At 65.9% G+C, this 115,343-nt stretch carries 105 protein-coding genes and 1 tRNA gene (1 of these 106 running past the window's edge); 67 read left to right on the top strand and 39 right to left on the bottom strand.

Annotated elements, in window-relative coordinates; translation table 11 throughout:
- Positions 1 to 714: the 5' end (the start) of an ABC-F family ATP-binding cassette domain-containing protein gene (locus tag EV641_RS13595; protein ID WP_132472294.1), read on the bottom strand. The gene continues 924 nt to the left of window position 1, outside the view; only the first 714 of its 1,638 coding nucleotides appear in the window; the start codon lies at positions 712 to 714; the stop codon falls past the left edge of the window.
- Positions 715 to 769: 55 nt separating this feature from the next.
- On the opposite strand from EV641_RS13595, the gene EV641_RS13590 reads away from it, so the two are divergent.
- Positions 770 to 1,279, top strand: a complete 510-nt coding sequence (locus tag EV641_RS13590) for a pyridoxamine 5'-phosphate oxidase family protein (RefSeq protein ID WP_054713108.1) — start codon at positions 770 to 772, stop codon at positions 1,277 to 1,279.
- Positions 1,280 to 1,283: 4 nt separating this feature from the next.
- Here the strand turns inward: EV641_RS13590 and EV641_RS13585 are convergent, their stop codons facing one another.
- Complete coding sequence (locus EV641_RS13585; protein WP_132472292.1) at positions 1,284 to 1,928, bottom strand: NAD(P)H-dependent oxidoreductase; 645 nt, start codon at positions 1,926 to 1,928, stop codon at positions 1,284 to 1,286.
- Positions 1,929 to 2,153: 225 nt separating this feature from the next.
- Between EV641_RS13585 and EV641_RS13580 the strand changes: the two genes are divergently transcribed.
- The 3 genes from EV641_RS13580 (at position 2,154) to EV641_RS13570 (ending at position 4,340) form a co-directional block, all read left to right on the top strand.
- The gene (locus EV641_RS13580; protein ID WP_054713107.1) at positions 2,154 to 3,323 is read left to right on the top strand and encodes an LLM class flavin-dependent oxidoreductase; all 1,170 of its coding nucleotides are present in this window, start codon (positions 2,154 to 2,156) and stop codon (positions 3,321 to 3,323) included.
- 2 nt (positions 3,324 to 3,325) lie between these two features.
- Complete coding sequence (locus tag EV641_RS13575; RefSeq protein ID WP_054713106.1) at positions 3,326 to 3,739, top strand: SRPBCC family protein; 414 nt, start codon at positions 3,326 to 3,328, stop codon at positions 3,737 to 3,739.
- A gap of 64 nt (positions 3,740 to 3,803) precedes the next feature.
- Positions 3,804 to 4,340, top strand: a complete 537-nt coding sequence (locus EV641_RS13570; RefSeq protein WP_199233243.1) for a flavin reductase family protein — start codon at positions 3,804 to 3,806, stop codon at positions 4,338 to 4,340.
- Between the two features lie 132 nt (positions 4,341 to 4,472).
- On the opposite strand, the gene EV641_RS13565 is transcribed toward EV641_RS13570, so the two are convergent.
- Complete coding sequence (locus EV641_RS13565; RefSeq protein WP_054713105.1) at positions 4,473 to 5,276, bottom strand: LuxR C-terminal-related transcriptional regulator; 804 nt, start codon at positions 5,274 to 5,276, stop codon at positions 4,473 to 4,475.
- A gap of 271 nt (positions 5,277 to 5,547) precedes the next feature.
- On the opposite strand from EV641_RS13565, the gene EV641_RS13560 reads away from it, so the two are divergent.
- On the top strand, positions 5,548 to 7,212 hold the full coding sequence (locus tag EV641_RS13560) for an AMP-binding protein (protein WP_132472290.1): 1,665 nt from the start codon (positions 5,548 to 5,550) through the stop codon (positions 7,210 to 7,212).
- A gap of 15 nt (positions 7,213 to 7,227) precedes the next feature.
- On the opposite strand, the gene EV641_RS13555 is transcribed toward EV641_RS13560, so the two are convergent.
- The 3 genes from EV641_RS13555 to EV641_RS13545 all read right to left on the bottom strand — a co-directional run bounded on the left by EV641_RS13555 (position 7,228) and on the right by EV641_RS13545 (position 10,885).
- Positions 7,228 to 8,556, bottom strand: a complete 1,329-nt coding sequence (locus tag EV641_RS13555) for an MFS transporter (RefSeq protein ID WP_132472288.1) — start codon at positions 8,554 to 8,556, stop codon at positions 7,228 to 7,230.
- A gap of 128 nt (positions 8,557 to 8,684) precedes the next feature.
- Positions 8,685 to 9,779, bottom strand: a complete 1,095-nt coding sequence (locus EV641_RS13550) for a trypsin-like peptidase domain-containing protein (RefSeq protein ID WP_132472286.1) — start codon at positions 9,777 to 9,779, stop codon at positions 8,685 to 8,687.
- Positions 9,776 to 10,885, bottom strand: coding sequence for an NAD(P)-binding domain-containing protein (locus EV641_RS13545; protein ID WP_132472284.1), 1,110 nt, complete (start codon positions 10,883 to 10,885; stop codon positions 9,776 to 9,778). The genes EV641_RS13550 and EV641_RS13545 overlap by 4 nt, the downstream gene beginning before the upstream one ends.
- Positions 10,886 to 11,058: 173 nt before the next feature.
- Here EV641_RS13545 and EV641_RS13540 point away from each other — a divergent pair, with 173 nt between their 5' ends.
- From EV641_RS13540 to EV641_RS13500, 9 genes are all read left to right on the top strand, one after another.
- A complete protein-coding gene (locus EV641_RS13540; RefSeq protein WP_054715185.1) occupies positions 11,059 to 11,946 on the top strand; it encodes an SPFH domain-containing protein in 888 nt (295 codons plus the stop codon).
- A 9-nt stretch (positions 11,947 to 11,955) separates the two neighbouring features.
- Entirely contained in the window at positions 11,956 to 12,159 is a 204-nt protein-coding gene (locus EV641_RS13535; protein WP_132472282.1) for a hypothetical protein, read from the top strand.
- A 124-nt stretch (positions 12,160 to 12,283) separates the two neighbouring features.
- Positions 12,284 to 12,925 (top strand): ABC transporter permease, encoded by a 642-nt coding sequence (locus EV641_RS13530; protein WP_132472280.1) that lies wholly within the window; start codon positions 12,284 to 12,286, stop codon positions 12,923 to 12,925.
- Positions 12,925 to 14,127: an ABC transporter ATP-binding protein gene (locus EV641_RS13525; protein ID WP_054715184.1), complete on the top strand. Its 1,203-nt coding sequence runs from the start codon at positions 12,925 to 12,927 to the stop codon at positions 14,125 to 14,127. Before EV641_RS13530 ends, EV641_RS13525 begins: the two co-directional genes overlap by 1 nt.
- Positions 14,124 to 14,861 carry an ABC transporter permease gene (locus tag EV641_RS13520; RefSeq protein WP_054715174.1) on the top strand — a complete coding sequence of 246 codons (738 nt, stop codon included), beginning with the start codon at positions 14,124 to 14,126 and terminating at the stop codon, positions 14,859 to 14,861. The genes EV641_RS13525 and EV641_RS13520 overlap by 4 nt, the downstream gene beginning before the upstream one ends.
- A complete protein-coding gene (locus EV641_RS13515; protein ID WP_132472278.1) occupies positions 14,858 to 15,838 on the top strand; it encodes a glycine betaine ABC transporter substrate-binding protein in 981 nt (326 codons plus the stop codon). Before EV641_RS13520 ends, EV641_RS13515 begins: the two co-directional genes overlap by 4 nt.
- A gap of 87 nt (positions 15,839 to 15,925) precedes the next feature.
- On the top strand, positions 15,926 to 17,659 hold the full coding sequence (locus EV641_RS13510) for an ABC transporter ATP-binding protein (protein ID WP_132472276.1): 1,734 nt from the start codon (positions 15,926 to 15,928) through the stop codon (positions 17,657 to 17,659).
- Between the two features lie 65 nt (positions 17,660 to 17,724).
- Positions 17,725 to 19,611, top strand: a complete 1,887-nt coding sequence (locus tag EV641_RS13505; protein ID WP_132472490.1) for an ABC transporter ATP-binding protein — start codon at positions 17,725 to 17,727, stop codon at positions 19,609 to 19,611.
- A 58-nt stretch (positions 19,612 to 19,669) separates the two neighbouring features.
- Positions 19,670 to 20,389 carry an alpha/beta hydrolase gene (locus EV641_RS13500; protein ID WP_132472274.1) on the top strand — a complete coding sequence of 240 codons (720 nt, stop codon included), beginning with the start codon at positions 19,670 to 19,672 and terminating at the stop codon, positions 20,387 to 20,389.
- A gap of 4 nt (positions 20,390 to 20,393) precedes the next feature.
- Here EV641_RS13500 and EV641_RS13495 read toward each other — a convergent pair whose 3' ends face one another.
- Positions 20,394 to 21,380 carry a hypothetical protein gene (locus EV641_RS13495; protein WP_132472272.1) on the bottom strand — a complete coding sequence of 329 codons (987 nt, stop codon included), beginning with the start codon at positions 21,378 to 21,380 and terminating at the stop codon, positions 20,394 to 20,396.
- 150 nt (positions 21,381 to 21,530) lie between these two features.
- Between EV641_RS13495 and EV641_RS13490 the strand changes: the two genes are divergently transcribed.
- From EV641_RS13490 to mddA, 17 genes are all read left to right on the top strand, one after another.
- Positions 21,531 to 22,262 carry an enoyl-CoA hydratase gene (locus tag EV641_RS13490; RefSeq protein ID WP_132472488.1) on the top strand — a complete coding sequence of 244 codons (732 nt, stop codon included), beginning with the start codon at positions 21,531 to 21,533 and terminating at the stop codon, positions 22,260 to 22,262.
- Positions 22,259 to 23,377 (top strand): MBL fold metallo-hydrolase, encoded by a 1,119-nt coding sequence (locus EV641_RS13485; protein ID WP_132472270.1) that lies wholly within the window; start codon positions 22,259 to 22,261, stop codon positions 23,375 to 23,377. Before EV641_RS13490 ends, EV641_RS13485 begins: the two co-directional genes overlap by 4 nt.
- A 63-nt stretch (positions 23,378 to 23,440) precedes the next feature.
- The gene (locus EV641_RS13480; RefSeq protein ID WP_054718455.1) at positions 23,441 to 25,918 is read left to right on the top strand and encodes an HAD-IC family P-type ATPase; all 2,478 of its coding nucleotides are present in this window, start codon (positions 23,441 to 23,443) and stop codon (positions 25,916 to 25,918) included.
- Between the two features lie 92 nt (positions 25,919 to 26,010).
- Entirely contained in the window at positions 26,011 to 26,256 is a 246-nt protein-coding gene (locus EV641_RS13475; protein ID WP_132472268.1) for an antitoxin, read from the top strand.
- 82 nt (positions 26,257 to 26,338) lie between these two features.
- Positions 26,339 to 26,527, top strand: a complete 189-nt coding sequence (locus EV641_RS13470) for an antitoxin (protein ID WP_054718458.1) — start codon at positions 26,339 to 26,341, stop codon at positions 26,525 to 26,527.
- Positions 26,528 to 26,617: 90 nt separating this feature from the next.
- Complete coding sequence (locus EV641_RS13465; RefSeq protein ID WP_132472266.1) at positions 26,618 to 28,252, top strand: Na+/H+ antiporter; 1,635 nt, start codon at positions 26,618 to 26,620, stop codon at positions 28,250 to 28,252.
- An 80-nt stretch (positions 28,253 to 28,332) separates the two neighbouring features.
- Complete coding sequence (locus EV641_RS13460; protein WP_132472264.1) at positions 28,333 to 29,556, top strand: histidine kinase; 1,224 nt, start codon at positions 28,333 to 28,335, stop codon at positions 29,554 to 29,556.
- A 31-nt stretch (positions 29,557 to 29,587) separates the two neighbouring features.
- Positions 29,588 to 30,370 (top strand): LytTR family DNA-binding domain-containing protein, encoded by a 783-nt coding sequence (locus tag EV641_RS13455; RefSeq protein ID WP_054717279.1) that lies wholly within the window; start codon positions 29,588 to 29,590, stop codon positions 30,368 to 30,370.
- A gap of 74 nt (positions 30,371 to 30,444) precedes the next feature.
- Positions 30,445 to 30,750, top strand: coding sequence for a hypothetical protein (locus EV641_RS13450; RefSeq protein WP_241997214.1), 306 nt, complete (start codon positions 30,445 to 30,447; stop codon positions 30,748 to 30,750).
- Between the two features lie 12 nt (positions 30,751 to 30,762).
- Positions 30,763 to 32,535 (top strand): cation acetate symporter, encoded by a 1,773-nt coding sequence (locus tag EV641_RS13445; protein WP_132472260.1) that lies wholly within the window; start codon positions 30,763 to 30,765, stop codon positions 32,533 to 32,535.
- 125 nt (positions 32,536 to 32,660) lie between these two features.
- Positions 32,661 to 33,023, top strand: coding sequence for a DUF485 domain-containing protein (locus tag EV641_RS13440; protein WP_054806936.1), 363 nt, complete (start codon positions 32,661 to 32,663; stop codon positions 33,021 to 33,023).
- Positions 33,020 to 34,654: a cation acetate symporter gene (locus EV641_RS13435; RefSeq protein WP_054717269.1), complete on the top strand. Its 1,635-nt coding sequence runs from the start codon at positions 33,020 to 33,022 to the stop codon at positions 34,652 to 34,654. The genes EV641_RS13440 and EV641_RS13435 overlap by 4 nt, the downstream gene beginning before the upstream one ends.
- Before the next feature lie 109 nt (positions 34,655 to 34,763).
- Positions 34,764 to 35,195 (top strand): SRPBCC family protein, encoded by a 432-nt coding sequence (locus EV641_RS13430; protein WP_132472258.1) that lies wholly within the window; start codon positions 34,764 to 34,766, stop codon positions 35,193 to 35,195.
- A 101-nt stretch (positions 35,196 to 35,296) separates the two neighbouring features.
- Entirely contained in the window at positions 35,297 to 37,582 is a 2,286-nt protein-coding gene (locus EV641_RS13425; RefSeq protein ID WP_132472256.1) for an ATP-dependent DNA ligase, read from the top strand.
- A gap of 202 nt (positions 37,583 to 37,784) precedes the next feature.
- Complete coding sequence (locus EV641_RS13420; protein WP_054720073.1) at positions 37,785 to 38,045, top strand: LuxR C-terminal-related transcriptional regulator; 261 nt, start codon at positions 37,785 to 37,787, stop codon at positions 38,043 to 38,045.
- A 76-nt stretch (positions 38,046 to 38,121) separates the two neighbouring features.
- On the top strand, positions 38,122 to 38,451 hold the full coding sequence (locus EV641_RS13415; protein ID WP_054720076.1) for a YnfA family protein: 330 nt from the start codon (positions 38,122 to 38,124) through the stop codon (positions 38,449 to 38,451).
- A gap of 76 nt (positions 38,452 to 38,527) precedes the next feature.
- Positions 38,528 to 39,307: a methanethiol S-methyltransferase gene (mddA, locus tag EV641_RS13410; RefSeq protein WP_132472254.1), complete on the top strand. Its 780-nt coding sequence runs from the start codon at positions 38,528 to 38,530 to the stop codon at positions 39,305 to 39,307.
- Here the strand turns inward: mddA and EV641_RS13405 are convergent.
- Entirely contained in the window at positions 39,294 to 39,752 is a 459-nt protein-coding gene (locus tag EV641_RS13405; RefSeq protein WP_054720083.1) for a hypothetical protein, read from the bottom strand. The two genes, mddA and EV641_RS13405, sit on opposite strands and share 14 nt — an antisense overlap.
- A gap of 193 nt (positions 39,753 to 39,945) precedes the next feature.
- On the opposite strand from EV641_RS13405, the gene EV641_RS13400 reads away from it, so the two are divergent.
- Positions 39,946 to 40,839 (top strand): siderophore-interacting protein, encoded by an 894-nt coding sequence (locus EV641_RS13400; protein WP_132472252.1) that lies wholly within the window; start codon positions 39,946 to 39,948, stop codon positions 40,837 to 40,839.
- A gap of 103 nt (positions 40,840 to 40,942) precedes the next feature.
- Here the strand turns inward: EV641_RS13400 and EV641_RS13395 are convergent.
- A tRNA-Arg gene (locus tag EV641_RS13395) sits at positions 40,943 to 41,015 on the bottom strand.
- 242 nt (positions 41,016 to 41,257) lie between these two features.
- Here EV641_RS13395 and EV641_RS13390 point away from each other — a divergent pair.
- Both EV641_RS13390 and EV641_RS13385 read left to right on the top strand, forming a co-directional pair.
- Positions 41,258 to 42,076: a M23 family metallopeptidase gene (locus EV641_RS13390; protein WP_054712675.1), complete on the top strand. Its 819-nt coding sequence runs from the start codon at positions 41,258 to 41,260 to the stop codon at positions 42,074 to 42,076.
- A gap of 149 nt (positions 42,077 to 42,225) precedes the next feature.
- On the top strand, positions 42,226 to 43,737 hold the full coding sequence (locus tag EV641_RS13385) for a glutamate-cysteine ligase family protein (protein ID WP_132472250.1): 1,512 nt from the start codon (positions 42,226 to 42,228) through the stop codon (positions 43,735 to 43,737).
- Between the two features lie 152 nt (positions 43,738 to 43,889).
- Here EV641_RS13385 and EV641_RS13380 read toward each other — a convergent pair whose 3' ends face one another.
- From EV641_RS13380 to EV641_RS13370, 3 genes are read right to left on the bottom strand one after another with little or no spacing between them, the layout of a single operon-like run.
- Positions 43,890 to 44,690, bottom strand: coding sequence for an ABC transporter ATP-binding protein (locus tag EV641_RS13380; RefSeq protein WP_241997189.1), 801 nt, complete (start codon positions 44,688 to 44,690; stop codon positions 43,890 to 43,892).
- A 48-nt stretch (positions 44,691 to 44,738) separates the two neighbouring features.
- Positions 44,739 to 45,647: an ABC transporter permease gene (locus EV641_RS13375; RefSeq protein ID WP_132472486.1), complete on the bottom strand. Its 909-nt coding sequence runs from the start codon at positions 45,645 to 45,647 to the stop codon at positions 44,739 to 44,741.
- Positions 45,648 to 45,695: 48 nt separating this feature from the next.
- Positions 45,696 to 47,093 (bottom strand): ABC transporter substrate-binding protein, encoded by a 1,398-nt coding sequence (locus EV641_RS13370; RefSeq protein ID WP_241997187.1) that lies wholly within the window; start codon positions 47,091 to 47,093, stop codon positions 45,696 to 45,698.
- A gap of 339 nt (positions 47,094 to 47,432) precedes the next feature.
- On the opposite strand from EV641_RS13370, the gene EV641_RS13365 reads away from it, so the two are divergent.
- Both EV641_RS13365 and EV641_RS13360 read left to right on the top strand, forming a co-directional pair.
- Positions 47,433 to 47,804 (top strand): DUF202 domain-containing protein, encoded by a 372-nt coding sequence (locus EV641_RS13365; RefSeq protein ID WP_054712685.1) that lies wholly within the window; start codon positions 47,433 to 47,435, stop codon positions 47,802 to 47,804.
- Positions 47,801 to 48,142, top strand: a complete 342-nt coding sequence (locus EV641_RS13360; protein ID WP_054712688.1) for a DUF202 domain-containing protein — start codon at positions 47,801 to 47,803, stop codon at positions 48,140 to 48,142. Before EV641_RS13365 ends, EV641_RS13360 begins: the two co-directional genes overlap by 4 nt.
- Positions 48,143 to 48,734: 592 nt before the next feature.
- Here EV641_RS13360 and EV641_RS13355 read toward each other — a convergent pair.
- The 4 genes from EV641_RS13355 to EV641_RS13340 all read right to left on the bottom strand — a co-directional run bounded on the left by EV641_RS13355 (position 48,735) and on the right by EV641_RS13340 (position 53,802).
- Positions 48,735 to 50,291, bottom strand: a complete 1,557-nt coding sequence (locus EV641_RS13355) for a SulP family inorganic anion transporter (RefSeq protein ID WP_132472246.1) — start codon at positions 50,289 to 50,291, stop codon at positions 48,735 to 48,737.
- Between the two features lie 96 nt (positions 50,292 to 50,387).
- On the bottom strand, positions 50,388 to 51,764 hold the full coding sequence (locus EV641_RS13350; RefSeq protein ID WP_054712691.1) for an arylsulfatase: 1,377 nt from the start codon (positions 51,762 to 51,764) through the stop codon (positions 50,388 to 50,390).
- A 104-nt stretch (positions 51,765 to 51,868) separates the two neighbouring features.
- Positions 51,869 to 52,636, bottom strand: coding sequence for a GntR family transcriptional regulator (locus EV641_RS13345; RefSeq protein WP_054712718.1), 768 nt, complete (start codon positions 52,634 to 52,636; stop codon positions 51,869 to 51,871).
- A 203-nt stretch (positions 52,637 to 52,839) separates the two neighbouring features.
- On the bottom strand, positions 52,840 to 53,802 hold the full coding sequence (locus EV641_RS13340; protein WP_241997186.1) for a formylglycine-generating enzyme family protein: 963 nt from the start codon (positions 53,800 to 53,802) through the stop codon (positions 52,840 to 52,842).
- Between the two features lie 380 nt (positions 53,803 to 54,182).
- On the opposite strand from EV641_RS13340, the gene gyrB reads away from it, so the two are divergent.
- The gene (gyrB, locus tag EV641_RS13335) at positions 54,183 to 56,123 is read left to right on the top strand and encodes a DNA topoisomerase (ATP-hydrolyzing) subunit B (protein ID WP_132472244.1); all 1,941 of its coding nucleotides are present in this window, start codon (positions 54,183 to 54,185) and stop codon (positions 56,121 to 56,123) included.
- Between the two features lie 214 nt (positions 56,124 to 56,337).
- Here the strand turns inward: gyrB and EV641_RS13330 are convergent, their stop codons facing one another.
- From EV641_RS13330 to EV641_RS13320, 3 genes are all read right to left on the bottom strand, one after another.
- Positions 56,338 to 58,644 (bottom strand): M28 family peptidase, encoded by a 2,307-nt coding sequence (locus EV641_RS13330; RefSeq protein WP_132472242.1) that lies wholly within the window; start codon positions 58,642 to 58,644, stop codon positions 56,338 to 56,340.
- 78 nt (positions 58,645 to 58,722) lie between these two features.
- On the bottom strand, positions 58,723 to 59,949 hold the full coding sequence (locus EV641_RS13325; protein ID WP_054712721.1) for a globin domain-containing protein: 1,227 nt from the start codon (positions 59,947 to 59,949) through the stop codon (positions 58,723 to 58,725).
- Positions 59,950 to 59,967: 18 nt separating this feature from the next.
- Positions 59,968 to 60,408, bottom strand: coding sequence for an Rrf2 family transcriptional regulator (locus EV641_RS13320; protein ID WP_054712699.1), 441 nt, complete (start codon positions 60,406 to 60,408; stop codon positions 59,968 to 59,970).
- Between the two features lie 145 nt (positions 60,409 to 60,553).
- On the opposite strand from EV641_RS13320, the gene EV641_RS13315 reads away from it, so the two are divergent.
- From EV641_RS13315 to EV641_RS13305, 3 genes are all read left to right on the top strand, one after another.
- Positions 60,554 to 61,462, top strand: a complete 909-nt coding sequence (locus EV641_RS13315; protein WP_132472240.1) for a universal stress protein — start codon at positions 60,554 to 60,556, stop codon at positions 61,460 to 61,462.
- A 65-nt stretch (positions 61,463 to 61,527) separates the two neighbouring features.
- Entirely contained in the window at positions 61,528 to 62,568 is a 1,041-nt protein-coding gene (locus tag EV641_RS13310; protein ID WP_132472238.1) for an LLM class F420-dependent oxidoreductase, read from the top strand.
- A gap of 46 nt (positions 62,569 to 62,614) precedes the next feature.
- A complete protein-coding gene (locus tag EV641_RS13305) occupies positions 62,615 to 63,523 on the top strand; it encodes a universal stress protein (RefSeq protein WP_132472236.1) in 909 nt (302 codons plus the stop codon).
- Between the two features lie 740 nt (positions 63,524 to 64,263).
- Here EV641_RS13305 and EV641_RS13300 read toward each other — a convergent pair.
- The gene (locus EV641_RS13300; RefSeq protein ID WP_054712705.1) at positions 64,264 to 64,851 is read right to left on the bottom strand and encodes a TetR/AcrR family transcriptional regulator; all 588 of its coding nucleotides are present in this window, start codon (positions 64,849 to 64,851) and stop codon (positions 64,264 to 64,266) included.
- A 115-nt stretch (positions 64,852 to 64,966) separates the two neighbouring features.
- On the opposite strand from EV641_RS13300, the gene EV641_RS13295 reads away from it, so the two are divergent.
- Both EV641_RS13295 and EV641_RS13290 read left to right on the top strand, forming a co-directional pair.
- Entirely contained in the window at positions 64,967 to 65,923 is a 957-nt protein-coding gene (locus EV641_RS13295) for an alpha/beta fold hydrolase (protein WP_132472234.1), read from the top strand.
- Positions 65,924 to 65,934: 11 nt separating this feature from the next.
- Complete coding sequence (locus EV641_RS13290) at positions 65,935 to 66,624, top strand: hypothetical protein (protein ID WP_054712711.1); 690 nt, start codon at positions 65,935 to 65,937, stop codon at positions 66,622 to 66,624.
- A 23-nt stretch (positions 66,625 to 66,647) separates the two neighbouring features.
- Here the strand turns inward: EV641_RS13290 and EV641_RS13285 are convergent, their stop codons facing one another.
- Both EV641_RS13285 and EV641_RS13280 read right to left on the bottom strand, forming a co-directional pair.
- On the bottom strand, positions 66,648 to 66,917 hold the full coding sequence (locus EV641_RS13285) for a hypothetical protein (RefSeq protein ID WP_054712714.1): 270 nt from the start codon (positions 66,915 to 66,917) through the stop codon (positions 66,648 to 66,650).
- Between the two features lie 26 nt (positions 66,918 to 66,943).
- A complete protein-coding gene (locus EV641_RS13280) occupies positions 66,944 to 67,867 on the bottom strand; it encodes a nitroreductase family protein (protein ID WP_132472232.1) in 924 nt (307 codons plus the stop codon).
- A gap of 188 nt (positions 67,868 to 68,055) precedes the next feature.
- Between EV641_RS13280 and EV641_RS13275 the strand changes: the two genes are divergently transcribed.
- Positions 68,056 to 68,703: a response regulator transcription factor gene (locus tag EV641_RS13275; RefSeq protein WP_054712724.1), complete on the top strand. Its 648-nt coding sequence runs from the start codon at positions 68,056 to 68,058 to the stop codon at positions 68,701 to 68,703.
- Positions 68,704 to 68,725: 22 nt separating this feature from the next.
- Here the strand turns inward: EV641_RS13275 and EV641_RS13270 are convergent, their stop codons facing one another.
- Genes EV641_RS13270 through EV641_RS13255 form a run of 4 tightly spaced genes read right to left on the bottom strand, consistent with a single transcriptional unit; the run spans position 68,726 to position 73,011 of the window.
- Entirely contained in the window at positions 68,726 to 70,387 is a 1,662-nt protein-coding gene (locus EV641_RS13270; protein WP_132472482.1) for a GAF domain-containing protein, read from the bottom strand.
- Between the two features lie 5 nt (positions 70,388 to 70,392).
- Positions 70,393 to 71,037 (bottom strand): alpha/beta family hydrolase, encoded by a 645-nt coding sequence (locus EV641_RS13265; protein ID WP_241997184.1) that lies wholly within the window; start codon positions 71,035 to 71,037, stop codon positions 70,393 to 70,395.
- Positions 71,038 to 71,056: 19 nt separating this feature from the next.
- Positions 71,057 to 72,133 (bottom strand): tellurite resistance/C4-dicarboxylate transporter family protein, encoded by a 1,077-nt coding sequence (locus EV641_RS13260; protein ID WP_277874499.1) that lies wholly within the window; start codon positions 72,131 to 72,133, stop codon positions 71,057 to 71,059.
- Positions 72,134 to 72,144: 11 nt separating this feature from the next.
- A complete protein-coding gene (locus tag EV641_RS13255) occupies positions 72,145 to 73,011 on the bottom strand; it encodes a DNA-formamidopyrimidine glycosylase family protein (RefSeq protein ID WP_132472228.1) in 867 nt (288 codons plus the stop codon).
- 88 nt (positions 73,012 to 73,099) lie between these two features.
- Here EV641_RS13255 and EV641_RS13250 point away from each other — a divergent pair, with 88 nt between their 5' ends.
- From EV641_RS13250 to EV641_RS13240, 3 genes are read left to right on the top strand one after another with little or no spacing between them, the layout of a single operon-like run.
- On the top strand, positions 73,100 to 73,900 hold the full coding sequence (locus EV641_RS13250) for a thymidylate synthase (RefSeq protein WP_054720065.1): 801 nt from the start codon (positions 73,100 to 73,102) through the stop codon (positions 73,898 to 73,900).
- On the top strand, positions 73,897 to 74,388 hold the full coding sequence (locus tag EV641_RS13245; RefSeq protein ID WP_054720061.1) for a dihydrofolate reductase: 492 nt from the start codon (positions 73,897 to 73,899) through the stop codon (positions 74,386 to 74,388). The genes EV641_RS13250 and EV641_RS13245 overlap by 4 nt, the downstream gene beginning before the upstream one ends.
- A 34-nt stretch (positions 74,389 to 74,422) precedes the next feature.
- On the top strand, positions 74,423 to 74,782 hold the full coding sequence (locus tag EV641_RS13240) for a cupin domain-containing protein (RefSeq protein WP_132472226.1): 360 nt from the start codon (positions 74,423 to 74,425) through the stop codon (positions 74,780 to 74,782).
- On the opposite strand, the gene EV641_RS13235 is transcribed toward EV641_RS13240, so the two are convergent.
- On the bottom strand, positions 74,759 to 76,309 hold the full coding sequence (locus tag EV641_RS13235) for a carboxylesterase/lipase family protein (RefSeq protein WP_132472224.1): 1,551 nt from the start codon (positions 76,307 to 76,309) through the stop codon (positions 74,759 to 74,761). The two genes, EV641_RS13240 and EV641_RS13235, sit on opposite strands and share 24 nt — an antisense overlap.
- A 120-nt stretch (positions 76,310 to 76,429) precedes the next feature.
- Here EV641_RS13235 and EV641_RS13230 point away from each other — a divergent pair, with 120 nt between their 5' ends.
- The 6 genes from EV641_RS13230 (at position 76,430) to EV641_RS13205 (ending at position 82,275) form a co-directional block, all read left to right on the top strand.
- Positions 76,430 to 78,304 (top strand): dynamin family protein, encoded by a 1,875-nt coding sequence (locus tag EV641_RS13230; protein WP_241997183.1) that lies wholly within the window; start codon positions 76,430 to 76,432, stop codon positions 78,302 to 78,304.
- Between the two features lie 38 nt (positions 78,305 to 78,342).
- Complete coding sequence (locus EV641_RS13225) at positions 78,343 to 79,740, top strand: GTPase (RefSeq protein WP_241997182.1); 1,398 nt, start codon at positions 78,343 to 78,345, stop codon at positions 79,738 to 79,740.
- A gap of 59 nt (positions 79,741 to 79,799) precedes the next feature.
- Positions 79,800 to 80,879, top strand: a complete 1,080-nt coding sequence (locus EV641_RS13220; protein ID WP_132472220.1) for an Hsp70 family protein — start codon at positions 79,800 to 79,802, stop codon at positions 80,877 to 80,879.
- Between the two features lie 95 nt (positions 80,880 to 80,974).
- A complete protein-coding gene (locus EV641_RS13215; protein ID WP_132472218.1) occupies positions 80,975 to 81,358 on the top strand; it encodes a hypothetical protein in 384 nt (127 codons plus the stop codon).
- A 22-nt stretch (positions 81,359 to 81,380) separates the two neighbouring features.
- Complete coding sequence (locus tag EV641_RS13210; protein ID WP_132472216.1) at positions 81,381 to 81,704, top strand: hypothetical protein; 324 nt, start codon at positions 81,381 to 81,383, stop codon at positions 81,702 to 81,704.
- Between the two features lie 52 nt (positions 81,705 to 81,756).
- Positions 81,757 to 82,275 (top strand): sigma-70 family RNA polymerase sigma factor, encoded by a 519-nt coding sequence (locus tag EV641_RS13205; RefSeq protein ID WP_054719735.1) that lies wholly within the window; start codon positions 81,757 to 81,759, stop codon positions 82,273 to 82,275.
- 3 nt (positions 82,276 to 82,278) lie between these two features.
- Here the strand turns inward: EV641_RS13205 and EV641_RS13200 are convergent, their stop codons facing one another.
- On the bottom strand, positions 82,279 to 83,565 hold the full coding sequence (locus tag EV641_RS13200; RefSeq protein ID WP_054719731.1) for a hypothetical protein: 1,287 nt from the start codon (positions 83,563 to 83,565) through the stop codon (positions 82,279 to 82,281).
- Between the two features lie 80 nt (positions 83,566 to 83,645).
- Between EV641_RS13200 and EV641_RS13195 the strand changes: the two genes are divergently transcribed.
- The 3 genes from EV641_RS13195 (at position 83,646) to EV641_RS13185 (ending at position 86,775) form a co-directional block, all read left to right on the top strand.
- Positions 83,646 to 84,272, top strand: coding sequence for a TetR/AcrR family transcriptional regulator (locus tag EV641_RS13195; RefSeq protein ID WP_132472214.1), 627 nt, complete (start codon positions 83,646 to 83,648; stop codon positions 84,270 to 84,272).
- The gene (locus tag EV641_RS13190; protein WP_054720471.1) at positions 84,269 to 85,891 is read left to right on the top strand and encodes an acyl-CoA dehydrogenase family protein; all 1,623 of its coding nucleotides are present in this window, start codon (positions 84,269 to 84,271) and stop codon (positions 85,889 to 85,891) included. The genes EV641_RS13195 and EV641_RS13190 overlap by 4 nt, the downstream gene beginning before the upstream one ends.
- 95 nt (positions 85,892 to 85,986) lie before the next feature.
- Entirely contained in the window at positions 85,987 to 86,775 is a 789-nt protein-coding gene (locus EV641_RS13185; protein WP_132472212.1) for an FAD:protein FMN transferase, read from the top strand.
- Positions 86,776 to 86,781: 6 nt separating this feature from the next.
- On the opposite strand, the gene pgi is transcribed toward EV641_RS13185, so the two are convergent.
- Positions 86,782 to 88,416, bottom strand: a complete 1,635-nt coding sequence (gene pgi, locus EV641_RS13180) for a glucose-6-phosphate isomerase (protein ID WP_132472210.1) — start codon at positions 88,414 to 88,416, stop codon at positions 86,782 to 86,784.
- Positions 88,417 to 88,491: 75 nt separating this feature from the next.
- Here pgi and EV641_RS13175 point away from each other — a divergent pair, with 75 nt between their 5' ends.
- Complete coding sequence (locus tag EV641_RS13175) at positions 88,492 to 89,943, top strand: NAD-dependent succinate-semialdehyde dehydrogenase (protein WP_132472208.1); 1,452 nt, start codon at positions 88,492 to 88,494, stop codon at positions 89,941 to 89,943.
- A 39-nt stretch (positions 89,944 to 89,982) separates the two neighbouring features.
- On the opposite strand, the gene EV641_RS13170 is transcribed toward EV641_RS13175, so the two are convergent.
- A complete protein-coding gene (locus tag EV641_RS13170; RefSeq protein ID WP_132472206.1) occupies positions 89,983 to 90,324 on the bottom strand; it encodes a chorismate mutase in 342 nt (113 codons plus the stop codon).
- 209 nt (positions 90,325 to 90,533) lie between these two features.
- On the opposite strand from EV641_RS13170, the gene pcrA reads away from it, so the two are divergent.
- Positions 90,534 to 92,900, top strand: a complete 2,367-nt coding sequence (gene pcrA / locus EV641_RS13165) for a DNA helicase PcrA (RefSeq protein ID WP_132472204.1) — start codon at positions 90,534 to 90,536, stop codon at positions 92,898 to 92,900.
- Positions 92,901 to 92,984: 84 nt separating this feature from the next.
- Here the strand turns inward: pcrA and EV641_RS13160 are convergent, their stop codons facing one another.
- Complete coding sequence (locus tag EV641_RS13160) at positions 92,985 to 93,944, bottom strand: M23 family metallopeptidase (protein WP_132472203.1); 960 nt, start codon at positions 93,942 to 93,944, stop codon at positions 92,985 to 92,987.
- A 487-nt stretch (positions 93,945 to 94,431) separates the two neighbouring features.
- On the opposite strand from EV641_RS13160, the gene sucC reads away from it, so the two are divergent.
- Entirely contained in the window at positions 94,432 to 95,601 is a 1,170-nt protein-coding gene (sucC, locus tag EV641_RS13155; RefSeq protein ID WP_132472202.1) for an ADP-forming succinate--CoA ligase subunit beta, read from the top strand.
- A gap of 15 nt (positions 95,602 to 95,616) precedes the next feature.
- Positions 95,617 to 96,519: a succinate--CoA ligase subunit alpha gene (gene sucD, locus EV641_RS13150; protein WP_054718134.1), complete on the top strand. Its 903-nt coding sequence runs from the start codon at positions 95,617 to 95,619 to the stop codon at positions 96,517 to 96,519.
- A gap of 80 nt (positions 96,520 to 96,599) precedes the next feature.
- Here the strand turns inward: sucD and EV641_RS13145 are convergent, their stop codons facing one another.
- Entirely contained in the window at positions 96,600 to 97,220 is a 621-nt protein-coding gene (locus EV641_RS13145) for a YigZ family protein (protein ID WP_132472201.1), read from the bottom strand.
- A gap of 64 nt (positions 97,221 to 97,284) precedes the next feature.
- On the opposite strand from EV641_RS13145, the gene EV641_RS13140 reads away from it, so the two are divergent.
- Genes EV641_RS13140 through purH form a run of 4 tightly spaced genes read left to right on the top strand, consistent with a single transcriptional unit; the run spans position 97,285 to position 102,176 of the window.
- Complete coding sequence (locus EV641_RS13140; RefSeq protein ID WP_132472200.1) at positions 97,285 to 98,250, top strand: DUF5336 domain-containing protein; 966 nt, start codon at positions 97,285 to 97,287, stop codon at positions 98,248 to 98,250.
- Between the two features lie 49 nt (positions 98,251 to 98,299).
- Positions 98,300 to 99,925, top strand: coding sequence for a DUF6350 family protein (locus tag EV641_RS13135; RefSeq protein WP_199233241.1), 1,626 nt, complete (start codon positions 98,300 to 98,302; stop codon positions 99,923 to 99,925).
- A 54-nt stretch (positions 99,926 to 99,979) separates the two neighbouring features.
- On the top strand, positions 99,980 to 100,627 hold the full coding sequence (purN, locus tag EV641_RS13130) for a phosphoribosylglycinamide formyltransferase (RefSeq protein WP_199233249.1): 648 nt from the start codon (positions 99,980 to 99,982) through the stop codon (positions 100,625 to 100,627).
- On the top strand, positions 100,614 to 102,176 hold the full coding sequence (gene purH / locus EV641_RS13125) for a bifunctional phosphoribosylaminoimidazolecarboxamide formyltransferase/IMP cyclohydrolase (RefSeq protein WP_132472198.1): 1,563 nt from the start codon (positions 100,614 to 100,616) through the stop codon (positions 102,174 to 102,176). Before purN ends, purH begins: the two co-directional genes overlap by 14 nt.
- A gap of 56 nt (positions 102,177 to 102,232) precedes the next feature.
- Here the strand turns inward: purH and EV641_RS13120 are convergent, their stop codons facing one another.
- From EV641_RS13120 to EV641_RS13110, 3 genes are all read right to left on the bottom strand, one after another.
- Positions 102,233 to 102,463: a hypothetical protein gene (locus tag EV641_RS13120; protein WP_132472197.1), complete on the bottom strand. Its 231-nt coding sequence runs from the start codon at positions 102,461 to 102,463 to the stop codon at positions 102,233 to 102,235.
- A 274-nt stretch (positions 102,464 to 102,737) separates the two neighbouring features.
- Positions 102,738 to 103,709 (bottom strand): alpha/beta hydrolase, encoded by a 972-nt coding sequence (locus tag EV641_RS13115; protein WP_132472196.1) that lies wholly within the window; start codon positions 103,707 to 103,709, stop codon positions 102,738 to 102,740.
- Between the two features lie 38 nt (positions 103,710 to 103,747).
- Positions 103,748 to 104,329, bottom strand: a complete 582-nt coding sequence (locus EV641_RS13110; RefSeq protein ID WP_132472195.1) for a DUF4126 domain-containing protein — start codon at positions 104,327 to 104,329, stop codon at positions 103,748 to 103,750.
- 99 nt (positions 104,330 to 104,428) lie between these two features.
- Here EV641_RS13110 and EV641_RS13105 point away from each other — a divergent pair, with 99 nt between their 5' ends.
- Both EV641_RS13105 and EV641_RS13100 read left to right on the top strand, forming a co-directional pair.
- The gene (locus EV641_RS13105; RefSeq protein ID WP_132472194.1) at positions 104,429 to 105,814 is read left to right on the top strand and encodes a sigma 54-interacting transcriptional regulator; all 1,386 of its coding nucleotides are present in this window, start codon (positions 104,429 to 104,431) and stop codon (positions 105,812 to 105,814) included.
- Positions 105,814 to 107,751, top strand: a complete 1,938-nt coding sequence (locus EV641_RS13100; RefSeq protein ID WP_132472193.1) for a VWA domain-containing protein — start codon at positions 105,814 to 105,816, stop codon at positions 107,749 to 107,751. The genes EV641_RS13105 and EV641_RS13100 overlap by 1 nt, the downstream gene beginning before the upstream one ends.
- 49 nt (positions 107,752 to 107,800) lie before the next feature.
- Here EV641_RS13100 and EV641_RS13095 read toward each other — a convergent pair whose 3' ends face one another.
- The 3 genes from EV641_RS13095 to EV641_RS13085 form a co-directional block, all read right to left on the bottom strand.
- Complete coding sequence (locus tag EV641_RS13095; RefSeq protein WP_132472192.1) at positions 107,801 to 108,973, bottom strand: MFS transporter; 1,173 nt, start codon at positions 108,971 to 108,973, stop codon at positions 107,801 to 107,803.
- Between the two features lie 3 nt (positions 108,974 to 108,976).
- Positions 108,977 to 109,369 (bottom strand): hypothetical protein, encoded by a 393-nt coding sequence (locus EV641_RS13090; protein ID WP_054718563.1) that lies wholly within the window; start codon positions 109,367 to 109,369, stop codon positions 108,977 to 108,979.
- 100 nt (positions 109,370 to 109,469) lie between these two features.
- On the bottom strand, positions 109,470 to 110,633 hold the full coding sequence (locus tag EV641_RS13085; protein WP_132472191.1) for an RNA-guided endonuclease TnpB family protein: 1,164 nt from the start codon (positions 110,631 to 110,633) through the stop codon (positions 109,470 to 109,472).
- A 134-nt stretch (positions 110,634 to 110,767) separates the two neighbouring features.
- Here EV641_RS13085 and EV641_RS29790 point away from each other — a divergent pair, with 134 nt between their 5' ends.
- Positions 110,768 to 112,480 carry an ABC transporter ATP-binding protein gene (locus tag EV641_RS29790; protein WP_132472190.1) on the top strand — a complete coding sequence of 571 codons (1,713 nt, stop codon included), beginning with the start codon at positions 110,768 to 110,770 and terminating at the stop codon, positions 112,478 to 112,480.
- Positions 112,477 to 114,267, top strand: coding sequence for an ABC transporter ATP-binding protein (locus EV641_RS13075; protein WP_132472189.1), 1,791 nt, complete (start codon positions 112,477 to 112,479; stop codon positions 114,265 to 114,267). Before EV641_RS29790 ends, EV641_RS13075 begins: the two co-directional genes overlap by 4 nt.
- Here EV641_RS13075 and EV641_RS13070 read toward each other — a convergent pair.
- Positions 114,256 to 115,182, bottom strand: coding sequence for an AEC family transporter (locus tag EV641_RS13070; protein ID WP_132472188.1), 927 nt, complete (start codon positions 115,180 to 115,182; stop codon positions 114,256 to 114,258). The genes EV641_RS13075 and EV641_RS13070 overlap by 12 nt on opposite strands.
- Between the last annotated feature and the right edge of the window lie 161 nt (positions 115,183 to 115,343).

The raw sequence follows: 115,343 nt of genomic DNA, 5'->3' as shown, positions 1-115,343 counted from the left end.
CCCGTCGTACACCGAGATCTGCTGCTGTACAGGATCGAGTTCGACGATTCCTGTCACCGTCCGAGCCAGGAACTCTCGATCGTGACTGATGACCATCAGCGCGATGCGGGTGTCGGCGACGAACCGTTCGAGCTGTTCGAGCCCGGCCAGATCCAGATCGTTCGTCGGCTCGTCGAGGAGCAGCACGTCGTACCGCGACAGCAAGAGCGCTGCCAGGCCGGCACGGGCAGCCTGCCCACCCGACAGCCCTTCCATCGGAGCATCGAGACCCACGTCGAGGCCGAGATCAGCGACGACCTTCTCGGCTCGTTCCGCCAGATCGGCACCGCCGAGCGCAAGCCACCGTTCGAGCGCAGGAGTGTAGTCGTCGACGTCGGAGACCCCCAGCGCTTCGGCCGCCGTGTTCATGACGTGTTCGGCGTCGGCGACGCCGGTGCGGCGCCCCAGGAAACCGAGGATCGTTTCGCCGGGAACGCGCTCGGGTTCCTGCGCGAGGTACCCGATCGTCGCATCGGGAGGGCTCGAGGTGACGGTGCCGGTGACGTCGGCGCTGCCCGTACCTGCGAGGGTCGTGAGCAGGGTCGACTTGCCGGCGCCGTTGGCACCCACCAGGCCGATCACATCGCCGGGCGCGACCGTCAGGTCCAGCCCGTCGAACAGAGTGCGTTCGCCGCGGGAGGCCGACAGGTCGCTGATATGTAGGGTTGCGCTCACCCCACGATTATCGCCGTCGCGATGAGTTCGCCGTCCGCCGCGGGTCGATATCGGTATGACCACAGCTGCAGTGACCACCACGATCGACGCCCGTTACGGCGAACCTGGCGCCGAACCCATGTCGTGGCCCGAGACCGAGGCCCTGTTCGCGTCGGCGCCGTTGTACTGGGTGAGCACCATACATACGACCGGTCGGCCACACGTCGCGCCCCTTGTGGGCGTCTGGCACGACGATGCCTTCCACCTGACGGTCGGCCCGGGTGAACAGAAGGCCCTCAACCTGGTGCGGGATCCCCGCATCGCAGTCACCACCGGACGCAACGATTGGGATTCGGGCACCGACGTGGTGCTCGAAGGGGCAGCCCACCGCGTAACCGACCACGACGCACTCACCGCGATCGCTGCCGCGTACTTCGGCAAATACGGCGACGCATGGCGCTTCGAGGTCGGCGAGGGAGGCTTCGGTATCGCCGACGAGTTCGCCTGGGTGTTTCGGATCCCGCCTCGCAAGGTGCTGGTCTTCGCCAAGCAGCCGCACGGTCAGACGACGCACCGATTCGGGTAGCCGGTCAGGAACCCAGCTTCGTCGCGAGGGCACGCACCATGTCCTGCGCGGCGGCGAGACTCTCCGCGGCCTGCCCGGCGAGCGGTGCCAACGGTGGAATTCTCTCGGCAAGGGTGAGTTCCGCTGTCACGACCGACACCGACATGCCGAGCGAGGTGCCCAGTGTCTGCTGGAGCGGCGGGATCACCGAGTCGGTTCCTTCGCCCGGCGTGCCGGGCGCATAGGTGTTGCCGCGACTCGACACGATCACCACCGGTTTGCCGGCGAACGGTCTATCCGGAGTGTCGAACGGCACGGTGGTGCCGAGCACGTGGATGTAGTCGATCCAGGCCTTGAGAGTCGACGGCAGCGACCAGTTGTACATCGGTGCACCGACGACGAGGACGTCCGCGTTCGTGACCTCGGCGATCAACTCCGCCTGCAATGCCTCGGCATCGGGATCCGGCCGCTCTGTGCTGGTGCGCAGTCGCGCTGCGTAATGCAGGCCGGCGTCGGGTAGGTGGGGCAGCGGTGAGCGGTGCAGATCCCGGACGAGCACTGTGTGCTCGTCGCCGAGTGAGCGCCAGGTGTCGGCGAACAGACCGGTCAGGCTTCGGGATACGGAGTTCTGCAGGTCGGCGGACGAATCGAGCTGCAACAGATGGGGCACGGCGTCTCCCGGTTCCGGCGGTGATGTCGATCGGAAGCCTACTGCGTGGCGCCGAGATCATCCGATGTCCATCGTGGCTGCCCTTCGTTCGCGGTGGAGTGGGGATGCCGTCCGAGCCGGAAATCTGCTGCCTCCAGGTGTCTACTTTCGCGGACTACTCAGCCTGTGTTCCAGGTCATAGCGTTCCTTCTGAACTACTCGCGTCACAGTCATAGGGAGCGTCACATGAGCAGGTTGAAATTCGGTACCTTCCTCGCCCCGATCCACCAGCCGGGGCAGAATCCCACGCTGCTGCTTCAGCGCGATCTGGAATTGGTGGAATATCTCGAGCAATTGGGATACGACGAGGCGTGGTTCGGCGAACACCACTCTGCAGGCGCCGAAATCTATGCCTCACCCGAGATCATGATCGCGGCTGCCGGCGAGCGCACCAACCGGATCAAGCTCGGCACCGGAGTCACCTCGGTGTCGTATCACAACCCGTTGTGGGCGGCCGAACGAATGGTCATGCTCGACCACTTGACGCGGGGTCGCGTGCTGTTCGGGCTGGGGCCGGGCTCGTTGCCCACAGATGCTGCCATGCTCGGTCTGTCGCAGATCGACACCCGGGAGTTGTTGGCGGAGAACACCGACATCATCATGCGGCTGCTCCGAGGCGAGACCGTCACGGCCAAGACCCGGACCCACGAACTCTTCGATGCGAAGATCCAGATGGCGCCCTACTCGGAGCCGCTGTTCGACGTCGTGGTGGCGGCGATCGCATCTCCGACCGGTGCACGGCTCGCGGGCAAGTACGGAATCGGCCTGCTCTCGATTGCCGCAACACTGACGGCCGACGGATTCAGTGCCTTGCAGCATCATTGGGGAATGCTCGAGGAGTTCGCCGCGCTGTCCGGGCGAAGCGACGAAGTCGATCGATCGACGTGGCGCCTGGTGGGACCATTCCACCTCGCAGAAACCAAGGAACAGGCATACCGGGACGTCGAGCACGGCATCGAATACTGGTTCAACTACCTCCAGCATGTGGCCGCCTTCCCTCAGATGGACGTGCGCGGCACGAACAAGCACGAGATGATCGACTTCATCAACACCTCGGGCATCGGTGTCATCGGTACCGCGGAGGAAGCACGCGAGCAGGTGCAGCGTCTGATCGATCAATCCGGCGGATTCGGCACGCTGCTGCTCCAAGGGCACGACTGGGCGAACCCGCAGGCCACACGTCGCTCGTACGAGTTGTTTGCCCAAGATGTCATGCCGCACTTCCAGGGGCAGGCGCAGCCGATGATCGATGCGGCCGAACGCGCGCAGGCAGTTCGTGAGGGGCAGGCCGCCGAACATGTGAAGGCTGTCGAGCACATGACCAAGAAGTACGAAGCGGAGCTCGGGCGGGCGTGACGATGGCGAGTATCGAAGTACAGCGTGATTTCCCTGTATCTGCTGAGGCGGTGTGGAATTGGATCGGCAGCACCGGTGAGGTGGCCTCGTGGATCCCGGCCATCAGATCGTCTCGAATGGAAGGAAACGTACGGCACGTGGTGTTCACGGATGGAGAACCCGCACGCGAACGGATCGTCGAGTTCGACGACAGTGAGCGGAGTTACACCTACGAGTACATCGACGGCCCACTTCCCTTGCGCCACTACCGCTCGACGGTCGCGGTGGTCGAGACCGGCAGCCTCGGCTGCACGGTGCGCTGGGCGGCCGAATTCGGTGCCGAGTCCACCGATGTGGAGGCCGGCCTCGCTACGGCGATCGCGGGAATCTACTCCGACGCCCTCGGCGAGTTGAAGGCCAAGGTTGTCCCCGTCTGACGCCGCGGAGGTCGGTGCGGCCGTGTGTGCCGCACCGACCTCCGCGGGTATCGGAAGGAGCCGCATGAACATCCACCGCACAGCAGAGGATATCCACATCATCAACGCCGTCGACCCATCGGCTGTCCGCACTCGTTTTCGAGAGGTGTTGGCGCATTTCGGTTCCGGGGTCGTGGTCATCACCTCGATCGATTCTTCAGGGGCTCCGGTGGGAATGACCGTGGGATCCTTCACCTCGATCTCGATCGAGCCGCCGCTGGTCGGATTCTTTGCCGGACACAACTCGACCACTCTGCCGCACGTCCTGGGCAACAGTGAGTTCTGTGTCAACGTGCTGTCGGAGGATCAACACTCCCTGGCGCGTGTGTTCGCGCGCAGTGGTTCCGACAAGTTCGAGGGTGTCGACTGGACCCCCTCGATCAATGGATCACCACGGTTGGCCGGTGCACACGCCTGGATCGATTGCACCGTCGACGAGCATCGCGCGATCGGCGATCACCGATTTGTCGTCGGAGGAGTGGGCGCGCTGGTCGTTCCAGCCACGAGCGACCCGCTGGTTTTCCATCGGTCGCTGTTCCACGGGCTGCGGGCACACCGATGACCGCGGAGCCGACCGCTGCTCTCGGCCTGTCGCAGACGGTCGACGATCCCACGGATGCGCTGGGTACTGTGTGCAGGTGCGGGTGGACGCGGCACCGGGTCGGACGACTCGACTCGACCGGGGCATCTCATGTCACTTCGGGTGCGAGCCGTGAGGTCCCTGCCGCGTTGTGGCTTGCGACCGGTGGCCGCGACGTAGCACCGCGATGGCCAGTTCCGACCGATTGCGATGGCCCGTCGAGTCGAAGATCCGACTGATGTACTTCTTGACCGACAACTCGGACAGGACCAACCTCTCCGCGATCTCGGAATTGCTCAGTCCGTCGCTGACCAGTTCTGCGACCTCGAGTTGGCGCGGCGTGAGCCCCTTCAGTGGATCCACGGGTTGTTCGGCTGCCGCGACTGTCACTGTCCGCGTACGCAATTGCCGTGCGAGAACGCGCATCGCGACCAGATCGGACTCATCCCACGGACGGACCGTGCCGAACATGCCGATCAGGGCCTCACCATCGGCGAGTGGGAGGTGGAGCGCGGATGCGGTGTACATATCGTGGGGACGGAGATAGTCGACGACGTACGACCGCTGCGGCGACGGCAAGTGTGACAACTCATCGAGAGACGCGAATCCGGATGTGGTCAAGACTCGGCGGGACAACGGCAACGCGAAGATGTCCTTGTCGCGCCATCGGTCGTGGTAGGTGGGCAGCAGCGGTGAAGCAGCTCCGGTCAGCAGAGGCGCCGGATCATCGAAGATGTCCGGGAACGTCCTCCCGTGGAAGAACGTCACGTCGCGAACCCCGAAATACGTGGATATCGCATCGACCAGCCCTTCCTTGAAGGCGTGGCCGCCCCCGGATTCTTCGCACTGGTCGAGCACCGTCAGGATCCCGAGCATCTGTTTCCTGGACAGCTGGTCCTGCCACGCTCGGCGTTTCATCAACGATCCATTCTCCTGGCTCGAATGTGACCTACCTCATGTCGATCGTTGCGTGCCTAACGATCGATTGTCAACACATACGCGAGAGGAGGCTGTATCCATGCAGATCACAGGAAGAACTCGGGCAGAATGGTAGTAGTGGAGAACGAGCGTTCGGTTGTGACGATCTGTGATCGGCCAAGAGAGACGCTGCGCCGGCGTTCCGGGACTCCCAGAAAGAACTGCGCAGGTGACGAGCTTCGCGCAGCCGAGACGAAGAATGGTGGATCGAATGGACGCTGCTGTGCCCCCATGGACGAAGCACTACCCCGAATCCGTGTCACCCGGCCTGACCGGGGCCCATTCGTCGATGCTCGCCGCGTGGAACGAACACGTACACACCCGCCCGCATGACCCCGCGGTGCACTACTTCGACACCACACTGACATTCGCAGACATCGACCGAGCAGCAGACTCATTGGCCGTCGCACTGCACGACAACGGACTCGACGCGACCGATCGAGTTGCTCTCTACCTGCAGAACGACCCGCAGTGGCTGGTCTCGCTCCTGGCCGCATGGAAGCTGCGTGCCGTTCCCGTTGCCGTCAACCCGATGCTGCGAGCCGAGGAACTGCGCCATATCCTCACCGACTCCGGAGCCTCGACATTGATCTGCCTCGACAGCCTCTACGAGACGGTCGTCGCCGGCATCCGCGACGAGACGGCACTGCAGACCGTGATCACCACCCACCCCCTCGACATGACCCCGAACGCGACCATGCCGCCCGCCGTCGCACACCAGGTGCCGGCACGAACATCGTTCGCGGACACGCTGGACTGGCGCACCCTCACCCACGAGTACCGCGACCGCCGCCCGGAACCCGAGACCCCACGATCCAGTGATATCGCCGCGCTCACGTACACCTCCGGCACGACGGGACGTTCCAAGGGTGCGATGAACAGCCACAGCGCGATGGTGCACAGCTCCACCGTGTACTCGCGGTGGTGGGATCTGCAGCCCGAGCGTGATGTGATCATCGGTCTCGCACCGGTCTTCCACATCACCGGGCTCGTCGCCGGCTTCGGTGTGCACATCATCAGCGGCGCCCCGCTGGTGCTTCTGCACCGATTCGATGCCGAGGCGACCCTGCAGGCGATCGAGCGATGGCGAGGCACCTTCATGATCGGCGCCGGCACCGCTTTCATCGCCTTGACCGCCCACCCTGCCCTCGACGCCGTCGACGTCTCGTCCTTGACGAAGACCCCGTCGGGCGGCGCGCCGGTCGGCCAGGCCTTGGTGGAGCGGATCCGTGCCCGCGCGGGGTGGACATTGCGTGGTGCCTACGGCATGACCGAGACGACGTCTCCGACACACCTCGGACCCCCCGACATCGATCCGCCGACCGACCCGGACAGTGGTGCGCTGTCGGTCGGAGTTCCTGTTCCCGGCGCGCGGGTCCGGATCGTCGATCCGGTCAGCGGCCGAGATCTCGGCCCGGGCGAATCCGGTGAGATCGTCGTTGCCGGTCCGATGGTGGTACCCGGGTACTGGCGGCTGCCCGAGGAGTCCGCGCACGCGATCCGTGATGGCTGGTTGCACACGGGTGATCTCGGCAAGGTGACCGGCGAGGGGTGGCTGTTCGTGGTGGACCGGATCAAGGATCTGATCAATGCCGGCGGATACAAGGTGGTGCCGCGTGATGTCGAGGACGTGCTCTACCAGCACCCGGCCGTGCGGGAGGCCTCTGTCGTCGGAGTGCCGGACGAGTACCGCGGGGAGACGGTCAAGGCGTTCGTCTCGTTGGTGCCGAATGCGGCCGTGAGCTCCGAGGAGCTGATCGCCTATTGCCGGGATCGGATGGCGGCCTACAAGTATCCGCGATCGGTGGTGATTCTCGATGAGTTGCCCAAGAATGCCAGCGGCAAACTCCTCCGACGGGAATTGCGTCGTGGGTGAACAGAGCGGATGCAGCTAGCGGCGGGGGAGTGTCGGGTCCACCGGAACATCCAGCGGATTCTCGATCTCGTCGCGACGCATCCGCGCCACCACGATCGTGATCACCGCGGCGACGATGGGCAGCGTTCCTGCGAGCACGAATGTCGGCACCAGGCCCACTGCGAGCGCGATCGGACCGGCCACCGCCATCGAGAGCGGCATGAACACGAGCGAGACGAAGAAGTCCAGGCTCGAGACCCGTCCCAGCAGGTGCGCCGGCACGCGCCGCTGCAGGAGAGTGCCCCAGATCACCGTCGGCGCCGAGAACAGCACCCCCACGATGAACACCGCCACCACCATGACCGCGATCGACCCGGTCATGCCCACGGCCACCAACGGCACGGCGCCGAGACCCCACATCACCATCATCGTCGTCAGATACCGGCGAGGGAGGGACCAGGAGGCCATGGCCAGCGAACCCAACGCGCCGCCCACCCCGAATGCGGCCAGAACCAGCGCATGATCTCCGGCTCCGCCGCCGGGAATCGCCTTGATGGCGAACGGGATCAGAACTTCGATCGGACCCATCAGGACGAACGTGATCGCGGATCCGAACAGGAGAGTGGCGAGCAGCCACGGCGTGCGCACCATGTAACGGAAGCCGTCGGCGAGATCGATGGTGGCAGCACGCAAGGGGTGGAGCTCCTGATCCGTAGACAGGTCGCGCCGAAGCGGGGTCGGTCGCAACCTGAACAGGAACGCTGCGGTGACCGCTTCGAGGATCGCCACCAACGCGAGCGCCGCGGTGGGGGAGTACGACGCGATGGCCGCACCGGCAAACACCGGGCCCAGCCCTTGCATGAAGGCCGGACGGATCATCCCTTCGATTCCGTTGGCTGCCAGCAGGTCACCCGGCGGAACGATGGACGGAAGAAGTGCCGAATAGGCCGGATATTCGAATCCGTCCGCCATGCCCACCGCGAGTCCGATGAGCGCAAGATGCCAGAACTCGATGCGGTCGGTCCAGGCCAGCGTGGTGGCGACGACCACCATGACTGCCTTCACGGTGAACACCGAGATCAGAATCTTGCGCTGTGGCACACGGTCGGCCAGCACGCCGCCCGCGAGGCTCGTGAGCACGATCCCCAGTGCTGGGCCGACGGCCACCAGCGACAGTTGTGCGGGCCCACCGCCGATCTCGATGACCAGCCACACCAGAGCAATCAACCACATACCGGCGGCTATCAGGCCCAGCGACAGCGCAAGTGCCAGCACCCTGTACTGCGGGAACCGGAGCGGACGCACGGGGCCGCGAGCCCACCGTGGCTGCGGTAGGTCCGAGCGGTTCAGGGCGTCGTTGCGCATGATGATCTCTCCGCTGTCTCGTGTGTGCCGACGTGTCGAAGGGAATCATCCGACCTCGAGTCGACTGGAGGTCAAGTGTCCTCGGACCTCTCGACGTCGGGCAAACGATTTTCGACGGGAACGCCGCGTCAGCGGACAGGTCCCGACTCGAGCGTCAGGTCGGTGGAGCCCGTAACTCCCGCCTCGTCGATCCATTCGACACGCACCCGATCGCCCGGCCGATGTCGGCGCAGAGCTTCCTCGAGATCGTTGGTGGAGGAGACCGGAGCGCCGTCGAAAACGACTATCACAAAGCCTGTTTCGAGACCGGCACGGTAGGCGGGAGAGCCGTACGAGACCCACAACACCTCGGCGCCCCGATCGCCGCCGTCGGAGCGGGCGGTGGTGACGCTGACGCCGAGGTGCGGGGTGGGGCCCACATGGACGGTGTCGGAACCGACCCCGCTGCGCACCTGTTCGAGCACGTCGAGGGCTTCGCCGATCGGCACCGCGTACGCCTCGGGTGGCTCGTCGCTGGTGTCGATCCCGATGGTTTCCGTCTGGTCGCGGTAGACCGAACCTGCGGTGTTGACTCCGACCACCACACCGAACGCGTCGACGAGTGGTCCACCGGAATCGCCGGGCCGGATTGCCGCGTCGGTCTGGAGCATGCCGGTGAGCCGGTGGCGCGATCCGTCGGTCGAATCACGCACCACCACGTTGCGGTCGTGGGCGACGACGGTGCCCGGTGCTGCGACGACCACGCCGCCGCCGTCGGCATTACCGAAGGCGGTGACGAGGGATCCGACTTCCGGTGGTGTGTCGGCGAGGGTGGCGACCGGCAGGTCGTGTGCCGCGCCGAGTTGCAGGACCGCGATGTCTCGGGTGGGGTCGTAGCCGGTGACGGCGACGTCGTAGATCAGTCCGGTCGCGGGACTGACGGCGGTGATCTCGGTGGCGCCACTCACCACGTGATGATTGGTCAGCGTCACGCCGTCGGGTGTGAGGACGATGCCCGTGCCCGCGACCCCGCTCCACCCGCGGCGCGCGTCGATGTTGACCACCACCGACTCGGTCCGGTTGGCGAGCTCTTCGAACGACAGAGGAGACGGGGACGGTGGTGCGGGTGCTGCGACGGGCGCGGGAGGAGGTGTTCCGACCTCGACGACGGCGGGTGCGCTCACGAGGAGACTCGCGGTGGCGGCGAGCGCCACCAGCAGCGTCGAGCCACTGCGCCCCGTCACGTCGCGTGAGCCTCCGCCTCCAGGTGGTCGACGAGTTCACGTGCCGCCGCGCGCCCTGCACGGTTGGCGCCGATGGTGGACGCCGACGGGCCGTAGCCGACCAGGTGGATTCGGGGATCATTCTCGACCTGGGTCGCGAGTCGCCCGGTCAACGTGATCCCGCCGCCCGGGTTACGCAGGTCCAGCGGCGCGAGGTGGTCGAGGGAGCTGCGAAATCCTGTGCACCACAGAATGACATCGACGTCGAGCTGTGACCCGTCGGGCCACTGCACGCCGGTCTCGGTGATCTCCGAGAATATGGGCCGACGCTCGAGGACGCCGCGCTCGCGGGCGGCCCGGATCGCCGGGGTCACGGGCAGTCCGGTGACGGAGACGACGGAGCCGGGCGGCATGCCTCGTCGCACGCGGTCCTCGACCAGCGCCACCGCGGCCCGTCCGATCTCGGAGCTGAATTCCTCGGTGCACCAAGCTGGTTCGCGACGGGTGGTCCAAGTGGTTCTCGTGACGCGGGAGATCTCGTCGAGTAGCTGCACCGCCGAGATGCCCCCGCCGACGACCAGGACGTGTTTGCCGACGAATTCGTCGGCGGAACGATAATCCTTGGTGTGGAGCTGACGCCCGCGGAAGCGGGTGGCTCCGGGATACCACGGGACGAAGGGATGTTCCCAGGTTCCGGTGGCGTTGATGATGCCCCGGGCGGTGTAGATCCCGGAGTCGGTTTCGATGCGCAGGTGATCGCCGCGATCGCAGACCACCGTAACCCGGACCGGACGGTGGACCGGCAGCTCGAACCGCTCCTCGTAGTCCGCGTAGTACTCCGGCACCGCCGTGGACGCGGGGACGAGGCCGGTGTCGGAACCGACGATGTCCTCGAACGACGACCCGGGTAGATCGTGGACGCCGTTGACGGTACTCAACGTCAGCGACGGCCATCGGTGCTGCCACGCTCCGCCGGGTCCGTATGAGCGATCCAGGACGACGAAGCCCGTTTCGGGTCGGACACCGAATCGACGCAGGTAGTACGCGGACGACAGCCCGGCCTGCCCGGCGCCGATCACGACGACGTCGACGGCCTTCGTGTCGGCCGCGGTGGCCTCCAGCGTCATCGAACCCCTCCCGGTCGGTTCTCGTGCATCCAATGATGCCCCGCGACGCGGGGGCGTGTGCGGCAACTGTGCAGGGGAGACGGGCCGGTGTCCGGAACGTCGCGTTCGTGCTCGTGCGCCTGCCATTAATGTGATATCACTTTAATATCTTCAAGGTATCGGAAGGGAACGTCATGGACACACCGGACACATTCACAGTCGAGCGACCGGGCCGCTCGTCCAACGGCTGGGCCGTGCTCGTCGCGGGCCTCGTCGTCGACCTCGTCGCGATCGGACTGATCGCGTGGGGCGCGATCGAGATCAACGTTCCCCTGATCGTCATCGGCGCGGTGATCTTCGTGGTCGCAACCGTGCTCCTCGCGGGCCTGGTGCTGGTGGAACCCAACGAGGCTCGCGTGCTGCAGTTGCTGGGAGGGTCGTATTCGGGAACATTGCGCGAACCCGGTCTGCGATGGATGAACCCGCTCAACTCGCGCCGCAAGATCACCACCCGCATCCGCAACCACGAAACGGGCAGGGCGAAAGTCAACGACGCCGACGGCAACCCGATCGAGATCTCCGCGATCATCGTGTGGCAGGTGGAGGACACCGCTCGCGCAGTGTTCGATGTCGACGACTTCGAGGAATTCGTCGCGGTCCAGACCGAGGCCGCCGTTCGTCACATCGCAGGCAGCTACCCGTACGACGGGCCGCAGGCAGTGATGTCGTTGCGCCAGAATGCCGACGAGATCACCACCAAGTTGTCGGACGAGGTCCACGATCGTGTGCAGTCGGCGGGGGTCCGAATCATCGAGACCCGCATCAACCAGCTCGCGTACGCACCCGAGATCGCGCAGGCCATGCTGCGTCGCCAGCAGGCCGGCGCGGTGATCGCCGCACGCGAACAGATCGTCCAGGGCGCCGTGTCGATGGTCGGAACCGCCCTCGCGCGGCTCGAAGCCGAGCACACTGTCGAACTCGACGAGGAACGCAAGGCCGCGATGGTCTCCAACCTGCTCGTCGTGCTCTGCGGCGACCAGAGCGCTCAACCGGTTCTCAACACTGGCTCGCTCTACCAATAGGACGACGGCATGGCCGAACGTAAGAAGGTGCTGCTTCGGCTCGACCCCGCGGTTCACGACGCGCTCGCGCGGTGGGCCTCGGACGAGCTGCGCAGCACCAACGCACAGATCGAGTTCGTTCTCCGTCGGGCCCTGACCGAAGCTGGGCGAATGCCTCGCGATGCGGGGCGGATCCGCAAGCCCGGTCGTCCACGTGCCGCTCAGGACGAGTGACTCGGGGCGACTGGGAGAACATCTCGAACTGCTCACGTGTGCGCATCGTTGCGATTAGCTTTGTGCAGATGACCGCTCATCGACACGACGAGACGGCGTCGACACGACGACGAAGAGGGTTGCCGTGAGTCTGTGGGGCTATATACAGGGACGTGAGGAGACCTTGTTGTTCCTGACCTACCAACATGCCTCCCTCGCGTTCCAGACGGTCCTCGTCGGCAGCGTCGTTGCATTGGCGATCGGCGTTGCTGTCTATCGCCTCCCCGTGTTGTCCTCACTCACGCTCACCGGCAGCCGTGTGGCGCTGACCATCCCGTCGCTCGCCCTGCTCGCGCTGTTGATCATTCCGTTCGGGCTCGGCGTCACCCCCTCGTTCGTGATGCTCGCCTTCTTCGCGGCGATGCCGGTGATCGGCAGTTCCGTCGTCGGGTTGCGGTCGGTGTCGCCGGCGGTGGTCGAATCGGCACGGGGGATCGGCCTTGCACGATGGCGGATACTCGCCTTCGTCGAACTGCCGATCGCATGGCCGGTCATCCTCAGCGGAATCCGCGTCTCGACCCAGATGGTCGTCGGTGTCGCGGCGATCGTCGCCTATGTGCTCGGGCCGGGACTGGGTTCGCTGATCTTCAACGGACTGGCTCGTCTCGGCGGAACCAACGCCGTGGAAATGGCACTGACCGGGACCATCCTCGTCGTCCTCGTGGCCCTGGTTTTCGACGCACTGCTCGTACTGCTCGGGCGCCTGACCATTCCGAAGGGACTCTGATGGCGGATCAGCGCATCACCGGCACTTCGATACGCCTCGACGGCGTGGTCAAACGCTATCGCGGACAGGAGAAGCCTGCCGTCGAACGGCTCGACCTCGACATCGTGGCCGGCGACATCGTCGCCTTCGTCGGGCCGTCGGGATGTGGGAAGACCACCACCCTGAAAATGATCAACCGGCTGATCGAACCCACCGAGGGCCGCATTCTCATCGGCGACCGCGACGTCACCGACGAGAATCCCGACCGGCTCCGGCAGTCGATCGGCTACGTGATCCAATCGGGCGGCCTCTTTCCACACTGGTCCGTCGCGAAGAACATCGGCGCGATCCCTCGGGTCCTCGGCTGGAGTCGCGCAAAGATTGCTGAACGCACCGAGTATCTCCTCGAACTCGTCGGCCTCGATCCGGGCACCTATGCCGACCGGCTCCCCAGAGACATGTCCGGCGGGCAGCAACAGCGTGTCGGTGTGGCCCGGGCGCTCGCCGCAGACCCGCCTGTGCTGTTGATGGATGAGCCGTTCGGGGCGGTCGACCCGCTCACCCGGGTCCGCCTGCAGGACAGCCTCCTGTCCATCCAACAGGAGCTGGGGAAGACGATCGTCCTGGTCACGCACGATTTCCAGGAAGCGACGAAACTCGGCGACAAGGTGCTCATCCTGTCCGAGGGCGGCCGCATCGAGCAGTACGCGACACCCGCGGAGATCCTCGCGAACCCTGCCACCCCCTTCGTCGAGGAGTTCGTCGGGTCCGGCGCCACTCTCGCGCAGCTCACACTCACGAGGGTGCGCGATGTCGACTACGAACAGGTGGTCACCGCGTCCGTCGGGGAGAACGCAGGGGAAGTGGCGGCTCGTGCCCGCGCTGCAGGTCACGATTGGATCGTGGTCGTCGACGGACGAGGCAGACCGCGTGCGTGGCCCACTCTCGCCGAGATCGCCACGAAACCGCAGATTTCCGACTACATCGACGCGAGACTTCCGGTGGTCAGCGAATCGTCGACGCTCAACGATGCGCTCGACTCGATGCTCGCTGCCAGTCAGGGCGGAGTCCTCGTCACCGACGGTCGCGGAGTGATGCGGGGAGCGCTGCGAATAGACACGGTGATGGCGGTGATTCGCGCGCACACGGCGGAGGTGAGATCGGACGACGAGGAGCCCTCGTACGTCTCGCACGAAGAGGACCAGCAGCGGGAGGATTCGTGATCTCCGCGCGACGCGTGCCGGTGGACGTCTGGTTCGAGCCACTGATCATCGTCGTGGTCGGTGCCGGTTACCTGTTCTGGTACCTGACGTCGTCGTTCACCGAAACCGAACAGGCGGCGCTGGGGTGGGACAACCTGAGCGCGACCATCGTCGACCACATCGTGCTGACGGTGGTGGCGGCGATCATCGTGATCGTGATCGCCGTGCCCCTCGGGATCCTGTTGAGCCGCGACTCGATGCGGTGGCTCAACCCGTTCGTCGTCAATGCGGCGAACGTCGGACAGGCCGCCCCGGCAGTGGGATTGCTCGTCCTGTTCACGATGTGGCTCGGCACCGGATTCCGGACCGCGGTGATCGGTCTCGTCGTGTACGCGATTCTTCCGATCCTCCAGAACACGATCGTCGGTCTGCGTCAGGTGGATCGGCGGGTGATCGAGGCGGCACGAGGCATCGGTTTCTCCAGCGCGCGCACCCTGGTGCGCGTCGAGATGCCGCTCGCAGTCCCGATCATTCTCAACGGTATTCGGACGGCGCTGGTCATCCTGGTCGGAACGGCGACGCTGAGCACCTTCATCGGGGCAGCGAGCCTGGGAACACTGATCACCACGGGGGTCACGCTCTTCCTTCCCGCTCTGCTCGTCTCGGGCGCGATCCTCGTGGCACTGCTGGCGCTCATCATCGATTGGCTGGGCCGGCTCGTCGAGTTCGCCGCGACACCGCGAGGCCTCTCGTGACCCGGACCCGGCTCGTTGCGCACGTGCTCGTCGCCGTGGTCTGCGCGGTGACTCTGGCCGCCTGCGGCCTGGTCAGCTCTTCGGGCACGTTCCGGAAAGCTGCCCTTCCGGACGGGAGTGAGCCCTTGGCCGGAGTGTCGCTGGTCGTCTCGTCGAAGAGTTTCACGGAGGGCGTCATCCTCGGAAAGATCACGGCCACCTACCTTGCCGCGGCCGGCGCGGACGTTTCCGACCTCACGGGTGCACCAGGATCGGCATCGTCGCGTCAGGCGCTGCTGAACGGCGACGTCGACATCGTCTGGGAGTACACGGGTACCGGATGGGTGAACTATCACGGAGAGACCGAGACGATCGCCGATCCGGACGAACTCTGGGAGCGGGTCCGCGAGATCGAGAAACAGGAATACGACCTCGAATGGCTGCCGCCCGCGAACTTCGACAATACGTACGCGTTCGCTGCTTCCTCCCCGACCGCGGAGCGACTCGGTGTGCAGCGCCTCGAAGACATCGCGAGCCTTCCGGTCGGGGAGCGCACGTTCTGCGTGGACGACGAGTTCTTCAGCCGCCCGGATGGTTTCGTTCCGATGCTCGAGACATACGGGATTCCGTTCAACGATCCGAACGGTGTTCCCGCCGGAAACGTGACCAGGATGGACACGGGCGTGATCTACACGTCCACCGCGTCGGGCGAGCCCTGTAATTTCGGGATGGTCTACACCACCGACGGCCGCGTGCGGAACCTCGGCCTCGTCGTCCTCGAGGACAACCGAAGTTTCTTCCTTCCCTACAGCGGGACCGCGGTGGTCCGTGGAGAGGTATTGGCAGCGCATCCGGAGATCGCCGAACTCCTGGGCACGCTCTCGGCGCGATTGACCGAGGACGTGATGCAGGACCTCAACGCCCGTGTCGACATCGAGGGGCAGGAGCCGTCGGAGGTCGCGTACGAGTGGTTGATCTCCGAGGGGCTCGTTTCCTAGAACGAACGGCGCGAACGTAATCGGACCGGTGAAATTCTCTGGTCGAACCATGATCGTTCCCGCTAGTGTCGTGGGGGTGATGACGTCATGTTGATCCGCCTGATCGTCACCTACCTGCCGCGATATCGCGTGAACGTCGTGGCGGTGGTGACCCTGCAGTTCGTGGCAACAGTCGCGATGCTCTATCTACCGACGCTCAATGCCGACATCATCGACAACGGTGTCGCCAAAGGCGACACCGGATACATCCTCCGGATCGGCGGCTGGATGTTCGCGGTGGCGTTGGTGCAGCTGGTCTGCATGATGTACGGGCAGTACTTCGGTGCCCGCGGGGCGCTTGCCGTGGGACGCGACCTCCGTCACGATCTGCTGCACCGGGTGAACACCTTCTCGGCGCGCGAAGTCGGCACGCTCGGTGCGCCGTCGTTGATCACCCGTACCACCAACGATGTCCAGCAGGTCCAACTCCTGTTGGTGATGAGTTCGTTCATCCTCGTCACAGCACCCATCATGTGTATCGGCGGGATCGCCATGGGGATTCACGTCGCGGCACCCATGGCGTGGGTACTCGTGGTGGCGGTGCCCATTCTCGGCATCACCATGGCCCTGATCATCCGGGTGATGGTCCCCGGTTTCCGGGTGATGCAGGCCCGGTTGGACAGCGTCAACCGGATCCTGCGAGAGCAGATCACGGGGATCCGCGTGGTCCGCGCATTCGTCCGGGAACGGTACGAAGCCGACAGGTTCGAGGTCGCCAACGAGGAACTCGCAGACGCGAGCCTGCGGGTCGGACGGATGATGGCGCTGATGTTCCCCGTGGTCATGGGGATCACGAACGTGACCATCGTCGCGATCATCTGGGTCGGCGGACACGAGATCTCCGACGGCACTGTGGAGATCGGTGCACTGAGCGCGATGATCAGCTACGTCATGCAGATCATGATGTCGGTCATGATGGCGTCGTTCCTTGCGATGATGGCTCCGCGAGCAACCGTGTGCGCGGAACGGATCGGGGAGGTTCTCGCGACCGAGACGTCGGTGGTGCGGCCGGCCGAACCGATCGGCTTCGACGCGGATCCGGCCACCGTGGAGTTCCGCAACGCGCAGTTCCGCTACCCCGGCGCCGACAGTCCGGTTCTGGACGGAATGACCTTCCGCGTCGACCCCGGCACCACCACCGCGGTCATCGGGTCGACAGGTTCGGGCAAGACGACCCTGATCGGATTGGTCCCGCGCTTGATCGATGTCACGGACGGCGCGGTCCTGGTCGGCGGTACCGATGTCCGACACCTGGACCCCGACCTGCTGCGGGCCGAGATCGGGCTGGTGCCGCAACGTGCCTATCTGTTCTCCGGCACCGTCGCATCCAATGTGCGCTACGGGAAGCCCGACGCCACCGACGACGAGGTCTGGGAGGCACTGCGCATCGCGCAGGCCGACGAGTTCGTCCGTGCGATGCCGCAGGGACTGGACACACCGATCGCACAGGGCGGCACGACGGTCTCGGGTGGTCAGCGACAGCGCCTGGCGATCGCGCGCGCACTCGTCCGCCGGCCGTCGATCTACCTGTTCGACGACGCGTTCTCGGCTCTCGACCTGTCGACCGACGCGCGCCTGAGATCTGCGCTGCGGCCCGCGACCACCAACTCGGCGATGATCATCGTCGCGCAGCGCGTATCGACGATCATGGACGCCGATCGGATCGTGGTGCTCGATCGCGGACGGATCGTGGGGTCGGGGCAGCACGACGAGCTGCTCGACTCGTGCGAGACCTACTCCGAGATCGTCCGATCGCAGCTCGCCGTCGAGGAGCGGTCGTGACCGGCCCGGGCGGCAGGCAGCCGCTGGGTGCCCCGGTGCAGAAGCCCCGATCGTTCGTGCCGTCCATGAAGCGGCTGCTGCACCTGCTCGTGTCGTATCGCGGCTTCATGATCGTGATCCTGACAGCGACCGTCGGTTCGGTGATCCTCACGGCGATCGCCCCACGGATCCTGGGCCACGCCACCGACCTGATCTTCAACGGTGTCATCGGCCGGATGCTCCCCGCCGGCACCACCAAGGAACAGGCGGTCGCCGACCTCCGGGCGCAGGGGCAGGACACGTTCGCCGACATGGTCGGCTCGATGGATCTCACCCCCGGTGTCGGCATCGACTTCACCGCCGTCGGGCGGGTACTGCTGACGGTTCTCGCCCTGTATGTGGGATCGGCGCTGCTCGCGTGGGTCGGTGCCTATCTCCTCAACATAGTCGTCGTCGGCACCATCAAGCGATTGCGTTCCGACGTGGAGGACAAGGTTCATCGTCTGCCTCTGCACTACTACGACACGACCCCACGCGGGGATCTGCTCAGCCGCGTCACCAACGACCTGGACAATCTGTCGCAGAGTCTCCAGCAGACCGTCTCACAGGCACTGAACTCGGTGCTGACCGTCATCGCGATCCTGATCATGATGCTCTCGATCTCACCTCTGCTCACGATCATCGCGCTGGTGGCGATCCCGCTGTCGATCGTCGCGACCGTCCTGATCGCCCGCCGATCCAAACCGCACTTCTCCGCGCAGTGGTCGTCGACCGGCAAACTCAACGCGCAGGTCGAAGAAGCGTTCACCGGACACGAACTGATGTTGGCGTTCGGTCGGCAGCAGGAGGTCGAGGACGAGTTCGACACTCGCAACGACAAGCTCTACAACTCGAGTTGGCGCGCCCAGTTCATCTCCGGTCTGGTCCAGCCGACCATCATGTTCCTGGGCAATCTGAACTTCGTCGCGGTGGCGGTCGTGGGTGGACTCCAGGTCGCGTCGGGCTCGATCAGCCTCGGGTCGGTGCAGGCCTTCATCCAGTACTCGCGACAGTTCACCCAGCCGCTCGCCCAGATCGGCTCGATGGTCAACCTCCTGCAGAGCGGAGTGGCCTCGGCAGAGCGGATCTTCGACATCCTGGACGCCGAGGAGCAGAGCGCAGATCCGGCCGACCCGCAGACCCCGTCGACGAACAGCGGGCGAATCGACTTCGACGACGTGTCGTTCCGTTACGTGCCCGACAAACCGCTCATCGAGAACCTGTCGCTGGTGGCCGAACCCGGGCACATGGTTGCGATCGTGGGACCGACAGGCGCAGGTAAGACCACCCTCGTCAACCTCATCATGAGGTTCTACGACGTCGACTCGGGAACGATCCGCGTCGACGGTGTGGATTCACGGCGCATGACCCGCGACGATCTGCGCGAACGCACCGGGATGGTCCTGCAGGATTCGTGGCTGTTCGGCGGCACCATCTACGAGAACATCGCCTACGGTGACCCGGCCGCCAGTCGCGAAGAAGTGATCGAAGCAGCCGAGCTGAGCCACGTCGACCATTTCGTGCGGGCCTTGCCGGACGGGTACGACACGATGCTCGACGAGGAAGGCGGCGGCGTCAGTGCCGGGGAACGGCAGCTGATCACGATCGCGCGAGCATTCCTGGCCAAGCCGGTCGTACTCATCCTCGACGAGGCGACCAGCTCCGTCGACACCCGCACCGAACTGCTGATCCAGCAGGCCATGGCGACACTGCGCACGGATCGGACGAGTTTCGTCATTGCGCACCGGCTTTCGACGATCCGAGATGCCGACGTCATCGTCGTCATGGAGGACGGGCACATCGTCGAGCAGGGCAACCACGAGCAGCTGCTCGCAGCACGCGGTGCCTATTACGAGCTGTACATCAGTCAGTTCACCGGCCCGGTCGAGACGGTGGACGACGCAGAACGGCCGACGATCGTCGAGCAGGCATGACGAGCGTGGCCGAGCACGGATCGAGCAGTCGCAGAATGATGTTTCGGTGAGGAGCGCGATGGCCACGTTCGTTCTGGTTCACGGTGGTGGGCACGGAGGTTGGTGCTATCGCAAGGTGGCGAAGATCCTGAGAGAGGAGGGGCACGAGGTCTACGCTCCGACGTTGTCGGGCCTGGCCGAACGATCCCATCTGAGCCGCACCGGCATCGGCCTCGCGACCCACCTCGAGGACATCGCCTCGTTGCTGCATTACGAAGACCTCGACGACGTGGTCCTGGTCGGGCACAGCTACGGAGGCATGGTGATCACGGGGGCTGCGGACAAAGCGACCGATCGGGTCGGGCGGCTGGTGTACCTCGACGCCGCGAACCCGCTGAACGGGCAATCGCTGGTCGACGTCGCCGGACCGATCATGGAGGCGACGCGTCCGTTCGGTCAGGTCGTCGACGGGGTCGAACTGGTGCTACTGCCGACACCGGAATCCCCGATGTTCTACGGGGTGGAGGACGCCGACGACGTGGCCTGGATGCAGTCGCGGCTGACCGCCCATCCGTGGCGCTGCTTCGAGGAGAAGCTCGACCTACGCAACGAGAGCGCGCTTCGGGCCATACCGCAGTACCACATCGTGTGCACCTCGACCCTGGCCACTCGGGACCCAGAACTGGTGAATGCAGCCCGCGCCGAGGGCCGGCTCTGGGATATCGACACCGGTCACGATCTGATGATCACCGAACCGGAAGCCGTCGCGAAGGCGCTGATCGAGATCGCTGCCGAGTGATCGGTCAGCGCCGGCTCGGCGCGACCGACAACACCGACTCGGTGGGCAGCCGCGGCGTCGGTGCCGGCCGGCCTTCGGGAGCGGCCGTCCCGATACGGACCAGCGCCTGCGGACAGCCGCCGCCGGGGATGAGCCCGGCGATGATCTCCCGGCTACCCGGAAGTTCGGTCACGTGGGTCAGGGGGCATGTCGCCAAGCCGTGCGCCGTCGCCTCGAGGAGCAGTTCCGAGAGCATCCGACCGGCGGCCAGCCACGCGTGCCGCTCGTCCGACGAGGTGCTGACCAGCAGGATGGTCGACGCATCGACCTCGGTTGCTGCTTCCTCCGGAGCGGTTCTGCCGCCCGCGGGGAAGCGGCGTCCGACGTCGACCCGGTGATGTTGCTCCGTGGTCACCAATGCTTCGGGCGGAATGCCGGTGGTCCTGGTGGTGTGTCCGGCCCACCAATGGAGTTCTTCCTGGTATGCGGTGTCGTAGCGGCGAAGGGCGGCGCTACGTGCCGTCGCGTCGGCCAGAACCTCCCGTGCTGCGGGAGACAGGACGGTCACTTGCGCGTCACCCGGCCCGACGCACGACACGATGCTCCGCGTCGTGGCTGTATCGGGTGCTGCGAGCGGGCGGCGGTCGGAATAGCGTCGTCTGATCGCGGCGACGAGATCGAAATCGTGTGAGGCCGGCCGGGCGTCGTGCCCGAAACGCACGGTGGCGAGATGATCGGAGTGTGCACCGTCGGGGAGACGCCGGACCTCGGTCGACCATTTCAATGCGGTGAACGCGATCTGCAGGTGGTGCAGTGCCGCGCCGCAGCTCAGGACGAGTTGCCTGCCCGAAGGGTCGACGGCTCCGAGCATGCGTGACGAGTCGCCGTGCAGATCGAGTGATCCGGTCTCGTACCGCCAGTGCCACGGCTGGCTGTTGTGTACCGAGGGTGCGCGGCACGCGAGATCCACGGCCATCCGCACGACGTCGGAATCGGGAATCCGGGTGCTCATGATCGCTCCGTACTCGTGTGACAGGTCGGACCTTGCCCCCATTGTTCGCTGTCGGTGTCGACGGGTCCAGGGACAATGGTCTCGACTTCATCACCGCGGGCGTGGTGGTGGGATGATGCGGATGCTCGAGTCGAACAGGATGGGGTAGTGATGATCGGAATCAGCCGCGACGGTGCCGTGGTGACGGTGGAGCTCCAGCGTGAGGAACGCCGCAACGCGCTCACCACCCAGTTGTGTGTGGAAATCCGCGAGGCCGTGGAGAAGGCTGTGGAGGACGATGCGCGGGTGGTCGTGATCACCGGACGCGGTACGTCGTTCTGTGCGGGTGCTGATCTGTCCGGCGATGTGTACGCTGAGGGGTTCACCGACAGTCTCGCGGAGTTGCTCCGCACGATCGTGGAAGCACCGCTCCCGGTGGTGGCCGCAGTCAACGGTCCCGCGATCGGCGCGGGCACCCAGCTGGCGCTCGCCTGCGATCTGCGTGTGGTCGCGCCCGGCGCGAGGTTCGCGGTACCCGCGGCGAAGCTGGGTATCTCGGTGGACCGGTGGACAGTGCGGAGACTCGCATCGATCGTCGGTGGGGGACGCGCCCGTACGGTGATGCTCGCGTGCGAAGCGATCGAGACCGACGATGCGCTCGCCTACGGTCTGGCCAATAAGATCGGCGACCTGGCGGCCGCTCAGGAGTGGGCGCAGGAGATTGCGAAGCTCGCGCCGCTGTCGATGCACGCACACAAGCTGTTCCTCAACGACGACGGCACCCGCCGCGATCCCACCGCGGAACAGCAGGCGGCCGCCGCCGCAGCGTGGCTCAGTGAGGACGCGCAGGAAGCACGCCGAGCGCGGGCCGAACGCCGCGACCCGATCTTCCAGGGCCGATGAACCTCGGGCGGGTGGCGTCCTCCGCCGCCGCGGGCGTCGGGCTCGCGTGGCTTGCCCGCGCCGCGCGCGGGCTGCCCACATCGATCGGTGCTTCGGTGTCCGACATCCGCCCGTATGCGGCCGGATCGCCGCAGTACCGGGAGGGACGGTTCCACAACACCGAGCCCTCGTCGGCCCTCGATCCCGAGGCCGGTGGTGGGCTCGTCAAGGACCTGCTCGCCCGTGGTTCCCGTGGAAGACCGACGGGGGACGTCCCGATCGCCCCGTACGTCGCGCCCGTGGACTCGGGGCCGCTCGCGGTGACGTGGTTCGGGCATTCGAGCGTCCTGGTCGAGATCGACGGATATCGGGTGCTCGCCGACCCGGTGTGGAGCGATCGGGTCTCGCCCTCGTCGGCGATCGGCCCGATGCGCCTGCATCGCCCCCCGGTCGAACTCGCCGTGCTCCCACAGATCGACGCGGTGATCATCTCGCACGACCACTACGACCATCTCGATCGCTTCACCGTCGAATCGCTGGCGGCAACACAGCCCCGGACCAAGTTCCTCGTGCCCGTCGGGGTGGGAGCGCATCTGCGGAAGTGGCGGGTACCCGACGATCGCATCGTCGAACTCGACTGGGACGAACACGCCGAGATCGACGGACTGAAGGTGACGTGCACCGAAGCCCGCCACTTCTCGGGTCGAGGTCTGCAGCGCAACATCACGTTGTGGTCGTCGTGGGTGCTCACCGGTCCCGCCCACTCGGTGTTCTTCGGCGGCGACAGCGGATACACCCGCCGATTCGCCGATCTCGGTGAGAAGTACGGACCGTTCGACCTGACACTTCTCCCTGTCGGGGCGTACGACCTACGGTGGCCCGACATCCACATGAACCCGGAAGAGGCGGTGCGCACCCACCTCGATCTCGGCGGAACCGAGCGCCGTGACAGCCTCCTCGTGCCGGTGCACTGGGGCACGTTCAACCTCGCGTTCCATGCCTGGTCGGAGCCGATCGCGCGTCTCCTGCCCGCCGCGGAGGCCGGCGGCGTCGCCACTGCCGTGCCGATGCCGGGACAGCGGGTGGATGTGTCGCGGCCGCGTGCGGACGAGCCGTGGTGGGTGGCGCTGGGGTGACGCGGGCGAGGTGATCGGCGGCGGAGACCACCGGTCGGGGTGGCCTGGAATAACCTGTTCTCCATGGCAGCAGACGAGCCCACCGTGACGGTCGGGCCGAGCGAGACGATCACGACCGATTCTGAGCATGTCGTGAACGGTCTGACGACAGAACAGGTCGCCGAACGGGTCGCGCGGGGCGAGACCAACGACGTTCCCGACAGGGCATCACGGTCCGTCAAAGACATCGTGCGCGGCAACGTGTTCACGCGCATCAACGCCATCCTCGGTGTGCTCTTCCTGATCGTGCTGTTCACAGGGTCGATCATCGACGGCATGTTCGGGTTGCTGATCATCGCGAACAGCGGGATCGGCATCATCCAGGAGGTGCGCGCCAAACGCACACTCGACAAGCTCGCGATCGTCGGTCAGGCCAAACCGGTGGTGCGGCGGGACGGCATATCAGCAGAGTTGGCTCCGCGCGAGGTGGTGCTCGACGACATCATCGAACTCGGCCCCGGTGACCAACTCGTGGTCGACGGCGTAGTGGTCGACGCAGCCGCCCTTGAACTCGATGAATCGTTGCTCACCGGCGAAGCCGATGCGATCGGCAAGACTCCCGGGTCGACGGTGATGTCGGGCAGTTTCGTGGCGTCGGGCAGCGGTGCATACCGGGCGACGAAGGTGGGCCGCGACGCATACGCCGCGCGGCTCGCGGACGAGGCCAGCAAGTTCACTCTCGTGCATTCCGAACTCAATTCCGGCATCAACAAGATCCTGAAGTTCATCACCTACCTGATGATTCCGGCGGGCCTGCTCATCATCTACAACCAATTGTTCTCGAGCGGTGAGGCGCTCGGGCCGGCGCTCAGCGGTATGGTCGCTGCGCTCGTGCCGATGGTGCCCGAAGGTCTCGTGCTGATGACGTCGATCGCGTTCGCGGTGGGCGTGATCCGGCTCGGCCGCCGCCAATGCCTCGTGCAGGAACTTCCCGCGATCGAAGGGCTTGCCCGCGTCGACGTCGTCTGCGCCGACAAGACGGGCACGCTCACCGAGAACGGGATGCGGTTGGCGGACGTCGTAGCCGCGGACGGCGCCGAGCTCGATGTCGCGCGAGCGGCGTTGGCCGCGATTGCCGCCGACGATCCGCGACCGAATGCCAGTGTGCTTGCGATCGCCGAGGCATTCCCGGACGATCCGGGATGGGGGGAATCGACTGCGGTCGCGCCGTTTTCGTCGGCGAAGAAGTGGAGCGGACAGTCGTACGGAGGGCGCGGCAATTGGCTGCTCGGTGCTCCCGACGTATTGCTGGACCCCGCATCGGATTTCGCGCGGCGAGCGGAGGAGATCGGATCGAAGGGATTGCGGGTACTGTTGCTTGCCTCGGGCGACCGCCCGGTCGACGATCCCGCCGCGCCCGGCACGGTGACTCCACAGGCGCTGGTGGTGCTCGAGCAACGGATCCGTCCCGACGCGCAGGAAACCCTCGAGTACTTCGCCGGTCAGAAGGTCGAGGTCAAGGTGATCTCCGGCGACAACGCCGTGTCGGTGGGTGCGGTGGCGTCGTCGCTGGGGCTTCCGGGCGGTGACACCCCCATCGACGCCCGCACGCTGCCCGAAGACCCGGATGCGCTTGCCGAGACTGTCGGATCCGCAACGACATTCGGACGCGTTCGACCCGATCAGAAACGCGCGATGGTCGGGGCTCTGCAGTCGCGGGGGCACACCGTCGCGATGACCGGCGACGGTGTCAACGACGTGCTGGCGCTCAAGGACGCCGACATCGGTGTCGCGATGGGATCGGGCAGCCCGGCGACCCGGTCGGTCGCGCAGATCGTCCTGCTCGACAACAAGTTCGCGACCCTGCCGTATGTGGTGGGGGAGGGTCGCCGCGTCATCGGCAACATCGAACGGGTCTCGAACCTGTTCCTCACCAAGACCGTGTACTCGGTGTTGCTCGCCTTCCTGATCGGTGTGTCGGGAGCGCTGTCACAGGTTTTCGACTTCGAACCGCTGCCGTATCCGTTCCTGCCGCGACACGTGACGATCGCTGCCTGGTTCACCATCGGTATCCCGGCCTTCCTGTTGTCGCTCGCGCCGAACAACGAGCGTGCGCGGTCGGGGTTCGTGTCGCGGGTGATGCGACTCGCAATTCCGTCGGGCGTCGTGACCGGTGTGGCCACATTCGTCTGTTATGTCCTCGTCTACGGCGGACCGGATCAGACCGAGGAACAGAAGATCCAAGCCGGGACGTCGGCCCTGATCACCCTGATCATGATCGCGCTGTGGGTACTCGCCGTTGTCGCACGTCCGTATCAATGGTGGAAGATCGTGCTGCTCGGCGGTTCGCTGCTCGGATACGTCGTCCTATTCTCGGTGCCGTTCACGCGCGAATTTTTCGCGCTGGACCCGTCGAACGCCGCCTATTCGACGATCGCCGTGACGTGTGGCGCGATCGGAGTGGTACTGGTCGAGGCGATCTGGTGGGTGTCCGGACGCCTGCACGGCGAGCATCGGCGTCTGTTTGCGGCCCCGGACGACCTGCTCCCGGGAGTACACTGACCGGCGACCGCTGCCCGGACTCGTCGATGCAGTTCCGCAGGAGCACTCGCGGGAACTCGTGTCGACGACTTCATCCACAGAAGGAGTACGGCATGGGAATCATGGACTCGCTCAAGGGACTGCTCGGTAAGGGTAAGGACTACGCGGCACAGAATCCCGACAAGGCCCACGGCTACATCGACAAGGCCGGCGACGCCGTCGACGGGAAGACCGGCGGTAAGTACTCGCAGCACGTCGACAAGGCGCAGGACGCTGCGAAGAAGCACCTCGGCGGGTCGGGTGAAGAAGGCGCACCGGATCAGGGCGACGGAAACCCGCCGCCGCAACCCCCGCAGTAGCGCTTGTTCGCAGGGCGTCCCTGCAGTCCTGTTCGGGTATGGAAAGCTTGACTGCCGCTGTACCCGAACGAAAGGACCAGCAGTGGGCTTCATGGATCAGGTCAAGGGCATCGTCGACAAAGGCAAAGACCTCGCCGCAGAGCACCCGGACAAGGTGAACCAGGCGATCGACAAGGTCGGCGACCTTGCCGACGACAAGACCGGCGGCAAGTTCGCCGACAAGGTCGATTCCGCCCAGGACGCGGCGAAGAAGGGCCTCGGCACCGCCTGAGTCCGCCGCTCGCGCACGCCACACCGCGTGGCGTGCGCGAGAACACCGCATCACGTCCCGGGGGCGGCGGTCTCGGGTGAGAATCGACCCGTGAACGGAACCTGGATCCTGCTCGTCGTCATCGCGGCGATCGCGGTGACCGGATTGGCGAACCGCGGGAATCTGCAGGCCCCGCTGGTACTGGTCGTGATCGGTGCGATCGCGTCGTTCCTCCCCGGCCTGCCACGGCTGGAACTCGAGCCGCACGTACTTCTCGGGGTCGTCCTGCCGCCGCTGCTGTACTCGGCGGCGCTGCGATTCTCCGTTCCCACCTTCAAGCGCAATCTGTCGCACATTCTCCGGCTGGGTGTCGGGACGGTCCTGGTCACTGCCTTCGCCGTCGCGTTCTTCGCGGAATGGCTGGTACCGGAACTCACCTTCGGAGCGGCGCTGGTCCTCGGTGCCGTCGTCGCACCCACCGACGCGGTCAGCGCGGTCGCGGTCGGGCGGAAACTCGGACTGCCGAAGCGGGTCATCGCCATCCTCACCGGAGAAGGCCTGGTCAACGACGCCACTGCCCTCACCTTGTTCACGGTCGCGGTATCCGCCGTCGTCGGTACCCAGGTGTTCGTCGAATCGCCCGTCGTGTTCTTCGGTTACGAAGTCGCGGGCGGTGTCGCAGTCGGGCTCGTCCTGGCGATCGCCGTGCACTGGGTGCGTTCCCACATGGATCACCCTTCACTGGAAACCTCACTCGGCCTGGTCATCCCGTTCACCGCGTATCTCGTTGCCGAGGAGATCCACGCATCCGGAGTGCTCGCGGTCGTCGCGGCCGGTCTGTACATGGGACACCGTGCGACCGACCTGTCGGTGACGACGAGGCTGCAGGAACGGTTCGTCTGGGAAAGCCTCGACATCCTGCTCGAAATGTTCGTGTTCGCGTACATGGGGCTTCAGCTGAAGTTCGTGCTGGATGAAGTGACCGACAACGGCTACGACGTCGTCACGATCCTGCTGTACGCGTTCGCGGTGCTGGTCGTGGTCATGCTCGTCCGCCCGGTGTGGGGCCTGCTGAACTGGGGCCGGCGACGAGCCGTCCGGAAGGCCGGACTGAACAGGCTCGGCCGCGACCCGCTGACCTTCAGAGAACACGTCGTGGTGTCCTGGGCCGGGATGCGCGGCGTCGTGACCCTCGCCGCCGCAGGTGGTGTCCCCGTTGTCCTGGCCTCGGGTGAGCCGTTCCCCGGCCGCGAGATCATCCACCTCACCGCGATCATCGTCGCTGTCGGCACATTGCTCATCCAAGGCTCCACCATGCCCGCGCTGATCCGTCGCCTCGACGTCACCGACCCGTACGAGCGACTGCGTACCGAGGAGCAGCGGGACCTGGCCCGATCCATCAGTTCCGACGCGGCGAGAGACCGACTGCGCGCCCTCTCCGAAGAACTTCCGAGCGGGACCGACGCCGAGAGGATGCGGCGAATCCTCGAGCGCGTCGAACGATCGATCCGCGCACGAGGCGACGTCGAGCGCGCCGAATCGGAGGTCGAGGTCGAGCACGGTCCGGACGTGGGCGCGATGTTCGACAAGTTTCGACGTACCGTCCTGCGAGCCCAACGCACCGCGTTGATCGCCGCACGCGACGACGGCACACTCGACGACGAAACCCTCCGTACCGAACTCGAGAGCCTCGACATCGAAGAGGCTGCGGCAGAGGAGCGGATCGACCGGCGCGGCCGCGACTGATCCGGCCCGTGTGCGGCCGCACCGCTGTTCCCCGTGTGCGTCACACCGCTGTTCACTGCTGCGCGTCGTAGCGTAGGTCCGTGACCGGAACAGTCCTCGTCGTCGTCGCTGTCGTGACACTCTGCGTAGTCGCGGGGATCGCCGCAGTGTGGGCGCGTACCCGCCGGGTCGTCACGACCCCCGCCGAGCGTGCCGTCCACACGACACTGCACACCGCGTCGCTCGCGGCGAGGCCCCTGCGCGGTGGGCTGGACGCGACCTCAGCGCAGGAAGCGGCCCCGCACCTGCGGATGCTCCTCGCAGAGGTGCAGGCAGTGGCCCTGCTCGATGCGGACGGCGGTCTGCTCGCATGGGACGGGCCGTTCGAATCGCTGTCCGGGCAGGTACGCGACGCCGCGGCCCGCGCGATCGACGGTGAGCGGCGGGTCCTCGTCGGACACGACTCCCTCGAACGCGGACCCGACGATTTCGCGGCGCGCGCTCTGATCGCGCAGCCGCTGGTCATCGACGAGGTCGGTGTCGCCGGTGTGCTCGGCGTCGTCACCACCACCGACCCCGGGCCTGCGCTGCTCGGGGCTCTCACCGAGGTGGCCCGCTACGCGTGCAGCCAGCTCGAACTCGCCGAACTCGATGCGTCCCGTGCTCGCCTCGACCGTGCCGAGGTGCGTGCGCTGCGGGCACAGATCAGCCCGCATTTCATCTACAACGCGCTCAATACTGTCGCCTCGTTCGTGCGCACCGACCCCGACCGAGCTCGCGAGCTGCTGCTCGATTTCGCGGACTTCACCCGTTATTCGTTCCGCGCGACCGGCGAATACACGTCGCTCGCCGATGAACTGCGCAACATCGACCGGTACTTGACGCTGGAACGCGCCCGCTTCGGCAACGCACTCGAGGTTCGGTTGCAGGTCGCGCCCGAGGTACTCAACGTCGCCTTGCCGTTCCTGGCGTTGCAGCCTCTCGTGGAGAACGCGGTGCGGCACGGTATCGCCGGTAAGTCGACTCGGGCAGGCACCATCACGATCGTGGCTGCCGATGAGGGCACCGACTGCATCATCAGCGTGGAGGACGACGGAGTCGGAATGGATCCGGAACTGTTGCGGTCGGGGGTGCTCGATTCGACCGCCGACGGCACCGAGGGGAGCGGGATCAAGGAGTCCGCGCATGTCGGCTTGTCCAACGTCGACGACCGGCTGCGCGCGGCGTTCGGCAACGACTACGGTCTGGTCGTCGACACCGCGCCGGGCGCCGGCACGAAGGTGAGTATGCGGGTGCCTAAGTTCCGGGCGGGTATCCGGCCGTGATCGGATTCGTTCGTGGCACGATGAGTCTGCTGTGAACGAGACTCCCGACACCTTGAACGTGCTCGCCGTCGACGACGAACCACCCGCGCTCGACGAGCTGGCCTATCTCCTGCGTGCCCGTCCAGAGATCGGACAGGTGCACACCGCGAGTGATGCGACCACCGCGCTGCGGCTGCTGCGCGACGGCGGCATCGACGCGGTGTTCCTCGACATCAACATGCCGGGACTCGACGGGCTCGAACTCGCCGGGATCCTGCGGAACTTCGCGACCCCACCGTCGGTGGTCTTCGTGACCGCGCACGATGACCGTGCCGTGTCGGCGTTCGACCTGGGCGCGGTGGACTACCTGCTCAAACCGTTGCGGGAGGAGCGCCTCGCCGAGGCCATACGTCGGATCGTCGAACGTCAGCGACCGGCATCACCGGACAATGCCGACGCGGAGTCGCGCGACGAGGTGATCCCCGTCGAACTCGGTGGTGTGACCACCCTGGTGTCGCGGTCGTCGGTGCGCTGGGTGGAGGCCGACGGCGACTATGCGCGGCTGCACACCGACACCGGATCGCACCTCGTGCGTATCCCGATCTCGTCGCTGGAGAGCCGCTGGGCGGATGCCGGCTTCCTCCGTGTCCACCGCTCGTACCTGGTGTCGCTGCCGCTGGTGACCGGCATCCGAAGTGCCGGGACGGGCCTGGTCGTGTGCATGAAGCCGGTCGGCATTGAGGCCCCGGTCGAGTTGCCTGTCAGCCGCCGTCACACCCGCGAACTCAAGGACCGGTTGATCCGAGGCCCGATGCAGTCGTGGACGTCGCGGTGACAGGCCCTTCCACTCGCCCCGCGTCCGGACCGCACCGCGAACGCGTCGTGCTCGCGAAGAGGCGCGGCGCGCGCATGGTGCGTACCCGTGTCGAAGTGCAGCAGCAGACCGAGGTGGGCGACGCGATGGTCCGCGGTCTGGTGCGCGCGCAACTCGGACTCGCTCTGCGGATCGCGGTGGTCCCGGTGTGCCTGCTGGGTGCGATCCCGATCGTGCTCGCTCTGTTTCCCACGCTGGCCGACCTCGCTCTGTGGAAGGTACGGGTGCCGTGGATCCTGCTGGGTTTCGCCTCGTATCTCCTGCTCCTGGGCTGCGCGTGGCTGTACGTGCGCCTGGCCGAACGCAATGAGCAGGATTTCACCGATCTGACCGACGACTGAGGTTCCACGCCCATGAACACCTCGGTTCCTGTCCTCACCTTGGTCGGCATCGTCGCCGCCGCAATCGCGACCGTCGCGATCGGTGTGTACGGGGTGCGGATCTCCCGCACCACCTCGGATTTCCTCGTCGCGTCCCGCAGCGTCGGACCTCGCTGGAACGCCGCGGCCATCTCGGGTGAGTACCTTTCTGCGGCATCGTTCCTGGGTGTTGCGGGTCTTGTCGCCAAATACGGCACCGATGCCCTGTGGTATCCGGTGGGGTTCACCGCCGGGTACCTCGGCCTGCTGTTGTTCGTTGCCGCGCCGCTGCGTCGTTCGGGCGCCTACACCGTGCCGGATTTCGCCGAATTCCGTCTCGGCGAACCCTGGGTGCGGTCGCTGTCGATGATCGTCGTGGCGATCATCTGTGTGTTGTATCTGGTACCGCAGTTCCAGGGCGCGGGCCTGACGCTCAACATTCTGCTCGGCCTTCCCAGCTGGGTCGGGGCGGTAATCGTCGGCGTCATCGTGATCGCCAATGTGGTGGGCGGCGGCATGCGGTCGATCACGTTCGTGCAGGCCTTCCAGTACTGGCTCAAACTTTCCGCGGTGGCGCTTCCCGCGCTGGTCCTGACGATCTACTTCGTGGGCGACAGTCGCGGCGTCGACGAACCGGTACCCCCGACCGTCACCGAGACCACCACCGTCGACATCACCGTCGATGTCGTCGTGCAGGTCGCAGAGCCGATCCCGGTGACGGTGACCGGCGAGGTGGACTCCCGGCCCGTGGCCGGCCGGATCGTCCTCGCACCCGGTGAACACGAACTCGGCGCAGGCACCGAACTGGTCCTCGATGCCGGTTCGCCGGTGCCGGTGGTGGCAGGGGCGCCCTCCGACAACGACGCGTGGGCCTCGCCCGGCGCGGGGATCGGCGCCGGCGGCGAACACCACCTGTTCCAGGTGTATTCGCTCATGATCGCCACGTTCCTCGGAACGATGGGCCTGCCCCACGTCCTCGTGCGCTTCTACACCAACACGGACGGCCGGGCCGCACGCATGACGTCGTTCGCCGTGATCGGCCTCCTCGGGTTGTTCTATCTGTTTCCCACCGTCCTCGGAGTATTCGCGCGCTTGTATGTGCCGCAGTTGCTCATCACGGGCCGATCCGACGCCGCGGTGTTACTGCTACCCAACTCGGTGCTGTCGGGGTGGGGCGGGCAACTTCTCGCGGCGCTCGTCGCATCGGGTGCGATCGCCGCGTTCCTGTCGACATCGTCGGGGCTGTTGGTGAGTGTCGCGGGGGTGCTGTCCACCGACGTACTGCGGGGCAGGGTCCGCGACTTCCGGGTGGCGGCGGTCCTCGCCGGCGCCGTTCCACTACTGCTGGCCGTGTCGGTGACCTCGCTGGATCTGTCCAGGTCGGTGGGGCAGGTGTTCGCGATTGCCGCGTCGACACTGTGCCCGCTGCTCGTACTGGGAATCTGGTGGCGCGGGCTGACCGCGATCGGCGCCGCCGCCGGCATGGTCGTGGGTGGGGCGGTCGCGGGGGGTGCGGCGCTGCTCGCGGTACTGGTCCGATTCGATTCGGCGGCCGCCGGAGGATGGCCGGCCGTGCTCTCCGCCTACCCGGGAGCGGTGAGCGTGCCGCTCGCCTTCCTCGTCATGATCACCGTGAGCCTGGCGACGAGACAGAAGGTGCCCGCCGACGTCGGGCGTACGTTCTCCAGGATGCACGTTCCCGAGCGACTCGGAATGGGCCGCGATCGGGAGCTGGGTGCATTCGATGAGCGCCGTTCGTCGCAATGAGACGACCGTTCGGCGCACGCGACGACAGCTCGGCGTGCAACCGGTACGCACCCCTATCTGTGTGATGGCGGTCTCACTAGCGTGTGTGTGCACTACACCTCACACGGACGACCAAGGAGTCGGCAGTGACCACAGCACCACTCAGCGAGAGTGACGTACCGGAGCGGCGAGAACCGACTCCACAGGACTTCGTCGACATGCAGGCGAGTCCGGAGTTCCAGGAACTGCGTACCCGTCTGCGCCGGTTCGTGTTTCCGGTCACGGTGTTCTTCCTGGCCTGGTACGCCCTGTACGTTCTGCTCGCCACCTACGCGGCGGACTTCATGGCGACGAAGGTGATCGGCAACATCAACCTCGGCCTGATCCTCGGGCTCGGGCAGTTCGTCACCACGTTCATCATCACGGCCGTGTACGTGAAGTTCGCCGGGCGTGAACTGGATCCGCGCTCGGCAGCGATCCGCGAAGAGCTGGAAGGACCGCAGCAGTGAACGTACTTGCGCAGGGTCATACCGATGTCGGTAACCCGCTGCTCAACATCGCCATCTTCGTGGCGTTCGTCGTCATCACGATGGGCTTGGTCATCAAGGCCAGTCGCACCACCAAGAAGGCGTCGGACTTCTACACCGGTGGCGGCCAGTTCTCCGGCCCCCAGAACGGTTTCGCCATCGCAGGCGACTACCTTTCGGCCGCGTCGTTCCTCGGTATCGCCGGCGCCATCGCGGTCTACGGCTACGACGGGTTCCTGTACTCCATCGGCTTCCTCGTCGCGTGGCTCGTCGCACTCCTGCTCGTCGCCGAATTGCTCCGCAACACCGGTCGATTCACGATGGCCGACGTTCTGAGTTTCCGACTCAAGCAGCGGCCGGTGCGTATGGCTGCGGCACTGTCGACGCTCGCGGTGTCACTGTTCTACCTGCTCGCCCAGATGGCCGGTGCCGGTGGACTCGTCGCCCTGCTCCTCGACATCCAGGACAAGGCCGGCCAGGCGATCGTCGTCGCCGTCGTCGGTGTGCTCATGATCGTGTACGTGCTCGTCGGCGGCATGAAGGGCACCACGTACGTCCAGATGGTCAAGGCGGTCCTGCTGGTCGCGGGTGCAGGCGTCATGTTCGTGCTCGTGCTGCTCGCGGTGCGCGGCAACTTCTCGCAGCTGCTCGCCGACGCTCAGGCCATGGCGTCGAACTCTACGGACGAAGCGGTCGCCGGCCGCGACATCCTCGCGCCCGGTGCGAAGTACGGCATCAGCGGCATGACTCGAATCGACTTCATCTCATTGGGTATCGCGCTGGTACTCGGCACTGCCGGTCTGCCGCACGTCCTGATGCGCTTCTACACCGTCCCGACCGCCAAGGAAGCGCGCCGTTCGGTCACGTGGGCGATCGCGCTCATCGGCGCGTTCTACCTGTTCACGCTGGTGCTCGGCTACGGAGCCGCGAAGATGGTGGGTCCCGACGTCATCCTGAATGCTCCGGGCAAGGAGAACGCTGCGGCTCCGCTGCTCGCGTACGAATTGGGCGGCACGATCTTCCTCGCGGTGATCTCTGCGGTCGCATTCGCCACGATCCTCGCGGTCGTCGCAGGCCTGGCGATCACAGCATCCGCATCGTTCGCACACGACATCTACGCGAGCGTGCTCAAGCACGGCAAGGCAACCGAGGACGAGCAGGTGCGGGTCTCGCGCATCACCGTCGTCGTGATCGGCCTGGTCTCGATCGTGCTGGGCATCCTCGCGATGGGGCAGAACATCGCCTTCCTCGTGGCACTCGCCTTCGCTGTTGCCGCCTCGGCGAACCTGCCGACGCTGCTGTACTCGCTGTTCTGGAAGAAGTTCAACACCACCGGTGCGCTGTTCAGCATCTACGGCGGCCTCATCAGCTGCCTGCTGCTGATCGTGTTCTCCCCGGCGGTCTCGGGCAGCCCGTCGGCAATGTTCCCAGATGTCGACTTCTCGTTCTTCCCGCTGTCCAACCCGGGCATCGTGTCCATCCCGCTCGCCTTCGCCCTCGGTATCATCGGCACCTACATCGGCCGCAACAAGCCGGAGGATCCGTTCAAGCAGGCAGAGATGGAGGTCCGCTCGCTCACCGGTGTCGGTGTCGAGAAGGCCGTGTCGCACTGACTTCACGCCCGCGCCCGTAAGCCGAACGTCACCCTCGGTCAGTTCAACCGACCGAGGGTGACGTTCGGCCGTTCCCGGTGAGGGCACCCGCCTCCTCTACGCTGCAATCATGGCGAAACTCGAAGTCGCGACCGACCTTCCGCTCGACCCGCAGACTGCGTGGGAGAAGGCTTCCGACCTGGACGCGTTCGGTGAGTGGTTGAGCATCCACGACGGCTGGCGCGGCGAACTACCGGAGACGCTCACAGCCGGGGTGGCACTGCAGTCCGTGGTGTCGGTCAAGGGAATGCGCAACCGGGTGGAGTGGACCGTCGAGGAACTCGATGCCCCGCACCACGTGGTGCTGCGCGGGTCGGGCAAAGGCGGCACCAAGTTCAAGATGCGCCTCGCGGTGGCCGGCGCGGGGGCGGGATCGCGGTTGACGATGAAGATCGAGCTCGGGGGAGCGCCGCTGTTCGGCCCGATCGGTTCCGGGGTGGCGCGCGCACTCCACGGCGATCTGCAGACGTCGCTGAACTCGTTCGCGGAACTGTACGGCTGACCGCGACCGAGCGAATGGCTCACTGGTCTCGGTAGGCCTAGCGAACGATACATTCGCTCGAACGTAGGGAAGGGATACGGCGCGGTTGGCACAATGAGGTGATGCCGACCCGCACGATCGGGGACCGTCGCATCACGCTGACGAACCTCGACAAGGTGCTCTATCCCCGCACCGGCACCACCAAGGGCGAGGTGATCGACTACTACGTCGCCGTCGCCGAAGTCATGCTGCCACACGTCGTGGGTCGTCCCGGCACCCGTAAGCGCTGGCCCAACGGTGTCGACGAACCGGCGTTCTTCGAGAAGAACCTCGCACCGCATGCGCCGTCGTGGCTCGACCGTCGCACGGTTCACCACAGGCAACGGTCGGTCACTTATCCGGTGTTCGACTCGGTGGCGGGAATCGCGTGGCTCGGGCAGCAGGCCTCGCTCGAACTGCACGTGCCGCAGTGGCGGTTCGACGGATCCGCGCCCGGCCCCGCGACACGGCTCGTATTCGACCTCGACCCTGGGCCGGGGGCCGGGCTCGTGCAGTGCGCGGAGGTCGCGCGGCACGTGCGCGACATGGTCGCCGAACTCGGGTGGGAGACCTATCCCGTCACGAGTGGCAGCAAGGGTCTCCACCTCTACGTGCCGCTGGACCGGCAGCTCGCCTCCGGCGGCGCATCGACCGTCGCGCGACAGGTCGCGACGAATCTTGCGACGCTGCACCCGGATCTCGTCACGGCAACCATGGCGAAGGCGGTACGCGGCGGCAAAGTGTTCGTCGACTGGAGTCAGAACAATGCGGCCAAGACGACGGTCGCGCCGTACTCCCTGCGTGGCCGCGACGAACCGTGGGTGGCGGCACCGCGGAGCTGGGAAGAACTCGACGACCCGGATCTGCGGCATCTCACATTCGACGAAGTGTTGGACCGAACTGCCGACCACGGTGATCTCCTCGCAGGACTGGATCCCCCGTTCGGCGGTGCTCGGCTCGACAGCATCGACACCACAGCGGACGACGCGCTCACCGACTACCGACGCAAACGCAACGCCGCGCGCACCCCCGAGCCGATCCCGTCCGGAGTCACCGCGACCGGCGACGACGACCGGTTCGTCATCCAGGAACACCACGCTCGGCGCCTGCACTACGACCTGCGGCTCGAGCGCGGCGGTGTGCTTGCGTCGTGGGCGGTGCCGAAGAACCTGCCGGAAGACACCGGACGTAACCATCTCGCCGTCCGGACCGAAGACCACCCACTCGAATATCTCGATTTCCACGGCATCATCCCGCCCGGTGAATACGGCGCCGGGACGATGACGGTGTGGGACACCGGCACCTACGACACCGAGAAGTGGCGCGACGACGAGGTGATCGTGCGGTTGCACGGTGAGAAGATCGAAGGCCGGTACGCGCTGATCCGCACCGAGAAGGACCAGTGGCTCGCCCACCGGATGAAGCAACAGTCGAGTTCGGGACGGTCGGAGGAGTTTCCGACCGATCTGCGTCCGATGCTCGCTACCGCGGGCGACGTCGAGGAACTCGACGGCTCGACGTGGGCATTCGAAGGCAAGTGGGACGGATACCGCGCGGTCGTCGAGGTGCGCGACGGCGAGGTCCGGTTGCGTGCTCGCTCCGGGCGGGACGTGACCGGAGAATTTCCCGCGCTCGGTGAGCTCGCGCATGTGCTCGACGGCCACGATGCCGTCCTCGACGGGGAGATCGTCGCGGTGGACGCGGACGGTGTCACGAGCTTCGAGCGGTTGCAGCGCGGGGCGACCCCGGAGTACCGGGTGTTCGACCTCCTCTATCTGGACGGTGTGTCGCTGATCCGCAAGACCTACGACGATCGACGCCGTGTGCTGGAGGCTCTCGCCGCGTTGACGGAGAGGCTGACAGTGCCGGACCGGTTGGCAGGGGACGGCGCCGACGCTCTCGCCGAAAGCCTGGAATGTGGGTGGGAGGGCGTGGTCGCGAAGCGTCGCGACTCGATGTATCTGCCCGGCAAACGGGGTGCGGCGTGGATCAAGGCGAAGAACTGGCTCACGCAGTCGGTGGTCATCGGCGGATATCGACCGGGCCAGGGGAACCGTGCGGGGTCGTTCGGCTCGTTACTGGTCGGCATCCCCGGCGACGGCGGGCTCGTCTATACGGGGAGAGTCGGCACGGGATTCGACGATCGGGCTCTCGCGGCGCTGACGTCGTCGCTGCGGGCACGACAGCGGGACACGAGCCCGTTCGCGGACGAGCTGCCGATCGTCGATCGGCGTGACGCCGTATGGGTGGAACCCGAGCTGGTGGGGGAGGTGCGGTTTGGTTCGTGGACCGAAGGCGGCCGACTTCGTCACCCGAGCTGGCGCGGCCTGCGCGGCGATCTGGACCCGCACGACGTGCACCGGGAATGAAGCCGGCCCGGCCCCCGCACAGGCGGACCGGCGGCCGTCTCTGCACCACGTCGGCAAGGCGGATGAGCCAGGTGTTCGCCTGAGAGGCACCCATTCGGTTGGTGGTTGTCGGTGCAAAATCGTATGTTCTTCTCAGACCGGACTCAATGGGCTTTGTCGGGGAGCCGCCGGTCGTCATATCGATCGAAGAAGGAAACCCGACATGACGAGTGTGCTCGCGCCCTCCCGCACCTACTCTTCGCCGCAGCTCTCGGCCCGTGAAACCGAGATACTCAGGGAGTGGCTTCTGTGTGAATCCAAGTCCGAGGCAGCGGCTCGTCTGTTCGTCACAGCGGCCACAGTGAGCACCCACATCGCCCGCATCCGCGACAAGTACATGCGGGTGGGGCGTCCCGCCACCACCAAGACCTCTCTGCTGGTGCGCGCACTCCAAGACGGTGTCGTGTCCATCGACGAATTGTGACGCTGCGCAGACCTGCAGCGTGCGGCGCGCTCGGGCCCGTCGAGCTCGGCCGGTCCGATCCGTAACCTGTTCGACCATGAGCGTCCTGAAGTCCCTCGTCCTGTTCGGCGTGGCCGCGTTGTTCGAAATCGGTGGTGCGTGGCTGGTCTGGCAGGGTGTGCGCGAGCATCGCGGGTGGATCTGGATGGGACTGGGTGTGCTCGCGCTCGGTGCGTACGGATTCGTCGCGACACTGCAACCGGACGCCAATTTCGGCCGTATTCTCGCGGCGTACGGGGGTGTCTTCGTCGCGGGCTCACTGCTGTGGGGTGTCGTGATGGACGGCTTCCGCCCCGACCGCTGGGACATCGCGGGTGCACTGGTGTGTCTCGTCGGCGTCGCGGTGATCATGTACGCACCGCGGTGACCGAGCGTCGAAGGGTGGGTGTTTCCCCACCTCAGGGGACCTTCTGAGTGGCGGTTGCGGTCCCGACACTGGGCGCATGACAACGACAACCGACACGGGTCCTCGCACCCGCACCGCGGCTTCCCGACTGCTCGTCACCGGATACGGAGTGTGCGCCTATCTCATATTCCTCGCGGTGTTCCTGTACGCGATCGGATGGGTCGAACGCCTGGTGGTACCCCGGAACATCGATCAGGGTCCTCGTGCCCCGGCCGGAATCGCCATCGTGATCGACCTGGCGCTGCTCTCGCTGTTCGCAGTGCAGCATTCGGTGATGGCCAGACCCTGGTTCAAGAGACGCTGGATCCGGATCGTCCCGGAGCCGGCCGAGCGGTCCACTTACGTTCTGCTCGCCTCGGCCGCGCTGGCACTCGTGATGTGGCAGTGGCGTCCACTCCCGCACCCGATCTGGGACATCGACAGCAGTCCGCTACGGATACTGCTCTACGCGCTCTCGCTCGCCGGGTTCGGTCTCGTGCTCGTGTCGACGTTCGCCATCAACCATTTCGACCTGTTCGGATTGAGGCAGGTCATCCGTAACCAACGCGGGCAACCGCCCGCTGCGAACGCCTTCCGGATACCGCTGCTGTATCGGTCGGTGCGGCACCCGCTCTATCTGGGTTTCCTCGTCGCGTTCTGGGTTGCGCCGACCATGTCGGTCGGGCATCTGCTGTTCGCGGCGGTGACCACCGCGTACGTCCTCGTCGCGATCAGGTTCGAAGAGCACGACCTCGTCGCGACGTTCGGCGAGCGGTATCGTGCCTACCGGACTCGCGTGCCGATGATCGTGCCGTGGAAGTGGCTCAGCCGACGGTGACGGCGCCGGTGGCCGGGGTCGAATTGCACAGCGGACCGCTGGCGAGGCTCACCGATCCGAAGACGGTGGTCAGCACCTCGCCCGGTCCGGTGTCGACAGTCGCAGACAGATTCGGGTATTCCCCGGTGAGGTCGACGATGCCGGTGCGTCCGTTGTCGCGGTTGAGCCATGCGACCGTCACCTGGCCGGCGGCCGGTATCGGCCACAACGCCTGCGTGGTTGCGAACTGCACGTGGCCTGCGGTGATCCCGTGTTCCTCGTCGGGACCGGGGTGGGCTGCCACCGATGTGAGCGACGCGAGGCTGCCTTGATTGAGGCAGCCGATGGTGATGGCAGTACCCAGCGGTTGCGTCGGAGCAGCTGTGGCGACACCGGCGAACAGAACAGCGGCTGCGACGGGGGCTGCGAAGGTGAGTGCTCGACGGATGAATCGCACTGCAGGCATGCTGCGGGCTCCTCGGGTGGGGGAATGTCGTGTCCGAGTGCCGACCACAGCGTGTGCTTCATGCGTGGCGCGTCCCGTGACCGATCGACTGCCGCGATTCTATCGAGCTGTCGATCATCAAGGGGCGGTTTCGAGCCCGATGGTGTAAGGGCGGTCACATGATCGGCCGGTGGTGATCGGTTAGCCTGGCCTAATGAAGTGGGAGAATTTTGTTGCCACGCTGGTCGCGCGTGAACAGGTCGCGGCACATCTGTTGCGCGCTCGCCTCGAGATCGGGGAGGGGACCGGGAACGGCTACCTCCCGCTCGCTGCAGCAGACGAGGCCGTGGCGTTCTACCTCTCGCACGACGCGGAGGAACTGCACGCGCGACCGAGCGAGAATCCGAATGCCCTGGGCGGCTGGGAGATTGTCGACGAGGAGCGCAGCGCCGGACACCGCAACTACACGGTGCGCTCGTACGACGCGGAATCCCGCGAGATGGTGGTCGACTTCGCGGTGCATGATCACGGTCCCGCGATCGAGTGGCTGCGCGCAGCGGAACCCGGCTGGCGTGTGCTGGTGGCGGGCCCGCGCTCGTGGCACGAGCCGCCGTCGGCGGCGACCCGTCATGTTCTCGCCGGAGACCTCGCCGCACTGCCTGCAATGGCCCGAGTCCTGGAGCAGACCGATCCTTCGGTACACGTGACCGTCGTCGCCGAAGTGCTCGACCGCAGCGAGCTCGAATACCTGCCCTCGCGGGAGAACACCGAGATCGTCGAACTCATCGGCAGCGGAAACGGAGTGTCGCGCACGCGGTTGTCCGCGGCGCTCGCCGAGCTCGATCTGCCCGCCGACGGATACTGCTGGTTCGCGGGCGAGGCCGCCGATATCCGTGCCGCCAAGAAGCATCTGCGTTCGCTCGGCTGGTCGCGCGACCAGTACGACATCGTCGGATATTGGCGTGAGGACGCCGAGCGGTGGACGGCGAAGTTCGAGGAGCAGGGTGACGAGCTTCGCGCGGTGTATGCCGCCGCGCTTGCCGAGGGGAAGTCGGTCGAAGAGGCCATGGATGTATATGAGGCCGCGTTGGAGAAGGTCGGCCTGTAGATCGCGGCGCTCGTCGCGCACACTTGTTGGCTTCCCTCATCGGCGATCACCGACGCGGGAAGCCGGCTTTGTTGCGGGAGTGTTGATGTATGGAGAGAGTGTGTGCCCCCGGCAGGATTCGAACCTGCGACACCCGCTTTAGGAGAGCGGTGCTCTATCCCCTGAGCTACGAGGGCGCGCGCCCATTCGGCGGACCGAATCGCGGCGCGGTGTGAGTGTAGCGGTCGTTCCCGCGCGGTGCCGAAGCGAGCAGCAAATCCGCTGGTTGTTACCGACTGGTTGGTTTGGTTCCCGCTCTATGAGATCAAGAAGAGGTAACGCTGGACCTCGCGTATATCGTTTTGTTACCTTGAATCGCCAGGAACGACCGGGTGTTACTCACCGGCCGAAATCGGGACTACGAAACGGGACAGCGACTGTGGCACGGCACCAACGGACACGCGAAGATGCATCGGCATTCGACATCGACCTGACGGTCGGATCGACCCAGCGTGGGCGTCATCGCATCGAACCGACGGGTCCGTCGGCTCCGGCGAAGGCCGCCACCGTGGCATGTGCGACCGGTGCCTTCATGGCCATCGGTGCGCAGTTCACCGCCGGTACCGCCGCGGCTCATCCCGGTCATGATCACGGCGCGGTCCAGGCGGCTCCTGCGCCTACGCCGCAGCTCCCGTTCGAGCTGCCCGCAGGTATCGAGCTTCCCGCGATCCCCGGTATCACCACTCCCGCCGAGGAAGGCGCCCCGCAGCTCCCCGTCGAGGTCCAGGGCTTCGTCGATCAGTTCGCCGGCGGAGGAAACTGGCTCGACAACCTCAATCCCATCAAGCCCAGCACGGTCCAGCCCGTCTCGGGCACCCTGACGTCGGACTTCGGTTCACGCTGGGGAGCGCATCACGGCGGAATCGACATCGCTGCCCCGATCGGCACCCCGATACAGTCGGCGTCCGACGGCACGGTCCTCGACGCGGGCGCGGCATCGGGCTACGGCCAGTGGGTTCGCATCCAGAACGACGACGGCACCACCGCCATCTACGGCCACGTCGACACCTACCAGGTGTCTTCGGGCCAGCGCGTGAGCGCCGGCCAGCAGATCGCCACCGTCGGAAACCGTGGCTGGTCCACCGGGCCGCACCTGCACTTCGAGGTGTGGGACGGATCCGGCAACAAAACCGACCCCACCGCATGGCTCAGCAACCGCGGTGTCGTCGCCGACTGGAGCGGCTACCGCGCAGTCTGACCCGAACTGTCGACGCTTTCGAAACACACCCGGTCCTGCGGCCGGGTGTGTTTCGCGTTCACTGGACGTACGTCGTCCGATCATGCGATTCGGTGACGGACAGCGGTTAGGCTTGCGGGAACATCCGTCGGCACAGACCGGGAGAACCCTTGGGCACAGAGATTTCTGCTCGTTCGTTCACCGGCGCAGATCGCCGACAGTTCCGGCACAAGGTCCGCGAGTGCATGAGCGCGCTCGAACGCATGCTCCGCGACGGTGCGTTCGCCGATGCACACTCCTCACCCGAGCCGCAGCTCGGCATGGAGATCGAATTCAACCTCGTCCAGGACGACATGGCCCCGGCAATGTCCAACCTGGAAGTTCTCCAAGCGATCGACGATCACGCGGTCTTCCAGACCGAACTCGGCCAGTTCAACGTCGAGATGAATGTCGAACCGGGCCCGCTGTCCGGCGACGCGACCATCGAGATCGAGGATTCTCTTCGTCAATCGCTTCGACGCGCCGACGAACGAATGCACCTGTTCGACGCCCAACTCGTGATGATCGGGATGCTGCCGACCCTCGAGCTCGACCACCTCGGCCGTGACCGGATCACCGCGAACCCTCGCTACGAGGCACTCAACGAGCAGATCTTCGCGGCCCGAGGCGAGGACATCGAACTGGACCTCGACGGCGTGCCGCTCCCCGGGACGGATGAGATCGAACGCTTACGCGCCGATACGAACTCGGTGGTGCCCGAAGCGGCCTGTACTTCGCTGCAATTGCACCTGAGGGTGGCACCCGAGGACTTCGCGCCACATTGGAATGCTGCGCAGTGCCTGGCGGGAGTGCAGGTGGCACTCGCAGCCAACTCGCCGTTCCTGGCGGGCAAGGCGCTGTGGCACGAGAGCCGGATCCCGCTGTTCGCCCAGGCCACGGATACACGGCCGCTCGAGCTGAAGAACCAGGGTGTGCGTCCACGGGTGTGGTTCGGGGAACGCTGGATCGAGTCCCCGATCGATCTGTTCGAGGAGAATTCCCGCTATTTCACAGCGCTGCTGCCCGAGATCACCGATGCCGACCCCGCCGCGGAACTCGATGCGGGCCTGATTCCGCAACTGCGCGAACTGCAGATGCACAACGGCACCATCTACCGATGGAACCGTCCCGTCTACGACATCAGCGACGGTCAGGCGCACCTCCGGATCGAGAACCGTGTCCTGCCTGCCGGGCCGACCGTCCTCGACACCATGGCGAACGCGGCGTTCTACTACGGACTACTGCGCGCATTGGTCGAGGACGACGATCCGTTGTGGCGCCGTATGACTTTCGATGCGGCCGAGGAGAACCTGATCATCGGTGCCAAATTCGGACTCGAATCCCGGCTGTACTGGCCGAAGCTGGGCTGGGTCGGAGCCGACGAACTCGTCCTGCGACGGTTGCTTCCACTTGCGGATCGGGGCCTGGAATCGTTCGGGCTCTCAGCACGTGCCCGCGACCGTTACCTCGGGATCATCGAGGGCCGGTGTTTGAATCGGCAAACGGGAGCGGCGTGGCAACGCGAGCATGTCGCGCGACGTGAGGCGGCGGGTGACGATCGTCGTACCGCATTGTCGGGGATGCTTCGCGACTACGTGGCTGCGATGACCGACGGCCGGCCCGTACACGAATGGGTTGTCTAGAGACCGCAGTGGAGGTTCGGTGTTCACCCGGAAGAACACCCGGAGTACCCGTGCCTCTGCTGCCGGTATCGAGGCCCTCCGCGCCGCGCCGCATGAACTGTTGCACAGACACCGTCCCCTTCCGACACCGGAGAGCTCCCTCGCTGCCGGCATCACGAGTTCAAGGGGGCATGTCCGAGAAACTTCAGAATTTCCTGTCGACGGCGTTGGTACTGAACGTCCAGCTGCGCACTCGCATCGCGCGGACGCTCGATCTCGATCACATCGGCAACGGTTGCGGGACGATGCGTCAGGAGCACCACACGGTCTGCCAGCAGCAGTGCCTCGTCGACGTCGTGAGTGACGAACAGGATGGTCATTTGCGTTCGTGTCCACACTTCGATCAGCAATTTCTGCATGTCGAGTCGGGTCTGTGCGTCGAGCGCGCCGAAGGGCTCGTCCATGAGCATGACGCGGGGTGCGCATGCGAGTGTTCGGGCAAGCTGCACGCGCTGACGCATACCGCCGGACAAGTGACTGGGAAGATGGTCGAGGTACGAGCCCAGGCCTACTTGTTCCAAGTACGTGGTGGCGGCGGCCTTGGCCGCTTTGCCTCGTGAACCACGCAACCTCAGAGGGAACTCGACGTTCTTGAGCGCCGTCCGCCACGGCAGTAGGGCATCCTCCTGGAACACCATGGCGCAGTGTCTGTCATTACCGAAGATCGTGTCTCCGTCTACGGTGGCCGTGCCACTCATGGGCGGCAGCAGACCGGCCAGCGCCCTCAGAATCGTGGATTTTCCGCAACCTGACGGGCCGAGGAACACGACCACCTCGCCGGGTTCGATGTCGAGCGTCACCTTTGCTGCGGTCTTGCCGTGGAACCCCAGTTCGAGATTGTCCAACCGAACTGCGGCTCCGGCTGAACTCGTCGGCGTGTATTCGATCATGGTCCTGGCGGCCACTGCAGTCATCTTGATTTCTCCGTTCGTAGTTGGGTCGAAACTTCCGTCAGCGGTTCTTCAGCGTTGTGCCCGTGGGAGCCAGTGGTTGACGCGGCGCCCGATCATCTCGACCACCCAGGCGGTCAGCAGCCCGAGGGCTCCGATGGAGAGCATGCCGACGACGACGCCGGCGTAATCGAGAAGGCCATATGCTTGCCAGGTGTAGTAGCCGATACCGAATTGCCCGGAGATCATCTCCGCGCTCACGACACAGATCCACGCGACACCCATGGCAACCGACAGGCCGGAGAAGATTCCGGGCATCGCGCCGGGGAGTACGACGTACCGAAGGATGGTCCACCGGTCTGCGCCCATCGTCCGGGCAGCTTCTTCCCACACCTTCGGTAGCGCATCCATGGCATGGATAGAGCTGACGACCACGGGGAAGAACGCCGCAAAGAAGGTGATGAAGACGATGCCTTGTTCACTGGAAGGAAACAGGAGAATGGTGAGAGGAACCAGCGCGATGGCAGGAATCGGTCGGACTATCTCGAGGAAGGGACGCAAAGTCTTTCGCGCCAACTCCGAACGTCCGATCAAGATTCCCAGCGCGACACCGATGATTGCGGCGAGTGCGAATCCCAGCAGAATTCGTTGCAGGCTCGCGAGAAGGTCGTCGTAATACGCACCGGACCCGAGCCGATCCCCGAACCGCTCGACGACAGCAGCAGGCGTCGGCATTCGGTTGAATCGCAGCCATGAAACGACCTCGTTGGCCGTGAGCCAGTACCACACGGTGACGAATGTCGCGATGGGAATGAGTGGAAGTGCGATCGACGCAGCGGCCTTCCGGAAGTGGGGCGCCGTCACAGTATGCTGGCGAGATTTGTCCGAGTTGTGCTCAAGTCGTGCAGGGTTCGAACTGGGCGTGAAGTTCTTGCTCTTGTCGGCCGAGCCCGCAACGGGTTCGTCCTGAGTGGGAGTCATGTGCGCCATATCGTGTCCTTTGGTTGGTGTGCAAGCACTATCGGCGCTTCAGTCGGTGGGTTTCGACTCGTCCAATGCGGTTTCGTAGGTCACCGCGTAGGCGCCGGGGTGAGCAGCGATGTAGATGTCTGCAGCGGCCTGGGTCGCGAAAGGGAGGAATCTGCCCGTCGCCTCGGACTCAGGGGCGACGACCCACGACGCATGCGCCGCGAAGAGTTTGACCGATGTCGACGCATCGGGAACGTATCCGGCACGAACAGACTTTCCGGACTCGGCAATTCGACGCAGCAGGCAGGTAGGCGTTGCGGACGGCTCGGTGTCCGTTTCACCGGCAAACCAGACTTCCGACGCAGTCGTAGGGTCGTCAACCGGCAGATCGCATATTTCGTCTTGGCCGGATAATCTGCTCGGGTTGGTGAGGTCTGTCGTCTGGCTTTCGAAGTTTGCTCCGAGTAGTTCCCGCAGGTAGGTGTCGTTCTGGAAGCCTGCGACGTCGAAGTCGGCCCTCACCGAACCGCGTTCTACGAGGAAGTCCTTGACATTGTCGAGCGATTCAGCAAAGGGCTCTTTGATGGTTGGGTCGAACGACACCAGGCCATTCGGACCGTTGTACAGGTAGGCGACCTCTGGTTCGATGCCGGTGATCTCACTGATACGGACAGCCGCGGCCATCGGCTCGGCGGTGATGTACTCGGTCGTCGTCCGCATTGCGTCCAGAAACGCGTTGATGACCTCAGGGTGATCGCCTGAAAACTGTTTGCGTGCAACAACACCGTGGAAAGTCGGCACGTTGTTGTCGCCACCGTCGTACACCAATCGGCCCTGGTTGCGGAAGATGACCAGTTGGGGCCACGGCACGAACTGGGCGAGAGCGTCGACCTGACTGCCTTCGATCGCGGCCGCGCCGATCGACGGATCCTGGTTCGCGATGTTCACTGCGCCCGTGCCGATTCCCATGCGTTCGAGGGCGGTCGAGAGCATGCCGTCGCCGGCAGATCCCAAGCTGGTGGAGATCTGCTTGCCTTCCAGGTCGGCCAGTTGCGTCGCTGTCGAACTAGTCGGTACCACAACCTGGTTCAGTGACCCACGCAGGTTGTATCCGGTTGTGGCGATGAACTCGGTGCGCGCGTCGTCATACGCCTGGGTCTTCGATCCGTTGGTCAACAACGGGTAGTCGCCCATCGAGCCGATGTCGACGTGTGACGCGATCATCGCAGCGGTCAGCGGAGCACCGGAGGAGAAATCCTGCCACACGACCTTGTACCTGGTGCCGGTCTGCTCGCCCACGTTCTCGAGTGCGCGCTCCAGTTCTCCGCGATCACGCATCAACGTGCCTGCGTTGATCGTGTTGATCGTTTTCGACTGGTATCCCACGTTCACCACTACGGTATCGGATTCGAGTACTGAACAGTTGGTCAGCACCGACGAGAGCGCTAGCGCGGCCACTGCCGCAACGGCCGTCCTTCGACCGCGGCCAGAGCAGATGAGGGTCGTTCGATGACGTCGGCGACTATCTCGGGCGTTGAACATGACCATAGAGTCGGCCGACAAAATTACATCTGGTCGACCCACTTTTTCCAAGTGGTTAAGCCACTTCGACGAAATGGAAACCCCGGATCATCGTTGCTGCGGTTCTACGCGACTCCGTATACGAACGTGCAGGTCGAGGCCCTGTCGACATCGTGGTCCGCCGTCCGGTACCAGGTGATCGAACTTGTCGGTAAGAGAACGATCCGCCAGTGTCGCCCGCTGGCTTCTGCGCCCCGGTTCCACGAGAGTTGAAGGGTGCCCGAAACACCATTCACAACCGAGCCAGTCTCGGTCGACGAACCCGACTATCGATTTACTCTCGCCAACGAGCGGACATTCCTCGCGTGGCAGCGCACCTCGTTGGGGTTGTTGGCCGCGGCCGTCGCCGTTCTTCACTTCCTGGCGGAGACGGGACACACCCACCTGGCGCACGCACTCGGCGGACTTCTCGGTGCGGCCGCATTGATGTCCGCGTCGGGCGGATGGATGCGATGGCGCCGTGTTGACCAGGCAATTCGCCGGGGTCTACGCCTACCGGCGTCGAGGCTTCCTCTCGGATTGGCGGTACTGCTCGCGGGGATCGGCGGAACCGTGATCGTCGCTGCAACGATCAGTGCAGCAGGATGACGGAAGGTGCTGCGCCGCTCCGTGACCCCGGCCTGCAGCCGGAGCGCACCGCGCTGTCCTGGACGCGCACTTCAGCCGCAATGTTCACTAACGGCCTTCTGGTGGGAAGCCGTGATCTGTTTTTCGACCCTGGAGAGTGGGTCTCGGTGTCCACGGTGGCTGCGGTCGCCGCGTTCACGGCGGCCGCGGCAATCTACGTCACCGGTCGTCGGCGAGCAGCCGTACTATCGGCTGTTCCGTTGTCGCCGCGTGTACGGGCACCGTCCTTCATCGCGGTGACAGCTGCGACGAACACTGTCCTGTGCGTCGCCCTGCTCGTGGTCGCGTTGGTTCGATAGGCCCGCACGGCGCCGAACCCGGGGCTGCATCACACAATCCAAGGCTCGGCTACGGTGGCTGCACTTGCGTCGTGACTGGCGTGCTGGGCACCTTTCCGCGCCCGATCGAATTTTCCGCGTTCCGCGTCGGCTACGACAGTCGAGGACATCGGTCCGTGACTATCCGGAAGAATTCAACACCCCTGTGTCGGTGTCGATATCTGCGGCGCGGATCAATGACCGCCACGGGCCGCAATTGTCGCCCCATGCGCGTACCTCGGAACGCATTTCATCGGTGCGCGAGGAGGACATGTGCTGCCCCGGTTCATTCTGCACTGGAGCCGAGTGAGGTCCCGCTGATCGAAGCGATCGCCCCCCAACGGGGGCTCGCCTTGACCGGAATGCTCCACGTGGACTCCGGACAGCCTCGCGTCGGGAACATCCGCAGCGCAATGACGACACCGCTGATCGATATCGGACTTGCGACCCGCCACCTCGCGACGCGGTACGTGCCTTTATTCCAGCGGCAGCGCGCAGGTGTCGGTATCGGGTGACCCACCATCTCCAACCATGACCTGAGCACAGAAGAGGGCCACTACCTGCCGGAGACCATCTAGGGCACAGGCGATCCGGACACGCGAGTCCGAAGGGCAGCGGATGGACCGTTCCACCCAGTCAAGCGAACAGTCTTGCCGAGCTTTGTGTATCGGGCTTCGACGGCATTCAACGTCGACACCGCGGTTCCGTCCCACACGCGGGTGCCTGACAAGTCGATCGTGATCGGCGACGGATCGCCGCTGAAATCGAAATGTTGCACGAGAGTATTGCTGGAAGCGAAGAACAACTGCCCGGTCACACGGTAGGTCCTTCCTTCGTTCGATGCCTCTCCCGCTACCACTGACGTCGGTTCGACGGCGGTTCCGTTGGCGAGTTCGGCTACGAACAGCACCATTGCGCACAGGACGCCGGCGATGACGCCGTAGGCCAGGTTGTGCGTCGCGACGGTCACTGCGACGGTGAGTAGCATGGTGGTGGTCTCGCTGCGCGGCATCCGGCGAAGCGTCGAAGGCTTGACTGAGCCCCAATCCATGGTGGCCATGGACACCATGATCATGACTGCCACGAGCGCCGCCATCGGAATCGCGGCGAGGGCAGGTCCGAACAGGGTGACCAACACCAACAGTGAGGCACCGGCCACGAATGTGGAGATACGCGTCGTCGCGCCGCACGACTTCACGTTCATCATTGTCTGACCGATCATGGCGCATCCACCCATCCCACCGAACAATCCGGTGACCACGTTCGATACCCCTTGCCCGCGGGCCTCATGACGATGGTCGGAATGTGTGTCCGTCAACTCGTCGACCATCCGCGCGGTGATCAGTGACTCCAGTAACCCGACCAACGCCACCGCGATTGCATACGGAGCGAGAATGCGAAGGGTCTCGAACGTGACCGGGAGACCGGGGATTCCCGGCACGGGGAACGCTGCACTCAATTCACCTTCGTCGCCCACCCGCGGGACACCGAATGCAAACACAACGGTGATCACGGTCAGAACGGCGGTGGCGACGAGCGGCGCGGGGATACTCCGGGTGAGCTTCGGCATCACGAACATCACGATCACCCCGGCCCCGGTGAGCGGGTAGACGAGCCACGGGACATCGATGAGGTGGGGCAGTTGCGCGGAGAAGATCAAGATTGCCAGAGCATTGACGAAACCGGTCACCACACTGTTCGGAATAAAGCGCATCAACCTGGTGACGCCACATCTGGACAGTAGAATCTGCAGAAATCCGGCGAGAATAACTGCACCGACAAGGTAGTTCACCCCGTGATCGCGGACCAGGGGTGCCGTCACGAGCGCCACCGATCCGGCGGCAGCAGAGATCATCGCCGGCCGGCCGCCGACGATTGCGATGGTCATAGCGAAGATGCACGAGGTGAACAACCCCACTGCCGGATCTACGCCGGCGATGATCGAGAACGAGATCGTCTCAGGGATCAGCGCAAGCGCCGTCACCAATCCCGCGAGAACCTCTACACGGAACTTCTGTGGATTGCGCAGTGCGTCCAGTGTCGGCCGACCCTGCAGCCGGAATGAGCCAGATCCTTTCCCTGCCAACGACCGAGCGCGCAGAACCTGGGGCACTCGTATACGGACATTCATATCGATCACCTCTCCTGGTGCTCGTCCGGCCTCGTGGAAACGCAGTCGGGGGTGGTGTCCGACGATCGGCCACCACCCCCGACTCCGCCTGGGTGCCTACACCGCTGCGTCGGCAACTCGCTTCGGCACAAAATCGAGCGGTGCACCGGGGGGAATCAATTCCTCGTTCTGGACCGTCTTTTCGTAGTTGGCAATGATGCGGTGAGCGTGCTGCATGACCCACCAGCGAACGAACGTCTGGTTGACAGGTTCGCGTTCTTTCGGGTCTTCGAGCAAGTTGATGATGCGTGCGAAACCGAGAGGAATCTCAGGATCGTGGAAATGCTGCTGGCGTACGAAGCTGATCTTGAACTGTGACCATTTGACTGCGTGCAGTTCGTCGTTCAGCCACACCATGCAACCCTCGCGTGCTGATTCCTCTGCCCCGGACCAGAATTCACGCTGATCGATACCGTCGATCTGACGATCGTCGGGGATCTCGCAGCCTGCACTCAGCAGCAGAGTCGTGAACATGTCGGTCACATGCATCATCTCGTTGCTTTCGCGCGGTTTCACGTGCCCCGGCCACCGGATCAGTGCCGGTGTCCGGATACCGCCTTCGGCCGAACTGAAGTACGAACCGTCGAAGAATCCTGCGGTTCCTCGTCCCGCCAGGTGATCCTCAGGACCGTTGTCACCGGCGAACACGACTATAGTGTTGTCGGCGACGCCGAGCTCGTCGAGCTTGTCGAGCAAACTCTGGAAGTCGTGGTCGAGCATGAGGAGTGCATCGCCCCAGGCGCCGTTGTCGCTGGTGCCGCGGAACTCCTCGCGGACCTCGATCGGGAAATGCAACAGAGAATGGTTGTGGTACAGGAAGAACGGCCTCTCCTCTGCGACGCTGCGTTCCATGAACTCTTTGGCCCGCTTGTCGTACTCGGCATCCATCCGGCCCTTGAGTTCGACGGTCAACTGCTCGTCCGTAGTGCGAACGCCGCCTTCCTTCGTCCCGTCGTACATGTAGGACCAGCCGTCGCGTTCGCCCTTGTACCACGGATCGTCGGGCCACAAGCACTCGTCGTAGGTCCGCGCAGGACCGTACCATTCATCGAAACCGTGATCGGTAGGCCAACGGCCGTCCTCTGCTCCGATGTGCCACTTGCCGTAGCACGCCGTGGCGTACCCGGCGTCGGAAAGGATGTCACCGATGGTCCGCTCCCAGGAGACGATGCCGCCGGCATTACCGCCCAGCGCGATGGTGTGGTTACCCGATCGGATCGGGTACCGGCCGGTCATCAGCGCTGATCTGGTTGGGGTGCATTGTGGTTCGACGACGAAATGGGACAGCTTCAGACTCTCTCCGGCGAAGGTGTCGATGTTCTTGGTGTCGGCGCCGCGGAGTATGCCGCCGCCGAAGCAGCCGAGCTCGCCGAGACCGAGATTGTCAACGTGGAAGTAGACGATGTTCGGTTGCTTCAGAGGTGATGCGGACATGAGTGTACCTCGTTCCTTTTTTTTGGGGGGGTGAAACGTCGATGACGCTGTTCATTGCGTCAGCGTGGATGTCCGGTCGAATCGATGGCGGATCCGACTGGCGGTCAGGGGCGGTGGGAGTCGGTGGACCGACTGCGCGGGTTGACCGAAACCAGGGACAGACGGTCCCCGCGGTAGCGAATGGACTCCAGGTCGAACGGAGTGCCGTCTTCGAGGAAACTGAGTCGACTGAGTAGTAGTATCGGACTGCCAGGACTGACATCCAGATGTCTGGCTGTGCCACGATCGGCGGAGACCGCTTCGAAAGTATTCTCGGCCTTGCCGATCCGAATCCCCCGCTTGCTTTCCAGTAGACCGAAGATGTCCTGGTTGCCCAAGTCTGCGTCCGCGAGAGCGTCGATGGCTTCCGGACGTAACGATGTGGTGTCGAGTGACAGCGGCACGTTCGCCACGGAACGCAACCGTTCGACGAACAGTATCGGGCTTCCTTCCGGCACAGCAAGTTTTGCCGCGACGAGGGGGGTGGCGGTCGACTCCCGAACCGACAGTACCGTGTTCTGCACAGTGAGTTGATGGCCTGCGAGCGACTCGGCCAGTCCTTCCAGCCGGTCGATACTCTGGCGCAACTTGGCTCCGGTGACGAAAGTACCTGCACCCTGGACTCGGGTGATCAGGCCTTCCGCCCTCAGGAGGTCGAGTGCCTCTCGTATTGCATTGCGGCTCACTCCCCATTCGGCGGCTAGTTCGCCCTCGCTCGGAAGCATCGGTCGGGGGGCTGCCAGCCCACCGTATACACCGTCGAGGATCTGCGTCCGCAGTACGTCACGAACCCACCGTGCAGCGTCCTCTCGGGTTCCCTCGTACTTCCGCATCGGCGGACGAGGGAACGCCTTGGGGGCGATTCGTGGTTTCGATGTCATGCGACCAGCGTGCGCCGACGGCATTCCGGCGCGTTTGCCCTGGCGTTACTCGATAGTTACGCCACCACTTCTGATGGCGCCACGCAGGCCGAACGCTACGCCGGGCTCGAAATCGACCGGAAACGCCACTCGACTTGGCGCGTTGAGGCGCACCGTCAGCGCACGATGCATCGGAAGCCGATGTGCCCGGTCGACGCGTCCTCGGTGTGCCCCTGGCGCGCGGCGGGTCGGTACCGGTCACAGTAGTTGGGCGAGCACAGGTGAGATCCTCCTTTGACCACACGCCGGGGATACGGCTCGTCGGCAGCGAGGTCACCTGCTGCTTGTTGCACCGGATTCTTCGGGACACAGCAGGCAGTCACCGGTGCGGTGTTCTTCATCCCCTGATCATGACTCGGAAGAAAATGATCTCGTGTCCATTCCCACACGTTTCCGGCCATGTCGAAGAGGCCGTAACCGTTGGAGCGGAACCTGCCTACCGGGGATGTTCCGTCGTATCCGTCCAATCGCTGGTTCTCCCAAGGAAATTGACCCTGCCAGACGTTGCCCCCTGGTCGACCATCCGGTTCCCGAGCGTCTCCCCAGGTGTAGGTGGCCTTGTCCAGGCCGCCGCGAGCAGCGAACTCCCATTCGGCCTCGGATGGAATTTCCTTGCCGGACCACTCGGCGTAGGCGCTGACATCGAGATAGGACACATGCGTTACGGGATGGAGATTGCGTTGTCCGATGTTGCTGCCTGGACCCTCCGGCCGTTGCCAGCAGGCTCCGGGAATATAGGACCACCATCGCCGATAGTCGTCCAACGGGACCGGTCCCGGTGGTGGGGTGAACACCATCGACCCGGCAACGAGCAGGGCGGGATCGGCATCGGGGAAGTCCGCTGCATCGGGTCTGCGCTCGGCGGTGGTGATATAGCCCGTGTCCTTGACGAAGCGTCGAAACGCTGCGTTGGTGACTTCATGGGTATCCATCCAGAATCCGTCCACCGAAACCTGATGCATAGGGCGTTCTTCGGTGTAGTGGCCGTTCGATCCCATCCAGAAAGTTCCACCGGGAATCCATACCATTCCTTTGTGTGGAGCGCGGGTAGCGACGTCGTTGAGCACCATGGCGCTCATCGTGCCAAGGGCACGAGTCGATGGCAGAACGTCACTGTTACGCCGCTGTGTCGGATCGGGCACTTGGTCGACGTCGTCCACGATCGCCTGGTCCGTTCTCCTGACCTGGTCAGAACCCCTGCAGTACAACATATTTACCAGGCCAGCGATTCGCGACCAAGCTCGAGGACTTCTGTTGTTGCAGGTGGCGTAACATGCCGGAAAATCGACTTCACCGGCGTCGACGCTGCTGTGGCTCCTCTCTGCGATGGCGTAACTTCGCAATGACAGCGTCAGCGTCTCGCCGCTGACACACTGGGCGCTCCGGCGATCCCGCAGTCCGAGGACGTGGCGGTGTTCGACGGGAACATCATTGCGCTGTCGAAAGTGAGGGTCCTTCCGTGAACGACGTATCCGCCTACGGTGCCGACTCGATAGCGATCCTCGAGGGTCTCGACGTCGTTCGGAAGCGACCGGGAATGTACATCGGGTCGACCGGTGTTCGCGGATTGCATCACATGGTGTGGGAGGTGGTGGACAACGCCGTTGACGAAGCGATGGCCGGTTACGCTGACCGAGTGAATGTTCGGCTCCTTGCCGACGGAGGAGTCGAAGTTGTCGACAACGGCCGTGGCATACCGGTCGCGATGCACTCGACGGGTATCCCCACCATCGACGTGGTGATGACACAACTTCACGCCGGCGGCAAGTTCGATGCCGACGGCGGTGCCTATGCGGTCTCCGGCGGCTTGCATGGCGTCGGGGTCTCCGTCGTCAACGCCCTGTCGACTGCACTCGAGGTCGAGATCAAGCGAGACGGATACCTGTGGTCGCAACGGTACGTGCGGTCCGAGCCGCAATCCCTGACGCGGAACGAGCCGACCGACGATACGGGCACCACAGTACGGTTCTGGTCCGATCCGGATGTCTTCGAAGTGGTGGACTACGACCTCGACACCGTCGCACGACGTCTGCAGGAGATGGCCTTTCTCAACGGCGGTCTCACGGTCACGCTGTCCGATGAACGCACGGTCGTGGATGAGCCACAGGAGTCGATCGTGTACTGCTACCCGGCCGGCCTGACCGACTTCGTTCGGCAGATCAACCGAACCAAGACCTCGCTGCACGAGAACATCATCGGATTCTCCGGGGAGGGGCCTGGCTACCAGATCGAAGTCGCGATGCAGTGGAACACGAGCTACACCCAGTCGCTGCACACCTTCGCCAACACCATCAACACCCACGAGGGTGGAACACACGAAGAAGGGTTTCGGACGGCGCTCACGACAGTGATGAACAAATACGCCCGAGATCACAAGCTCATCAAGGCCAAAGACGACAACTTGTCGGGCGATGACATTCGCGAGGGACTCGCGGCCGTCGTCTCCGTCAAAATCTCCGAGCCACAATTCGAAGGCCAGACCAAGACGCGGTTGGGCAACTCGGAAGTCAAATCGTTCGTTCAACGTATGTGTCACGAGAAGCTGACCGAATGGTTCGAGTCCCACCCTCACGAAACGAAGGTCATCGTCGAAAAGGCTGCGGCCTCGTCGCGAGCGAGAATTGCGGCGCGCAAGGCCCGGGAGTTGGTTCGCCGCAAATCCGCTAACCATATCGGCGGCCTACCCGGCAAGCTTGCGGACTGTCGTTCGAGCGACCCGAGCAGGTGTGAAATCTACATCGTGGAGGGCGACTCGGCCGGAGGCTCGGCCAAATCAGGGCGCGATTCGATGTTCCAGGCGATACTTCCGCTTCGCGGAAAGATCATCAACGTCGAAAAATCCCGTATCGACCGGGTGCTCGCGAACACCGAAGTCCAGTCGATCATCACTGCCTTCGGTACCGGAATTCACGACGAATTCGATATCACCAAACTTCGCTACCACAAGATAGTCCTGATGGCTGACGCCGACGTGGACGGTCAGCACATTTCGACTCTGCTACTGACACTGCTGTTCCGATTCATGCGCCCACTCGTCGAGCACGGCCACCTCTTTCTGGCCATGCCGCCGCTGTACAAGCTCAAGTGGCAGCGCGGTGCCGCGCCCCAATTCGCGTACTCCGACCGAGAGCGTGACAGTTTGATTGCGGCGGGTCTCGCGGCGGGTAAGAAAATTGACAAGGACGATGGGATACAACGCTACAAAGGTCTGGGCGAGATGAACGCGAAGGAGTTGTGGGAGACAACTATGGATCCCTCCGTCCGCGTTCTGCGACGGGTCACTCTGGACGACGCTGCCTCGGCTGACGAACTCTTCTCGATTCTCATGGGCGAAGACGTCGAGGCACGGAGGCAATTCATTGCACGGAACGCGAAAGATGTGCGATTTCTGGATATTTGACTGGCAGACCGGAAGGAGATCTCGACCTTGATCGCAATGCTTCGTGAGACTCATCGGCAGGTGTGTCGTGTGCGCGGGCCGCGCAGACGACCACGCACGCTGATGACCAGACGTAGGCGCCGGGAGAAACTCTTTGAGGTTCATCCGAAAGTGGACAACTACGCGACCATGAACTGCACGGTCGACGACGGTTCGACATCATCTGCAGGATCGGTCAGATCCGCAACGACCGGGTGACGACGACCGTCGGCGCCATCACCACCTGATCCGTCGGCGGTTCGTATCCGGGCACGACACTCAGATCGTCCGACAGGTCGATGATGCGCAGCCCCACCTGGTCTTCGAGGACGCTGAGGGTCAGGGTCACTTCGACCCCCTCCGGACCGGCTGCCCAGAATCGGAATCCGAAGTTGTCGGCCGGCTCTGCCCGGTGCCCGTCGACGGTTGCGCCGTGGACAGTGGCCGTTGTGCTGTCGACCCACAGTCCGATGGCGTTCGCGCCCCTGGGGGACGACAGGCGGAGCCGAAGCTCACGGGCGCCGCCTGCAGCAGTGTCGTCGAGCACCTCCATCTCGGGTGCCTGAAGAGGTGCTACGGGCGCCGGACCGTGCGCCATCGGCTCGTCTCGCCAGGGGAATTCCGCGGGCAGGGGGCTCGCCGGGTCGACGAGCAGTTCCCGGCTCCACTCCGAGCGCGGGGAGTCCGGGGACGCCCAGATTGCGGAGTCTCGGTCGCTGTCGAGTGCGTACCACAGGTGCTCCTGTCGCGGATCGGTCGCGCCGTCGCGGTTGAGATAGCCCGCGACGAGTGCACACACGAGTACCGACGCGATGGCTGCGGTTCCGGCCATCTGCGTCACGGAGACGCGCCCGACCCGGGTCGCGGACGACGGGAGCACCGCTTCCCAGAGCATGAGGGTCAGGGAGAACAGCACCCCGACGAACACGCCGGCGAGCGGGGCGCCGAACATCAGCCCCGCATCGAACGACATCACCACGGCGGGCACGAGCAACACCGCGGCGGGGACGGCGCCCACGGCAACCGCGATGACCGGAAGCGGTGGACGATCAGTGAGGAAGCGAGCGATCTGCATTCCCGCGAGCGCTGGCAGTGCGGGGAGAACCAGTACCGATGCGGCACCGACGAACGGCAGTGCGATCACTGCCGTCAGGGCGATCAGAACGAACGCTCCGACAGCGAAGGACGCCGCAGGTATGCGCGCACGGGCCCACAGGTAGGCCGTGACGAGCACACCCGCCGCCGCGAGGACCGCGGCAAGTTGGTAGACGCCCGGACGGAAGGGTTCGGCGGTGACGGGGGACGACATCCCGGGGGCGATGCGCATGGCGATCCACCACGGAAGCCATGCGGCGAATGCCGCGATGCCGACCGTGACCGCCGAGATTCCGGTGGCGGTAGCGACGTTCCAGTAGGTGGCGTCGCCACGCCGGATCCGTGCAACGACCAGCCATCCGACCCCGACGACGAAGAGCGACGTCAGTGCGATCTCCAACCAGCGCGGATAGTGGATCAGCCCCCATGCCGCTGCGGTCACGACCTCCTCGCCGCCGGAGTCGAGCGTCGTGAGGTCGGACTCGACGAGTTCGCGCGCGACAGTGAGGGTGGTATCGCCCATCTGCTGCAGCGACTCCTGGCTCAGCCGGTCCGGGGTGTCGAGGGGGCTGTGATAGTACGCCGAGCCTCCCGCGATCGCGGTGTCGTAGGCGTGGAACCCGGCATCGGCGAAATACTTGAAATCCGTGTCGTTGGGAAGCAGTTCGAACCCGAGTTGAGTGAGCGAATCAGCGCTGGCACCGGGGGCATGTGCGAGTGCCTCGATGAGGGCGCCGTTGGGATCCGTGATGCGGAAGGTCACGGGCACGCCTGCGTTGCCGCGCGCTTCGTGGTTGAGGACGACGGTGGGGCCCAGCGATGGCGAGCGCGTCTGCGTGAACATGTGAGAGCCGAGTAGACCGTCTTCTTCACCGTCTGTCATGAGGACCATGACGTCGTTGCGCGGTGCGGGACCGGTCGTGATCGCACGCGCGGCTTCGAGGACGGTACCGATACCGATCCCGTCGTCGGCGGCACCGGGTGAACCACGCACGGTGTCGTAGTGGGCAGCGAGCACCACGGTCCCGGTGGGGTCGGTTCCCGGGTAGAGCGCGACGATGTTGTGCACCCGGGCGCCGCGCTGTGTTGCTCCGTCGCTGGGCGAGTACCAGCCCACGCCGCTCTTGACCGAGGTGCGCCAGCCGAGCGCCTCCAGTTCTCCGACGAGGTACTCGCGCGCGGCGCTGTGCGCGGGCGTGCCCAGGACTCGGGGTTCGGCGGAAACCGCCTCGATGTGGGTGGCCGCGCGGCCGGCGCTGAACACATCGGCGGGTGCGTCGGTGCCGAGCGGTGTCGGGGAGGAGTGCAATAGCGCCGCTGCGAGTCCGACGAAGAGCAGCGCGAGTAGCGCGAGCAGGCTCGACCGTCGGGGTAGGGCCCGAGCTGCGGCGGGCGCGGCGGTGTCCATGGACCGAGCGTAGCGGTCAAAACGGGCAGTGCCCCGGCCGACAAGCCGGGGCACTGCCCGTTGATCGATCAGCGGTGCTCAGGCACCGGCAGGGGCCCAGCTATCGGGGCCGAACACCTCGTAGTGGATGTTCTCGGCAGGCACGTTGCGCTCGATGAGGGCCTCACGCAGCGACAGCATGAACGGGAGCGGCCCGCACAGGTAGGCGTGGGTCTTCGGGTCGAGGGGGAGATCCGTGATGTCGGCGCGGCCGATACGGATCGTCTCGAGTGGCTGACGTGCGCCGAGGTCCTCGTACCAGCGGTACACGTCGGCCGACGGGATCTTCTCGACGAGGGTCGAGAGTTCGTTCCGGTGTGCGTGGTTGGCGGCGGAGCGGTCGGCGTGCAGCACCGAGATCGGGCGTTGATCGCCGACCTCCGCGAGGTGCGAGAGCATCCCGATCATCGGGGTGCAGCCGATTCCGGCGGATGCGAGGAACAGGGGGGTGTCCTCATCGGTGAGGACGAGGTCGCCGAACGGGGTGGTCACCTGGAGTTCGTCGCCTTCGAAGAGATTCTCGAACAGGAAGTTCGAGACCTCACCGGCGGGAATGACGGTGCCGTCGGGTGAGGTGGACGCGGCCAACCGCTTGACGGTGATTCGCCAGTCGCCCTGGGACGGTGCGTTGGAGAGGCTGTACTGGCGGATCTGGCGAGCACCGTCGGGCAGCTTGACGCCGACCGAAAGGTACTGTCCCGGGCGGAAGGTGGGCAGGGGAGCGCCGTCGAGCGAGGTGAGGACGAACGAGACGGTGTCGGCGGACTGGTAGACGCGCTCGGCGACACGCACGGTGCGCCACACCTCTCCGACCTCGACACCGGCTGCCTTGTAGAGGTCGGCCTCGAGCGCGATGAGGGTGTTCGCCATCAGCCAGTACAGTTCGTCCCACGCCTTCGCTACCTCGGGAGTGACTGCGGCACCGAGGACTTCGACGATCGCTTCGAAGAGGTGCTTGTGCACGATCCAGTACTCGTCGGGCTTGATTCCGAGCGAGGCGTGCTTGTGGGCGACGCGCGACAGAATCGCCTCGACGCGGGCGGGATCGGGGTCGAGCTGCAGCGTGGCGAATGCTGCGATCGAACCGGCGAGAGCCTTCTGCTGCTCACCCTGCTTCTGGTTGCCCCGATTGAACAGGTCGCGCTCGAGCTCTGGGTGCTCCGCGAACATCTTCTTGTAGAAGAGGGGAGTGATATCGCCGATGGCGGCACCGACTGCCGGCAGCGTGGCGGCGATGACGTCCTTGGATTCGGGCGAGAGAGTCATGGTGAACTCCATTTCCTGTCAGGGTGTGGGCTGAGTGAGGGTCAACAGGACCGGTTCGATCTTCGAGGTCGCCAGGTCGGCGACGGTGACGTCGTCGAGCGTGGCGTAGAAGGCCTCCTGCGCGTCGCGCAGCGCCTTCCGGAGTTTGCAGCCGTGACGGAGGGGGCACGGGTTCGCTCCCTCGCAGTCGACCACTTCCTCGTCTCCTTCGAGCTGTCGCGCCAGCCAACCGATCGTGGCGGTGCGGCCGAGTTCGGTGATGGCCAGCCCTCCGCCTCGTCCGCGGCGGGTGGTGACGACGCCGAGCTCATTCAGTCGGGCAACCACCTTCGTCGTATGTGCGTACGACAGATGTAGTTGCTCGGCAACGAGTTTGGTTCTCGGCACACTGTCCGCAGAGGATGCGGCCAGGTGCATGACAACTCTCAGTCCGAGATCGGTGAACTGGGTGAGTTGCATGCACTCACGCTAGTAAATTTGCATCCAGGATGACAATTTAGTGTGACGTAGATCGCTGACGGAATCTCGTTGTCTCACTTACTTCTCCGGTTGCAGGGACGAAAGTCCATTCCACACCACATCCTTAGGGGCTAGTCTCGATCTTGTGAAACCTCACGGTGAAACACCTCGAGACCACAACAATGTGACTGTCGGTGTGGACGGATCGCCCGCGTCCGGTCGAGCAGTCCGGTGGGCCGCGGCCACCGCGGCGCAGCGCGGCCTGTCTCTGCACCTCATCCATGCGGTCGATTTCGCCACCACCGGCTGGGCCGCGACACCCTTTGTTCAGACCTCCCGGATATTCGAGTGGGCGGAGGAGGACGCCCAGGCCGTCCTCGGTGAAGCCAAGGGGATCGCACAGGAGAGCGCTCCCGGTCTCGAGGTCACCGCCGCGGTGGCCCTGACCGGTACTGCGAAATGGCTGGTCCGGTTGTCGCAGGAGACTCGGATGCTCGTACTCGGGCAATCCGGAAGCGGACGCATCGGCGAGATATTTCTCGGTTCGACACCCGTTGCGGTGGTCGGCCACGCCGCGTGCCCCGTTGTCGTCGTGCGCGGTGAGGAGGCGCCCGAACCCGACTATCGGCCTGTCGTGGTCGGGGTCGACGGGAGCCCATTGAGTGAGAACGCCCTGGCTGCGGCGTTCGAGGAGGCGTCGTTCCGTGACGTCGACCTCGTGGCCGTACACATCTGGAGCGATCTGAGGGTCGGAAGCCTCGAAGCGATGCCCCTCGAATTCGAGCCGCAGGCCCTCGAAGACATCGAGCGCGTGCTGCTCGGTGAGCGCCTGGCAGGCTACGGTGAGCGTTATCCCGACGTCACCGTCGTCCGCAAGATCTACATCGACGGACCGCGCACCCATCTGCAGGCGTGGAGCGAGCATGCGCAACTCGTCGTGGTCGGCAGCCGAGGCCGCGGCGGATTCAAGGGGCTCGTTCTCGGTTCCACGAGCAATTCGCTCCTGCGTGAGGCCCACTGCCCGGTCATGGTCGTCCGTCCGGACGAAGACTGACGGCGGTAGTGTTCGGGGCACGGTCCACAGGCGTGCCCCGCACGCCGCAGAGTTGAGGTGTGCGCATGCGAATCGGAATGGGTTTGAACTACAGCGGCGGATTCGCCGAGACCGTCGCCGAGGTCGCCGACCTCGAGCGGGCGGGCCTCGACATCGTGTTCGTCCCGGAAGCCTATTCGTTCGACGCAGTGAGCCAGATCGGTTACATCGCCGCGAAGACGTCGCGGGTCGAGCTTGCATCCGGCATCTTCCAGCTCTACACCCGGACGCCCACGCTGACCGCGATGACCGCCGCCGGCCTCGACTACGTGTCCGACGGCCGCTTCGTGATGGGTATCGGGGCATCGGGTCCGCAGGTCATCGAAGGTTTCCACGGTGTGCCGTATCACGCGCCGCTCGGCCGTACCCGCGAGATCGTCGAGATCTGCCGGAAGGTATGGCGGCGCGAGAAGGTCGAGTACCAGGGCAAGTACTACCAGCTCCCGCTTCCCGAAGACAAGGGCACCGGACTCGGGAAACCACTCAAGATCATCAATAAGCCTGTGCGCGAACGGATCCCGGTTGTCATTGCATCGATCGGCCCGAAGAACGTCGAGCTGACCGCCGAGATTGCCGAGGGGTGGGAGCCCATCTTCTACTACCCGGAGAAGGTTGCCGAGGTGTGGGGCGACGCGCTGGCTGCGGGCAAGGCCAAGCGCGACCCCGCGCTGGGTGAACTGCAGACGTACGTCCAGGTCGCGCTCGCGATCGGCGACGACGTCGATCACATGATCGACTGGGTCCGGCCGATGCTCGCCCTCTACATCGGCGGTATGGGAGCGAAGGGCAAGAACTTCTACAACGATCTCGCCGTCCGCTACGGTTTCGAGAAGGAAGCCGCGCTCATTCAGAAGCTCTACCTCGACGGCAAGAAGGAGCAGGCGGCGGCCGCTGTGCCCGAGGACCTCGTGCGTGCCGTCTCGCTGATCGGTCCCGAAGGCTATGTGCGTGAGCGTGTCGCAGCGTTCGAAGAAGCCGGCGCGACCACACTGAACGTCACCCCGCTTGCAGGCGATACTGCCGGCCGGGTCCGTCTGATCGAGCAGATGCGGAGTATCTGCGGCTGACCCACTGGCCGGGTCGGCGTCACCATCACGGAGAAAGGTTCCGGACATGAGCGAGATCAAGCCGATCATAGTCGCGGTCGACGGGTCCGACGCGGCCTCGGGCGCGGTGATCTGGGCTGCCCGCGCGGCAAGTGCCCGATCGGTGCCACTGCGCATCGTCACGGTCGTCCACGTTCCGGCTTTTTACTACTCGGAACCCTACCTCGCGCAAAGTTTCCACGAGGAGATGAAGACCACTGCCCGCGACCGCCTCGCCAATGCGGGCGTGCTCGCGCGGAAGATCGTCGACGACAACAACGGCTCGGTGGAAATCAGCACCGAGCAGATCGAGGGCAAGGTCACCAACACTCTGATCGAACTGTCGTCACACGCCGATCGGCTCGTCGTCGGGTCGCGTGGACTCGGCGAGGTCAAAGGTCTGCTCGCGGGGTCGGTGTCGACGGCACTGGCCGCCCACTCCGTCGCTCCCGTCGTCGTCGTGCGCGGCCGCACTCTAGACGGGGCGCCCCCGGCCGAAGGTCCCGTCGTGGTCGGAATCGATGGGTCGGAATCGTGCCGGGCTGCTGTCGAGGCCGCGTTCGAAGAAGCGGCCGCGCGGCGGGCGACCCTCGTTGCGGTGAATGTGTGGAGCGACGTGAGTGTGCAGCCGTCGCTGGGCGCAGTGCCTGAGGATCCGCATTGGAACCGCATCCAGACGGGCGAGGAGATCGTGCTCGCCGAACGCCTGGCCGGGTACCGGGAACGGTATCCGGACGTCGTCGTCGAACGGGTGGTTGCGCGCGACCGGCCCGTACGGGTGCTCAGTGAATATGCCGAGAGCGCACAGCTTCTCGTGGTGGGGTCGCGTGGACGCGGAGGATTCAAGGGTCTGCTGCTGGGGTCTACCAGCAACGCGCTGATCCAGACCGCCGACTGCCCGGTGCTGGTGGCGAGGTCCGAGGTGGGCGGGGAGTAGACGTCTGAGGGACGCCCTGCGGGCGGCTGCGCCTGACCGTACGGAGACCCTACGGGTCCCTGTGTTAGCCTTCGGCCCCTTCCCCAACGCTGCCCGGTCGCCATACCCCGATAGACCGTCTCGGCCAGCACTTCTGGCCCCACGTCGGAGGTGACGTGTGGCTTGTACTGGACCCGGTCGGTTGTGTCGACCCGCGCGATCGGGTGCTCCACCGCCGGCTGCGGAGACGAAGGATACTGGCGCCCAGTCGGTTTCGTTCCGAGGAATGACACCCCGGTACGCAGCGTCGATGCGCTGACGTCGGATCTGAGGAGATGAGCGACGAATGCCGGGGCGTGCCGCGGTTACCGAAACGGCCCTTGTGCACGCCGGGGCAGGAGAAACGCCTCTGGTCCCTCGATCAGCACTGCCGGGTCGGCAGGATCGAGGGGCCGGAAGTTCAGGACGTCGGTGAAGAACCTGGCGGGCAGGTGAGATGTCGGCCGGCGCGGAAGAATGCGCTCGCGGCTCGTTGCTGATTCACGCCTCTGAAGGGCGTGTGGATAGAATCCACCGTACGGTGCATGACAGTCCAATCTGTCGTGTGCCCAGACCCCGGTTCGGTGTTAGCGCACCTGCCGGGGTCGACCTGTATTCAGGCCGGTGGAGGCATGATCTCACGTGGCGCGATCGGGGTCAACTCGAACAATTGTTCGGTTCGCTATGGAGTCTTTACCCGCGAACCTGGCCACGGCGCATGTCTACTGATCGGATCCGGTGAGCACGCCGGAGACGAGGAGTTGAACGAGTCGGTCGGCGTCGTAATCGGGGTCGCCGGCCACTCCGATACAGAGGTTCCCGATGCCCTTCATCAGGTTGTATGCGTCGACTGGTGCGATGTGTCCGGCGCCGCGATGTTCGAACGTGGCCTCGAGGAGTGAGGCGCAGACCGGCACGAGGCGATCGACGAAGTAGGCGTGCAGCGCATCGGATCCGGCGCTGTCTCCTTGCAGTGCGCCGGCGAGGCCATGCTTGGTGACCAGGAATTCCACGAACAGTGCTACCCATGAGCGCAGGGCGGCTTCGGGCGTCGGGCTCTCCTCCAGCAGTCTCGGACCGGCGTCGGCGCACGCTTCGACCTGGTGGCGGTACACCGCCACCACGAGTTCCGGACGAGTCGGGAAGTGCCGGTAGATCGTTCCCATTCCGACCCCGGCTCTCGCCGCGATCTCACGAACCGGTGCGTCGACCCCGGAGGTGACGAACACCGCCGCCGCCGCGTCGAGGAGCGCCTGCTCGTTCCGTCGCGCGTCGGCGCGCTTCGTGCGGCGTCCGCTCTCATCGATCACAGAACACACTCTTCCATGTCGTACGGGTTGCTATCCGGAACATTGCTCCGTATTGTTCGGAACATCGCTCCGTTTTCTATTATGGTCGGGCGCCGGCCATCGAAAGGACCACGTCGTGACTTCTTCCGTCCTGACTACTTCACTTGTTTCCACCCTCGACGATCTTGTCGGCGACGGCACTCCCGTCGTGTCCCTTGCCCCCGTCGAACTGTCGGCCGATGATCGCCCGCTGCCGCTCGACGTGCGGATCTCCGCGCCGATCACCGGCTCCGACCTTCCGATCGTGTTGCTCTCGCACGGCAACGGGTGGCATCACGACGGCTATGCGCCTCTGGCCGCGTTCTGGGCCTCGCGGGGCTTCGTCGTGGTCCAGCCCACCCACCTGGACTCCAGGCGGTACGGGATCGGATTCGACGATCCCCGCTTCCCGAGTATCTGGACCGAGCGGATCGCAGACTTCGGACGCATTCTCGACCAACTCGACGTCGTCGAAGCCGCCGTCCCTGGCTTGGGCGGCCGTGTCGACCGCACCCGCATCGCCGTCGCCGGTCATTCCTGGGGTGCGCAGACCGCGCAGGCCCTCCTCGGCGCCCGGATCATGGGCGAGGACGGACAGGTCGGGAAGGACATGTCCGACAGCCGGGTCGCGGCAGGCATCCTCCTATCCGCCACCGGGGTTGGCGGTGAGGAGCTACATCCCTTCGCGCAAGCCAACTTTCCGTTCATGTACCCGTCGTTCGGGGAGCTCACCACGCCGACGCTCGTCGTGGCGGGCGACCGCGACCAGTCCCACTTGTCGAGCCGCGGCCCCGACTGGTTCACCGACGTCTACACCCACAGTCCCGGTGCCACCGATCTCATCACCTTCTACGAAGCTGAGCACGCACTGGGCGGGATTCCCGGGTACGAGGTCGCGGAGACCACCGACGAGAACCCGGAGCGCGTGGCCGTACTGCAGCGGATGAGCACCGTCTATCTTCGCACCGCGCTCCGCATCGACGACAATTGGGCATCCGCCCGGGCAGCCCTCAACGGCAGCACCGACCCGATCGGTCACGTCCACAGCAAGTAACCCGCCCCGGAATGCCTGCTCAGACTCCGATCGGAGCCGACACCGTCGGGTACGTTCCGATCATGACGCCGACGTGGGAGCAGGTCCGAGGCTCGAACTACTGCACGATGGTGCACGCCGTCAAGTCTCCCAACACCGGATACGCAACCATGGGTGCCTCGCCAACCTTTCTTCTCCGCGCCTACGACGTGTTTCCTCCCCGGGCAACTCGCGGATTCGACGACCAAGGTTTCGTCGGCCCGAGTGCACCCAGAGCAGTCCGCGTTCGTGGCCGGGACGGCTGGGAGGTGCGCGCCCTCGACCAGCGAGCGAACCAAGCGGTCAGCTACGTGTTCGACGCGGAACTCGGCATCGCACTGCGGTGGCAGCGCGGTGGGGACTGGATGGAGCTCGAAAGCCCCACCCTCGACGGCGTATTCGATCCCGCATTGTTCTCGTGGACAGGGCCCGCACGCCCAGCCGAGGACGATATCGCGAAACTCCACCGCGAGCACGAGGAACGTCAGCGCGCTCTGGCCGGTATTCCTCAGGCGCTTCCGACGTGGCTGCCGATGACAGATCGTCACGAATCGGCGAACCCGCTCGCGCGTCGTCAGCACGGTATCGTGTGGGCCGTCTTCTTCCTCGCACAGTGCGGCGGCGATCAGATAGGTGCTCGGGTCGCGGAGGGCAGTGATGAACCGGTAACTGCAGGTCTATGAGACTGTGCGAGATCAGCGGTGTGTCAGCCGAACTCGTCGACGCCGTCCGTCCTCAGGCGACGCCACATGTCGGCCGGGTGCACACCCTCACGGATCGCATTGTTCTCGATCAGGATGCCCAGCATTTCCGTGCAGGTGTAGGCGAGATCCTCGAGTGGAAGACCGCTGTAGCGGGCCGCCAACCAGCCCGAGGTGTTGCCGGCTTTCGCTGCCTGTGCCATGTCCAGAACGACCTGGTACAACTCGGCGTTCGACGGCACTTCGAGTTCGATGCCGGTGAGTTCTTGTGTCACCTTCGGGGTCCCTTCCTCACGGGCGGTCAGTAGCCGATGCGCATGATCAACTGTGGCGGGGTGGCCATACCCAATCGTGCACCGAGTCGGTCGGCGGAGTCTTCGATTCGGAGCGGATGGGTGAGAACCGACGCCGAGAGGCGGGCGTCGACGGCCGCCAGCCATGCACGTTCGGTGGCCATCCCGATCCGGACCAGATCGATCGGGTCGGCGGAAGCGGCGTAGAACAGCAGTACGGTCTCGCGGTCGATCGCGGTGGCCAGCGCCGATGTGTCGGGCACATCGGTGGTGATCATGGCTTTGCCCGCGGCACCGTGCTCGTCCAGCGTGGCATCCCAACCCTCGACGACCTCGGCGTTGCCTTCCGGCTGCCAATGCGACGTCCACGAGAACATCTCGCGTTGATAGTGGGGATTGCGACGCTTGGCCTCGGCCGAGTAGGTGAGCATGTCGGCGAGAGCCTGGGCCTCGTCGGACGCCAGCAGGCGGATGCCGACACCGGGCACCTGGGCGCCTGCGGCGACGACGTCGCCGATGGTCTCGGCGGGCACAGGGATATCGGTGAAGGCTTCACGGTGGCTCTTGCGACGGGAGATTGCAGCGTATAGCCGAAGGTCCGAGCTGTCCGGAACGGATGTCCCGAGCGTCTCGATCCGAGCGATGACGGCCGGACGATCGGGGAAGGGACACAGGTCGGTGCGGACTTGCCTGCCGAGGACACGCATCGCGAGCTCGAGATGAGCCACGGCGGTGCCGCACGAGATGAGCCGATCGGGGCGTAGGGGGTCCGCGCCGGGCTCCGCGAATTCGAGACGTTCCTCGAGCTCCGCGGCGGAACCGGGAAGCGTCAGGTTCCACGGTTGTGTGTCGTGGACCGACGGGGCTTCGATGACAGCTCGCGCAATGATCTCCGTATCGCTGGGCGACCAGGTTTCGGAATCGACGGTCATCGCTACCCTCCCCATCCGGTCGTCGCCGGGTACCGACACATGTCCCGGTGTAGTACGAGCGTCGCGCATGGGTGCGGGCAGGGTGCAGGGGCAAAGGTCCCGAAACTGACGTCGAATGGCCCTGAGGCACAGACGGTCGTGGGGAGCTGCGACGATGGCACCATAGAGCTCAACGAAAGGTGCGTGCGATGCCCCGCATATTTCTCGTCGACGACCACGAGATCGTGAGACGCGGACTGGTGGACCTGCTCAGCAGCGTCCCTGACTTCACCGTCGTGGGTGAGGCCGCGTCGGTGGGCGAGGCGCTCGCCCGGATCCCGGGAAGCGGCGCCGACGTCGCGGTGCTGGACGTCAGGCTTCCCGACGGCAACGGTGTCGAACTGTGCCGGGAACTGCGCACCCGGATGCCCGAATTGCGTGCTTTGATGCTCACGTCGTACTCCGACGACGAGGCGCTGTTCGACGCGATCATGGCCGGCGCGTCGGGATTCGTGCTCAAGCAGATCCTCGGCACCGACCTCGTGTCGGCGGTCCGCACGGTGGGGGAGGGCGGATCCTTGCTCGACAGCCGCGCCACCGCCGCGCTGATGAATCGGATCCGCGCGTCGCGGAACGCGGACCCGCTGGCGGAGCTGTCCGATCAGGAGAAGGCCGTGTTCGAGCTGATCGGCGAGGGGATGACCAACCGCGAGATCGCCGAGCGGTTGTTCCTCGCCGAGAAGACGGTGAAGAACTACGTGTCGCGGCTGCTGGCGAAGCTCGGGATGCAGCGCCGCACGCAGGCCGCGGTCCTGGCAACCGAGTTGCGCAAGGGCAAGGAGCAGGGACAGTCCTGAACCTGCTCGGGTGCAGGATGATTCAGAGCGGCGCGCTCCACAACACCCGCGTTCCACTGACGTCGCCGGGTCCGATGGTGCACTTCCCGCCGCATTGTGTGGCCCGGCGTTCGAGGTTGGCCAGGCCGCTTCGCCGCGGCGCGTCCGGGAGGCCGGTGCCGTCGTCGACGATCTCGATCCGGAAGTCGTGATCTGCGGTCACGGACACCGTGATGTTCTCCGATTGTGAGTGTCGCAGCGCATTGCTCAGGCCCTCGCGCAGCACGGCTTCGGCGTGCGGGTGGATGCGGTCGGGCACCAAAGTGTCGATAGGGCCTATGAATTGGACATTCGGCGCAACTGCCGAGTGAATGCTGAGATCACCCACGACGTCGAGCAATCTCCGCCGAAGGCTGGTGCCGACCGCGGCACCGGCCGTGTGTAGATCGAAGATTGTCGTGCGGATCTCGCGGACCGTCCGATCGAGTTGCTCGACGGCATGATGGATCACGTCGGTGACTCGGCCGGGGTCTGCGCCGGGGGCCATGACGCTCTGCAGGCTCATTCCGGTGGCGAAGAGTCGCTGAATCACGTTGTCGTGTAGGTCTTGCGCGATGCGGTCGCGATCTGCGAGGACGTCGAGCAATCGCTTCTTGCGTTGCTGCTCGGCGAATTCCAGTGCCACTGCTGCAAGATTCGCCATCGAGTCGAGTCGTGCGATCTCTTCGTCGTCCCACGGATCCGATCCGGCCTCCTGGGTGACGATCAGCACGCCGGTGATGGTGGAGGTCGCCGACAGCGGCAGCACGATCGCGTTGCCCTCGTTGCCGTGTCCGGCCGACGGCAGTCCGGCCAGTGAATCGGTGAGAACCGCCTGCCGGGTCCTGAGTGCATGCAACACCGGTGTGTCGGTCAGGTCGATGCGTACTGTGTCGGCTGCCGGTGCCGTCGGTGATGCAGCGCGAAGCGTGCCGTGTGAGCCGTCGACGAGGACGACGAAAGCTCCGGCGCCGCGGGCCAGTTCGCGGACCTGGCCGGTGAGCAGGCCGAGTGTGTCGTCGACCGAGCCGCCCACGAGTAGACGTGCGTTGATCGAGGCCATCGCCGCGAGCCACCGTTCGCGGGTCAGTGAATCTTCGAACAGTCGCGCGTTGTCGACGGCTATGCCGGCGGACGTCGCGAGTACCTTCAGGATCACCGCATCTTCCACGGAGAACTCCGGCTCGCCGAGCTTCTCGGTCAGGTAGATGCTGCCGAACACCTTGCCGCGGATCATGATCGGAGTGCCCAGGAAGGACTTCATGGGTGGGTGGTTCGGCGGGAAACCGATCGACGCCGGGTGCTTCGACAGATCGGCCAGTCGCACCGGGCGAGGATCGTTGATCAGCAAACCGAGGATGCCGCGGCCTTCCGGCAGGTGGCCCATTCTGCTGCGCTGTGCGGTGCTGATGCCTTCGTAGACGAACTCCGACAGGCCACCGTCGGCTGCGCGCACACCGAGTGCGCCGTACCGGGCATCGAGCAGCGACACCGCGGACTGGACGATGCGTTGCAACATGGAGTCGAGTTCGAGCCCCGACCCGACCACGAGCACCGCCTCGAGCAGGCTGCGCAGAGTCTCCGGTGCTGTGGCGGCGTCGTCGAGACGGTCACGCAGTTCGGTCAGGAGGATGTCGATCGGCGCTTCGGTGACCGCGTCGGGCATGTCGTTCACAGGGAGTCTCCCAGTAGGTCGAGTACCGCGGTGACCGCCGCGTCGGACGGGTCGGTCTTCGCACGGCTCAGATCGTGACCGGCGGCCGGCACCTCGAGAAGGGTCGTCGGCCCGGCCACCAGTGCTGCGGCGGCGCGGACCTCGTCGAGAGTGCCGAACGGGTCGCGGGCGCCGTGCACGAACAACGTCGGCACCGTGATGCCGGGCAGATGTTCGGTTCGGGCTTTCTCGGGCTTGCCCGGGGGATGCAACGGGTAGGACAACAGTAAGAGTGCGTCCGCGATCTCGGATTGCTCCGCCACGAGCATGGATGTCTGCCGGCCCCCGTAGGAGACACCGCCGACCAGGATCGGTCCCGTGTGCCGTTCGCGTAGCGCGGCGGCAGCGTCGGCGACTCCGGATCGGTCCTCCGCGGCGCGGGCCGGTTGTGGAGGACCCTTCGGTTTGCGTCGCCGGAACGGCAGGTCGTAACGCAGCGCGAGGAGTCCCCGCTCGGCGAAGCGGTCGCACATCACCTGCAGGATCTTCGCGTCGCTGTTGCTGCCGGCGCCGTGGGTGAGGGCTATCGCGCCACGAGGCTTCCCGTCGGGGATGTGCAGGTGGCCGTGCACGATGTCGGTGTCCAGGAGTTCGACGCTCACCAGACCACCGTAACCGGGCTTAGGGAACATTCCGGTCGGAAGGAATTTTTGCGGGTGTGACGCGGGGGCGCAGGAGCGTGGTCCACAGGTGGTGCAGCATCGAAGTGAACACGAGTAACCACACCGCCACCGCGACCCATAGTTCGGCTTCACCGACCGCGCCGACGAGCGGCAGGTCGTCGGCGCGGCCGAGATATATCCCCGCGACGGCGTACATGCCGAGGGGGAACACGATCGACCACAGCGACGAGTCGTACGTGAGCGGCACCTTGTGAACGCGGTGCCGCCACCAGCCCGCTGCGATCAGCGGCGGGAACAACCACGTGGCGAATGCCCAGATCACCACGGCAAGGCCGGCGATCAGGCCCCGGGTGGCATCGACCATGGGCGCATCGGCCATCTCGACGATCTGCGCTCCGGCCACGACCGTGATCGAGCACGCCCCCATCGCGACCCAGTACGGTGCGGTCAGATCGGTGGGGCGCAGCGGATATTGCAGCATCCGCGCGGCCACGAAGATCCCGGCCGCGGCATACAGGAACAGGCCCACCGCCCACGCGAACACTGCGACCGCGGCCAACAGGCGGTCCAGATCCACGTAGACGGGTTGCAATGCGGCGGCGGCGATGGCGACCGATTCGCTCGCCACCACCCAGATGAACCAGGTGCCGTTGGCCTTGGCGAGCACGGGACGTTCCGTGGTGCCGAGGACAGCGGTCCACGGAATGACGTATCCGAGGACGAGCCAGGTCACCGAGGCCACGAGGAGCAGGACCGCCGCGGTCGAATGCCAGCCCTGCATCATCAGGCGCACACCCAGCACGTTGCTGCCTGCGATGAAGGTGAAGAACCCGAATGCCCGCGACGAATCGGCCATGTCCGAGCGCAGGGCACTCCGGAACGACACGAGTCGCCAGGTCGAGAGCACGACCAGTACCGCGTAGGCCAGGGCCGCGATGATCAGCAACGTCAGCGATGCGACGTCGAATCCCCGGAGGTGTAGTCCGATCGAGATGATGCCGCTCGACATGACGAGTGCGAAGTAGCCGGGTGCGAGCGACCGGACCGCCGCGCTCGACCGGGTCGAGAGATCCACGTCGGCAGACCTTACTTCAGCAGCCTGGACATCCTGCGATCAGCGAGGATCTTCCCCCCGGTCTGACACGTAGGGCAGTACTGGAAGGACCGTTCGGAATACGACACCTCGCGGACGGTGTCGCCGCAGACCGGGCACGGCAGCCCCGCCCGGGCGTGCACACGCAGACCCGAGCGTTTCTCCCCTTTGAGGCGGGCGGCGTCCTGACCCACCGACCGGTCGACAGCGTCGGTGAGGACCGAGCGCATCGCGTCGTAGAGCGCGGTGACCTGTTCGTCGGTAAGACGCGACGCGGTGGCGAACGGAGACAGCCGGGCGACATGCAGGATCTCGTCGGAGTATGCATTGCCGATCCCCGCGAGCACCGACTGGTCGACGAGGAGCGTCTTCAGTCGCGCGGTACTGCCCCCGAGGAGCTCACCGAACTCGTCGGCGGTCACGTCGAGAGCGTCCGGTCCGAGTCGTGCGATACCCCGAACCTGGGCGGGGTCGCGGACGACCCACACCGCAAGTCGCTTCTTGGTGCCTGCCTCGGTGAGGTCGAAGGCGGGGGCGGAGGCGTCGGGGCGAAACAGGTGTACGCGGAGCGCCAGTGGCCCCTTGCCGAGCTTCGGTGGTGTCTGCGACGGCTCGTCGAGCCATCGCATCCACCCTGCCCGCGACAGGTGGGTGATCAGCGACAGCTCGCCGCACTCGACGACGAGGAACTTGCCGAGTCGGCGGGCGCCGGTGATGTCGTGGCCTTGCAACGCGGTGATCGGCGGGTCGGCGGTCTGCAGCACGCTGAGGGCCGCGACGTCGATGCGACCCACCACGGATCCGACAGCGTGCTCGCGGAGGAACACGGCGAGTGCTTCCACCTCGGGGAGCTCCGGCATGCCTCTCAGGCTACGACCCGTGCGCGTTTCGAGTGGCCCTGACGACCAGAAACGCGCACGGATGGCGGAGCCGCATAGACTGCTGCTCGTGACTGTCCCGACTCCGTATGAAGACCTGCTGCGCCTCGTCCTGGACACCGGGACCCCGAAGTCCGACCGCACCGGTACCGGCACACGCAGCGTGTTCGGGCATCAGATGCGCTTCGACCTCGCGCAGGGCTTCCCGCTGATCACGACGAAGAAGGTCCACCTCAAGTCGATCGTCTACGAGTTGCTGTGGTTCCTGCGCGGCGACTCCAACGTGAAGTGGCTGCAGGAGCACGGAGTGACGATCTGGGACGAGTGGGCGTCCGACGAGGGCGAACTCGGACCCGTCTACGGTGTCCAGTGGCGCTCGTGGCCGACACCGGACGGGCGGCACATCGACCAGATCGCCGACGTCATCGACACGATCCGGAACAACCCCGATTCGCGTCGCATGATCGTCTCGGCGTGGAACGTCGCGGATCTCGACGACATGGCGTTGATGCCGTGCCACGCCTTCTTTCAGTTCTACGTCGCCGACGGCAAGCTCAGCTGTCAGCTGTACCAGCGCAGCGCCGACATGTTCCTCGGTGTGCCGTTCAACATCGCCAGCTACGCACTGCTCACTCACATGGTGGCGCAGCAGACCGGACTCGAGGTGGGCGAGTTCATCTGGACCGGCGGCGACTGCCACATCTACGACAACCACATCGAGCAGGTCACCGAGCAGCTCAGCCGCGGGGCATACCCGTACCCGACGCTGAAGCTGGCGCGACGCGACTCGATTCTCGACTATCGATTCGAGGACGTCGAGATCGTGGACTACAGGCACCACCCCGCGATCAAGGCACCGGTGGCCGTGTGAGCGACCACGTCACGCTGATCTGGGCGCAGGCCCACGGCGCCGTGATCGGCCGCGACGGCGCGATCCCGTGGCACGTCCCGGAAGACATGGCGTTCTTCAGGAAGGCGACGATGGGCAGGCCCGTCGTGATGGGCCGGCTCACATGGGATTCGCTGCCGGAACGATTCCGGCCGCTGCCCGGTCGCCGCAACGTCGTGGTCACCCGTAATCCCGAGTGGACTGCCGACGGTGCGGTCACCGCGTCGAATGTGGACGATGCACTGACCCTTGCCGGCGACGGCGAGGTCGTTGTCATGGGCGGCGGTCAGATCTACGCGCAGGCGATGGACCGCGCGACGCAGCTGCTCGTCACCGAGGTGGATCTCGAGGTCGACGGCGACGCCGTTGCACCGGTGATCGGGCCGGAGTGGACCCCCACGGACACCGGCGAGTGGACGATCTCGACTTCCGGAACTCGATTCCGGTGGATCAGGTACATCCGAAGCTGAGTGTCGGGTCTTCCGGTACGCCATACTGCGAACCATGGACAAGCTCTCGCTCACCGCGCTGGCCAGACAGCAACTGAAACTTGCCGCCACCTCGAGTAGTGGACGCAGCTCGCACACCGTGTTCGGTGGACACGCCAAGAGCCTGCGGCAGACTGTCGTCGCGCTCCAGGCCGGGCGGGAACTGCGCGAGCACGACAGCCCGGGCGAGGCGACCCTGCAGATCCTCACCGGTCAGCTGCAGTTGATCGCGGGAGCGAATTCGTGGAAGGGCTCGCCCGGGGATCTGCTGATCATCCCGGCGGAGCGGCACAGCGTCGAAGCGCTGGAAGATGTCGTGTTCCTGCTCACGGTGTCCATGTGGGAACCCGCTTCATGTGAGCCCAGTGCTACATGAGGGCTGTGTGTACCCGAGCGCCGGGGCGTAGCCCCGATAGCCCTCCCAGGCAAGCCGGCGCTCACTGCGAGGATCGTGCTCCACGCGGGTCGGCACGTCGAACACCACGGTCGCGCGGCGGGTCTCGTCGTAACGAGGCCACGACGGCAACGGTTCGCCGTGTCGCGCGAACTGCAGCCACTGGCGCTGTACCGATGCGGAGACCGTCCGCAGATCGCGACGCCCACCCACCGAGGTGAGCAGCCTGCCCACCAGTTCGTCGGCTTGTCCGAACACGGCGAACAATTCGACGGCGTGCGTGGCGTCGAAACCCGTCCACCGCAGCAGCCGGGGAGCGAAGTCGTAGCGGTAGGCGAACGTCGGTGCGTGTCGCGCGTGGGCCTGCGCGATCTGCACCGACGGATACCAGAAGGTGGTGTCGCCGCCGAGGTCGATGGCGGCACGCTCGGAGGGGTAGCCGGGATAGACGGCGATGATGCGATCGTGCGCGTCGGGGTCGGTACCCGCGAACATCCGCTCGATCCGCCGCGGATCGGTGGGGAGCGCATCGAGAAAACGCGGGAAGAGCGCACCCTCGCGGTCGTTCGTGCCGATGATCAGCGGTACCGCGTGCGCAGCGCCCGTTTCGTAGGCCTCGAGTGGCGGAATCGGCAGGTAGTCGCCGTCGACGACGGGACCGAACGGATGCAGTCCCGGCGTCGAACGCAGCACCGAGGCGCCGAGGCGTGATCCGGTACGGCCCAGTTCGGCGGGGGTCGTCTCCGACAGTGCTTTCACCGCGGTGTCGGTGTCCGCGCCGAGCAGTTCGACGAAGCGCCGACCCCACTCGCGGGCGCGGTCGACGGTGTTCACCAGCCCTGGAGCGGGGCTCTGCGCGATCGCGCGCGCGAACAACCCACGCGCGGCAGGGGTCGCGAGGAGCGTGGTGATCGACGTGCCGCCTGCGGACTCGCCGAAGATGGTCACGTTGTCGGGGTCTCCGCCGAACGCGGCGATGTTGCGCTGTACCCATTCGAGTGCGGCCACCTGATCACGTAGGCCGAGATTGGAATCGAAGGGGCGCGAGACGTCGGAGAACTCGGTGAAGTCGAGATAGCCGAGCGCGCCGAGACGGTAGTTGAGCGAGACGTACACGATGTCGCCGCCGCGCACGAGGGATGCCCCGCCGTACAGCGACAATGCACTGGTGCCCATGGTGAAGGCGCCGCCGTGGATGAACACCATCACCGGCCGGGGCGTGTGGGCGCGGCCCGACGGGGCGAGTACGTTGAGCGTCAGACAGTCTTCACTGGCGGCGACCCGGGTGCCGGCGCCGGTCACGAGCCCGCGCGGATGCTGACTCGCAGCGTTCCCGAAGCGTGTCGCATCGAGGACACCCGACCAGGGCTCGACGGGCTGCGGCGCACGCAATCGCAGCGGGCCGACCGGCGGCGCGGCGTAGGGGATGCCTCGCCACGCGAGGAGGTCGCCGTTGCGGACTCCTCGGACGGCACCGTCCGTGATTGTGACGAGTGTCTCGGACGTCATGCTGGGCACTGTACGTGACGGGCCGTCACAGCAGGGTGGGCGTCGTGCCTGCGATGTCCGGTAATGCCCGGTTTTCCGGTGTCCGATACTGTCGCTTCCGGTGCAGGAGAGGAGGCGCTGGTGACCGGAACCCAGACCACACAGCCCGCGCAATCCACTGCCACGACGGCTCGTTCCGAGGTCGTCGATGTGGATGTGCTGATAGAGGCGTCGGTCAAGGTGCTGCGCGCCTACGGACGGAACGCCACGGCCGAGCTTGCTTCGGCCAAATCGAATGCGTCTGTGCAGCGCCGCACCGTCGTGGTCGTCGGTGAGGTCCAGCGCGGTAAGAGTGCGCTGGTCAACGCGCTCGTCGGGGAGCTCGATGCGTCGCCGTCCGCCGTCGAGACCACCACATCGGCAGCGGTGCGGTTCGTGCCGCCCGACGACCGACACCCGCCGGGTTCGGCCGAACTGTTGTACGCCGACCGGAGCGTGCCGATTCCTCGCGCCGAGCTCCCGGACTGGATCACCAGCACCGGTGCGCGCGTCTGCGACCCCACGATCGAGGACCTTCCGACCGGGGCGGTCGTCGCGACTGCACAGCCCGTCCTGGGCGGAGCCGTTGTCGTGGATACCCCGGGCTCCGGCGGGCTCGTCGCCTCCCACACGGCGCTCGCGACCCAATCGGCGCGCCAGGCCTCGGTGCTGGTCATGGTGTGCGACGCCTCCACACCGCTGACCGAACCTGAGATGAACTTCCTGCGCGATGCGGCCGCGTCTGTGGAATCGGTGGTCGTCGCGGTCACCAAGACCGACAAGAACCTGCGCCGCTGGCGCCCCATCGTGGGCGAGGATCGCGCGCTGATCGAACGTCACCTGCAGCGGCAGATTCCGGTGCTGGGTGTGTCGAGCCTGCGTGCCGCACTCGCCGCACAGATGCCGCCGGGTCCCGCGCGGGACCGGGCCGAGCGGGCGTCGGGCATCGTCGAACTGCGCGCGCAGATCAATGCCCTGCTCGACGCGAGAGCAGAACTTCCCCAGGCCGACGCGCTCCGCACCCTCCTCGAAGGGCTTCGCCGCGTCGACGAACGGGTCGCCTCGGACATCGCGGTCATCGAGGACAGCGCCACCGCAACCGCTGACCTGACTGCCGAGCGCGACCGCCTGCAAGACCTGAAGAACCGGTCGCAGCAGTGGGAGCAATACCTCGCCCGGGATCTGACGCTGGCCCGCCAGGCCGCACTCGCCCACCTCGACGAGGAACTCGACCGGATCAAGCAACAGTGGACGACCCGGGTCAACAAGTCGTCACTCGAGGTGATGCGGCGCAGCGCACAGAGTTTCACCGCCGACATGCAGACCGATCTGCTCGCGGCGATGGAATCGGCCGCGCAGGTGTTCCTCGAACGTCTCGAAGCGATCGTCGCGGAACTGTTCGGCCCGAATTCACCGCAGTGGTCGGAGATCCGCGAACTCGTGTGGGCCGCGATGCAGACCGGCACCACCATCAGTGCGGGTGAGGTGGGCTCGAAGCGTCAGGGACTGCTCGACCCGAGTGTGCTGACGATGGGCATGATCGGTACGTCGATGCTCGGTGCGGTCATCGGTGTGGGGGCTGTGGCCGGGGTGGTGTGGGTGGCCGTCAATCTCGGTTACAAAGCGATGCGGACGGGAAAGACCAACCTGCTCAACTGGTTGCGTGAGACCTTGGCCGCGACCCGCACAGGCACCTCGCGCATGCTCGAGTCTGCGTTGTCGGTGGGTCGGCCGGAGATCGTGCTGCGCCACCGCGACGACCTGAAGAGCCGGATCGAGGATCTGCAGAGTCAGTTGAAGGAAGCGCAGGAAGCGGCCCGGCTGGACGCCGCCACACGTGAGAAGACCCTCGAGCGGTTGAAGAAGAACCGGAAGATCGTGCAGAACCGGATCGACGCGATCGAGAAGTTGTTGGCAGGGTCCCAGAATTCGGGGGCCCAGAAGACAGGGACACAGAGTTCAGGGGCACAGAGTTGATGCATCAGGGTGGGGGCCCCCAGCGAAGCAACGACCCGGTGCATGCTCGGATCGAATCGGCACTGCACTCCCTCGCGAATCTGGGCGGCGACCTTCCATCGCATGCGTCGCGGATCGGGGCGATCCTGTTCTCGCCGCCGCGCATCGTGGTCGTCGGTCGCCTCAAGGCCGGTAAGTCGACACTGGTCAATGCGCTGATCGGTGCGCCACTGGCGGAGACCGCAGCACTCGAGGCAACCAACGTCGTCACCGTTTACAGCAACGGGGCGCCGTCGCGGGCCGAGGTGGTCAAGCTCGACGGCAGTGTCGTACCGCAACCCCTGAGTTTCGGGGGGACCGTCGAACCGGCTTTCCCTCCCACCGAAATCGCCTATGTGCAGCGGTTTCTCCCGTCCCAGTCGTTGTCGGACATCACCCTCATCGACACTCCGGGGCTCGCGACGCTGACGGTCGACAACGCTGCCACTACACGGCGTGCACTGATCGACGGATACGAGCAGACCCGCACGGCGTCGGTGGATGCCGACGCGGCGATCTTCCTGTTCGATTCTGCACCGCGCGCCGACGAGGTCGACTTCCTGCACCAACTGGGCTTCACCCCGCTGACGACGCTCGGGGTGCTCTCTCGCGCCGACGGATTCGGGGAGGGAGCGCTGGGCCGCCGCGACCCGCTTGCGCACGCCGCCGGCCATGCCGCTGTGCTGGCTGCGCAGCTACCCGGACTCGTCGGCTCGGTGATTCCCGTCGCGGGCCTGCTCGCGGAGACCAGCCACACGGGTCGGCTCACCGAAACCGATGCGCGGGCGTTGCGTTCGCTGGCGGGACCGCCCGGTGGGGAACTGTTCGACATCATCGACGTCGGCGACCCCATGCCGGTGGACCCACCGACGGTCGAGCGACTGCTCGACCTCGTGGGTGAGTACGGGCTCGTGCATGGACGTCAGGTGGCCACGGGTGGTGCGCACGCACTGGGGGCCTGGCTGACCGAACGGTCGGGAATCGGTCGTCTCCGCGAGGTGTTGCACACGTCGCTGCGCGAATACGCGGTGCTGCAACGAGCCGGCCGGATCCTGCAGGAGATCGACTCGCTCGCCTACAGTCATCCCGCTCGCGACCACATCCGATCGATCGCGTACGCGCTCGAGAACGATCCGGCGCTGACCCCGGTGCTGTTGCTGCGGGCGCTGCGGGCGCTGCTGCGGGCGGATCCCTCCGCGCCGCTGGTCGCGGAGTTGGCCGACCTGCTGCGTGGCCGGACGTTCGCGGAACGGTTGCGACTGCCCGCGTCGGCGCCTCCGGGCGCGATTCGCGATGCAGCGGCGCAGCGGCTCGCGGCGGTCCAGCAGCGCACCTTGACAGCGTCCACCGCGGCCGAGGATGCGGCCCTGACGGTGCTCACCCGGGCCTATACCACCATCTGGCGGACCCATAGTTGATTCCGGAATCCCATAGGGCATGATGTCGGACAAAACGGTGTGCTCGTAGAGGGGGTTCGTTGTCCGGCTGGATGCTGTCGATCGATTTCGGTGCGTCGAATACCGTTGCCGCGCATACCAATCCGGTGCGCGGTACGGTCGAGTCGCTGGTCGTCGACGATGCGGTCCGGCCTATCGAGGTCGTGTACGAGCGGACTCTCGCCGCGCACCAGGGGCAACGTCCGACGGTCGTGGTCCTCACGCATCCGGACGCCTGGTCGGAGCAGCAGGTCCGGACGCTGGCCGACGCCGGGGCGCGGGCGGGAATCGACGCGCGCACGATCATGACGGTCTCCGAGGCGCGGGCCACTGTCGAGTATTGCGCCCGGGGGCGCACGCTACGGCGCGGGGCGGTCTTCGCGGTCTGCGACTTCGGCGGTACCTCGCTCGACACGGCTGTCGCCGTCGTGACGGAGGCCGGGGGATTCGACGTGGTCGAGGTCCGTGGTGACGACACCCTCGGCGGCCGCACCCTCGACGCTGCCGTGCGCAGGTGGGCAGAAGGGGTCTTCACCGCGCGCGAGCCAGGGTTCGCTGCGCAACTGCAGCAGGCGCCGTTGGGTGTGCATCGTGAGTTCGACGAGCAGGCGCGGCGCGCGAAGGAAACGCTGACGTACGAACAGTCGGCCACGATCGTCGTGACGGTCGAAGGTGACGAGCACGCCGTGACCCTGACCCGTGAGGAGTTCGAAGCGGCGATCACACCGCATACCGACCGAGTGGTCGAGACGATGTGGGGGACGCTGACCGATGCCGGGTTCGGGGTGGGCGACCTCGACGTCCTCTGCGCGACCGGCGGTTCGGCGCGGATCCCTCTGCTGCGTAACAGGCTGGCGCACCTCGGCCCTCTCACGGCACCGAGCGACCCCGCGGTGGTGGCAGAGGGTGCGCTGATCTTGGCGGAGAACAGCCGGCGGAGCCTGCGTGCCCGCGCGATCGGCTGGATCCGGCCCGTGGGGATGGTGGTGGCAGGCGCCCTGGTCGTGGCGGGTGTCGCCGTGGCCGCGGTGCGGGGGCTCCCCGAGAATTCCTCTGCTCACGGGGGTGGAACCAGCCCGTCGCCCACACAACCGACGGTTTTCGACGAGCACTGGTCGTAGTGCGCGCGCTCGACGAATCTTCGTCGGTCGGGAACATTTGCGGTTGCCGCTGCATCTCATTGTTGTAAGCACGGTGAGCAGCGAGAATCGAGGACATGATGGCCCAGAATCCTTACGGTGTCGGACCCGGATCCAGCTCGGAGCAGAGCCCGATCCCGATCCCGAACCCGGCACTCGGCGAAGGTGCGGTCGACCGTGACGGCGACGGAGTTGCCGACACCCTGTACGTCGATCTCGACGGCGACGGCCGCATCGATGGCGCACTGTTCGACCACAACCAGGACGGCGTGATCGACGAAGGCAATTTCGACATGGACGGCGACGGTATCGTCGACACCGTGATGATCGACGTCGATGGCGACGGTGTGGCCGACGTGATGGGCGTCGACTACGACCAGGACGGCTACGCCGACGAGGTCTACACACTCGAACCCGACACCGGATCGGCGGGGTCCACCGACTCGACCGACCTGATGTGACCGACTCCGGGAAGGTGACGCGATGAACGAATCGGATGTCTCCCTGTGGAAGGCCTTGGGGCTGTCGCCCGACAGTGCCCTCGAACCCGTACCCGACGACGTCTGGACCGCAGCGGTGGGAGCGGCGGTGGATCCTGATGCGGCGGTCGTCGCCTCCGAGCTCGTGCCCGATGAGGCATCTGCACCGGCCGACGGCGGCGACATCGTTCCGGAGGATGACGACATCGTCCTCGGCGACACCGATTCCGGGCCGGAAGACGATACCCCCGACGTGTACAGCGACCTGGGCACCGACCTGGACGATCCGGTCTCCGGTGGACTGGACGGCCTCGACCAGGGATGGTGATGCCCGACCGACGTCGAGGGCGGTAATCTACCGCCACGACATGGGGGTGTGAATGAACGACGACGAGCTGATCGAGCAGTGCCGAGCCGGCGACACCGCAGCGTTCGGTGAGCTGGTGGGTGCTTATCGAACCCGGACCTGGGCGGTGTGCCTCCAGATCACCGGAAATCGGCACGACGCCGAGGACGCGCTGCAGGACGCCTTGACTGCGGCATGGCAGAACCTGGACAAGTTCCGGGGTACCGCCAAATTCAGCACGTGGCTACACCGCATTGCGGCGAACGCTGCTCTGGCGACCGTGCGTCGTCGCCGCGAGGTCATGGTCGACGAGATCGATCTCGGCGCGAGTTCGGAGCCCACGGTGGCCGACCGCGTCGTCGACGTCGATGCAGTGCGCCGCGCGCTCGCAGATCTGCCGGACGAATACCGCACGGCAGTCGTCCTCCGTGAATACGCGCAGCTCAGTTACGCCGAGATCGCCGAACATCAGGGAATTCCGGTGCAGACGGTCAAGAGTCGCATCAATCGTGCGCGCACCCGCCTGGTGGAGGCACTCGCCCCCGCAGTGTGACTCTCACCAGTGCGCGGGCTCGAGACCGCGGGCGCCCATTTCGTCGTCGACATACCTGCGCAGCGTGGCAGCGTCGGGGAAGGCGTCCTCGTCCAGTGCGACGAGTGCCAGCGAGTAGGTGCCGCGATTGCGGTTCAGATACGACGACAGTTTCGTGGGCGTCGACACATGCAGCGTGTCGAGGCCGGGATGCATCGCCCGCATGGCGACGCCGCGGCTGGGATGCGGACCGAACGCGTCGAACAGCGGTGGTGTACGGCCGATGTTCGAGCACATCAGCTCGCGTTCTGCCGACTGCCGCGCGCGGTGCGCGGCTACCCGGTCGGGCATCAATTGGAGGATCTCGTCGGGAATCCCGTACGGAGCTGCCTCTCTCGGGGTGCGGTAGGCGGCCGAGGCCTTGGCGCGCAGTGTCGCCGCTGTGTCGCCCTCGTCGGCGACCAGTTCGGTGATCATCACGCCGTTGGACGCGGTGCCGGACTCGCGCACGTCGACCGGGATCGCGATGCGCATCGGCAGCGTGAGTCCTGCGCGCGTGGCGATGCCGGTCGTGATCGCGAGGAACAGTGAGTTGGAGGAGCCTCCGGCGGCGTGCGCTGCCTCGTCCCACGCCGCGGCGTCGACGTCGACGAGTGCGGTACGGGCCTTCGATCGCACGATGTGCGGCGGGGGAGGGGCCTCACCCGAGCTTCCGAAGCGCACGTTGCGCAGGCCTTTGACGACGCGTCCGGTCAGGTGCAGGGCGTCGCGGAGGTCGGAGTCGGATGCGGCCGACGATCCGTCGTCTTCGGTGGCGATGCCCTTTCCGGCCAGAGCATCGGTCACCGCGTCGATCAGTCCGCGAGCGTCCGTGAGGACGTGCGAGCACACGAGTGAGATGACGGTGCCGCCGCCCGCGACGGGGGCAGCTGCGAGGGCCCAGCCCGGAGCATGCGAGGGGTCGATGTCGACCTCGGCCTGGGCGTCGGCCCAGTCGAGGATCTTGCCGTCGCCGAGAGGATCGTTCGTGTAGCGCACGGGATACGACACGGTGGTGGGTTCGAAGTGGGGGCGGGCACCGGGGATCTTCGACCGCACCACCCTCCGGCCCAGCGGACCCTGCGACAACGCATCGTGCAGCGAGATGAGCAGGGGAGCGTCGATGTGGTCGTCGGTGCGCCACACGCCTTGCATCACCGCCGGGAGACCGAGACCTCGGTGCTTGTGCAGGAATATCTCGTCCACCACCGTGAGGCGATCGGTTCTGGTGCCGACGGTGTGCTCGGCGGTCGGGTCGTTGCGACGGTTCACAAATACGACGGTATCGCCGACTTCCGGTCTGGGCAGCGGTTCCCTTGACTCAAGATATGAATCCAGGTTCAATACTTGGTGTGGCCTATCGGCGAACCCCCGCAGTGCAGCAGCGACTCGACGCGCAACGCGACTCGATTGCGTCCGCGGCGGTCGGGCTGCTCACCGAGCGCGGGTACCAGGGTTTGTCCATCGCGGCCGTCGCCGAGCGAGCCGGGGTCGCCACCGGCACCGTCTATCGGCATTTCACGGACAAGTCCGATCTCATGGTCCGGGTCTTCCGCGAACAGTGCGGCCGCGAGGTCGACGCCGTCAACGCCGTCGCCTCCGCCGGATCGGCCGCCGAACGTGTCGCGCGGGTCGTCGAGACCTTCGCCTCCCGAGCATTGCGGAAACCCACGCTGGCGTACGCCTTGCTCGCAGAACCGGTGGACGCGGCCGTCGACGCCGAACGTCTCGTCTTCCGCCGCGCGTTCGCCGGGGCATTCGCCGACGCGATCCGCTTCGGCGTCACTACCGGCGAACTTCCCCCGCAAGACCCCGACCTCGTGGCCGCGGCCCTCGTCGGGGCCGTCGGCGAAGTCCTCACCGGTCCCCTCGGCGCCGGCGAGGCGTCCGCCACCACCGTCCCTGATCTCGTGACCCTCGCCCTGCGGGCGGCGGGATCAGACCTTGCCCTGGACCAGCCCGAAGGAGCTCCGTCATGACATTCCCGGCCACCCACGAAGTGTTCAATCAGGTACCCGATCTCGTGCCCTACCAGGCCGCCGACGACCAGGCACTGCTCGAAGGGCTCCGCCGCGAGGGCGCGTCCTGGGCCGAGGACGAAGTCCGTGAACTCGGTGCGCGCGCAGGTGGTGTCGAGGCGCAGGAATGGGGCAGGCTCGCCAACGAGTACCCGCCCGTTCTGCACACCCACGACCGCTACGGAAACCGGATCGACGAAGTCGAATTCCATCCGCACTGGCACGATCTGATGACCGTCGCCGTCGAGCACGGCCTGCACGGTGCACCGTGGAGCGATCCTCGTCCGGGTGCGCACGTCGCCCGCGCCGCCAAGTTCTATGTGTGGGGGCAGGCCGACGCCGGGCACATGTGCCCGATTTCCATGACCTACGCCGCGATCCCTGCCTTGCGGCACAACCCCGAACTCGCCGCGGTCTACGAGCCGCTCCTCGCGGCACCCCACTACGACTTCGGCCTGCGCGAACCGTCGTCCAAGCGCGGCCTGATCGCCGGCATGTCCATGACCGAGAAGCAGGGCGGTTCGGACGTGCGGGCGAACACCACGACCGCGACGCCCAACGCCGACGGCAGCTACACGATCGTCGGGCACAAGTGGTTCACGTCGGCTCCGATGTCCGACATGTTCCTGACCCTGGCGAACACCGAGAACGGCTCGTCGTGCTTCCTGCTGCCGCGGGTACTGCCCGACGGCACCCGCAACCGTATCCACATCCAGCGTCTCAAGGACAAACTCGGCAACAAGTCCAACGCGTCGTCCGAGATCGAATATCAGGGTGCGATCGGCACGCTCGTCGGACCCGAAGGTCGCGGCGTCAACACGATCATCGAGATGGTCAACATGACCAGGCTCGATTGCGTCATCGGCTCGTCGACCGGCATGCGGATGGCCACGCTGCGCGCTGTGCACCACGCGCGTCATCGCAAGGCCTTCGGTGCGCTGCTCATCGATCAGCCGCTCATGCGCAACGTCCTCGCCGATCTCGTCGTCGAATCCGAGGCGGCCACCACCATGATGATGCGTCTTGCCGGAGCAACCGATCGCGCGGGCGGTGACGAACAGGAAGCGGCGCTGCGCCGGATCGCGCTGGCGGTGACCAAGTACTGGGTGTGCAAGCGCGCTCCCGCGCACAGCGCCGAAGCCCTCGAATGTCTCGGTGGCAACGGCTACGCCGAAGAATCGGGTATGCCGCGGCTCTATCGGGAGGCGCCGCTCATGTCCATCTGGGAGGGCTCGGGCAACGTCGCTGCTCTCGACGCACTCCGCGCGATGGTCAAGCAACCCGACAGCGTCGAAGCGTTCTTCTCCGAGGTCCGGGCCGCCGAGGGCGCCGACAGCCGGCTCGACGACGCGATCGCGCGCGTCGGTAAGGAACTCGCCGACTTCGAGAACATCGAATACCGAGCCCGACGCATCGTCGAACTCATGGCGCTGGTGCTGCAGGGCGCCCAGCTCGTCCGGCACGGTCACCCGGCGGTGGCCGATGCGTTCTGCGCGAGCCGACTCGATTCCGACTGGGGAATCGCACTGGGCACTCTGCCCACAGGAGTCGACACCGCGGGCATTCTGTCTCGAATCTGATCACTATCGAGGTCTGTTTCGGCACCTGACCGGCGCGAATATTCAGGGCATACTGGAAGCCAACGTCCCTGAAACGATTGCGGGTGGTGCCCGTCATGATCAGCAGCACACAGTGGCGGGGGTGGGGGGAAGACGTCGCACTGGCAGTCACCGAGTGCGCGGCACTCGGTGACGCCGAAGAGCTTGTGCGGTCGGTGATCGAAGAGTCCGCGGCCGCATGCGACCTCCGACGCGGCGACGCGGAGATCCATGCGGTCAACCTGGCGCAGGGCACACCCGTGCGGGTGAGTCCCAGGCTCGCGGCCCTCCTGCGGTCGGCGCTGTGGGCCGCGCGGATGACCGACGGCGCGGTCGATCCTGTCGCGGGCGACGACGCGACCCTCGACGGGAGGTCGGTGCCTCCGATCCACCCGATTCCGCGCTATCTCGACGTCCAGCTCGACGACGACACGGTGCTCGCGCCGTGGGGCGCGAGCCTCGACATCACCGCCACCGCGCACGCCGACGTCACCGACAGGGCGGCAACGCTCGTCGCGACCGTTCTCGAATGCGGGGTGCTGGTGCAGATGGGCGACACGATCGCCACTGCTGGACACTGCCCGGCGGGCGGGTGGCAGGTGTCACTGCCCGATCACGGAATCGTCGAGCTGCCGGCAGGTGCCGCGATGAGTTCGCGAACATCGACCGGTGACGAGCAGCGATGGGGCACGATCACCGTCATCGCAGCGGACGCGGTGTGGGCCGACTCCGCCGCGACGACAGCCCTGCACCGGGGAATCGGGGCGCTGTCCTGGCTCGAGCAATACGAGCTCGCGGGTCGTCTCATCGACTCGAGAGGCCGGATCCACACGACGTCGACGTGGTCGGATCCGCGGGCGGCCTGAATTTCGTCAGCTCTGTCGCATGCGGTGATACGTGCGGATGAGTGCGTCGGTCGAGGCGTCGCCCGTCGACGGGGCGCTGTCGCTCTCCAGCGCCGGCTGCAACGCCGTGGCCTGGACCTTCCCCAACTCCACTCCCCACTGATCGAACGAATCGATACCCCACACCACACCTTGTACGAACACCTGGTGTTCGTACAACGCGATCAGCTGGCCGAGCGTTGACGGCGACAACTGCGGCGCGAGGATCGTCGTCGACGGACGATTGCCTGGCATCACCTTGTGTGCCACAAGTTCGTCCGAGGTGCCCTCGGCGCGGATCTGCTCCGCAGACTTCCCGAACGCCAGCACCTTCGACTGCGCCAGCATGTTCGCCATCAGGATCGCCTGCATCGACCCGGTGCCGTCGCGGCCCGGCAGGTCTACCAGGGCGCGCGCGAACCCGATGAAATCGGCCGGCACCAGATGCGTGCCCTGATGAAGAAGCTGATAGAACGCGTGCTGCCCGTTCGTGCCCGGCTCACCCCAGAAGATCTCCCCGGTCGGGTAGTCGACGGCAGATCCGTCGACCCGCACCGACTTGCCGTTCGACTCCATCGTCAGCTGCTGCAGGTATGCCGGAAACCGCACCAGGTCATTGGCATACGGCAACACCGCCCGCGACTCCGCGCCGAGGAAGCTCGTGTACCACAGGCCCAGTATCCCGAGTAGGACCGGAGCGTTGTCCTCCAGTGGCGCCGTGCGGAAATGCGAGTCCATCGTGTGGAAGCCGGCCAAGAACTCCGCGAACCGGTCGCGGCCGATCGCGCACATCACTGACAACCCGATCGCCGCATCCACCGAGTAGCGGCCTCCGACCCAGTCCCAGAACCCGAACATGTTCGCCGGATCGATCCCGAACTCGACGACCCGTTCACGATGCGTCGAGACCGCCACGAAATGTGATGCCACCGCCTCGTCTCCGAGCGCGGCGACCAGCCAGCGACGCGCGGACGTGGCGTTCGACAGGGTTTCGAGTGTCGAGAAGGTCTTCGACGCCACCACGAACAATGTCGTCGCGGGGTCGAGTCCGGTGAGCACTGCAGTCAGATCCGCCGGATCCACATTCGACACGAACCGAACCTCGGGACCGTCGGCGTAGTACCGCATCGCGCGGGTGACCATCACCGGCCCCAGATCGGAGCCGCCGATACCGATGTTGACCACAGTTGCGATCCGCTCGCCGGTGGCGCCGCGCCACCCACCCGAACGCACCCGGTCGGTGAACTCGCCCATCGCGTCGAGTACCTCGTGTACCTGCGCGGCCACGTCCTCGCCGTCGACGACCAGCGACGAGCCGCGGGGAAGTCGCAGTGCGGTGTGCAGCACGGAGCGACCTTCGGTGACGTTGATCCGCTCACCGGCGAACATCGCGTCCCGCCGGTCCTCGACCCGTGCTGCCCGCACGAGACCGAGCAGCAACTCCAGGGTCCGGTCGGTGATCCGATGCTTGCTGTAGTCGATCGACAGATCGCCCGCCGTGGTGTACATCCGCGTGGCACGCTGAGGGTCCTGCTCGAAGAGGTCCCGCAGGTGTATCGACTCGACCTCCGCCCGATGCGCAGCGAGTTCCTGCCATTCGACGGTGGAGGTGATGTCGATCATGCGAGAAGCCTAACTCTCACCTGCGGTTACTGCCGGGCTGGTGACGAAAGGTGTCCTATCAAGCATTATAAGGAAATGGACACCGCAGAGTTGATCCGTTCCGTTCCCACAGACCTGTTCCTCGGCGGACACTGGGTGCCCGCCGAGAACGGCAACACCTTCGCCGTCCGTGATCCCGCCACCGGCGACGAACTGACCCGGGTGGCAGACGCCTCGGCCGGCGACGCATCCGTGGCGCTCGACGCGGCCGTGGCCGCCGGACCCGGCTGGGCGGCGACGTCGCCGCGGCAGCGCGGCGAGATCCTGCGGAGCGCCTTCGAGAAGATCACCGCCCGCGCCGACGACTTCGCCCACCTCATGTCGCTCGAGATGGGCAAAGCTCTGCCCGAGAGCCGATCCGAAGTGGCCTACGGTGCCGAGTTCCTGCGGTGGTTCTCCGAGGAAGCCGTCCGGATCGCCGGTCGCTACACGCAGGCCCCGGCCGGGACGGGGCGCATCCTCGTCACGAAGCAGCCGGTGGGACCGTGCCTTGCGATCACCCCGTGGAACTTTCCGCTCGCGATGGGCACCCGCAAGATCGGTCCCGCATTCGCTGCCGGCTGCACCATGCTGGTCAAACCCGCATCCGAGACGCCGCTGACACTGATGCTGCTCGCACAGATCTTCGCCGAAGCAGGACTTCCCGAAGGCGTGCTTTCGGTGCTGCCGACGTCACACGCGAGCGCCGTCACCGGGCCGCTCCTCGACGACCCGCGGCTGCGGAAACTCACCTTCACCGGGTCGACCGGGGTGGGCCGCTCGCTCGCAGAAGCTGCCGGCCGGTCGCTGCTGCGCACGTCGCTCGAGCTCGGTGGCAACGCGCCGTTCCTGGTGTTCGACGACGCCGACCTCGACGCTGCCGTAGACGGCGCAGTGGCCGCGAAACTGCGCAACGGCGGGGAAGCGTGCACCGCCGCGAACCGATTCCACGTCGCGAACTCCGTCAAGGAGGAGTTCGTCACCAAGCTGCTCGACAAGATGGCGACGTACCGGGTGGGGCCAGGTACCCACCCGGACACGACACTCGGGCCCCTGATCAACGAATCGCAGCGGAACACCGTCGTGGAACTCGTCGACGACGCCGTCTCGGCCGGCGCGCGCGTGCGCCTCGGCGGACAGGTTCCGGACGGGCCGGGGTGGTTCTATCCCGCGACGGTGATCGACGACGTTCCTCAGCAGGCGCGCATCCTGCACGAAGAAGTGTTCGGGCCCGTCGCCGCGATCAGCGGATTCGACACGGAGGACGAGGCGATCGCCGCAGCGAATGACACAGAGTACGGACTGGCGGCCTACGTCTTCACCAAGGATCTGGACCGGGCGCTGCGACTGTCGGACGCGATCGATTCGGGAATCCTGGGCGTCAACCGCGGAGTGGTCTCGGACGTCGCGGCGCCGTTCGGCGGGGTCAAGGACTCGGGACTCGGACGGGAAGGCGGCAGTGAAGGGATCGAGGAGTATCTCGACACCAAGTACATCGCCCTGCCGTAACCGACGAGCCGCGCAGTAACCGACGGCCGGGGGCGTCTGCTAGTGGCCGAGGCGTCCCCGGCCGAGGCGCAGAAGCAGCATCGCCAGGGTGTGGCCTTCCTGGCCGAGTTCGCTGAAGCGCTCGAGCACCTTCATCTCGCGGCTGTGAACCAGCCTGGTGCCACCGGAAGCCATGCGAGTACGGCCGATCAGACGGGACACCTCGGCGCGACGCTTGACTGCGGCCAGGATCTCCGCGTCGAGTCGGTCGATCTCCTGGCGGAGCTCGTCGATCTCGGCCTCCGTGGTGGGCACGGGGTCGGCTGCGGTGCCGTTCGATACAGCGGCACCGTTCGATGCAGCGGCACCGCCGGTCAGGGAAGCGTCGATGTTCGTACTCATGTCATCTCCTCGCGTCAGCTCTGAAATCGTCCGGGAAACGGGGGCTGTTACCGGAATCGGGAAACGTCGGTGGTCGAGACGCGAAACCGACCGTATGCTCGCAGCTCGGCCGAACGAAGGACACATGACATAGCGTCCAGTTTGCCACCCGGACACCTCGCGGCCAAGTCGGATTCGATGTCCGACCTGTCCGGTAGTTTGGGAGAACGATGAACACACCTGCAGCGCTCGCCCATTCGCTCCCCGCTTCCGACGCCCTCCTCGAGGGTCTCAATCCGCAACAGCGGGAAGCAGTCACCCACGAAGGTGCACCGCTGCTCATCGTCGCCGGAGCGGGTTCGGGCAAGACCGCCGTGCTCACCCGCCGGATCGCATACCTGCTGGCCGAGCGCGGTGTCGCACCCGGACAGGTGCTTGCCATCACCTTCACGAACAAGGCCGCGGCCGAGATGCGCGAGCGTGTCGCGGGTCTCGTCGGGCCGCGCGCGCATGCGATGTGGGTCTCGACGTTCCATTCGAGCTGTGTGCGCATTCTCCGGGCTCAATCGGCACTGCTGACCGGCATGAATTCCAACTTCACGATCTACGACTCCGATGACTCCCGTCGCCTGCTGACGATGATCGCGAAGGATCTCGAGCTCGACACCAAGAAGTACTCCGCGCGGCTGCTCGCCACGCAGATCTCGAACCTGAAGAACGAGCTGATAGGCCCCGACGAGGCCGCCGCCACCGCGAACTCCGATCCCGCTCCGCTCCCGAAGATCGTCGCGAGTGTGTACGCGCAGTATCAGAAGCGGTTGCGCGCGGCCAACGCGTTCGACTTCGACGACCTCATCGGCGAGACGGTCGCACTCCTGCAGGCTCATCCGCAGGTCACCGAGTACTACCGTCGTCGGTTCCGTCACGTCCTGGTCGACGAATACCAGGACACCAACCACGCGCAGTACGTGCTCGTGCGCACCCTCGTGGGCGACCCCGACGAACCGGCCGATGTCCCGCCGAGCGAGCTGTGCGTGGTGGGAGACGCCGACCAGTCGATCTACGCCTTCCGCGGGGCGACGATCCGCAACATCGAGGAGTTCGAGCGCGACTACCCGCAGGCCCGCACGATCCTGCTCGAGCAGAACTACCGGTCGACACAGAACATCCTGTCGGCCGCGAATGCCGTCATCTCCCGCAATTCCGGGCGGCGCGAGAAACGACTGTGGACCGACGCCGGCACGGGTGAGGCGATCACCGGCTACGTGGCCGACAACGAGCACGACGAAGCCCGGTTCGTCGCCTCCGAGATCGACAGGCTGGTCGACACCGGGGAGGTCAAATACTCCGATATCGCCGTGTTCTACCGCACCAACAATGCTTCTCGCCCGTTCGAAGACGTGTTCATCCGTCACGGCGTGCCTTACAAGGTGGTCGGGGGAGTGCGGTTCTACGAGCGGAAGGAAGTTCGCGACGCCGTCGCATACCTGAAGGCGCTCGACAACCCCCACGACACGGTGAGCCTGCGTCGTATCCTCAACACCCCGCGCCGCGGTATCGGCGATCGTGCCGAGGCGTGTGTCGCCGTCCACGCGGAACGGCACGGGGTGAGCTTCGGGCAGGCACTGCTCGACGCCGCGGAGGGCAACGTCGCGCTGCTGAACACGCGTGCGCAGAAGGCGATCGCGGGCTTCGTCGGCATGCTCGACGACCTTCGAATGATGTTGAGCGAGACCGACGCCGACGGAAACGATGCGGTCGACATCGGCGATGTGGTCGAGGCGATCATCGAACGTAGCGGTTATCATGCCGAACTTGCTGCCAGCGACGACCCTCAGGACGGCACCCGCCTCGACAACCTGCACGAACTTGTCAGCGTTGCTAGGGAATTCAGCTCGGACGCTCGCAATGCTGCCGGTGTAGACGACGCCGAACCGGAGGAAGGGGAGCCCGCCCCGGGTTCTCTTGCCGCGTTTCTCGAGAAGGTGTCGTTGGTAGCCGACGCCGACCAGGTTCCCGACAACGACGCCGGCGTCGTCACGCTCATGACGCTGCACACTGCGAAGGGGCTCGAGTTCCCGGTGGTGTTCGTAACCGGTTGGGAAGACGGACAATTCCCGCACATGCGGGCGCTCGGCGACCCGGCCGAACTGTCCGAGGAACGGCGCCTCGCATATGTGGGGATCACCCGCGCGCGTCGTCGCCTCTACCTTTCCCGCGCGGTGCTGCGCTCGGCGTGGGGTCAGCCGGTGACCAACCCGGAATCACGCTTCTTGCAGGAGGTTCCGCAGGAACTCATCGATTGGCGTCGGACCGATCCGGGGCCGGCGCGCGGGCAGTCCATCGGGTCGGGCGCCGGATCTCGTTTCTCGGCCGGCGAATCACGTTCGGCAACTCCGAGTTTCGGGCCCGCGCGGGGCCGGAACAATCATCTCGTGCTCGCCGTGGGCGATCGCGTCACACATGACAAGTACGGTCTGGGGACGGTGCTCGAAACCAAGGGATCCGGACCCACCGCGACGGTGGTCATCGATTTCGGAAGTGCCGGCAAAGTGCGGCTGATGCTGGTCGGCGGTGTGCCGATGACCAAGCTCTGAGGAAGAATTGCGTCGCAGAGGTCGGCGGAAGAATCACGCAGGGGCGATGCGGTGGCGCGTCCCGGTGCGGAGCGTAAGGGTTTCTCAGTCGGCGTTCTGGCCGAGGGAGATGCCTCGGGTGGCGAGCCACGGCAAGGGGTCGATCTTGTCGACGCCGCCCAGGTGAACCTCGAAGTGCAGGTGGGGGCCGGTGGAGAATCCGCGGTTGCCCATGGTGGCGATCTGATCGCCCGCCATGACCCGCTGACCGACGGTGACGAGCGATTCGTTGATGTGCCCGTACACGGTGACGGTACCGTCCGCGTGGAGCAGGCGAATCCACATGCCGAAGCCCGAAGCCGGACCGGAGTCGATGACCTCGCCATCGGCAACCGCGAGAATCGGAGTGCCGATCGGGCCGGCGATGTCGACACCCGCGTGCAGGGTGCCCCACCGGGCTCCGAAGTTCGAGGTGAAGGCGCCGACGGCCGGTAGGACGAACAGAGGACGACGGGCGGCCTCTTCGCGCGCTGCCCGCTCCTCGCTGAAACGCTGACCCTTGGCGAGCAGGTTCGAGAACTGCGACAGATCGTTGGGATCGGCGATGTTGAGAACCTGGGGTGCCTGCGAGGGGGTGGCGCCGTCGCTCGCGGAATCGGGCGCGAACTGGGCGGCCTGTGGAACGGCCGTCGCGGTGAGGGTGTCGGCGTCCGAGGTGTCCGCGGCGAGCGCGATCTCGGAGGTCGCGGGGCTCGAACCGGAGTTGCTGGTCGCGGCCTGCCCGGCGGCGACGACGGCACCGGCGGCGACAGCGAAGACGGCTGCGCGGCCCTTGAGTGCGGTGGGGGGAGTGGGGATGCGGTGGGCACCTGTACGTGGCGCGGGGGAGTTGACGTCCTCGACCGGCTCGCTGCCGTAGTACGTGGGTTGTGCCTTGCCTGTGTTGCGGAAATCGGTATTGCGGTAGTGCGGGCTCTCGGATGAGCTCCAGGGATCCCAGGCGTCGTCCGGTTCGGTGGTGGAGCGGCGAGCGGGGCTGCCGGTGATCTGGCTGCCTGGACGCATGCCGTCCTCCTTCATCGTGACCTCATCGTTACTTGAGCTGGCAGTGACGGTAACGAAATGGTCGCGTGTGGGGCAAGCCGTAAGCCCGAACCGGGCGGTTATGTGACTGGCATCACAGTCTGGACCTGGTCGGATCGGGCATTTCCCTCCAGGTCACGAATTCAAACCGTCGGATATCGCACGGATCGCGAACGTGATCGGCGAGCGTCGCGTCCGGCTGTGTGCTCGACCACCGGGACCCTCGCCGGGTGCCGGTCATCATGCAGTCTCGGTCACCTGTCATTCTGGATCAGGTGGTCCTCTCGGTTGTCGTACAGCTGCCTTCCCGGAGGTAACCCCGTGAGGTAGTACGAGACCTGCGGAGTCCGTGATGTGCGCCACAGAGTGCGGGCGCGGTCGTTTCGTAGGTCGTCCGAGAAACTAGAGTCCGAAATCGGCCCGCTCAATACCCCCGAGCGGGCGAGAACGCAGACGAGACGGTGAGCAGATGGATCTCTTCGAATACCAGGCGAAGGAACTCTTCGCCAAGCATGACGTGCCGACTTCGGCCGGCCGTGTGACCGACACCGTCGCCGGTGCCCGCGAGATCGCCGAGGAAATCGGCAAGCCCGTGATGGTCAAGGCGCAGGTCAAGGTCGGTGGCCGTGGCAAGGCCGGTGGCGTGAAGTACTCCGCCGACGTCGATGCCGCCCAGGCCAACGCCGAGGCCATTCTCGGCCTCGACATCAAGGGCCACGTCGTCAAGAAGCTGCTGGTCGCAGAGGCGAGTGACATCGCCGAGGAGTACTACATCTCCTTCCTGCTCGACCGCACCAACCGCACCTACCTGGCTATGTGCTCAGTGGAGGGTGGCGTCGAGATCGAGGTCACCGCCGAGGAGAACCCCGACGCCCTCGCGAAGATCCCGGTCGACGCCGTCAAGGGTGTCGACCTCGCTTTCGCTCGCGAGATCGCAGAGGCCGGCAAGCTGCCCGCAGAGGTGCTCGACGCGGCCGCCAACACCATCCAGAAGCTGTGGGAGGTGTTCATCAAGGAGGACGCGCTCCTCGTCGAGGTGAACCCGCTCGTCCGCACTCCCGACGACCAGATCCTCGCCCTCGACGGCAAGGTCACCCTGGATGCCAACGCCGACTTCCGTCAGCCCGGCCACGCCGAGTTCGAGGACAAGGACGCGACGGATCCGCTCGAGCTCAAGGCCAAGGAGAACGACCTCAACTACGTCAAGCTCGACGGCGAGGTCGGAATCATCGGTAACGGCGCCGGCCTGGTCATGTCGACCCTGGACGTCGTCGCCTACGCGGGCGAGAACCACGGCGGCGTCAAGCCGGCCAACTTCCTCGACATCGGTGGCGGCGCCTCCGCTGCGGTCATGGCTGCGGGACTCGACGTCATCCTGAACGACGCACAGGTCAAGAGTGTGTTCGTGAACGTCTTCGGCGGCATCACCGCGTGTGACGCGGTGGCCAACGGCATCGTCGGCGCGCTGAAGACCCTGGGCGACGAGGCCAACAAGCCGCTCGTCGTGCGCTTGGACGGCAACAACGTCGACGAGGGTCGGCGCATCCTCGCCGAGGCCGCTCACCCGCTGGTCACGGTCGTCGCAACCATGGACGAGGCTGCCGACAAGGCTGCCGAGCTCGCCTTCGCCGCGAAGTAAGGGACACACAGAACAATGGCAATCTTCCTGACCAAGGATTCCAAGGTCATCGTCCAGGGCATCACCGGCGGCGAGGGCACCAAGCACACCGCACTGATGCTCAAGGCCGGCACCCAGGTCGTCGGTGGCGTCAACGCACGTAAGGCCGGCACGACGGTTTCGCACACCGACGCCGACGGCAACCCGGTCGAGCTGCCGGTCTTCGGCACTGTCGCCGAGGCCATGAAGGAGACCGGCGCGGACGTCTCGATCGCGTTCGTTCCCCCGGCCTTCTCCAAGGACGCCATCGTCGAGGCCATCGACGCGGAGATCCCGCTGCTCGTGGTCATCACCGAGGGCATCCCGGTGCAGGACTCCGCGTACGCGTGGGCCTACAACGTCGAGAAGGGCAACAAGACCCGGATCATCGGCCCCAACTGCCCCGGCATCATCACCCCGGGCGAGGCGCTCGTCGGCATCACCCCGGCGAACATCGCCGGCAAGGGCCCGGTCGGTCTGGTTTCCAAGTCCGGCACCCTGACCTACCAGATGATGTTCGAGCTCCGTGAGTACGGCTTCTCGACCGCCATCGGCATCGGCGGCGACCCGGTCATCGGCACCACCCACATCGACGCCATCGAGGCTTTCGAGAAGGATCCCGAGACCAAGGTCATCGTGATGATCGGCGAGATCGGTGGCGACGCCGAAGAGCGCGCTGCCGACTACATCAAGGCCAACGTCACAAAGCCGGTCGTCGGCTACGTCGCGGGCTTCACCGCTCCCGAGGGCAAGACCATGGGCCACGCCGGCGCCATCGTCTCCGGCTCCTCGGGCACGGCCCAGGCCAAGAAGGACGCCCTCGAGGCGGCCGGCGTGAAGGTCGGCAAGACGCCGTCCGAGACCGCGGCCCTCGCGCGCGAGATCCTGGCTTCGCTCTGAGCCTGTAGCACCTGAGCAGATCCACCGCGGCGCCCTTCCGGACCACATGGTCCGGGAGGGCGCCGCGTTCGCATCTCCACCTACAGGTCGATCCACTCGGTGCCCGCAGGTTCGAGTTCACCCGCACCGGAAGTCAGCGACGCCACCAGCCCTGTGAGCTCCGTTGCATCGCCCGCGACCGTGAACACCACCCGGTCGGTGTAGGCGACGTCGAGCACTGCCGTTCCACGCCCACGCAGTTCTGCCTCGAGCCTTCCGGCGTCGGCATGCCCGACACCCAGCGTGAACTTTTCGCGCTTCTGTCTTTCGACGAGTGACGCGGTGTCCAACGCCGTCGACACTGCACCCGAGTAGGCGCGGACAAGACCTCCCGCGCCGAGCTTGATGCCGCCGAACCAGCGCGTGACCACCACCACGATGTTCACGAGGTCGCGGTGATGCAACACCTGCAGCATCGGGACACCGGCCGTGCCACCGGGCTCGCCGTCGTCACTCGACCGTTCCGCACGGCGCGCCTGATCGTCCCCCACGATGAAGGCCCAGCAGTGGTGACGCGCGTCCGGATACAGCCGGCGTTGTTCGTCGACGAACGCGGTGGCATCGCCGGTCGAGTGGACGCGACGGATCGCGGCGAGGAACCGTGAGTTCTTCACCTCCGTCTCGACGAGGATGTCCGATCCTGGCGCGAGTGTGTGCGGCATGGCCACCATTCTGGCTTCGGGTGCATAGGGTGGTGATCAGCGACCGACTACTGCAGGAGGATCGATGTCATACCCCAGCGGCCCATCCGTCCAAAGCAAGGTTGTGCCGTTGCTGTTGCCGATCGGCGTGGCGGTGCTCGGCATCGTGAACTTCATCGTCGGACTGGCTCCGTACGTGAGGATCACTTTCGGCTCGTTCGTGTCGTTGTCGTCGTTCGACTTCGGGTTTGCGGTCGTGCCGCTCGCGTTTCTGCTGTTCGGCGGTGGTTGCGCGGCTCTGTCGTTGCTGCCCGGCCAGGATCTGCGCGCGGCCGCGGTGGTCGCGTCGGGGGTCGGATTCGTGACATCGCTGTTCCAACTGTTCCACCTTCCCCAGGACACGGGCATCGCCTGGGGTGGCGTGACCATTCTCGTGCTGGGTCTCCTGCAGACGGCGCTCGCGGTGTTCGCGCTGCTCTTCGGGATCGGCGTGCTGGTCCCGGGGCAGCGCCCCGCCCCGCAGGGTCCCTACGGTCAGGGCTTCCCCCAGCAACCGGTCCAGCAAGGAACACCCCAGCAGGGCAGCCCTCAGCAGGGCTTTCCACAACAGGGCATTGCGCAACCAGGATTCCCGCAGCAGGGTCAGCAATTTCCGGCGGGCCAGGTCGGTGCCCAGTATCCCGGCCGGCAGTTCGAAACCCAGCAGTTCGGGGCCCAGCAACAGCAGTTCGGGGGGCAGCAGCAACCCGGTCAGATGCAGTACCCGGGGATGCAGCAGCCCTACCCGGGCCAACAGGCTCCGTTTGAGGGACAGACATCACAGACATCTCAGCAGGCGCCCTACAGCGAATACCTGCAGCCGTACGCGGCGGCGCAGCGTGATGCAGAGCAGTCTCACGAACCGGCCCAGTCGTCGCACGAACCGGCGCAACCCCAGGAGTCCGAGCCAGAGCAGTCCCACGACACCGGATCGGGCGCTGCGCCGGTTGCCGAGAACACCGGCGACGAGGCGCCGACGCAGGTGTTCCGTGCGCCCGACGACCAGCGGTGATCGGCGCGCCTGACGCCGTTGGCCCACCGGCGGTGCAACCATCGAGGTGATGACTTCGACGCTAGGCCGGCCCATTCGGCACACACCTTCCGAGGACGACCGGATCGACTCGGAACGCTTCCGGATCCTGATCGCAGCGGCGGCGCGTGTCCCCGCGGTGACGATCGCCTTCGTCGCGACCGTCGTGGTGATCACGATGGTCGCGGTGAACAGCGATCTCACGGGAATCTACGCAGCGATCGCCGGTACGTGGCTCGCGTTGCACCAGGTGACGCTGACGATCGACGGCACATCACTCGGCGTGCTGCCACTGCTGCCCACGGGGCTGATCGTGTGGCAGGCGGCACGGGCGAGTGCCGCGGCCGTGGATTCGACCACCGACCACACCGAACAGAACCTGACGTTGCACGACGCTGCACGGATCGCCGTCGCGACCATCGCGGGGCCCACGCTCGTCACCGTGATCGCTCTCGTCGTGATGCAGGATGCCGCGAGTGTGCTCCCGGTGGCGCCACCCAACGCGGCTGCCGCACTCGCCTGGGTGACCGGTCTGTACCTGCTGGCTGCCGTGCTGGGGATCGGTGCCCGGACATGGCGTGTGGGTTGCCGGCGGTACGACGTTTCCGAATGGCTGATTCTGTCGGTGCGTCCGGCTGTGCGAGCGCTGCTGGGCATGTTCGCGATGGGCGGTGTCCTCACCCTGGTGGGCATGGCGTTGTCGTGGACCACGGTGGGCGACCTGCTCGAGCGCGGTGGAGGAGTCGTCGGTGTCCTCGGGCTGACAGTGCTGTCGATTCTCTATCTCCCCAACGTCTTCCTCGGCGCTTCGTCGATCCTTGCCGGTAGCACCGTGCAGTTCGGCGACGTCCGACTGAGCCTGTTCGAGGCAAGCGGCGGCGATCTGCCGGCGCTCCCCGTCCTCGCCGCGATTCCCGCCGGTCCCGCAGCTGCGTTCTGGCCGGTGATGCTGGCGGTTCCCGCGACTGTCGGCGCGCTCGCGGGCAGGTTCGTCGCGCACCGCGTCCTGCAGGCACAGGCCGACGGTGTGCCGGTGCGCAGCGCCGACGCGTCGCTGACGCTTCTCGCGGCCGCCGCGCAGACCGGCCTCGCGATCGCGCTGCTGACCTGGGCCGCAGGTGGACCGCTCGGGATATTCGGGATCGTGGGCAGCAACTGGTGGCTCACGGGTGTTCTGGTCTTCGCGTGGGTCGGGCTGCTCGGGCTGATCACGGCGCAGTTGCTGATGTGGCGCGAAGGCAAGCTCGCTGCGGCACAGGCCGTCGAGGACGAGTACGACGACCATGAGGACGAGTACGCCGACGACCTCGACCCCGAAGATGACGACGTCGATGACGAGATCAAGGCGATCGAAGGGCCCGAGGCAGAATCTGCCGATGCCGGCGACGATGCCGCAGACTGCGACGATGCCGACGACACCGCAGACACCGAAGAAGAAGCCGAGGACGCTGACGAAGCCGGAGGCGCTGACGAAGCCGGAGACGCTGACGAAGCCGGAGACGACGACGACCCGAACGTGATCGAGGCCGAAGTTGTCGACCTGGAAGACGAGGAGACGGCCGCGGACGGGGCGGATACCGACGAATCGGTTGCGGGGGCGACGTCCGACACCGTAGACGGGGAGGTCGAAGAAAAGCGCGAGAAGGACGGCGACTAGTGTCTGAGGCGGCCGCCTCACCGGCCTGCCCCCTCGAGTTCCAGGAGTAGAGCGCTGACTGCCTCGCGTGACCAGCTGCCGCCCACCGCACCCGCGCGGATCGTCGTGCTCGCTTCGGGCACGGGAAGTCTGCTGTATTCGCTCCTCGACGCGGCCCGCACCGACGGGTATCCCGCGCGGATCGTCGCAGTCGGCGTCGACCGCGTGTGCGCCGCGCAGGAGCACGCCGACGCTTCAGGGATTTCGCAGTTCAAGGTTGCGCTGCGCGACTACGCCGACCGCGGTGAGTGGGATCGCGCCCTCACCGACGCCGTCGCGAAACACGAACCCGACCTCATCGTCACCGCAGGATTCATGAAGATCCTCGGTACCGCGTTCCTCGAGCGATTCGGTGGGCGGATCATCAACACGCACCCGGCTCTGCTGCCGTCGTTCCCCGGTGCGCACGCTGTTCCCGACGCGCTGGCGTACGGCGTGAAGGTCACCGGTTCGACCGTGCACCTCGTCGACGGTGGTGTCGACACCGGGCCGATTCTTGCGCAGGAACCCGTGCCGGTCCTCGACGGCGACGACGAGGCTGCCCTGCACGAACGCATCAAGGTTGTGGAACGACGCTTGCTGGTCGACGTTGTCGCCGCCGTCGCGACCCGTGGAGTTGTATCCGATGGACGAAAGGCCGTGATCCCCAGTGACCGAACGTAAGACTGTGCGCCGCGCACTGGTCAGCGTCTACGACAAGAGCGGACTGGTCGAGCTGGCGAGTGGCCTGCACGACGCGGGCGTCGAACTGGTGTCCACCGGCTCTACCGCCGCGACGATCGCCGGAGCAGGCGTGCCCGTGACCCGCGTCGAGGAGCTCACCGGGTTCCCCGAATGCCTCGAAGGTCGCGTCAAGACGCTGCACCCGCGCGTGCATGCCGGCATCCTTGCCGATACTCGCAAGCAGGACCATCTCGACCAGATCGCCGATCTCGGTATCGAGGCGTTCGAGCTGGTGATCGTAAACCTGTACCCGTTCACACAGACCGTGGCCTCGGGCGCGACCCCCGACGAGTGCGTAGAGCAGATCGACATCGGCGGCCCGTCCATGGTGCGTGCCGCTGCGAAGAACCACCCGTCGGTCGCGGTGGTCGTCGACCCCGCCGCCTACGGTGACGTCCTCGAGTCCGTCAATGGTGGCGGATTCACGCTGGCGCAGCGCAAGCGTCTTGCGGCCCAGGCCTTCCAGCACACCGCCGCATACGACGTCGCGGTCGCGAGCTGGATGAACAGCGGTTATGCAGCCGACCAGGAAGAGCAGTCGCAGTTCCCGGCGTGGGCCGGTGCCACGTGGACCCGTTCGAACGTGCTGCGTTACGGCGAGAACCCGCACCAGGCTGCCGCACTGTACGTGTCCCAGGGTGGCGAGCCCGGACTGGCGCAGGCCGAACAGTTCCACGGCAAGGAAATGTCGTACAACAACTACCAGGACGCCGACGCTGCGTGGCGGGCTGCGCACGACCACAGCGAGCCGTGCGTCGCAATCATCAAGCACGCCAACCCGTGTGGCATCGCGATCGCCGACGACATCGCCGCAGCGCACCGCAATGCCCACGAGTGCGATCCGGTGTCGGCGTTCGGTGGTGTGATCGCCGCGAACCGCGAGGTGAGCGTGAAGATGGCCGAGCAGGTCGCCGAGATCTTCACCGAGGTCATCATCGCCCCGTCGTACGCCGACGGTGCCGTCGAGGTGCTCTCACGTAAGAAGAACATCCGCATCCTGCGCGCGGACTCACCGAAGTCGGCGCAGATCGAGATGCGTCAGATCTCCGGTGGTCTGCTTCTGCAGGAGCGCGACGAGATCACGGCCGAGGGAGATTCGCCCGCCAACTGGCAGCTCGCGTGCGGTGTCCCCGCGGACGAGGCGACTCTGCGCGATCTCGAGTTCGCGTGGCGCACGGTGCGTGCCGTGAAGTCGAACGCGATCCTGCTGGTGTCAGGTGGCGCGACCATCGGTGTCGGCATGGGCCAGGTCAACCGGGTCGACTCGTCGCGGCTCGCGGTGACCCGCGCCGGCGACCGTGTCGTCGGTTCCGTTGCGGCGTCCGACGCGTTCTTCCCGTTCGCGGACGGCCTGCAGGTTCTGACCGAAGCGGGCGTCAAGGCCGTGGTGCAGCCGGGTGGATCGGTGCGCGACAACGAGGTCATCGACGCTGCTCGCGAGGCTGGCGTCACGCTGTACCTGACGGGCGCGCGCCACTTCGCGCACTGATCCCGAGCTGAGCGGGTCTTCTCGCAGGGCTACCGCCCACTCGCAGTTGCTGCTGTTCAGGCGGCTTGCGGGTGGGCGGTGCGCTGTGCGGGGGCGTCGAGGACGCCGCGGTCGTCGGCGATGACCAGGCGGGCAGCGCCGCGGTCGAGCAGCTTGCGGATGAGAACCGCGGCTTCGGCGCCCTTTTCGGCGTCGACGTGGCTGAGGTCGATCGTGATGGCGTGGCCGGTCAGATCGTCGGGCAGATCCTTCGGGATCTCGCCCCTGGGCGTGAGTCGGAATTTCATGGTGTTCTCCTGTCGGAAGGTAAAGAAAAAGGCACCCGGGGCGATGTGCCCGGGTGCCCGAGAGGCGAGTCGTCGAGGACTCTATTCTCGGGGTTGCCGCGGGGCTACGTGGGAGTGGAAGAACGCGAACGGTACGGAGCGGCGCTTACAGAACTGATACTGAATACGCATCGGACCGTACCTTTCTTGTGTGCTCCAGCGGGTTAACGGAAGACAATACACTATCGACGCGAAAGCGACATCTGAGATTTCCCGCCGGACGCATGGATGCAGGTCAGAGGGATCCGACCCACTTCTGGAAACCGGAGGTGAACTCTTGGGAGTACGGCAGGTCGGCGACGTAGTCGGAACCGGTGGACTGCTGGTCGCCGACGTCCTTGAGAACGTGATTGGTGCGCTGCATGCGAAGCGAGGTCAGCCGGGTGTGCACCAGCGCGGAGTCGAGCGAGTCGACGTCCTCGATGCGGACCTGGATGTCCTTCGACGAGACGGTCGTGAGGACCGGAAGGTTGCCGTCGACCTGCGCGGCCAGCATTCGCGGATCGAGCGCGTCTTCTTCGGCGAGCGCCTTGGCGTTGGCCGAGACGAGCCCCGCGTTGCGCAGCGGCTCGGGAAGGTTGTCGCTCAGTGTGCCGTCGGCGCGCAGTGACTCGACCGCACCCGCCAGCGCGACACGCAGTTCGTCGGCGATCTGCACGGGTAGCTGCCGCGCGGACACCACGGCGTCGAGTTGGGCGTCGATCTGTGCGGTGAGCAGATCCAGCAGGCGCACAGCCAGCGGCTCGATCAAGCCGAGGCCCTTGATGTCGTGTTCGGTTCGGGCGCTGTCCTGCGCGAGCGACAACGCGATCAGTGCGCCCTCACTGTGCCCGACGACGTACATCCGCGATGCGTCCACGCCGCGTTGCTTCGCGAGGAAGGCCAGTGCGTCGGAGGCGGCATCGATGAACGTCGAGAACCCGAGATCGGCGACGTCCTCGACATCGTAGGGGCCCAGGCCCGTGGTGCCGCTGCCGAGCTTGTCATAGCGCAGGCTCGCGAAACCGTTGTCTTCGAGGACGTCGGCGAGGTGCCGGAGAGTGCCGATATTTCCCGGGAGCAGGGCGCTGTCGCCGTTGCGATCGGTGGGTCCGCTGCCCGCGAGTAACAGGACCGCCGGTACCGCTCCCTTGATCGAGACGGGGATGCGCATGCTGCCGTGCAGGGTCACATCGCCGCTGGAAAAGGTGATCTCGGTGTCCGACATGTCATTTGTCTATCAGAAGGACCGGACCTTGCGGACACTCAGGCCTGTACTGCGCGGCGCGCGCGCCGCATCCGGGCGTATCCCTTGAACCCGAGCCAACCGAACAAGATCAACAGAGGAATCACCAACAGCGGCACGACCAGCGCGATCAGCGAAGTCACGAACGACGCGGTGCTGTCGATCACCGACAACACGGGGTTGCCGACGCCCGCGGTTGTGGCGGTACTCACGGCGCGGGTTCCGGTCTGCGCGGTACTCACCGCGAGCGCCGTGGGCGCGCCCACCACGATCCCGGCGATCGCCGCCCACGTCGGATCGAGCTCGCTGAACGCTGCCCACGCCACCAGCGCACCCGCGATCGGACGGGCGACTGTACCGACCAGAGACAACGCGTTGTCGACGAGTGGGATCAGATCGGCAAGCACCTCCGCGGCCGTCGCGATCGCCAACGCGATGAGCGCCGCCGTGGAACCGACCCACTGCATCGACTCACCCACGACGATTCCGAACAATTCGAAGTGCACGGCCGCGCTCAACATCAGCAGAGGGAGGAACGTGCGCAACCCGGTCGCGGCGGCCAGGCCGAGCCCGAGCAGCACCGCCAGGAGCCAGGTGTCCATGAGCGGAAGTGTATGCGCGGCGCCCCACGTTGCCGTCCATTCGCGCGCCCGATTCGCGAGGGGGTGCCGAATCGTCGCGACGGTCGTACCTTTGGTGGGGTGACGTCACTCTCATCCCGCCCGTCCACTCTCGCTGCTCTGCGCGCGTCCGGACACGTGCAGCGTTCCGTCAAGGACGAGATCAGGCAGAATCTGCTCACCGCCCTGCGCGACGGCACCGATCCGTGGCCAGGAATCGTCGGATTCGACGAGACGGTGGTCCCGCAGCTCGAGCGGGCGTTGCTCGCCGGACACGACGTGGTGCTGCTCGGTGAGCGAGGCCAGGGCAAGACCCGCCTACTGCGTACCCTGCCGCTGCTCCTCGACGAATGGACACCCGTGATCGCGGGGTCGGAGCTGGGCGAACACCCGTATGAGCCGATCACACCCGCGTCGATCCGGCGCGCGGCCGAACTCGGCGACGACCTGCCCGTCGCGTGGCGGCACCGCAGCGAGCGTTACGCGGAGAAGCTGGCCACTCCGGACACATCCGTCGCCGACCTCGTGGGCGACGTCGACCCGGTCAAGGTCGCGGAGGGGCGTAGCCTCGGCGACCCCGAGACCATCCATTTCGGTCTCGTGCCGAGGTCGCACCGCGGCATCGTCGCCGTCAACGAGCTTCCCGACCTCGCCGAACGCATCCAGGTGTCGCTGTTGAACGTCATGGAGGAACGCGACATCCAAGTGCGCGGATACACCATCAGGCTGCCGCTGGACGTGCTGCTCGTCGCGAGCGCCAACCCCGAGGACTACACGAACCGCGGACGCATCATCACCCCGCTCAAAGACCGCTTCGGTGCGGAGATCCGTACGCACTACCCGATGGAACTCGACGACGAGATCGCGGTGATCCGGCAGGAGGCCGAACTGCAGTCCCGTGTTCCCGGTTTCCTGCTCGAGATCCTCGCGCGCTTCACCAGGCTGCTGCGCGAGTCGACGTCGGTCGATCAACGGTCCGGTGTCTCGGCGCGGTTCGCGGTCGCGGGGGCCGAGACCGTCGCCGCTTCTGCCGTGCGCCGCGGCGCGGTGCTGGGGGAGGACGATCCGGTGGCGCGTCCGGTCGATCTCGGCACCGTCGTCGAAGTATTGCGCGGCAAGGTCGAATTCGAGTCCGGAGAGGAGGGGCGAGAATTCGAGGTCCTCGACCACCTGCTGCGGCGCGCGACCGCCGAGACCGCCCGTGCTCGCCTGGCCGGCATCGACCTCGCACCGCTCGTTGCGGCCGTCGAGCAGGGCGAGCCTGTGGTCACGGGGGAGCGGATCACCGCGAAGGTGCTGCTCGACGAACTTCCCGAACTGCCCGTGCTCGACGACATCGCCGACCGCCTCGGCGCGAGCGATCCCGGTACCCGCGCCTCAGCGATCGAGTTTGCACTCGAGGGGCTCTACCTGGCGCGGCGCATCTCCAAGGACACGGGCGACGACGGCGCGGCGGTGTATTCCTGATGAGCAGGGCAGCTCGCTACGGTCCTTATCACGGTGGTGATCCACTCGCCCCTCCGGTGGACCTTCGCGATGCCCTCGCGTCGATCGGCGACGACGTCCTCGCGGGCAGTTCGCCGCGGCAGGCGTTGCGCGAGCTGCTCCGGCGCGGGCAGGGCCACATGCGAGGCCTGGACAAGCTTGCGGCGCAGGCGAACCGGCGTAAGCGTGAGCTGCTCGACCGCACCAACCTCGACGGCACCTTGCGGGAGGTGCGCGAACTGCTCGACAACGCCGTCCTCGAAGAACGGAAGACGCTCGCGCGGGCACTCGACGACGACGCGCGCTTCTCGGAGATGCGCATGGAGGAACTCCCGAGTTCCACGGCGCAGGCGGTGCAGGAACTGGCCGACTACGACTGGCGAAGCACCCGAGCGCGCGAGGACTACGAGAAGATCCGCGACCTCCTGGGCCGGGAGATGCTCGACCAGCGGTTCGCGGGCATGAAGCAGGCGCTCGAAGGCGCGACCGACGAAGACCGGCAGCGCATCGCCGAGATGCTCTCGGATCTCAACGATCTGCTCGACAAGCATTCCCGCGGTGAGGACACCCCGGAAGACTTCGAGCAGTTCATGGCCGAGCACGGCGACTTCTTCCCGGAGAATCCGCAGAACGTCGAGGAACTGCTCGACTCCCTCGCGCAGCGTGCCGCCGCGGCGCAGCGACTGCGCAATTCGCTGACGCAGGAACAGCGCGACGAACTCGATGCGCTGGCCCAGCAGGCATTCGGCTCCCCGGACCTCATGCAGCAACTCGACCGGCTCGACGGCAATCTGCGCTCGGCCCGTCCCGGCGAGGACTGGACCGGTTCCCAACGGTTCCGCGGCGACGAGAGGATGGGGCTCGGTGAGGGCACCGGAGCACTGCAAGAGATCTCCGAACTCGACCAGCTCGCCGAGCAGCTGTCGCAGCAGTATGCGGGTGCGTCGCTCGACGACGTCGATCTCGACGCTCTTGAACGTCATCTCGGTCCGGAGGCCGCCGCCGATGCGCGGACGCTCGCCGAACTCGAGAAGGAACTGCAGAAGCAGGGATTCTTCGATCGCGGTGCCGACGGGCAGTGGCGTCTGTCGCCGAAGGCCATGCGACAACTCGGACAGCACGCGCTGCGCGATGTGATGAACCGGATCTCGTCGCGGGGCGGGCAGCGCGAGACGCGGCGCGCGGGGGCGATGGGGGAACCGACCGGGGCGGCCCGGCCGTGGGAGTTCGGCGACACAGAACCGTGGGATGTCGTGCGCACGTTGACCAATGCGACGCTGCGCGATCCTGGCGTGCCCGTGCGGATGGCGGTGTCGGACGTCGAAGTGGTCGAGACGGAACAGCGCGCGCAGGCTGCGGTCGCGCTTCTCGTCGACACTTCGTTCTCGATGGTCATGGACGGGCGGTGGGTGCCGATGAAACGCACCGCACTTGCGTTGAATCACCTCGTGTCCACCCGATTCCGCGGTGATGCGCTGCAGCTCATCGCGTTCGGCCGGCACGCACGGGTGGTCACGGCCCCTGAACTCGCTGGATTGGACGGTGTCTACGAGCAGGGCACCAACCTCCACCACGCGCTGTTGCTCGCCGGCAGACATCTACGACGTCATCCGAACGCGCAGCCGGTGGTGCTCGTCGTCACCGACGGGGAACCGACCGCACATCTGGAATCGGACGGGTACGCGGCATTCGACTACCCGCCCAGTGCACGGACTCTCGGGCTGACCGTGCGCGAACTCGACCATCTCGCGAAGATCGATGCGCAGGTGACGATCTTCCGGCTCGGCGACGATCCCGGGCTCGCGCGGATCGTCGACAGGATGGCACGCCGTGTGGGTGGTCGTGTGGTCGCGCCGGACCTCGACGGCCTCGGTGCCGCTGTGGTGGGCAATTACGTGCGGATGCGACGCCGCAGCTGACCCCCGTGCGCGCTTCTGGTAGCCCTGACTACCAGAAGCGCGCACGGGGTCAGCTGCGCAAGGCGCGCCAGGTCGAGGTGGCGGCGGCGGACAGCAGCGCCGCCGTCACCCAGAACACCGAGGCGACCCCCGCGACACCGGCGACCGCGCCCGCCGCGAGTGGCACCGCGACCTGCCCGAGACGGTTGCCCGTCAGCCGCACCGCCAGCGCCGACGCCCGATCCGATGGTGCGACCAGTTCGACGACCCACGTCATCGTCAGCGGCTGGCCCACGCCCCAGAACACTCCGCACACTGCGAGCAGCACCCCGATCACCCACGGGTTCGGCACCAGAGGAATCAGCGCGACCGGCACGATCGTGCCTGCGGTTGCGGACAACAACAGCTGCCGCCGAGGGATCCGGCGCAACGCCCACGGCAGCAGCGCGCGCGAGACTATCGACGCGACAGTGCGCGCGGTGAGCAGCACCGACACGAGCAGCACCCCGAAGCCGAACTGTTCTCCGAGCAGCGGTAGGTACACCACGATGAGGTCGACGGAGGCCAGCACGATCAGACTCGACAGCATCGCCGGTTTCATGCCGGGCGTGGCCAGCATCGAGCGAACCGACTGGGGTGGACCGTCCTTCGCGGTGCGCCCGGATCCGGGCGGTTCCCGCAGCCCGATGACGAACGGCAATGCCAGCGCAGCCAGCACCGTCATCGCGATGAGCGCACCCGTGGTCTCGACGGCGCCGTCGCCGGTGCTGTGTGTCGCGGCGATAATGCCCGCGACCGGCACTCCCACGGCCTGCCCGATCGACACACCGAGGGTGATCCCGGCGAATCCGCGGTCGAGTTCGCCCGGCGGCGACAGGATCGAGACGAACGCCTGACCGGAGACGGTGACGAGCAGTTGGCCGAGTCCGAGCACGATATTGCCGAGCCCCAGCACCAGCAGGCCGGAGCTGAGCGCGATCAGGCCGACACCCAGTGTGGACACGACGATGCCCCCGCGCAGGATCACCGTGGCATGGCCGCGGTCGACGGCGCGCCCCATCCGGACCGCCGCGAGCAACGGCACGATCGCGTACAGGGCGGTGACCATGCCGATCGTCGCGGCGTCGCCGCCGAGAGCGAGGATCCGGTACGACACGAGCACACGTACCGACTGGAATGCTGCGTGCAGCAGCGCGGTGGAGATGCAGAGATAGAACAGCCAGTGGCGTGGAGGAGACTGCATCGATCAGGAGGCGGTGACCACTCGATCTCCGAGCGGCGATTGCAACGGCACCTCGACGGTTCCGAACACCGCGACCATGATGCACATTCTGTCCTGGGCCTCCGGCAGGGTGCCGCCCATCAGCGTCACTGTCACGACGTCGTCGGTCTCGGTCATGGTCGGGTCGACGCCGAAGCATTCCGGGGTCCCGGTCTCGAAGTGCAGGGAGAGCCGGTCGTCGCCGACACGTGAGAACGACGTGATGGTCAGTGGGTGCGCCTCGACGATGTCGGGTCGTGCCGAGAAGACCGTGGCTCCCGCCGGTTCGGGACTCTCCGGTAGCGGTTCGACGTCGGGTGGAGTCGAGCCGCATGCGGTGGCGAGGAGGCAGCAGGCGAGAAGCACAACAGGACGCATGCGTTCCACCGTAGGCGTGCCACGTGGCAATGTGTGTAGCCGCGCACGACGACGGAGGACCTTAACGTCTCTCCTGTCCTGTTGGTAGGAGACTTCCAGCTCAGACCGCACCCGAACCACCACCCGAAAGAGGCGGACCCCAGTGACCTACGTCGTCGACACCGGTGTGGCCACGCTCCGCCACAGCCAGAATCACTCTGGCAGCGTTCCGATCCCGACACGCGGTATGACCGCATGCCCAGCACCGGAAGACTCGTTCAGCGAGTTCGAGGGGTTGCTTGGCTCTCGCGAAACACCCCGAACACGTCATCGTCGTATACGCGGGCCGCACCAACACCACCTTCCGGCCGGCCCGCCTACCGCGTTCGACAAGTTCCCGCTTCATGGTCGCGACCGCCGCATCCGCAGCCTTCCGCGCCATCGTCGACTTCGCCAGAAACTTCGGCGTGAAATCCTCCACCGCCAACAACTGATGCTCGTCGACAACCCGCTTGGCCCACATGCGGCCGTCGTGCCGGTTCTGCCGGGCCGCTTTCTTGTGCACCTTCGCCGCCTGTTTTCGGGCCCGCTGGTAGCCCTTCGACGGCGCCTGCCCCTTCCCACGCCGGCGTCGCGCCATCCGTTTCTGGGATTTCGCCAACTCCGCCGCGCAGCGCTTCCGGTGCTGCGCATGCGGCAGATCGAACTGCTCATCGGTGGCCGTCGCGGTCTGCGTGACGCCCCAGTCGATCCCCACACCACTGTCGTCGTCGAGCGCCGGTATCGGCTCTCTCTCACGGGTCACCACGAACGACGCATACCAGTGCCTCAACGAATCACGCGTGATGCGCATACTCGACGGCTGCGACGGCAGATCCCGGGACCACACCACCGGGATGGTCACGCCTTTGGGCAGGACCAGCTGCTCATCGCGGATCCGGAAACCTTGTCGGGTGTATTCGAGCGACGGCAAGGTTTTCTTCCGCGCCTTGTAGCGGGGACGACCACGGCCTTTGACGGTGTACGAGGCATCGAGGGCCTGCGCGTAGGTGCGGAGCATCTGCTGCTGCGCAACCTGGGAGCCGTCCCGCAGCCACGACGAGCGAGCCCGGGTCTCGGTCAGCATGGTGCCGAGTTTCGCGAAGTTCGGTTTCCGACCGGTTGTGAATTGGTGGACGGATTCGTTCCACAAAAATCGGCAACGGTGCCATTCCTGCATCAGGGCACGTTCGGCGAGCGCATCCGGCCGCAGCCGGTACTTGTAACGCACCACCTCGGTCCCCATGCCCGGCACCATAACCGCACCCACCGACACGGTGTGCTCGGTCCGACACGGTTACTCCACGCAGCCCACCTTTTGGAAGGAGGACGGCGCTTCCTCTCCCTCGTGAACGAGGGAGTATCCGCGCCGAATAATAGATGAAGCTGCCAGTGTTTTTCGACCCGCCACCCCAGGCGATGCCGACGCCCGAGGTCGTCGTCGACGATACGACCACACCCCGCCGCTTCGCAGTGCTCACGATGCTGGCGGCGAAGAAGTGGACGACCCCGGCCGCGCTGCTCGTCGCGCTCCACCAGGTGTGTGAAGCGCTGGTGCCCGTCGTCATGGGACAGGCCATCGACCGGGCCGTCGCGACCAGGGATTTCGATGCGCTGTGGCGCTGGTTGCTCGTCCTCGCAGCAGTATTCGCGGTCCTGACGGTTGCGGCACGCTTCGGTGGACGTATCGGGCAGTCCGGCATGCTCGCGGTGCAGCACCGGATGCGCACACGCGTGACCGACCGGATCCTCGACGTGCGCGGAGTCGGTGGACCGCAGCGAACTCCCGGCGACATGTTGAACATCGCGACCTCGGATGTCGAACAGCTCGCCCGCGGCATCGCCGTCATGGTGTACCCGATCGGGCACGTCGCCGCGGTCGTGTTCGGTGCCGTCATTCTGTTGAGCGTGTCGTGGCCGCTCGGGTTGGCGATCCTCATCGGGGCGCCCGTGATTCTGTGGCTGCTCGACAAGGGCTCCGGTCCGTTGCGGCGGCGCAGCTTCGAGGAACAGAAGGTCGCGGGAGCGGCAGCAGGTACCGCCACCGACCTCGTCACCGGCATCCGGGTGGTCAAGGGCATCGGCGCCGACGCGGAGGCGTCGCGACGATACGTCGGCGCGAGCCGTCGAGCACTCGACGGCGTACTCCGCTCGGCGCGCGCCGAAGGCGCCTACATCGCCACCATGGAATTCGCGTCGGGCCTGCTCATCGTCGGTGTCGCGGTGGCTGCGGGCGCGATGGCGGTCACCGGCTCGCTGAGCGTCGGGCAGCTCATCACCGTGGTGGGCGTGACGCAGGTGATCATGGGTCCGCTCGCCGCGCTCGGATCCAACATGGGCGCGGTGTGGGCGGCAGCGGTTGCCTCCGCGGAGCGGGTCCTGAGCGTCCTGCAAGCGCCGCCCGCAGTCGACACCGGAGATCGCGAAGCCCCGGGCGATGGCACCGTCGAATTCGAGGCACTCACGGCCGGGCATGTGCACGATCTGACTCTGACGATCGCTGCCGGAAAGTTCACCGTCGTCCATACCGACGCCGAGACCACCGCTGATCTCGTCGCTGTGCTCTCGCGGTCGCGTCACCCGGAACACGGACGCGTCGTGGTGGGTGGCGTCGATCTGTTCGATCTCGGGAACGACGCGGCGCGACGCAGCGTGCGTGTGGTGCCGCACGCATCGCACCTGTTCGAGGGCACTGTTGTCGACAATATCGCTGCAGGTGTAGCGGACGCACCCGACGCCGATGCAAGTGTCACTCGCGCCGTGTTCGCTGCGGCGTGCGATGACGTCGCGCGAGTACTCCCCGCCGGTCTCGACACACCCGTCGGTGAGGCGGGCCGGCTGCTGTCCGGTGGGCAGCGTCAACGCGTCTCGCTTGCACGCGCGCTTGCCGCGCCCGCAGAAGTGCTCGTGCTGGTCGATCCCACGACAGCCGTCGATTCCGTCACCGAGGCCACGATCGCCGAACGCCTACCCGAACTTCGGCGTGGACGGACCACGGTGGTGTTCACGCGGTCGCCCGCGTTCACCGCGGCGGCCGACGATGTGCTCGAGCTGACCAGCCGTTCCTTCGCATCCTCCGGGGAGAACCGATGACCACCACTTCTACTCGTGCAAGTGAGCGGTTCCGGACCGCGGATGCGCGCGGCACCGTGCGCGTGGCGCGGTCGGCGTTCGCGGGTAAGGGCCGCGTCGCCTTCGGCGTATTCGTCGTGCTCGTGATCGGTGCGGCGGCCGGACTGGTGACACCGTGGGCGATGGGACGATCCGTCGACGTGGTGCTCGAAGGCGGCGACCTCACCGATATTGCGTGGCTCGCGGCGGCAATGGTCGTCGGGGTCATCGTGTTCGCGGCGTTGAGCGGTCTCGGACTGATGCTCACCTCGCAGCTGTTCGAGACCGGACTGGCGCGCCTGCGTGAACGCATGCTCGCGGCCGCGATGCGTCTGCCGCTGGCCCGAATCGAATCGGCGGGCAGCGGCGACCTGGTGTCGCGGGCGACCGACGATGTGGCCCAGGTGAGCTCCGCGATCCGCGAGGCTGCACCGGCGATCTCCGGCGCGTTGTTCACCGTCGTACTCACGATGCTCGGTCTCGCGGTACTGGACTGGCGGTTCCTGATCGTCCTGATCGTGGTGCTGCCGGTCCACTACCTGGGCGCGCGCATGTACACGCGGGACGCCCCACCGATCTACCAGCAGTCGCGAGTGGCAATGGGGGAGCGCGCTCATCACGTGCTCGGCGGAATCCGGGGCCTCCCGACGGTGCATGCGTTCGATCTCGGTCCGAGACTGGCCGGCCCGATCGACGAGCATTCGTGGTGGGTGGCGCGGTGGGAGTTGCGGGCCCGGATCGTCGTCAACCGTTTGTTCGGGCGAGTCAATCTCGCCGAGTTCCTCGGAATGGCCTCGATCCTGTTCGTCGGCTTCCTTCTTGTCGACAGCGATGCCATCACCGTCGGTGTCACGACCACCGCGATGCTGTTCTTCCTGCGTCTGTTCGGTCCGCTCGGGCAGCTGCTGATGGTGATGGACTCGTTGCAGAGTGGTCTTGCGTCCCTGTCGCGGATCGCGGGTCTGATCGAGGAGTGCGAAGAGTACGAGGACGCCGACCGCGAGCACCCGGACGCGCCGGAGCCGGTGGGCCGTGTACTCGTCGCGCGCGACGTGCATTTCGGCTACGACACGGGACCGGAGATCGTGCACGGAGTGGATCTGACGATCGGCGACGGCGAACACGTCGCGCTCGTCGGTGCCTCCGGGGCGGGGAAGACCACGTTCGCAGCGGTGCTAGCGGGTGTGCATCCGGCGAGCTCCGGGACCGTGACGTTCGGTGGGGTTCCGATCGGTGAACTGGGCGACGAGCGTCGCACCCGCGAGATCGCTCTAGTCACCCAGGAAGTGCACGTGTTCTCCGGGTCGGTGCGCAACGATCTGCGGATGGCAGCGCCCGACGCGTCGGACGGCGCGCTCGTCGGCGTGCTCGAGAGGGTCGGCGCACACGGCTGGGTGTCGCGGCTGCCGTCGGGGCTCGACACCGAGGTGGGCTCGGGCGGCCACGTACTGACTCCGATGCAGGAACAACAGCTTGCACTGGCACGTCTGATCCTGCTCGATCCGGCATTGGTGATCCTCGACGAGGCCACCGCGGACGCCGGGTCGGCCGGTGCCGACGAACTCGAGGCGTCGGCCGAGGAGGCGCTGCGGGGACGAAGCGCACTGATCGTCGCTCATCGGCTGAGTCAGGCGGCGCGTGCCGACCGCATCGTTCTGATGGACGACGGCCGGATCGTCGAACAGGGCTCGCACGACGAATTGGTCGGTCGTGGCGGCCGGTATGCGCGGCTGTGGGCCGCGTGGTCGGTAGGCCGGTCAGGCGAGTAGGGCCGCGACCACGCCGAGCCCGGGGATCGCCGCGATCGTCGTGACGAGCGCCGCGTCGCGGGCGAGGACCATGCCGCGACCGTAGGCGCTCGCGTAGACGAACACGCTCTGGGCGGTCGGCAGCATCGCGACGACGACCACCGCGAACAGTTCGGTGCCGTCGAGACCGAGCAGGTAGCGACCCATCGCCCACGCGAGCAGGGGTTGGACGACGATCTTGAGTACCGACGCGAGCGCGATGTCGCGCCTGGGGCTGGTGCCCTTCTGGAGAACTCGCACCCCCTGCAGCGACAATCCGAAAGCGAGAAGTGCGCCGGGTACCGACGCGCCGCCGAGCAGCTGGATCGGCTGCAGCAGCGCGTCGGGCACCTGCCACCCCGTCCCCGCGACGACGAGCCCCGCGGCGCCCGCGACAACGATCGGATTCTTGAAGGGAGTGATGAGCGTTTCGAGCCGCGATATCCCCGGTCGCGCGGTGGACAGATCGAGTGCGGTGAGCGCGATGGGGGAGAGCACGATGATCTGGAAGAGCATCAGCGGTGCGACGAACGACGCGTCGCCGAGGACGAACACGGCGATCGGGATTCCGAGGTTGGCGGAGTTGACGTACCCGGAGGAGAGCGCACCGATCGTCAATTCGGGTACTGCGCGCTTCAGCCACAGCCGCGCGATCACGAGGTAGATGATGGCCACGGCGAAGGCAGTGGCCGCGCCGACGTAGAGGTGTTCGGAGAAGATCGTCGACAGGTCGGAGGTCGCGAGCGCGTCGAACAACAATGCGGGCGTCGCGACGACGAACACGATGCGGCTGAGCACGGTCTGCGCCTCGGCGCCGAGCGTGCCGCGGCGGCCCAGCACGAAGCCGATTGCGATGATCACGAAGATCACAGTGAATCCCGAGATCACACCAGACATGGTTGCCCAGTCTAATGACCTGCTCCTGAGGCTCCGTCGAGTGTGCAGTTGTCGTCGCGATTGTCAGGCTTGGATTCAGAAGGCCAATGCAACACCCCTGGATGAAGGGGTGCAGTCGTGGCGAGAAGGATTCCGTGGGAGACACGGGCAGCCGCGTACCG

The organism is Rhodococcus sp. SMB37 (assembly GCF_004345605.1).
Taxonomy (GTDB): domain Bacteria; phylum Actinomycetota; class Actinomycetes; order Mycobacteriales; family Mycobacteriaceae; genus Rhodococcus.
The sequence above is the reverse complement of the archived record's forward strand: the minus strand, read 5'-3'. Positions and strand labels throughout refer to the sequence as shown.

Coding starts and splice junctions, on each gene's coding strand:
- EV641_RS13270 (WP_132472482.1), bottom strand. CDS start 70,387: ATGCCCGACGCGGTCACCGAAGCGCCGATCGACATCCTCCTGACCGAA.
- EV641_RS13140 (WP_132472200.1), top strand. CDS start 97,285: ATGTCATACCCCAGCGGCCCATCCGTCCAAAGCAAGGTTGTGCCGTTG.
- EV641_RS13070 (WP_132472188.1), bottom strand. CDS start 115,182: ATGTCTGGTGTGATCTCGGGATTCACTGTGATCTTCGTGATCATCGCA.
- EV641_RS13310 (WP_132472238.1), top strand. CDS start 61,528: ATGCGAATCGGAATGGGTTTGAACTACAGCGGCGGATTCGCCGAGACC.
- EV641_RS13360 (WP_054712688.1), top strand. CDS start 47,801: ATGACGGAAGGTGCTGCGCCGCTCCGTGACCCCGGCCTGCAGCCGGAG.
- EV641_RS13275 (WP_054712724.1), top strand. CDS start 68,056: ATGCCCCGCATATTTCTCGTCGACGACCACGAGATCGTGAGACGCGGA.
- EV641_RS13400 (WP_132472252.1), top strand. CDS start 39,946: ATGAAGTGGGAGAATTTTGTTGCCACGCTGGTCGCGCGTGAACAGGTC.
- sucD (WP_054718134.1), top strand. CDS start 95,617: ATGGCAATCTTCCTGACCAAGGATTCCAAGGTCATCGTCCAGGGCATC.
- EV641_RS13255 (WP_132472228.1), bottom strand. CDS start 73,011: ATGCCGGAGCTCCCCGAGGTGGAAGCACTCGCCGTGTTCCTCCGCGAG.
- EV641_RS13190 (WP_054720471.1), top strand. CDS start 84,269: ATGACATTCCCGGCCACCCACGAAGTGTTCAATCAGGTACCCGATCTC.
- EV641_RS13510 (WP_132472276.1), top strand. CDS start 15,926: ATGTTGATCCGCCTGATCGTCACCTACCTGCCGCGATATCGCGTGAAC.
- EV641_RS13110 (WP_132472195.1), bottom strand. CDS start 104,329: ATGGACACCTGGCTCCTGGCGGTGCTGCTCGGGCTCGGCCTGGCCGCC.
- EV641_RS13560 (WP_132472290.1), top strand. CDS start 5,548: ATGGACGCTGCTGTGCCCCCATGGACGAAGCACTACCCCGAATCCGTG.
- EV641_RS13095 (WP_132472192.1), bottom strand. CDS start 108,973: ATGCAGTCTCCTCCACGCCACTGGCTGTTCTATCTCTGCATCTCCACC.
- EV641_RS13475 (WP_132472268.1), top strand. CDS start 26,011: ATGGGAATCATGGACTCGCTCAAGGGACTGCTCGGTAAGGGTAAGGAC.
- EV641_RS13525 (WP_054715184.1), top strand. CDS start 12,925: ATGGCGGATCAGCGCATCACCGGCACTTCGATACGCCTCGACGGCGTG.
- EV641_RS13505 (WP_132472490.1), top strand. CDS start 17,725: ATGAAGCGGCTGCTGCACCTGCTCGTGTCGTATCGCGGCTTCATGATC.
- EV641_RS13495 (WP_132472272.1), bottom strand. CDS start 21,380: ATGAGCACCCGGATTCCCGATTCCGACGTCGTGCGGATGGCCGTGGAT.
- EV641_RS13145 (WP_132472201.1), bottom strand. CDS start 97,220: ATGCCGCACACACTCGCGCCAGGATCGGACATCCTCGTCGAGACGGAG.
- EV641_RS13380 (WP_241997189.1), bottom strand. CDS start 44,690: ATGACTGCAGTGGCCGCCAGGACCATGATCGAATACACGCCGACGAGT.
- EV641_RS13375 (WP_132472486.1), bottom strand. CDS start 45,647: ATGACTCCCACTCAGGACGAACCCGTTGCGGGCTCGGCCGACAAGAGC.
- EV641_RS13430 (WP_132472258.1), top strand. CDS start 34,764: ATGGCGAAACTCGAAGTCGCGACCGACCTTCCGCTCGACCCGCAGACT.
- EV641_RS13235 (WP_132472224.1), bottom strand. CDS start 76,309: ATGACGTCCGAGACACTCGTCACAATCACGGACGGTGCCGTCCGAGGA.
- EV641_RS13175 (WP_132472208.1), top strand. CDS start 88,492: ATGGACACCGCAGAGTTGATCCGTTCCGTTCCCACAGACCTGTTCCTC.
- EV641_RS13100 (WP_132472193.1), top strand. CDS start 105,814: ATGAGCAGGGCAGCTCGCTACGGTCCTTATCACGGTGGTGATCCACTC.
- EV641_RS13320 (WP_054712699.1), bottom strand. CDS start 60,408: ATGCAACTCACCCAGTTCACCGATCTCGGACTGAGAGTTGTCATGCAC.
- EV641_RS13355 (WP_132472246.1), bottom strand. CDS start 50,291: ATGAATGTCCGTATACGAGTGCCCCAGGTTCTGCGCGCTCGGTCGTTG.
- EV641_RS13350 (WP_054712691.1), bottom strand. CDS start 51,764: ATGTCCGCATCACCTCTGAAGCAACCGAACATCGTCTACTTCCACGTT.
- EV641_RS13115 (WP_132472196.1), bottom strand. CDS start 103,709: ATGTCGGACACCGAGATCACCTTTTCCAGCGGCGATGTGACCCTGCAC.
- EV641_RS13545 (WP_132472284.1), bottom strand. CDS start 10,885: ATGACGCTGGAGGCCACCGCGGCCGACACGAAGGCCGTCGACGTCGTC.
- EV641_RS29790 (WP_132472190.1), top strand. CDS start 110,768: ATGAAGCTGCCAGTGTTTTTCGACCCGCCACCCCAGGCGATGCCGACG.
- EV641_RS13445 (WP_132472260.1), top strand. CDS start 30,763: ATGAACACCTCGGTTCCTGTCCTCACCTTGGTCGGCATCGTCGCCGCC.
- EV641_RS13565 (WP_054713105.1), bottom strand. CDS start 5,276: ATGAAACGCCGAGCGTGGCAGGACCAGCTGTCCAGGAAACAGATGCTC.
- pcrA (WP_132472204.1), top strand. CDS start 90,534: ATGAACACACCTGCAGCGCTCGCCCATTCGCTCCCCGCTTCCGACGCC.
- EV641_RS13340 (WP_241997186.1), bottom strand. CDS start 53,802: ATGAGCGCCATGGTGCTCAACGACGTCGCTACCCGCGCTCCACACAAA.
- EV641_RS13325 (WP_054712721.1), bottom strand. CDS start 59,949: ATGACTCTCTCGCCCGAATCCAAGGACGTCATCGCCGCCACGCTGCCG.
- EV641_RS13075 (WP_132472189.1), top strand. CDS start 112,477: ATGACCACCACTTCTACTCGTGCAAGTGAGCGGTTCCGGACCGCGGAT.
- EV641_RS13120 (WP_132472197.1), bottom strand. CDS start 102,463: ATGAAATTCCGACTCACGCCCAGGGGCGAGATCCCGAAGGATCTGCCC.
- EV641_RS13405 (WP_054720083.1), bottom strand. CDS start 39,752: ATGCCTGCAGTGCGATTCATCCGTCGAGCACTCACCTTCGCAGCCCCC.
- EV641_RS13160 (WP_132472203.1), bottom strand. CDS start 93,944: ATGCGTCCAGGCAGCCAGATCACCGGCAGCCCCGCTCGCCGCTCCACC.
- EV641_RS13570 (WP_199233243.1), top strand. CDS start 3,804: ATGAACATCCACCGCACAGCAGAGGATATCCACATCATCAACGCCGTC.
- EV641_RS13590 (WP_054713108.1), top strand. CDS start 770: ATGACCACAGCTGCAGTGACCACCACGATCGACGCCCGTTACGGCGAA.
- EV641_RS13450 (WP_241997214.1), top strand. CDS start 30,445: ATGGTGCGTACCCGTGTCGAAGTGCAGCAGCAGACCGAGGTGGGCGAC.
- EV641_RS13090 (WP_054718563.1), bottom strand. CDS start 109,369: ATGCGTCCTGTTGTGCTTCTCGCCTGCTGCCTCCTCGCCACCGCATGC.
- EV641_RS13485 (WP_132472270.1), top strand. CDS start 22,259: ATGAACCTCGGGCGGGTGGCGTCCTCCGCCGCCGCGGGCGTCGGGCTC.
- EV641_RS13215 (WP_132472218.1), top strand. CDS start 80,975: ATGATGGCCCAGAATCCTTACGGTGTCGGACCCGGATCCAGCTCGGAG.
- EV641_RS13280 (WP_132472232.1), bottom strand. CDS start 67,867: ATGACCGTCGATTCCGAAACCTGGTCGCCCAGCGATACGGAGATCATT.
- EV641_RS13135 (WP_199233241.1), top strand. CDS start 98,300: ATGACTTCGACGCTAGGCCGGCCCATTCGGCACACACCTTCCGAGGAC.
- sucC (WP_132472202.1), top strand. CDS start 94,432: ATGGATCTCTTCGAATACCAGGCGAAGGAACTCTTCGCCAAGCATGAC.
- pgi (WP_132472210.1), bottom strand. CDS start 88,416: ATGATCGACATCACCTCCACCGTCGAATGGCAGGAACTCGCTGCGCAT.
- EV641_RS13575 (WP_054713106.1), top strand. CDS start 3,326: ATGGCGAGTATCGAAGTACAGCGTGATTTCCCTGTATCTGCTGAGGCG.
- EV641_RS13415 (WP_054720076.1), top strand. CDS start 38,122: ATGAGCGTCCTGAAGTCCCTCGTCCTGTTCGGCGTGGCCGCGTTGTTC.
- EV641_RS13425 (WP_132472256.1), top strand. CDS start 35,297: ATGCCGACCCGCACGATCGGGGACCGTCGCATCACGCTGACGAACCTC.
- EV641_RS13290 (WP_054712711.1), top strand. CDS start 65,935: ATGCCTGCTCAGACTCCGATCGGAGCCGACACCGTCGGGTACGTTCCG.
- EV641_RS13490 (WP_132472488.1), top strand. CDS start 21,531: ATGATCGGAATCAGCCGCGACGGTGCCGTGGTGACGGTGGAGCTCCAG.
- EV641_RS13500 (WP_132472274.1), top strand. CDS start 19,670: ATGGCCACGTTCGTTCTGGTTCACGGTGGTGGGCACGGAGGTTGGTGC.
- EV641_RS13170 (WP_132472206.1), bottom strand. CDS start 90,324: ATGAGTACGAACATCGACGCTTCCCTGACCGGCGGTGCCGCTGCATCG.
- EV641_RS13240 (WP_132472226.1), top strand. CDS start 74,423: ATGGACAAGCTCTCGCTCACCGCGCTGGCCAGACAGCAACTGAAACTT.
- EV641_RS13205 (WP_054719735.1), top strand. CDS start 81,757: ATGAACGACGACGAGCTGATCGAGCAGTGCCGAGCCGGCGACACCGCA.
- EV641_RS13345 (WP_054712718.1), bottom strand. CDS start 52,636: ATGCGGAAGTACGAGGGAACCCGAGAGGACGCTGCACGGTGGGTTCGT.
- EV641_RS13535 (WP_132472282.1), top strand. CDS start 11,956: ATGGCCGAACGTAAGAAGGTGCTGCTTCGGCTCGACCCCGCGGTTCAC.
- mddA (WP_132472254.1), top strand. CDS start 38,528: ATGACAACGACAACCGACACGGGTCCTCGCACCCGCACCGCGGCTTCC.
- EV641_RS13210 (WP_132472216.1), top strand. CDS start 81,381: ATGAACGAATCGGATGTCTCCCTGTGGAAGGCCTTGGGGCTGTCGCCC.
- EV641_RS13185 (WP_132472212.1), top strand. CDS start 85,987: ATGATCAGCAGCACACAGTGGCGGGGGTGGGGGGAAGACGTCGCACTG.
- EV641_RS13330 (WP_132472242.1), bottom strand. CDS start 58,644: ATGGACACCGCCGCGCCCGCCGCAGCTCGGGCCCTACCCCGACGGTCG.
- EV641_RS13420 (WP_054720073.1), top strand. CDS start 37,785: ATGACGAGTGTGCTCGCGCCCTCCCGCACCTACTCTTCGCCGCAGCTC.
- EV641_RS13085 (WP_132472191.1), bottom strand. CDS start 110,633: ATGGGGACCGAGGTGGTGCGTTACAAGTACCGGCTGCGGCCGGATGCG.
- EV641_RS13480 (WP_054718455.1), top strand. CDS start 23,441: ATGGCAGCAGACGAGCCCACCGTGACGGTCGGGCCGAGCGAGACGATC.
- EV641_RS13305 (WP_132472236.1), top strand. CDS start 62,615: ATGAGCGAGATCAAGCCGATCATAGTCGCGGTCGACGGGTCCGACGCG.
- EV641_RS13540 (WP_054715185.1), top strand. CDS start 11,059: ATGGACACACCGGACACATTCACAGTCGAGCGACCGGGCCGCTCGTCC.
- EV641_RS13555 (WP_132472288.1), bottom strand. CDS start 8,556: ATGCGCAACGACGCCCTGAACCGCTCGGACCTACCGCAGCCACGGTGG.
- EV641_RS13580 (WP_054713107.1), top strand. CDS start 2,154: ATGAGCAGGTTGAAATTCGGTACCTTCCTCGCCCCGATCCACCAGCCG.